This window comes from Arthrobacter sp. PvP103 (assembly GCF_017833075.1).
In the GTDB taxonomy this organism is placed as follows: domain Bacteria; phylum Actinomycetota; class Actinomycetes; order Actinomycetales; family Micrococcaceae; genus Arthrobacter.
This window is the reverse complement of the sequence record NZ_JAFIBQ010000001.1, coordinates 1,199,742-1,314,778: the sequence shown is the minus strand read 5'-3', so window position 1 is coordinate 1,314,778 and position 115,037 is coordinate 1,199,742. Positions and strand designations below refer to the sequence as shown.

Genomic DNA, 115,037 nt, shown 5'->3' with positions numbered 1-115,037 from the left:
AGCCACGACGATCAGCAGACCGGATACCACTACATCAAATAGCCGCTTGGCAACTCGCTGACCGCCCTCCAAAGTGGGTGTCGTCACGTGAATCAGCGGTAGCCCAGCCACTTGTTGGGTATGAATTCGGGGCCCGGCTATGTCGGTGAGAGCAGGGGCCATGATGAGTCCGACATTGCGAGCAGCAAGTTCCCAGCCCAAATGGCGCAACATTTGAGGGTGGAGTTGAACTCCCGCAGACACGGCCACGGCGTCAGCGCGGCATTCGTCAATGGCCCGCAGTATTGAGGTTGTGTCAGCCGTGTACCCCAAAATCGGCAAACCTGACTCCGGTTCAACGCTTGGACCCGTGTGTGAGCCGGGCGTGTACGCAGCAACCGGCTCGTACCCCGCGTGTTTTGCACGTTTCAGGGAAGCATTAAGGTGTGCCACGGCACTGGGACCTCCAACCAACATCAGCCGATTCATGCTAGTGCCCTTTAACCTGTCAACGCTCAAGTGCTGGCGCAGCAGCCACCTCGCGAGAAGAAGACCAAGCAGCCCCACCGGCAACGCGATTCCGACGTATCCGCGAGCCGTGTCTATGCGCAGGACGTAGGAAACGATCGCGATCAACCCGAAGAGCCAGAGTGACGCCGCCGTCACTCGCTTGTATTCGTCGGGCCCTGAGCCCAGTATCCGGTTCTGTCGGCTGTTCCACGCCCCTAGCATCAGCCACCAAGCAAGAGCAATAACTAGCGATAGCCAACCATATGCAAATTCTTGGGGAGAACTCTCGAAGCTAGGCTCCAGACCGAAGCGCACGACGAATGCGCCACTTACCGCCCAAATGACTACAAACGCGTCTACGACTCGCAAACGGCGAGCCGTCTTAGCTCGCCAATCCGACATTGACCCCGACATACATCCCCAAGTTCTAATTCTGCTGGCGGGTGGACCCGCAGCAACCCCACGGCTCGAGGCTTTCTGAGCCAATTCTTCCATGAGCTAGCCCCGGCGGTCTCAACGGGGGCCACTGTGTCCTTTTTGTTCCGGCCGGATGGCGAACGAGTTAGAGCAACTTCTTCCGCGTACGAGGCGTACCAGAGGATGGCACAACCGGCCTGGTCGCGACTCTCGCTCATTCCGTGAAGAGCGCACCTTTCCTCATGTTTCTTGCCGGATTACCTACCATGACTGAATTGGGCAGTACGTCTCCGACAACCACGGCCCCGGCGCCTATGACGGCACCATTACCAATTTCGTATGGCTTTCCTGCTTTCGGAATAATAATAGCTCCGGCCGCGATAATAACATCGTCACCAATCACAGATTTACCCTGGCCGCTGCCAGCTATGGTCACCCCGTGTGCGATTTGAACACGGTGCCCAATTCTAATTGATGGATGCACAACGGTCCCTAGACCGCGATGCCAGAGGGTGATATGGCCGGAAAGTTCGCACTCGTATGGGAGTATGCAGCGAAATATCAGATAATTAGCGAGTTTCAACACCTTTGCGCGAAAAATTCTTCCACGATAATATGCTCTCGACGACAGCTTCCAAAGTGTGGCGGGATTCATTGGTCTCCAAATTTGCATTGAGCATGCCATCTAAATCAAAACTAAAGTCGATGAGAGGGTCGCATACCGGCTGCTAGGCCGCGTACGGATGACAGTAACTTCGAGAGCCTGCCCTCCTTCTCACGCAGCGGTCGAGCCAGGAGGCGAATCGTTTCCATGCAACCTTTTCCAGCGACCAAGTTCCAGATACTCGAATATTCGGACTCGACAATTAGTCTGTTCTTCTGCATGTAGTAGTAATAGACAGCGCTGCGTCCATTGCCTTCCCCCGATCCACCCTCTTCATGCCAGATGAGAGCATCGAGTTGGACTCCCATCTTTAGCCCGATTGCCTTGGCGCGCAGTGAAAAGTCAGCATCCTCCCAGTAAAGGAATAAGCTCTCTTTGAACCCGCCGGCCCTCTGCCAAGTTGCAAAGGTCATCATTGGAGCAGCACCGGTCATAAAATCTGTAGCTCTGACGCCTGAATTCGTGGGTAGTGGTTGGCCATAATCCCAGTGCCGGGTTGAACCGTTAGTGTGATCGATATCCCCCCCGACAAACCACGTAGTTGGTGAGGAACGTGAGCCCGTTGCTATGACTGGGGAAACTATATCCAGCTCGCCGTCTGTGATTTCCTTGGCAAGCGTCGCCGCACAGCCGTCCGTAACGACAGTGTCGGGATTCAGCACCCAGATAAGGCCGCCGTAGTCACTCTCGATGCAAGAAGCCGCCAGATTCACTCCAGCTCCGAATCCTAGATTCTCAAGACTGCGGATCAGTTGAACGTCACAGGCAGCAACTGATGGCACGTTCTGAAGGCTACGCCACTCATCTTCACCGGAGCCATTTTCGAGAATTATGATCCGCGCAATAGGCTCCGTCGCGAGACTTTTGACGCATGATATTACGTATTCTGAGCTTCGGTAATTGACCATTACGACAGTTACAGGCATTTCCATGGGAATCACAATACTTATCTCCTGACAATCATTCCCGAGGCGTAAATCGTTCGAATGGGAAACCGAGGGCTATCCACTTCCGCGCTCCTTACCTCGTGTGAAGGCGGTCAATTTTCCCAGAATAAGGCGGATATCAGACGGTCGAACGGAATAGAATGACCATATGTGCATGCCGAAGTATCTACGAACGCACCACAGCGTGTAGGCACTGGCCACTACATTTCCGATCAGCATCGCATAGGCCGCACCCAAAGCACCGCCTCCGGGGACCAAAAGTATAAGGCACATGACATTAGCGACTGTGGCTATAAAGAGACCGATGCTGCGCTGGCCAGGTCTTCCCCTTGCCGACAGCGTAGCGCCAGCCATGGATCCTGGAACCCAGATTATATAGGCCGCAATAAGTACCGCGGCTGGCAGTATCGACCCATCAAACTCGCCGCCAAATACGACCGGAACCCACATTGGCATGGAAAGGCAAATGATGAGCCCTATCAATGCCGAGGTGAGCATCGATAGCCTGGAAGACATATAGATTCTCTCATCATTTGAATCTGCGGCATCGGCGGAAAACATCACGTCCCTGACAGCATGATTTGTTATAAGCACGACTTCTGCAATGTTGACGGCTACCGCGTAGAGGCCTAGTGCATATGCGCCTCCCAACGGCGTCATCAGCACTTGGTCGATTCGTGCGAGCAGGATGCCCGAAAGTGATCCTAGCCAAATTCGAGTGCCATAGCCCATGAGTGTGCCAACTGGCATCTTTTCACGATGTCCAAGTTTCTGGAGAGGAAGGCGTACATATGCGAGGCCGCCCAGAAGCGGACTAATCACTAGGGCCAGTGTTCCCGTAAAGGGAGTGAGATGCCCTGACGCCCACAGTGATATGAGGGCCAGTAGACGGGTCGAGGCCGTGACGTAACGCTCTGCGTTAACCCGATTCCAAAGATGCAGGCCTTGCGCCGCACCACGGACGGCGCCGATGATGAGTGTGGGCATGGTTGCCAGGACCGCCATAACGATCAAACTTTGTACGGTTGCGCTGCCGCCGGCCAGGAGTGGCGCCGCTCCGATGGCAATGACTGTTGCTAAGGCACCGCTAAGGGCTAATAACCATGAAGCACTCCGAACCACAGACTGAGACAACCGAGGATTTCGGGCGACGAAGTAGTTGACTGCTTCAGGAAGTCCGATTGTTCCTATCGCAGTAAACAACATGAGCGGCGCCACTGCGGCGGTTAGTTGCCCGCGGCCCTCGACGCCAAGCGAATGGGCGAGTATGGGGCCTGCAGCGAAAGCGGCCATGGGAAGAGCAAGATTTGATGCAGCCACGGAGATCACGTGTTTGGTCAAATTTTGAGAACTCATTGTCTGCAATCAATCTCCCGAAAAACATGCCCGCTTCTGTGAGCGGTCATCCTTGGCCATTCTTTGATTCCAGAATTTCTCCCAGGCGGGCTGCCATAACCGAGGAGCTATGTTTCGCCGCCACGTGTGTCCGGGCAGCGAGGCCAAGCTCTTGTGCCTGTGAAGGTTCATCGAGAAGACGAATCAGGGATTCAGACATTGCCCTAGCGTCGCCGACTGGTGTCAGGAGCCCGGTCCGGTCACGCCGGACATAATCGGTCATTCCAGGCGTTTCCGTTATTACGACGGGGCGCCCGGTGGCAGCGGCTTCGAGGGAAACGGTCATTCCAGATACATGCAGGTTTGGTTTCGTTGCAACTGCGATGATCGCTGCCTTGGCATACAGCTCCCGTAACTCGGCATGATTCAACCGGCTCACCACGGTTACGCCCGCAGGCGGCGTCAGCGTTGATGTGGTTTGCACGACGGCTCGCGTGCCGGGTCTGGAAGTGATGGTAGTTGCCAGCGCTGCGAAGAGCGTTTTGGGGTCACGGTCACGGTCGCCGCCGACGCTGAAGATTAAGTTGTCGCTTTCCGGCGGTCGCATGGAATAGAAGTCAGTGTCGATTCCAAACGGCAGGTAGTGGGCGCCCCCGCTTCTCGAGCGTCTCCCCAACCAACGATCAAGGACGGGTATTTGCGCGGTTGATAGGCACCATAGGGAATTGGCGGAGCGGAGAACTCGGCGCAGTAGGTGGATTCTTAGCGCTTCAGAGGGGATGTGAAGCTGATCGGTTGCCCAAATTACGCCCGTTGCCAAATGGTCGGTCCGCCCCTCTAGGAAGAGGTCAAGGGCAGTCCTTTCGTCCCAAGTAACTGACAAGGCATCATCGGGGCCCGGCAGTTTCGGGTACCTCGGTGTAACGCGTCTCAACAGGGCACCCGCCGCTGTTCTAAACGAACTCTGACGGTGGATACTTTTGTGTTTCACCGTTCGCGGGCCGTGCTCAAGCCGGTTGAGGCCGTATGGCCAAGCGTCGGGCTTGCTTTCGGCCTGATAGGCCATCTGCCAAGCAGCAACATCGACCTGACTCGGGTAGTAAACATCGTAGTGGTTCACAATTGAATCCCGGACTTCGATTTCGTTGAGAATGTGTATTCGTTGAGCCAGAGATCCGCCTCAAGTCGCCCATCGACTTCGGGAAGGTCCTCTTGTACAGCATCCGCGCTTCGTCGGGGTAAGAGGTTTCCCAGGAGGGCGTCCGTCAACGTATTGGTTGTAAACAGCTCGGGCAAAACAGTATGTCCGGAGCGTCGAAGGAGATCGGCGATCCCGGTGGCATCCGTTGTGATCAGGTTGCAGCCGTAGCTCCACCCTTCAAGAAGAGGCAACCCAATTTGTTCCCTCCATATCGTAGACGTACTCGATAACAGAACAAGTGTTTCCGATTTTGCAAGCGTCTCGCGAATAACTACCCTGCTGGGACTGACTTTCAAAGTTACTTCAGGACGGTCGCGCGCCCAAAGTTTTACGCGTTCGAGCTCTTCTCCCATTCCGATAATGCAAAGCGTGAGACCGTGGTTTGGCGGAAGAGTATCCCAAGCGTCTATAAGTCGGTCAATCCCCTTACGAGCGGACAGGTCGCCGAGAAATAGTACAGACCCGGGAACCTTCTGTTCTGCTTCGATCAATTCCGCTGATGGAAGCGGATCTATTTGGCGCACCTTGGCCTGCAGCCGGGCTTTCTTCCAGTGCGATCCGAGTAGGGAGGCATATAGGCCCATGGATCCTTGTGTTCCGAACGCAACGCGGTCAGCCACAAGGAACGCAACTCGGCACGCTAACGATGTGATTCCCTTGGCGACCTGAGTGGGTAGATGGAGCCGCGCAGCGAGGTTCGGACTTGGATCCAAGTTTTCTATCGCATAAAAGACAATCCGAAGCTTTCGCATCGCAGGGTGAAGAATGCAGAGCAAAAGAATGGGTATCAGAACACGCCAAGCCGGAAGCATAAGTGGCTCATTTACTTCAAGAATCCTGATGTCGCTTCTCTTGACGAAACGAGGGAGCATCCAAGGGGACATTTTAACCGCAAGTTCATTGTTCTCGAGTAGCTGCGCATCAAGGTCGTAGTTTGTCTTGGAGTAGAGAATCCAGCTGTTGTTCGAGTTGAGAGAACGCTCCAAATGGGCAGATCGAATTATCGAATAAAATTTTGCTGTATGAATATCGGTGTTATGAGCTATCGTCGTCATCATGAGTCCTTCGGCCTGCCCTCACTTCGGGTTTCTAACTAGTCGTGTCTGAATTGCGTTCGAAATATGATTGCCCAATATTCCAAACGGGTGACTCGTTCCAGACCAATCGCCCAAGGGTACTCCAGCGAACTTGGACCCGGTCGACGTCCTTTCCAAGGATCCGCCCGTTCAGTGCCACTGCACTTCGCCACCTCTGCGGAAGCCGGCGGATGCTTCGGGCTTGAGGTAGTCCTGCGGGCATTATGGCAGAAATTCGTTGCAGCTGGATTCCGGGGAAGTACTTTTGACGCAGATCAGAGTACTTTTGGCGCTGTTCAAGCTATAGCCATCGTCACCTTCATGACGCTTGCCGGCGCCGTCAGATGGTGCTTTCGAGACACATGCTTGGCCAAAAGGGGACCCCAGAAGGCTTTCAGCGGAGATGAAGTCGAGCGCCTGGGACTTCGGTCAAACGCCAAAGGCGAGAACCGGCCCTGGGAGGTTTGACCGTGATTTCAACTGCCGACACCTCCCCCAACGGCGCTTCGCTTTCCGGTTCGTTGCAAACCTAACTGCCAGCTAGAATGCTACAGCAGGACCTTAGCGCGTACTGGTCTTGCTCCAGACTGATAGGACACGCTTGCTGCTAACCTATCCGATTGAATCTATGAAGTGAGTGGCCTCCTTAGAGGCGAGCCAGGGGGAGGCAAATATGAGGGCACAACGGCTGACCTTTGTTACAACGTACAACCCGAATCTTTCAGACCTTGGCGGGGCATCGTGGGTCGATACGACTCTACTCCGTGCCCTTAGCGAGTCGTTCGAAGTGGACGTTCATGATATCTGCGGTGAGCGGGGATCGGGGCGTGTTCCCCTGGAGATTCGAAGCTCGAAGAAATTGCGCGCTCGAACTCTTGCCAGAATGGTGGCCCTCAAAGAGGCGTACCAAGTGGCGAAATTTCGTGTCTCGCCCGAATGGAAACGGGAAGTACGGAAGATCCGAAGTCTCGCTCGGAAGCGGAGCGCCGACCATCTGATCGTGACCAGCCAGTGGCCCGCACTTCTGCTTCTTGCCGACGCGGGCGTCGAGAGCGATATCCATATTGCACACAACGTTGATACCGTTATTTCTCGGAGCCATGACCCAGCCCAATTTAGGTGGCTTGGCAACTCGCATCGAATGGAAATCAAGGAACGCGAGATACTTCGTCTTCCGAAATCAGTATTGGCCATTTCCAAGAGCGACACCGATCGGATCCGGAAGTGGGGAGTGCCGTGTCGGCACTTGACGATTGCGCCTCGAAACTTCAACGAAAGACCTCCGTCTTCAACCGTGATTGGTTTCATAGGCAAGGCGACCTGGCCGCCAAATGCACAAGCCATACGTATACTTGTCGACGAGGTTCTCCCAAAGGTTCGTGAGAAAATCCCAACCGCCAATGTAGTTTTGTCAGGGCGAGAAACTGAGAAATGGTCAGATAGCGACGGCGTGACGAGCTTGGGTCGAATCGATCAATTGTCTGATTTTTATGACCTCGCGGACTTGGTCGTGGTTCCCCGTTTAGGGGAGTCGACAGGCGTCTCGGTAAAGATGCTGGAGGCAGTAACCTTCGGGCGTCCGGTTGTTGCCCCATCCATACTGGCCAGTGATGCCGGTCTGGATCAGGGGGTCATCAAAGCTGATGACGTAAACGCTACCGTTGACGCAATTGTCGAATACTTCAGAAGCGGTGGCAGACGAGATGTTTCCGCTGGCGACCACGCGAGCGCATCGTTCGATAATCTCAAGTTGGATGAATTGGAAAGCTTCATGCAGACACAGACGTACACACAGACCTTAAGGACTTCTAATGGGCCGGCAACTATTTGAATCGCTACTAGATAAGTGCGTAATTTCAGAGGAAGATCTGATCGATCTAGTGGCTGGTCGCCCGAGAGCACGCATTCAAACACTAAACCTGCATCATTTTGCTTTGGCCAAGCGCACAGGAAGCTTTGCAGACGTGACTAAGGCCGCAGATTACGTGACGGCCGACGGTTGGCCTATTGTGTCTGCTCTACGAGGACTGGGTCTGCAGACCGATAGAGTCACAGGCTCAGAATTTACTCAGCGACTGTTCACCGATAGTAGGCTGCGAGACCTACGCATCGGCTTACTGGGAGCTGCTGAGACCGTCGGTTCTGACTTCGACAAGAAGCTCAGTGCTGCCGGTGTGAAATTGGTCTTTCGGGAGCACGGAAGTCGGAGCGAGTGGATTCCCAAGGCCATTTCAGAGGCCCTGAGCTCTGCGTCGGTGGACTTACTATTGGTTGCCGTGACCCCACCTTTTGGGGACGAGATAGGCAACGCAATACACGAGGCCGGATTTCCTGGCACAGTAATGGCCGTAGGCGGGGCCGTAGACATGGTGGTAGGTGCACGAAAAGCAGCCCCCAGCCTGATTAGGAGCCTAAACGTTGAGTGGGTCTTCCGGTTGGCGCAAGAGCCCAGGCGACTGTTCAGCCGATACATCTTGCTTTGCCTTCCAGTATTCGTCACTGACGTTTTGCCGTTAGCCCTCCGTGGGTTGCCGCGCAAATGAAGCCAGGGTCCAGGACGCGGCGGCTAGGCGATTGGGTCCATGCGGACTTTCAGTCCCGCAACGTAGCCTGGATTGCATCGGTTAGTTTGGCTGCTGTGGCAGCTCTTCTGACAGTTGGTTTTGGCGCTCCCATCCTGATTGCTGTTCTGGCACTCCTGTTTCTGGGATTGAGCCTGAGGTTCCCGTGGATCGCTGCCTACACGGCGTTGATCTCGGCGTTCTTGACGATGCCGGCTGGCGTGCCAACCCAAGTGCCGGTCGCGGGCATCAGCATGTATACGTTCGAGCCATTCCTATACCTAGCCGCGCTGGTAGCCATCCTTCGGCTACCGGCAGTGCGGTCTACCGATATCGCATCTCTTTCTATAGTCACGATTCTTTTGTTGGGAAGTCTGCTGTCGCTCAGTTCTGGAACGTCGGCAGCGCACGTCGTATCCGATGTTCGAAGTCTCGGCTATTTTACTGCTGCATTATTCGTTGCTGGCAGGTTCGCCGCAAGTTTGCATACACAAGATGTCCCAAGGCTAACCTCATGGATTCTTTGGATTTCTGCAGCGCTCATGCTCTTTAGCAGCGTCACTGGGATACCCGTGGCCGGACGACAGGAAGAGGCTACGCTCTACTTGGAGGGTTCTGGCACAGGCAATGGAGCCGCTACACGAATTATCACGGGAACAACCAACCTTGCTCTACCAGTCTTAGCGGGTTGGTTGGCTCTTTGGGTTGTGGGGAAGTCGCCCAAAGGCACTGCTATAAGATTCATGCTCCCAGCTCTACTGATATCATTCCTAGGCTTCTCGAGAAATACACTATTGGGGGTCGGCGCTGCCATCCTCTTCGCATTGTTGGTTACGGGTTCTTCGCGTGGTTGGAATATGGCCTTCAAGCGCCTATTGGCCGTGTCAGCGTCGATTATCGTTATTTACGTATTGCTACCGGTCTTGCAAATACTTCCTGGTTCCAGTTTTATTGGCGGGCAACTCATTTCATATGGCTCTCGAGTCATAGACGGCCTCAGCCAGCAGACTTTGGCAGTGGACACATCCGTTTTGTATAGAGAAAGAGAAAATTTCTTTCTTTTCCAGGCGATACGAGAGCAGCCCCTCATGGGGCACGGGTTCGGATACGCTTATAAGCCCGGCGAAGGTGAAACGGGCTCTTTTTGGGCGGATAAAGGCACCATATATGCGCACAATTTCTACCTTTGGGTCGTTGTTAAGACCGGCCTTCTCGGCCTTGTGGCGTGGTTTTGCATGTCAGCCGCTCCACTTTTGAGAGCTATTCGCCATCGAGAGCCAACGACACTTTTCCTAGCCAGTGGCACCATTGCCCTCCTCGCTGTGAGTGTTGTCGCTCCTATGCCAATTGGTTCCGTCGGTTCTGTGGCCATTGGTGGATTCCTTGGAGCGGCCTGGGTAATTAGGCTCCAAGGAAAATAGGTTGTGGAGTGTTCTGTCTTTCCTCTATTGGTAGCCGAGAAGGGAAGTTAACTTCTCGGCGTCGGGCACTGTTGCGAGGAGGTTCGGCCAATCGGGCGCTTCGCAATAGACATGTTTGGTCTGCTTGATCCGGTAGAGGCGGTGGCAGCCGGCCGCGAGTAGGCATTTGGCCTGTCATTGCTGAAGTTGCGGAAGCCTCGCGCTATTCAGCGGATAGTCTCGATGACGCCATTGATCGGGTCTTCGCAGATAAGCATGAATGCAGTGTCTGAGGACGGCGCCGTCGCGTAGGCATTCCGCGCTGCGGCGTAGTGCGGCAGGAAGAGGGCAGGGCCTCTTGAATTGGTAGCGACCAAGCAACCAAAACCAAAAAGAGACGCTGACATGAATAACTCTATGTCTTGTTCCCATGGCCGCTGGCGCAGATGCGCTGCTCGGCGTCGAGGGCATCGACGTCCATTCCGTCACGGCAACCAGGGCTGGCTTGGCTCTGGGCGTCGAGTCCGGCCAGGAACTCGGAGGTTGTTTTGAGTGCGGCGTCGTCGCGGTCGGCCACGGACGCCGCCAACTCCGGCTCCGTGACATTCCCTGTTTCGGGAAGCCGGTGTGCCTGCTGTGGGCCAAACGGGTCTGGGGCTGCCCAGACCCGGACTGCCCAAGAACAACATTCAGCGAAGAACACCCCGTTGGCAGTGGCACGGTCGAACCTCACCGCCTCAGGAGCTCCGATCGGCTCGCCGGAGTCGACGCGCGGCGTCGATGAGGACGTCTGGTCACACACCGGCCCGCCGGGAGCCGGCATGGTCACCGGAATCGTGGACCACACTCGCGACGACCACTTCGTGGTGCACGCCCGGCTGCTTGACCTGGTTCCGGGCCGGTCCGGAAAGGCCTACGCCGACTGGCTCAAAGACCGCGGCCCCGGCTTTCCCGCCGGGATCAAGGTGGCTCATCAACTTTTAGCGTGGTGTCCTTCAAATGAAGGGGCTCGTAGCCCTGCGAGCATAGGTGTCGTCGAGACATCTATTGCTGAGGACTACGCAGACGTGCGATGCCGCGTCGATGCTGTTCAATTTTGAGGGCCATGTTGTGCTCTCCGCCGAGCGTACCGACACGGGCCGGAGGGTGCTGGTCGAGCCCGTCGAACGGGAAGGCGCCTGCCCGGACTGCGGGGTGCTGTCTTCCCGGGTCCAGGGCCGCCCGTCCACCGCGTCCACGACGTCCTGTGCGGCGGAGCACCAGTCGAAGTCCTGGTCCGGAAGCGGCGTCTGGCCTGTCTGGAACCGGAGTGTCCGCGGTCCTTAGTTTGCAGACCTCCGACGAAATTCCGTTGCGGTCACGCCTGACCAGCAGGCTCGTGGCCGGCATTATCGCCGGGCTGTCCACTGAGCTCCGTGCCGTCTCCCGGGTCGCTGCGGCCGCCGGCGTGTCATGGACAACCGTCATGCGCGTCACCGCGGACACGGCTGTCCTGGACGGCGGCGCGGACAGAAGACTGATCCGCCGCCTGGTCGTGGATGAACACCGTTTCCGGCGGGTCCGGTATCTCAAAGACGACGCCGGCAAGGTCACCCGGGACGAACCCTGGTCAATCGTTTTCACCGGCCTGGATACCGGGGCCATCCTGGACATTGTCGACGGCCGCCGCGGCCAGGCAGCGCGGGACTGGATCCGGGCCCGGCCACGGTGGCGGAACAGAGTCGAACTGGTGGCTATGGACATGTCCACCGAGTTCCGCCGGGCCGTTCGCAAGGCCCTGCCCAAGGCGGCGATCACTGTGGATCACTGGCATGGCGTGGCCCCGGCGAATCAGATGGTCACCGAGGTCCGTCGGCGCCGCGCCCACGACCTGCACGGCAGACGCGGCCGGGCCACGGATCCGGCCTGGATGTACCGGAAACTGCTGACCTGCACCCAGGAAAACATGTCCGGCGCCCAGCGCGGACGGACGCAGGAAATCATCGCCTCAGACATCGAACCCGGCGTCGTCTGGGGCATCAAGGAACACGTCCGGCAGCTGCTGAAGACCGATCACATTGACGCGTTCCAGCGCGCCTGGGCCGAAGTCGAACACGCCGTGAAGGCAACCAGGATCCGGGAGGCCAAATCACTGTTTCTGACACTGAAGATGTGGCGCAGGGAGCTGCTCACGTTCTGCCGGACACGGGCCACGCAGCGAAGCGGCGAACCTCAGCGCGAAAAACCTGAAGCGGGCGGCGCGCGGATACCGGAACCACGACCATTACAGGCTCCGGTTATTGTTGTACACGGCAGCCCAACAAGCCTGCTGAACACCTGCCGCCACGCTAGAAGTGGAAGAGCCATCAAGGCCGTGGCGCTGGATCCCTTCCGCGGCTACGCGGACGCGATCCGCGATGAACTGCCCGAACCCCCCCACCGTCCTGGACGCTTTTCATGTCGTGAAGCTCGGATCAGCCATGGTCGACGAAGTGCGCCGCCGGGTCCAGCAGGACACGCTCGGGCACCGCGGCCGCAAAGGCGGTTCGCTCTACGGGATCCGCCGGACCCTGCAGATTGGAGTCGAACACCTGACCGACAAGCACGCCGCCCGGCTCGCTGCTAAAGTCATTGCCGGGAACCCCGACGACGGAGTCACCCTGGCGTGGCGGTGCTATCAGAACCTCCGCGACATATATCACGCTCGGCCTGAGCCGGGAACTCGTGAACGATGTCATCGCGTCATTCCCCTCCTGCCCGATCCGGAAGTCGCCCGCCTCGGCCGGACACTCAAACAATGGACGACGGGGGTCCTGGCCTACTTCGAGACGAACGGCGCCTCTCACGGCCCTACCGAGGTGATTGATGGCGTCATCGAAACCACCCACCGAATAGCGTGAGGCTTCCGCAACTTCACCAATAACAGGCTCAGATGCCTACTCGCGGCTGGCGGCCACCGCCAGTACCGGATCAAACAGACCAACCATGCCTAAATGCGAAGCGCCGCCCAACGGCCCCTGAATGGGGCAGGGGAAGAGCCAATCATCGACGCCCTTGTGGCCCCACCCGGGACTATAAGAAAGACAGTGTGTGAGGGTCCGGCCTGATCCGAAAGGAGACGGCCGTGTCGGAGTCCACGACCGGGATGACAGGGGTGATGATCGATCCTGTGACGGGAGAGATCATCGATCAGAAGGAGCTTGCGGGAGCGGTTGCTCGCGCAGGCCAGGGAGCAGGGCGTGAGCCTGGTAGGCCCGGGCGGGCTGCTGAACCAGCTCACGAGGAATGTGCTGGAGACCGCGCTGGAAGCGGAACTGACCGAGCACCTCGGGCACGAGCATGGCCAGAGGCCGATCGCAGCCAACATGCGCAACGGCACCGGGTCCAAGACCGTGCTGACCGAGATCGGTCCGGTCGAGATTGAGGTGCCCCGGGATCGGGACGGCTCGTTCGAGCCGGTGATCGTGCCCAAGCGGAAACGGCGTCTGGACGGGATCGACCAGATCGTGCTCTCGCTGTCCGCCCGGGGGCTGACCACCGGGGAAATCGCGGCGCATTTCGAGGAGGTCTACGGGGCCAAGGTCTCCAAAGACACCATCAGCCGCATCACGGAGAAGGTCGCCGGGGAACTGGCCGAGTGGTCGGCCCGGCCTTTGGATCCGATCTATCCGGTGCTGTTCGTTGACGCGGTCGTGGTCAAGGTCCGTGACGGGCAGGTGCGCAACACCCCGTTCTACGTCGTCGTGGGCGTGACCGTGAACGGGGAGCGGGAGATCCTGGAGATCTGGGCCGCGGACGGCGGCGAGGGTGCCCGGTTCTGGCTGCCGGTCTTCTCCGGGCTGAAGAACCGGGGCGTGGAAGATGTGTTGATCGCTGTCTGTGATGGGCTCAAGGGCCTGCCGGAGGCGATCACGAGCACGTGGGAGCGGACGGTGGTGCAGCAGTGCATCGTGCACCTGAGCCGCAACCGCTTCCGCTTCGCCGGACGCCAGCACCGCGACGGCATCGTCAAGGCGCTCAAGCCGGTCTACACGGCCCCGTCCGAGCAAGCGGCGAAGGACCGGATCGCCGAGTTCACGGCCGAGTGGGGTCAGCGGTGTCCGGCAATCGTGCGGCTCTGGGAGTCCTCCTGGGCGGAGTTCGTGCGTTCCGGGGGTACGACGTGGAGATCCGGCGGGTGATCTGCACAACGAACGCGATCGAGTCGATCAGTGCCCGCTGCCGGCGGGCTGTGAGGGCCCGCGGGCACTTTCCGAACAAGACCGCGGCGCTGAAATGCCTGTATCTGGTCACCAGGTCTCTTGATCCGACCGGCGGCGGTCGGGCACGCTGGGTGATGAGGTGGAAGCCTGCGCTGAACGCGTTCGCGATCACCTTCGCCGGCCGGTTCGAAAGAACCATTCACTAATGAAAACCGGCCGGACCCACACACCGACGGTCCTATAGACGTCAAGTGAGTCCAAGGTCGGTTTTCAGGTCGTGGTAGACCTCCCGGGCAATGAATCGTTTGAGGCATCGGAGCACGTCCTTCTTCGACAGTCCTTCAGAGAGGCGTCGCTTGACGTAGTCGATGGTGGGCTGGTGGTAGCGCATCCGGCAAACCGCGATCATGTGGAGCGCGGCGTTGGCTTGACGATCACCGCCTCGGTGCAGGCGCATGCGATGCGTCTTGCCGGAGGAGACCGGGATCGGTGCGACGCCGCAGAGTCTGGCGAATGCGGCCTCGGAGTGGAGCCGCTCAATGTTCTGCCCGGCGGTGATCAACAGCTGCGCGGCGTGCCCTGGCCCGATCGCGAGCTTGGACGTCAGAGTCGGCGCGGTGCGCTCGACGAGCTTTTTGAGTGAGGCGTCGGTCTCGTTGATCTCCTCATCGAGCATCTGGATCCTCCGGGCCATGGCGCGCAGTGCACGCTTGGTGGCTTGAAGCGGGTCATCAAGACGATCCAGATCAGGCCGCAAGCCCGCGCATCGTGCCACGAGCACGGCTGCGGACCGTTCCGTGAGCTGCTCCCGCAGCCGCGCAGGTGCTGTGACTAGAAGACTGCGCAGTTGCACGATCGTTCTCGTGCGGGAACGAACGGCGGATTCCCGGGCCAAGCGCAGCACACGGATCGACTCGACAACACCCGTGGTGACCTTCGGGATCGCGGTGGCCTGCCCCGAGAGCGCTTTGCGCGCTGCTGCTTCAGCGTCGATCGAATCGTCTTTGCCGCGGCGCGCCCTCAGGTGCGGGTGGGGCTGGTTGACTTCCACGACATCGACACCTGATTCGAGGAGGAACCGTGTGATGCCGGCCGCATACGAACCGGTGGATTCGACTCCGATCTTGTCAATCAACCCGAACTTTGCCAACCAGTCCAGCGCGTCACGATATCCGCGTGATGAAGCGGGAAAAGGGTGGTCGCCGAGTATCTTCCCGGTCGTATCGAGCGCGACGACATGATGAGTGTCGGCGTGCGCATCGATGCCTCCGATGACGATCACTGCTTGCGTCGTCTGCGCGTTGTTGCTCATGCTGGTGGTGTCTCCCTTCGATGAGGGATGACCTCGCCAGGCCGGGCGGACACAACAATGACGAGTCATTGATCGAGCAAGGTCCTATGAAGTCACGTCCCGCCCGGTCCGGCCACCCGAAACGAGCGCGACCCCGGCACGAGCCGACCCGTCGGTGTCAGGACAATGCCCGAGAGCGCGTCAGCTAATCAGCAAGTCAGACCCGCCCGGAGCCGCAACTCCATCTTCATTGTTTATCGGCCAGACCCCCACCCATCGACGCGACCTATTAACTAGGCCTGGAGTCCAGGACCGGCATCGCCCTCAACAAGACCGCAAAAGCACACAAATAGCCAACGTGAAAGTGGCTCACCTGCCAACTCAGAGGAATTTGGTCGTCATTCAACATGATAAGAACTTATCGATTTGACATCAGTTTTGCCAACGGCAAGATGGTCCATAAGGAGTCTGAGGGTTTTGGCGACAACCGCTCGTCTTCAGCGGCAAATGACGCGAAATGTTCTGAGCGTCTGCTCGCAATCCAACTCCAAAGTCTGCGCGGAACCGTGGCTGTCCATCATGGCTCAAGCGTGGCAGAGGCGAGGGAAGATATACGATCTCAGGAGCAGCGGTGGAGTAGAACAGGATGTCTCACCCAGCGCTGTTTACGTCCGACCGTGGGAACTGAGATGCGTTCCGATGAAGCTTCTCGACGCTAACTTGCTGCCTTGAGAGGACGTTTGGGTCGACCAACGGCAACGCTTTAGCAAGCCCCGTTCTTGAAGGTTCGTTAGTGGTTTTGAAACGACTCTGACGTGGCTCGTCAGCCTGAGTATAGTAGCCGTACGAATATGCGTCGGGTCCCTTGGCGGGAAGTCTGTTCAAAACCACACCGAGAACTTTGGCACCCACCAAACGAAGTGCGTCCAAAGATTTCTCAAGTTCGTTTTGTTTAACTTTCTGCGTTCCTACAACGACAACGACGCCGCCAACGTGTTGAGAGAGGACCGCTGCATCTGTTACGGGTAGAAGCGGTGGCGCGTCGAAGATGACGGTATCAAACGCCTGCTCTAGGCGCGCAATTAGGCCTCGCATTTCGTCCGAGCCTAAAAGCTCACTCGGGTTCGGCGGGATCTGCCCCGTTGTAAGAACAAAGAGATTATCGTCACCCCAAGCTTGCAGCAATTCGTTCACGTCTAGCTCGCCTAAAAGAGCTGTGGTTAGCCCCGCACTTCGATCTAGGCCAAGATATTCGTTCACCATCGGACGGCGGAGGTCAGCATCAATGAGGCATACGGTTTGTCCAGTCTGTGCCAACGCAATGGCGAGATTCGTCGCCGTTGTGCTCTTTCCTTCACCGGGCAAGGATGAAGTAACAAGAACTGTCTTTGCGTGGCCCGACACATTCGCAAACTGTAGATTGGTTCGAAGTTGTCGAAAAGATTCGGCGCGCGGGCTTTGCGTTTCAGCCTGGGTCAGAAGGGGTTTTTTCACAGCGTCTTGATCGAATGAAATCGCCCCGAGAACGGGAACATCGGTGACACGTCGCAGATCGGCTTCGCCCCTGATTCGATTGTCAAGTGTGGTTCTCAACATGGCTGCGCCAATACCAACTCCAAGTCCAACTATTACAGCGAGGATAAGATTCAGCCGAGTATTCGGTCCGGAGGGGGCATCGGGGGCGATGGCAGGTTTTATTATTGACAGCCTGACGGGGGACGTACCACCAGTTTGTGGTTTTTCCAAGTTATCGACGGCCTGGATCAGACTGTTCGACACCGCTTGGGCGACCGCGGCGGCTTGAACTGGGGAGAGATCTGTGACTGTGATGTTAATAAGAACTGTGTTCAACTCGGTGCTGGCCTTGACTCGGCTGGCCAACTCCTGTGGGGTAACAGAAAGTCCAAGTGAATCTATAGCGGGTTGGAGAACTACGGGGGAGCTCACTGTCGTGACGTAGGACTGAACTCTCGCTTGGCTAAAATTATTGCCCTGTTGCAGTTCTTGAACGGAACCTGAGCTTTGGATCGCCACGAACAACTGAGTTTCGGCTGTATAAATTGGCTTTGTCAGCACGGAAGCGGCGCCTCCAACAAGAAGTCCAGCCAAAGCCGTGCTAAGAATTAACATCCAATTACGGCGAAGGATGCGCATGTAGTCGCGTAGGTCCAAACCGGAGCCCCCCTGGTTGATTGCAGGAGGCCGAACTACGGCTGGCCTCCAACACTGCTGTTTCGTTCGGTCTGGCCCAATTGTACCCGGCCGGATTCCAGAATTAGGACGAGGTGTCAGCCGTTGAACCGTGCGCGCCCCGTGTGATAGCTGTGTATACCTATCTGTTTGAAGCCTGTAATGCGCTACCGCGTATCCACATCCTCAAACACCAAAAACGTCTGCGTATCCAGCACCCCGGGCATGGATTGCAGCTGGTCGAAGATGACGCGCCGCAGGTCCACGTTGTCCACTGCCCGAACCAGCAGGATGACGTCAAAGTCACCGCCCACAAGAGCAATGTGGTGCACTTCCGGGATGGCGCGCAGCAGCTCCCGCAGTTCACGCCAGGAGTGCTGCCTCACTTTGAGAGTCACGTAGGCCGAGGATTTCAGCCCCGCCTTTATAGGGTCAACGAGCGCCGTGAACTTGGTCAGCACGCCCTCACCCGTCAGCCGGGCGATCCGCGTGTACGCGTGCGCCCGTGAGATGTGTACGTTCTCGGCGACTTGCGTCACGGACATCCGCCCATCCCGGGTCAGCTCCGCAATGATGTTCCGGTCCACGTCATCCAGCGGCACCGCCACCTGGTCCGCCTCAGTTTCTGCCATTTGTCCACAACTCCCACGGGTAACGCGGCTCACGCTTACGATTTGTCTTTCAGGTTAGGCCAGAATTCCGTACTTCTCCACGATTTCGGCCGGGACTGGATACGAAAGTTCCTTCAGGGCGATACTGGAAGCGAATAGTGGCTACAGAAGGACGGACCAATGACGATCTCCGCGGACCATACCGCCCTCGGTCAGGACTCGCCGGAACAGACGGCCGGGACCCACCTGAGCGAAGGCGCCGCAGCTGAGGCTGTGCGCAAGTTCGGCATCACGGTGGAGGACTACATGCTGCCGGCCCGCCACCAGATCCAGATGGTGGACCAGGACGGCACCCTGAACCCCCACACCGAGCAGGGCGCCCAGCCCGGCCATGAATACGCGCTGCCCGGCGACGCCGAACTGCTGGCTGCCTACGAGCAGCTTGTCGTCGGCCGCCGCGTCAATGACCAGAATTCCGCCCTGGTCCGCCAGGGGCGCATGGCCGTCTACCCATCCAGCCACGGACAGGAAGCCTGCCAGGTGGCGGCCGCCCTCTGCCTCGCCGAGGGCGACTGGATCTTCCCCACCTACCGCGACTCAGTGGCCGTGATGGCCCGCGGCGTGGACCCCGTGCAGACCATGACACTCTTCCGCGGCGACTGGCACAGCGGCTACGACCCCCTCAAGCACAAGGTGGGCATCCAGTGCACGCCGCTCACCACCCAGCTGCTCCACGCCGTCGGCGTTGCCCACGCCGCCAAACTTCGCGGCGAGGACACCGTTGTCCTGGCCATGTGCGGCGACGGTGCCACCAGCGAAGGCGACTTCCATGAGGCCCTGAATTTCGCGGCCGTCTTCCACTTGCCCGTCATCTTCTTCGTGCAGAACAACCAGTACGCCATCTCGGTGCCGCTGGCCCACCAGTCCGTGGCGCCGTCGCTGGCCCATAAAGCAGTGGGCTACGGCATGGCCGGCGAACGCGTGGACGGCAACGACGTCGTCGCCCTCCTCGCCGTGCTGGGCCGCGCTGTCAAGCTGGCCCGCGAAGGCTCCGGACCGCTCCTCGTAGAGGCCCACACCTACCGGATGCAGGCCCACACTAACGCCGATGACGCCACACGCTACCGCCAGGACAGCGAAGTGGCCCAGTGGGTGGCCAGGGACCCGCTGAAGCGGATGCAGACCTATCTGACCGACCGCGGACTGCTGGACGACGACGGCGCCGCCAAGATCGCGGACAAGGCGGAGGAAGTTGCCACGCAGCTCCGCGAAGGCCTGGGGGAGGATGTCCCCGTCGACCCGCAGGACCTCTTCCGGTACGTCTTCTCCACACCCACCCCACAGCTAAAGGAGCAGTCCGCCATGCTCGCCGACGAAATCTCCCGGGACGAGGCCGCAAAATGAGCCCCACAGTCACCACGTCCTCCGAGGTCAACGGCAACGTCAGCGCGGCAACCGCTCGTGCCGCTGCCAAGGCGGCAGCCACTGCTGAATCAACCGGGCCGCAGACCATCACCCTCGCCAAGGCACTGAACACCGCCATGGCCGACGCCATGCACGCCGACTCCTCGGTGTTGGTGTTCGGCGAGGATGTCGGAATGCTGGGCGGCGTCTTCCGGATCACGGACGGCCTCACCAAGACCTTCGGCGAGTCCCGCTGCTTCGACACACCCCTGGCCGAATCCGGCATTGTCGGCATGGCCGTGGGGATGGCTATGAACGGCATGCGTCCGGTGATCGAGATGCAGTTCGATGCCTTTGCATATCCTGCCTTCGAGCAGATCGTCAGCCACGTGGCCAAGATGCACAACCGGACCAAGGGGGCGGTCAAGCTGCCCATCGTCATCCGTGTCCCGTATGCCGGCGGCATCGGGGGAGTGGAGCACCACTGCGACTCCTCAGAGTCCTACTACGCCCACACCGCCGGCCTGAAGGTCTTCACCCCGGCCACCGTGGCCGACGGGTACCGCATGCTCCGCGAAGCCATCGACTCCGACGACCCCGTGATGTTCATGGAGCCCAAAAAGCTGTACTGGTCCAAGGACCTCGTGGACCTTGAGGGACTCCGCTCCGAGCACGCCGCCAACACCGAACGGGGCACCTCCTCGGAAGGCCGCGCGGCCGTCGCCCGTCCCGGCACCGATGCCACGCTGATCGCGTATGGTCCGTCCGTGCCCACAGCGCTGGCCGCAGCTGCCGCGGCGGCTGAGGAAGGCCGCTCGCTGGAAGTCATCGACGTTCGCTCCATCGTGCCGTTCGACGACGAGACGGTCTGTGCGTCGGTCCGCAAGACCGGCCGCGCGGTGGTCATCGCCGAGGCCCATGGTTTTGCTTCCGTGTCTTCCGAAATTGTGGCCAGGGTCCAGGAGCGCTGCTTCCACTACCTGGCCGCACCGATCCGCCGGGTCACCGGGTTCGACATTCCATACCCGGCGCCGAAACTTGAGCATTACTATCTGCCCGGCGTGAACCGCATCCTCGACGCCGTTGACGACCTCCAGTGGGAAGACTGATCAGATGAGCGAAACGAAAGTATTCCTGTTGCCGGACCTGGGCGAAGGCCTCACCGAAGCCGAACTCGTGAACTGGCTCGTTGCCGTGGGCGACGATATCCGCGTCGATCAGCCCATTGCCGAGGTTGAGACTGCGAAATCCATGGTGGAGGTCCCGTCGCCCTACGCCGGCACAGTTGCCGTGCTTCACGGGGAACCGGGCCAGACGCTCGACGTAGGGAAGCCGCTGATCTCCGTGACGCCCATTGGCGCAAAAGCGGCGGTCGAGCCTGTCGAGACCAAGCCCAAAACCCCCGTGGTTGAGCCTGTCGAATCCGCTGCTGCCGAAACCTATCGTGAAGAGGAAAAAGCCGGCTCCGGCAACGTCCTCATCGGATACGGAACCCCCGGCGGTCACGGCCAAGCCCGCCGAACCCGTGCGCGGAAGCATCCGGTGGTCGAGCCTGTCGAGACCGGTGCAGTAGCAACTCGGACACCGGCGGTTGAGCCTGTCCGTTCGCTGGTTGAGCCTGTCGAAACCAGTAAAGATGCGGAAAAGTCCGCCGACGATCTCCTCCTCCTGCGCACCCGTGTGCCCGGCAGGCTGGGTGCTGTGATCTCGCCGCTGGTCCGCAGGATGGCCCGCGACCACGGTGTCGACTTAGGCGGTCTCCAGGGGTCCGGTACCAGCGGGCTGATCATGCGCAAAGACGTCGAGGCGGCGATAGCCCCCTCCGCGGCGGTTGAGCCTGTCGAAACCAGCCGCCCGGTGGTTGATCGGCGATCGGTGGTTGAGCCCGTCGAAACCCACCTCAGTGAGATCGACCCGCGCACAGGCCTCGGCATCAGCAGCCGAACCCCGGTCCGCGGCGTTCGCAAGGCTGTGGCCTCGAACATGACCCGCAGCCGCTCGGAGATCCCCGAAGCGACGGTGTGGGTCGACGTAGACGCGACAGCACTCGTGGAGATGCGTGCCGCCCTGAAGAAGACGGACCCACACAACACCCCTGGCCTGCTGGCTTTCATCGCGCGGTTTGTCACCGCGGGACTCAAGAAGTATCCGGAACTGAACACCCGGATGGTCACTACTGAGGACGCTGTCGGCGGGGAGAGTCAGGAGATCATTGCATTCGATGGCGTCAACCTGGGCTTTGCAGCTCAGACTGACCGTGGACTGATGGTGCCATCCATCCGAAACGCAGACAGGATGAGCGCTCGGGAACTGGACGCTGAGATCCGCCGCCTGACCGCCATCGTGCGGGAGGGTAAGGCGACACCGTCCGAGCTGGGCAGCGGTACCTTCACATTGAACAACTATGGGGTTTTTGGAGTGGACGGATCAGCAGCGATCATCAACCACCCTGAGGTTGGGATCCTGGGCGTGGGGCGGATCATGGACAGACCCTGGGTGGTCAACGGCGAACTGGCCGTCCGTAAGGTCACCGAACTCACGCTTACCTTCGACCATCGAGTTTGCGATGGCGCCACGGCCGGCGGGTTCCTGCGATATGTGGCTGATGCAATCGAGAATACTGGAATTGTGTTAGCTGATTTGTGATTTGCGGCACGGTCATCGGTCGCTAGTGCCCAGCAAGGTTGCCTGGCCCCGAGCCGTCTTCGAGCGTCGAATCCCGAATTTTGTGACGCTTCGCCTTGAATCGTCTGTTGCTGTCAGCGAATTGGCAAAGCATGGATCCAATTGACCCGTCACCTTGCCGTTACACTTGGACGACACATGCGGAGGAATATTTGGGGGGAAATCTTGGGCACAATTAGCGAGCGCTTGGACACGCGCCACAACTCTCTCAACTTCTTGCGACTGGTTCTGGCGGCCCTTGTAATCGTGTCTCACGCAAGCCCCATAGGCGGTTTCGGTGAGCCGCTCCGCTTCGGCGGGATACAGCTAGGTACCCTAGCTGTCGGCGGATTCTTCGGGATCAGCGGATATCTGATCACGAGAAGCGGGTTTAGCAGTGCATTGCTGCCTTATCTCTGGCGGCGCTTTCTTCGCATTTTTCCGGGATACTGGGGTTGCTTGGCCGCTGTCGGGCTGGGGTTTGCCGCCATCGCAGGGGTAACCCGAGGAGGATGGTCTCTGGGGATTGGTGTGGACTATTTTCTATCGAACGTGACAATGGTGTTCAGTGCCGATCTACTCCACGGGACGCTGGCTGGTGCCCCCTTCCCTGCGACTTGGAATGGATCCCTCTGGACACTTCGGTACGAGTTGTGTTGCTACGTCGCCGTCGGACTCGCGTTGCTCATCCCCCAGGTTCGCCGGATGCGGGTGATCCTTCCGCTCGCGTTCGCGGCCGTGTCTGCTCTCAGCGTCTATGTCCAGTTTTCCGGCGGGCCACTTATCGTGAGAGATATGGCGTTACTAGTCCCCTTCTTCCTTGCAGGCGCGACTCTTTACCGCTTTTCGCACCGTATACCTATCACCGGCATCTGCGCGTCTGGCGCTGCAGTCTTCCTGCTAATTGTCATGTCGTTCGATTACGGCAAGAGTCTTGCCGCACTTCCGGTGGCGTATCTGTGCCTATGGCTGGGAATCGCCCTGCCGTCCGTGTTTCGACGAGTTGGCGCACGCAACGATGTGTCCTATGGCATGTACCTTTACGGCTTCCCTGTTCAGCAAATGCTTGCCCTGGCAGGGGCGCACCACTTGGGGCTGCCTGCGTTTATGGTTCTGGGTATTCTTGCGACTGTCCCGCTGGCAGTTGCGAGCTGGATCCTCATCGAACGCCCAGCCATGAACCTGAAAGACTTGCCAGCTAGAGTTAGGTCCAAAGTTTCCGTTCGCGCCTGATATGCCGAAGCTTCAGGCGAACCCTATGTTCTCCTGACTCGCCAGGGCTTAACGTTATGCAGCTTGCCGTCAGTAAGCGACCGAGAAGTGCGAACAACTCAACAACGGGCAGGGTGCGTGTGTATTGTCTTGTGCTTCCCAGAACTGCGTTCAGGCAAGATCGACTTGGCGACCGCCGCGCGGTTCGCTCTTACCGGGGAATAAATTGACTACATATGCGCCCTTCGACCCTGCCAATAGCCAGGTTAGTCCAACGGGGCTCCCGTCCAGGCTGCCCTCGCTGACCTCGCTTCGAGGCTTCGCAGCATTGTTTGTGTTCGCCTTCCATTTGAACAGTGCCGGTGTCATCAGCTTCGCCCCCGCTAAACTCGGCTACGCGGGCGTCGCGTTCTTTTTTGTTCTGTCGGGGTTCCTTCTAGCTTGGACCGATAGGCCGGGCCAAGCGACGTCTCAGTTTTATTTGCGCAGGTTCGCTCGTGTTTACCCATCACATCTCGCTATGATGCTAGTCGCGCTCTGTATCCCAACCGGGCAGGGTGAGCGCGGCGTATTGCCGACTCTTATGCATTTATTGCTCGTGCAGGCTTGGGCGCCGGACTTCGCCTATACATATTCTCTGAACGGAGTTGCTTGGTCGCTTTCTTGTGAGGTCTTTTTCTACTTGCTGTTCCCTTTCATTGTTATTTCGCTCCGCGGTCGGTCTAACAAAACCCTTGCCGTGGTGGGCTTCGGACTGTTTTTCATCATTTCAGGTGCTGTTCTGGCCACCACAATGATTGAAGTCAACTCAACCGTTGAAGCTGTCCGGTATACTAATCCCTTAGTCCGCCTACCGGAGTTTGTTCTGGGTGTTTGTGCCGCGCTGGCCATGAGGGCGGGGTGGAAGCCCAAACTTTGGATGGGCTTTGTCCTGCTGGCAATTGCAGCGGTTGGCTTTTCTGTGATACCTGGCAAGCCAGCAGCAGATGTGTGGGGAGCTTTATTCTTTCTTGCGGTGATTGTTCACTTCGCCCATTCCGACTGCACGCGGCCATTGAAGATCATGCAAGTCCGACCACTTACGTATGCAGGGGAGGTTTCGTTCGCCTTCTATCTAGTCCACCAGATCGTGATAATTCACAGCGTCCAGCTAGTCGGAACCCGTTCCGCCGCCGGACTCATCGCCTTCTTCGTGTCAGTCTCGTGCGCAGTTGTCCTTCACCACGGCGTGGAGCAATTGGCGAATCGGGCGATCCTTTCCCGGTTCAGCAACCGCCGCGGGTAGGAGGCTGGCGGAGATTCGGGCGGAGAAGGCCGGTCCCCTAAGATCAGGCTCTCGGTACTGCTCGGCGTAAGGCTCTTCAACAGTTGCGTGTAGTCCGTCATCTGAAACCGCAGCTTCTCCGTTGGCAACAAACAGAGCCCGCCCGAGTAGTAAGGCATGTGCTTGCGACGCCCAGCTAAGACGGCCAACCTGGCAGCGATTTGGTATTCTCCGGGCCCCACGTTACTTCACAGACGTTCTTTTGGGAGGCTCGCTCCTCGACGTCGGCGTTTCCGGTTAGGCACGCACGCAGTTAACTGCCTTGGCGGTCAATTGCGTGCGCGGAGTGCTCCGCGCAGCGTACGCTAATCACGGAGGTGCCCTGGCCGCCGGAAGATCCATAGGACGTGACGTGGTTCGTCGTGACGCCGCACGGGTAGCAGTGAGTCTTGTGCTGTTTTGTAGTCATAGCCGAATCATAAGCAGGCATAGGTTTCCCGTGGACTACCGCAGTGGAACAAAAGGTGTGCGGCAGGGTCACAGCAACATTGCAATGACCGTGGCCACGACCCCCGGTGACAACGCGATGCATGTAACAGGAGTCAGCGCCGCAGCCAGTCTCCAGCCGCTCGCTCGAACGGGTCAACGAACTCCAGTAAAGCGTCAGCCCCGTGCCCACCTATCTCAGCTCATGCCGACACCGCTTCGCTCTGCAGGAGGCGCTCCCCACTAAGACGCTCCACGCGCCGGTGAAGAGATGGCCACCGCTTCCTTCCTCGCCTCGGAGGCGTCCGGTTCAGCCGCCGCTTCCGCTCACCGCAGCAGGGACCGGCCGATGAACTTCATGGGAGTGAGGAACACGACAAGCGGACGCTCGAGCAGCTGCTCGCCGGTGTCGAAACCGACAATCGGGTTGAGGGTGTCGGCTACGGCTAAAGCGACATGGCCGCCCGCCCCGGTCCGGAGAACATCTCCGAAGAGCTTCATGACGTGGTCTCACAACTGGGAATCACAATGGCGTGCATCCTGATGGGCCACTCACTTGCAGGCTTCTCCACCCCGTACTACGCGAACAAATACCCCTCGGAAGTGTCCGCGGTCATCGGCATCGATCCCACCGTCCCGGCGGGCGATGCTGCCATGTGCGATAGCACCTGCGCCGCAGGAACGCCCGCGGCAGACTACTCCTGGGCGCACATTCCTTCGACGCTTGGCCTGATCCGGTGGGCCTCGGCACTGTGCTACCGGGAGCCCGGAGGAGACAGCTTCACTGAAGCGGAACGTCGACAGATGCAGCAGATGACCGGCTGGAACTTCAGCAGCCAGGCAGCCCCGGACGAAACTCTCCGGATGGGCGAAAACGCCGCGAAGCTGAAGGACCTCCGCTACCCCGACAGCCTTCCGGATCTGGACTTTCTGTCACAGGACACCATGAGCGATCAGGCCGAGTGGTGGGGTGCGCATGAATGCCAACCCGCCAACGTGAAACGGCATGAGCTGGTTGTGCTCGACGGCGCGCACTACCTGCACTGGACGCGGTCCAAAGCGATGGCGCAGAAGATCAGGGAGTTCCCGAGCGGCGGCGACGCGCAGTAGCAGCGGTGACCGGCGCGGAAAATGACGAGTGCCGGCGTCCGGCGTCCCCCTGACAGCAGGGAAGCGTCAGGCGGTTGCCGGCCCTTATTGCTCCCGCCGCGCCCCTTTCCTCAGGCTTCCACCAGCAAGGCGTGGGTAGAATCGAGGCCTACGATCGCCGGAACGCATGATACGGAGAACAGAATGTCGCGATGGATGGAGGTCGGCCAGGGCAACCACGTGCTGACCACCGAAGGCTCGAAGCTCAATACCGGACTCATAATCGGCGCCGAACGCGCCATGGTGATCGACACCGGCGGCGGCCCACGGCAGGGCCGTGAAATCCTGGCCGCCGTGCGCGACAAGACCCAGCTGCCGCTGGTGGTGGCGAACACCCACGCTCACTATGACCACTTCTTCGGCAACGCCATCTTCGCGGACGAGGGCGTCACCGAGTTCTATGCTCACGAGAACTGTGCACGTGAGATTGAGGAGAACGGGGACCGGCAGCGCCGCATGGTCGCCGCCCTGGAACCCGAAATGGCAGCCGGTGAAGGGGCCGACGCCGAACTGGTGGTACCCAACGCCATCGTGAAGGACCAGCCCGTCCTGGTGGACCTCGGCGGCCAGACCGTCACGCTCTTCTACTTGGGCCGCGGCCACACTGACGGCGACCTCCTGGTCGGCACCTCCACCACGCTGTACGCCGGAGACCTCGTGGAGCAGGGCTCGCACCCGTCCTTTGAGGACGCCTTCCCGGAGGAATGGGCTGACGCCCTGCGGCATATCTCCGCCCTGCGTCATCGATACGAATTCCTCATCCCGGGCCACGGCGAACCCTGCAGCGACCAGTTCGTGAAGACCATGGCCAATACCATGTCCACCGCCGTCCGCCAGGCCATCCAGTCCATCCGCGACACCCCCAGTGACGCCACCAAGGCGATCCCGGTGCTGCCATATGGGCCTGAGCAGTCCCGCTGGTTCATTAAGCGCCTGCAGGAGACGCAGGCTCACCACTAGGAAGCCGGTTAGCGCGCAATACTGAAAGCATCAAGTACACACCGTAAATCCATTCGCAAGGCGCCCTTTTCACCAGCTGAAGACCGATGAGTTACATTCATTCAGGTTCCATCGGATTCTACTGGGGGTAGCGAATGAATAAGTCCATATTGTTAAGGGTTGGCGGAGTCTTTCTGACCACTTCGATTCTGTTGTCCGGAATGTTGATCCCCGGGTACGCCGCCTCGGTGGTGCCGGGTGAAACAGCCAATCTTGCTCTGGCGGCGGACCAGTACCAGGCCGAGAAGACTGCACTTCTCACCTTTATAAATGATTACCGGGCAGAGAACGGCCGCAAACCGCTCACGGTGAACCCGGACATCGCTGCCGTCGCACAGAATTGGTCAACCACCACTGCCGACGCCGGAGGTTTCAAGCACAACCCCGATTTCTGGAAACAAATTCCTCCGGGGTGGACCACGTGCGGAGAGAACATCGCCGCTAATGACGACCCGGAATCGATATTCTTCAGTTGGGTCAATTCCGAGGGCCACCGGCTCGCCATGCTTAATGCCGATTTCAAAGAAATAGGAATCGGCTACGCCTACCAGGGCAACCTCCAGGGCGAATACCCCGGAACGTATTACGCGACCGCGAATTTTGCTGCATATCCGGTGACCGTAACAGCTGCACCGCCCATATTCGCCGCGGCCGCTTATACCATCCCGGACGTTGAGGGCGTCCAGTATAGGGTCAACGGTTCGGTCAGAGCGGCAGGGACGTACCCCGGCACAGGCACGGTTACGGTGACGGCCGGGCCAAAGCCCGGCTACATAATGGCTCCGGGAGCCCCTGCCGAATGGACTGCCACGTTCAGAACAAGCCCGCTCACAGTGACCCCTGCCACCGTCGTTTTCACCGACAAGGACGGGACCGCAGAGGACACGTTCACCGTTCCCGCGACAGCGGGGGTGGAGTATCTGCTCGGCGGGAAGGTTGTTGTTGCAGGGACGTTGCCAGGTTTGGGCACAGTCACTGTGACGGCGCGGGCCACGACGGATTACGTCCTTGCCGCGGGAACTGCAGCCGAGTGGACGTTTACGTTCCAAGGGGGGCTCTCGGCGCCCGCACCTACGATATCCGGCAGCCGCACCGTCGGTTCCACGCTGACCGCCGTACCCGGCAGTTGGACGCCGGCACCGGACTCGCTGAGCTACCAGTGGTACCGCTCCGGGGCCGAGATTCCCGGTGCAACCTCGGCTGCCTACAAGCTGGCGATCGCCGACGTCGGGGCGGCCCTCACCGTGCGGGTGACCGGCGTCAAAGCCGGGTACGGAACGGTGACCGCGGACTCGGCGCCCATAGCCGTTGAACCGGCACCGTCGTTCCGCGACATCAACGGGGGGTCGGCGTTCGCCACGGAAATTTCTTGGCTGGCAACAGCGGGCGTAACTCAGGGATGGACCGAATCCGACGGTTCACGGACCTTCCGCTCTGCCCAGCCGGTGAACCGGGACCAGATGGCGGCCTTCCTGTACCGGCTGGCGGGCAGCCCGGACTTTGTCCCGCCGGCCTTGTCGCCCTTTGCGGATGTGCCCACGACCCACAATTTCTACAAGGAGATCTCCTGGCTGTGGACGGCCAAGATCAGCGAGGGCTGGAAGGAAGCTGACGGCAGTTGGACCTTCCGGCCGGCGGCGACGGTCAACCGCGACCAGATGGCTGCCTTTATCTACCGGCACTTCATCTACCGGCACCCAGGCTCGCCCGACTATGTGCCGGAAGCCACCTCCCCGTTTGCGGATATCTCCACCAACCACAACTTCTACAAACAGATTTCCTGGTTGGCCAAGCAAGGCATCACCAATGGCTGGACCGAATCCGACGGGTCCAAGACCTTCCGTGCCGGCTCTTCGATCTTGAGGGACCAGATGGCTGCGTTCATGTACCGCTACGCCAACCTGCCGTGATGCGAAGGGCATGAAAACCCGGCGGCGGCAGACCAGATCTGCCGCCGCCGGGCCATTTCTAAGCCATTATGGCAGCCCTGAAAATAAGTCCGTGAAAACAAATCAAACGTTGTTACACTCGTGCTTGACGCGGATTTCGCGGTCTCTATTTCCCGCGGTCCGGCTCCTGGGGGGTCGACGCCTGGCCCCTAGGATTTCGCGATGTTGCACGCTCTGCGCACCCGTCTGTCTTCCCGTCTCCTGATACCAGGTGTACTGGCACTGCTGTGCGGCTCGTCGCTTCCACTCCCGGCAGTTGCCGTCGATGCGCCCGTGCTTCGCGTTGCGCCGGCTCCGGCACGTGCGGCTGCCAGCAGTGTTGCCGCCACGGACCAGTTCATTGTGAAGTTCAAGGAATCAGCCGCCCCCGGGTCCGGCCTGCGCAAAGAGTCCGTCAGCACGGTGGCCCGGGACGTCGGCGTTCCTGTTTCCGATGTCCGCGGGACGGCGGCGGGAGCCCGCGTTCTGCGCGCCGACCGCACGCTCGACGCCGCAGAAACCGGCAGGGCGCTGGCCGCGCTGAAGGCGGACCCCGCCGTCGAGTACGCCGAACCGGACAGCAGGATGTACCCGGCTGCCGCGCCGAACGATCCCCTCTACCCTCAGCAGTGGGCGCTGGGGGACTCCTCCGGCGGGATGAGGTTGCCGGGTGCCTGGACGGCCACCAAGGGCGCCGGCGTGGTGGTGGCCGTGGTGGACACCGGCATCACCAGCCATGCGGACCTGAACGCCAACGTGCTCCCCGGGTACGACATGATGTCCGATCCCGCCTATTCCCGCGACTCCAACGGCCGGGACGCCAATCCCCGTGATGAAGGCGACTGGACTGCAGCCGGCATGTGCGGGGACGGCATCCCGGCCAGCCCCTCCTCGTGGCACGGCACCCAGGTGGCCGGCATCATCGCCGCCACGACCAATAACGGCGTGGGCCTGGCCGGTGTCGCTCCCGAGGCGAAGATCCTGCCGGTCCGTGCCCTGGGCCCCTGCGGCGGCTACCTCTCCGACATCACGGACGGCATCATCTGGGCCGCCGGCGGAAGCGTCGCCGGGCTGCCCTCCAACCCCACCCCGGCCCGCGTCATCAACCTCAGCCTGGGCGCCACCCAGCCCTGCTCGGCCACGTTCCAGAATGCGGTGGACTTCGCGTACGGTACGGGCGCAGCAGTGGTGGCCGCAGCAGGCAACGAGAACATGCCGGCTTCCTCGTCAAGCCCCGCCAACTGCCAGAACGTGATCTCCGTGGCCGCCGTCGCCCGCACGGGCTACCTTGCGCCCTACTCCAACTACGGATCCACCGTTGATGTCGCGGCACCGGGCGGGGACATGACCCAGACATCGCAGGACGGAATCGCGGTGGCATTCAACTTCGGCACCACCACGCCCGTGGCCTCCGAAGCCTACGCCGCCTCCGAAGGAACCTCCATGGCGGCCCCGCACGCATCAGGGCTCGCCGCGCTGCTCATGTCCCGCCTGGGGGACCTGGCCACCCCGGCCAACGTGGAAACCCGGATGAAATCCACCGCCAAGAATTACGCCTGGGCCTGCACCACCAAGGGCTGCGGCAGCGGAGCACTGGACGCCACGGCGGCACTGAACTTCCAGCCGGACCGGAACATCACCGGGACCTCTCCCACCATCAGCGGCCAGGCCGTCGTCGGGAACTACCTCTCCGCCGTCGTCCAGAACTGGACGCCCAGCGACATCACCTACTCCTATCAGTGGAAGCGGAACGGCACCCCCATCCCGGGGGCGCAGGCAGTGGCTTACCAACTGCAACCCGCGGACGTTGGCGCGGCCCTGACCGTCACGGTGACAGGAGGCCGGTTCTTCGGGGCGAGCCTTTCATTGACGTCCGCACCTACGGCCCCGGTGGCCCCCGCCACAGTGACTGCGCCCTACGACCCCGTCACCACCGGGCAGGCCATTGTGGGCGGCACCCTGACCGTGAACCCGGGCACATGGCAGCCCGCCCCGGTTTCGCTGACCTACCAGTGGCTCCGCACCGGCACGCCCATCCCCGGCGCCACGGCCGGCACCTACACGGTGACCGCAGACGACAAGGGAAAGACCCTCGCTGTCCGTGTCACGGGCACCAAAGACGCCTACCTGTCCGCGCAGCGCACCAGCGCTTCCACAACCACAGTGGCCACAGGTGCGGTCCCGGCACCGGTGCAGTTCACGGACATAATCGGCGCCCCCAACGACACCTACACGGTGCCCTCGGCCACCGGGGTGGAGTACCTGATGGGCGGGAAGGTGGTTCCCGCCGGCACCTACCCCGGAAGCGGCACTGTGTCCGTGACCTCCCGCGCCACCGCCGGTTACGCCCTGGTGGCCGGCTATGCCTCCAGCTGGACCTTCGCCTTCAGCCCTGTGGTGTTCAACGACATCACCTCCGCGTCGGCGTTCCACGCCGAGATCGACTGGCTGGGGCTCAACGGCATCACGGAAGGTTGGACATTGTCCGACGGCACCCGCGTCTTCCGCCCGGCAGAGCAAGTGAACCGGGACCAGATGGCCGCCTTCCTCTACCGGTTGGCAGGCAGCCCGACGGAGTTTGTACCGCCAGCCCAGTCGCCCTTCGCGGACGTGCCCACCACGCACCACTTCTACAAGGAAATCGCCTGGCTGTGGACGCAGAAGATCAGCGAGGGCTGGGAGGAGGCCGATGGCTCCTGGACGTTCCGCCCGGCGTCCACCGTCAACCGTGACCAGATGGCAGCCTTCATCTACCGCCACGACCTCTACCTCCACCCGGGATCCCCCGACTATGTGCCGGAAACGACCTCTCCGTTTGCTGACATCCCCGTTACGCACAACTTCTACAAGCAGATCTCCTGGCTGGCGAAGCAGGGCATCAGCAACGGCTGGACTGAACAGGACGGATCCAAGACCTTCCGGCCGGCAGCATCCATCCTCCGGGACCAGATGGCTGCGTTCATGTACCGCTACAAAGGGCAGCCCTGACGGGAGGCCCCTGCCCACCGTTGTGTTACGGAAGTGACAGGGTGCAACGAGTGTGAGCAGTGATACATTCTGCTAGTGACCACTGGGGGAAACGTAAGGAGACAGCGCATGTTTGAAGGTGTCCCCGATGAGGACGCATGGCGCAACTGCACCACGCTCGAAGGCGCTTGCGAACTGACTGCGCGCTGGCTTGAGGGCACCCTCAGCTACGTGCCCGGCTACGCCGCGCCGCAGAACGCCGGAGAGAACGGCCCCATGAGCGAGGCCCTGGCCGCGATCAACCGTCTTGGCTTCCTCACGGACGACTCACAGCCCGGGGCGGAGATGTCCGGCGGCCACGGACAGCGCGCCTTTGTGACCGGACGCTGCACGGAGCAGTCGGCAGCCATAATTTCCGCGGTGCTGGTGGAAACGGACCTGGTGCTGCTGGTGTTCCCTCCGGGTGAATCGGGCACCGGACAGATCTGTGTGACCCTGGACGGCGCCCGGGAGTTCACCTGGCTGGGCAGCTCCGGCGGCCCCTCCTACGCCCACGAAACCTACACGGACTGGACCAACGAGACCCTCGCGAAATCCTTGGCCGAATGCTGGGAACTGCAGATCTTCGACCCCGTCTGGGGCCGGAACACCAAGCTGGTTCCCCTCCTGCAGGAGGCCCTGATCACCGCGAAGGGGTGATTGCCCGTCACCCCTCACGCGTTGTTCGGTTACTTCGGGCAGCTGTGGGCAGGGTTGTACGCGGCGAACATGCCGTCCGGATTGTCCTTCCACACCCAGGCGTGCAGGGCGAACGTGCCCGGGAACGGCCCGTCGTCGAAATCAACGCCGGCGAGTTCCGGCCGTTCTGCTGCCGTGGACAGGAACTCCACCGCCACCAGCTTCATGCGCCCGCGTTCGTTGGGCATGTACACCAGAATCTCAGGCTTGCGGGCCTGCGTCTTGTCATCGATCAATGACTCCTTGGCATAGTGGAAACCCATTGCCCCGACGCCGGGCTTGTCGATGCATTCGGTGATCTTCTTGTACCCGTCCTCGATTGCGTTATCCAGCCAGCGGTAATCGTCAGTGACATTCCGCAGCGTCTTCACCAGCCTGCGCTGTTCGGAACTGGACTTCCAGTCATCACTCTTGTCCGAGCCGCCACCGTGCCCTGACCCTTCATGCGCGACGGCGGTTCCGGGGGCCATGCCCACGGCCAGGACGGCGGCGGCGGCCATGGACATCAGTCCTGTTTTGGTGCGATTCCTCATTTTTTCTTCCAACCCTCTGAGACCCGAGATTTCCTTGTTCGGTAAGGGACGCGAAGCAGGGGTGCGAGATGCTCCTCTTCGCCAGGATGCCGGCCGGCCCGACGGGCACTGCCGGCGAATGAGCCGCCCGGGTGGAAATCATCCATCGATTGGGGGCGGCGTTAAAAGTATGCTCCTCCGGCGGAAAGCGGCGCTAGGGTGTGCGGAATTGTTTATTTACCGGCGATTTTTGCGGTGATTGGTCCGCTAAAAACGGCCCCTAACAGCAATGGGCGGACGGGTCGAAGAACAAGTACCACTCTCAGGCTTAAACGAGTGTTGGATGCCGCCAAAGACGAGTACAGACCACTCTGTCTAGAAGAGTTACCGGCCCGTAGCGTAAGTGCATGATTAGAGCCATCAAGGAAGCGATCCGCCGCTTTGTGGCGAGGAACATCGTCGCTGATGATCCGTACCCCGTCCGATCCTGGCTGGACCAGCAGAACATGCCCCCGGAAACCCGGACCACTTTCCCGCCGCCCATGCGGGACGCCAAAGGGTGGTCCCTATAACAGGCATCTAAATCCGGCATGCGATTGACAGGATTTGTTGGGTGCCTATACTGCGTTGGACAAATCCGGCGCGGCCCACGTAGGGTGATGATCGATCCGACATGGGGGATCCCACCGTTCGTTGCAGGCCGTTAACGCGGAGAGCTTTCCACGTAGCGTGCCAGCCTCGAGTGCAACGACGCATCCTGGAGGTAATTCCGTGGCCCTGACCGATTATGTCTTTGCGCTGTGCGCATTGATGGGAACCCTGTTCATTCCGTTTTCCGCTTTATACCTGATGCTCCGCTTCAAGCGCGGCGCCGCAGCGAAGCCCGTTCCCGTTGAGGTCCGCCGGTAATGCCCTACGTAGACATCAATCCCCACCGCTCCGGCCCCAAATGGCGCGGCTACCTGCTGCTCGGCGTGCTCCTGGTGCTCACCGCGGGCGTGGTGGCAGCGGCGCTATTCCGGGTCTAATTCCGCTTCAGCGGCATCCGGCCGGACCACAAGACAAAGGGCCCGCCTCCGCACGTGCAGGGTGCTCAGCTCCTGCACGACCTAGGGGCGGACCCTTCGTGTATCGCAGCCGGAAGACGGACCACCTGGGCCTGTTAGCGGCCGTTTCCGAACCGTTGCGATGGAACCAGCCTAGAAATTGCAGGTAGTATCCAGCACGAGTATTGGCTACCCGTTTTTCCATCCGGAAACACTCGTATCACCAGCCCCATACGCATCCTCCGCGATCACCCGTGTCAATCGGCACGGACCGGGATCACCCGTAGGTGAAGGTATTGCTCGTCGCTTGCTGGAGCGAGGTTCCGGTGGCGACCAATGTGCAGCCGAACCCGTTGCCGTTGAATGTCAGGTTCGAGAACGTGGCCACGCCGGCGGCGGCGGTGACGCTCAAGGTGCCCTTCAGGTTGCACTGGGACGACACCGTGACCGTCGCCGTGCTGGCCGACAGATTGCCGAAGGTGTCCAGGACACTGACGGTGACCGGCGGATCGATGACGGTGTTCTTGACCGGCGCGATTGTTGCGGACCCGAAGGCCAGCTTGAATGCCGCTGCGGCCGTCACCGTGACCTGCGCCGTGGCCGGAGTCAGGCCCGTTGCGGCCACAGTGACGCTGCGCGCTCCGGCTTTGGTGTCGCCATAGAAGAACGACGCCGATGCGGCCCCTGCCGGAATGGTCACCTTCGTGACGGTTGCGCCGCCGGACGTTGCGGCGAACACCTTGGTGCCGGTGGAGTTGGAGGCCAGGGTGACTTCTGTACTGCCGGCGGTCACGGGATTCCCGTAAGCGTCCAGGCGCTGGACGGTGAAGGGCCCGGTGGTGGCGGTGGCGGAAGCGGCACCCGAGGCCGGACCCGTGGCCACAAGCCGGGTGGGAGCCGCCGCCGTGACGGTGAATGCTGAGCTCACCACGCCCGCGTATCCCGGGCTGGACGCAATCAGGGTGTACACACCGGCCTTTGTCATGGACGGGCCGCTGAACGTGGCCTCGCCCCAGCCATTGGTGTAAACGGTCAATGTTCCCGCGAGAGTGCCGCCGCCGGGATTGCTCGCCAGGCCGATCGTCACCGGGACGTCGGATTTCCAGAGGGGCCATCCGAAGGCGGTCCGTAGTTCCACAGTGAATGCCGGCAGCGCGCTGCCTGCCATTACGGATGCCGCCGGCTGAACGCCGAAGCGAAGATCATTGATGCTGGACACAGTGACGTTGCCGCTGGCCGCGCTATTGGCTGTCCAGGAGCGGTGCACTGCCGTGACCACGTACTTGTGCGTACCTTCCGGAACGGAGGAGTCCGTGCAGGTGGTGCCCGTAATCGGCGCAGCCGGGCTGCTGCCGCAGGCCAAAACGGAGGTGGAGCCGGTGATGCGGCTGACGTAGTAACCCGTCGCCGCCGGCGTCCCGGCCGACCCGGTCCAGGACACGGACACGTTCGAGTTGCTGCTCGAAGGGACCGTCACATTGGTGGGCGGCGCCAGGGTGGCGACTGCCGCCGTCGTGCTTCCCTTTCCGGTTGCCGACCAGGAAGCGGACGCCGCCGGAGCGCCCAGAAGCATGGCAAGGACCAGTGCGACGCAGACCGCAATGCCGCGACGGATCAGGTGCTGAAACGACACCAGCCCCCGCCGGAAGCCGCGGGGGCTTCCGGGGGAGCTGGTGTTGTGCCTGCCGGACATACGCACCTTCTCGACATTGGCTCTGGGGGTGGTGGGGGTGCCACGTTCACCATTGGGGAATGAACCTGACGGAATTGAGGAGGAGCGTCAGCGCGCTACCCCTTCACTTTGCTTCGAAGTACAGCGGCACCGTGACGCCCTGGCAATCGTCCTGGTTGGTGGCCTTGTTGACCATCTTGATGGTGACGGTGCCCGGAACCGTGGCGCCTGCGGCGATCTGGCCCTTGGCGATGGTGGGCGTGCCAACCTCGAAGTCGCCTGCTGAGCAGCTGCCGGCAGTCCAGGCCGAGCCGTCTTCCAGGGCCACCTTGGCGGTAACATCGGCCAGGTTCTGCGAACCGGTGTTCTCATTCTTGACTGTGAAGGCAGCGGTCTGCGTGGGGCCGCCCGGGCTCAGGGCGTCGCCGGCGGCGGGGGTGCTGACAACCTTGAATGCCACCGTCTTGCCGGTGGACGCCTCGCCGGTGCCGACACCAACTGCGGACCAGTACGCGAAGGCCGCGCCGCCGCCGATTGCCACCATGGCAGCGGTGGTGATGATGATGCGCTTCTTGCGTCCAGCTACTTTGCTCATTGCAGTTCCCCTTGAACTTGTGCGGCTTATCCGCAGACCTTCGAGGCCTGTCCGGCTCCCGATAAATCGAGTCTCCGGGAGCACCATCAAGTCGGTTCAAAGAAATGATCAAGATTCACTAAAGCTTATTCCTGTCACTTTGGTAACTGCTGTAACAGGCAAATGGAGCTAGGCCTCTTCGCGAGCTTCGTCGGCCAGGGCCCGGGCCTGCTGCGACTCCGAAAGGTGTGCGATGTGCTGTTCCAGGTGCCGGCGCAGGTCCACCTCTACGTCGCGCTCGGGACGGGGGAGTCCGCGCACCAGCTCTTCGGCAGTCCGCAGCACGGACCGTCCCCGGGGCGTCAGCCGGACGCTGCGGCACCTGGCGTCACCCGCGCCGCGTTCTTTGTTGAGGAGGCCCATGTCCTTCAACCGGTCCAGGATCTTGCCCAGGCTTTGGGCGGTGATTCCGAGCTCGTCGGCGAGGCGGTTCTGGGTGGCGGGGCCAAGCTCCTCCACGCAATCAAGGGCGTCGAAGGACGATTTCGTGAGGCCCAGGCCAACAAGCCGCCGGTTGATTCTGCGCTCGTCCAGCCGCGCCGCCGTCGACAATAAGCGGTGGGTGGACCATCCTGCCGGTCTGTTCTGCTGGGCCAAAGCCATAAGCGTGTTGCCTGCCTTCCGGGAGACCGCGGCTGGGGGCACGGTAACGGTTCTGCTAGTTAAACCTCTACCCAATACTAAGCATGATTACTATTAGATCGTAAGCACCCTGATGAACCGGGTGTTTCGCCACCCTTGGGTCGAGAAACCCAGAAAGGCAGAGATGCTTCTACTCTTCGGCCTCAAGACCGTCCTGCGGGCATTGCCCGGAAGGCACTCAGCGTGCCGTTACTGCGGCCAGTACGTGGAGCAGTATCTCGAGGAACGGGCATCCAAATTCACGCTCTTCTTCATTCCGGTCTTCACCATGTCCCGGGCGTACCGCATCACATGCTCCAACTGCGGCCAGCAATCGTCGCTCTCGAAGAAGGGGATGAAGGCGCTGCCGCGGTAGGGGGGCTTTGGCCTCTGCGGAACCCGGGGAGCGGGGGCAATCCGGGCGAAGCCGCACCTCTGCCGGGGCGCGAAAAAGGCCGGTTCCCGGGTCAGCCCCCAAGGCTGACCGCGAACCGGCCTATCGTCGTCGTGCTTTTTCCTGGCAGTACCCCGCTGGAAGGTGCGTTTCGTTCTCCCGACGCCCGGCCTTCCCTGCGGCCTTTAGGCCAGGACCCTTTAGACCAGGGCCGGGCGGGTGGCCAGGATGTAGTCCGCGGCGGCGGCCCCCGTCATACGGAGGCGGCTGTCCGTTGACCTGATCCTGCGGGTCTTCATTTCCGACCAGAATTCCCCGGCGGCGGCCGGGATGAACTGATTGAGTATGCACCAGCTGGTGTACAGCCCGTAGAGCTGGTCTTTCCTGAGTGATGTATCGCCGTCCTGATCCGGAGCGGTGGCTTCGCTGAGGAAACGGTCAATTTTTGAAACGCCCATGGTTGGCTCTTTTCCGTACTGTGTGCGTCAAGTGCCGCCATTCGGCTACAGCAGCTGAACCTCAGATCCCTGCACAAGGCCTGAGGCGTTCCACGCCCTGGGTTAGCAGCAGTGACGAGCCGCATCCGTAGGGCTAATAAATAGTCTCCGCCGAATGCTCTACACCGTAGACTCTAGGCGTAGACTACGTGTTAAGCAAGAGTGGACAGCCACATGCTTGTATCTGCCAACCATCTCCGACGTTAGGAAACCCCGTCATGTCAGCCCCGCAGGAAACAGATTCCAGAAGACGGCTGACCCGTGAGTTAGTGCTTCAAACTGCCCTCGAACTGGTGGACTCCGAGGGGCTCGAAGCCTTGAGCATGCGCCGGCTGGGCCAGGCCCTGGACCGGGACCCCATGGGCCTCTACCGCTACGCGACCAACCGCGCCGACCTCCTGGACGGGATCACCGAACTTGTCCTCAACGAGCTGGCGATCTTCCCGACGGACCCTGACTGGCAGGCCCAACTGCGCCGGATCGCCCATGACCTCCGGCTCCTGGCGCTCCGGCACCCGAACGTTGTGCCGCTGCTGGTGACGCGCCCGCTGTCCACCCCGCTGGGTCTCCGGCCGTTGGGGACGTTGCGGCCGCTGGAACAGATCCTGGGTCTGTTGATCGAGGCGGGCTTTGAGCCGAACAACGCCCTCCACGTTTACCGCGCGTATTACGGCTTCCTCTACGGCCACATCCTGAACGAACTTCAGGAGTTCATCGTGGACGCCGATGAAAACGTTGCACTGCTTCGGCTGGGCCTGCACCGTCTCCCTGCCCGGGACTTCCCCCACCTCCGTGAGCTCGCGCCCGTGCTGGCGGACTACGACGGCGAGGCGGAACTGGACGAGGGCATCAGCATCCTGCTCTCCGGGCTCGCCGAGAGGCTGTCAGGCAAGGCAGCACCGGCCGGCTGATTTTGGTCAGTAATCCGGCCAGTCGATTGAATCGGCGAAAGCATGGAGAAATGATGTTGCGGCCGCTCCGGCGGCAAAAGCCAAGCTTGCGATGACAAACCCAATCGCCACTGGGTGCCCGGACCTGTGAGAGTGTTGGATGCTCATGGGTTGAAGCTTATGGATTGCCCTCGGCTGAGACGGCAGTAGCCATTACCTGTTTTGGTGGCAGCGCCACTCGCGAGCCCTACTTGTCCGCCGGGCGGGGCTCCTCCCCGGGGCCCTGCCTCGGCGGGATCCGACGGCTGGCGGCCGGCCGACCGGCATCGTGCGTTATGCCCGGTAAGCCTTAGGCGTCGAAGTGGGTCCGGACGTCGCCGCCGGCGAGGTTGGCCAGCATCTCCTCGGCCACGGTGCGGAGTTTCTGGTTGCGGTTGCTGGACACCTTGGTGAGGATGGCCATGGCCTCGGCCTGGGTGCAGCGGTTCTGGCCCATGATGACTCCGCACGCCAGGTCGATGGACGTGCGGCTCTCCATCGCGGCGGCAAGGTCGTCCGCCAGCGACTGCGCCGTGCCCAGCTTCACCGACAGCCGCACGGCACCGCCGGCGAGATCCGCGAACTCCACGGCCTCCCGGATGACGGCAGGAGTGAAGACGCCCGATTCGAAAGCGAAGAAGTTCAGCGCCGCGGCCGCATCCTCGCCGAGCTCAAGCGGCACGCCCAGGGTGGCCCGGCAGCCCTCGTCCGCCAGCGCTTTGCGGTATTCCGGCCAGCGCGGATCCTTGTCCACATCGGCCAGCAGCACCGGCTGCTTGACCCTGAGCGCCTCGATGCACGGACCGTCCCCGATGCGCTGTTCGATCTCGTCCAGGAGGACCGCCTTCGGACTGCTCCCGGCAACGGTGAAGGTCCTGCGCCGCCGCTTCAGCGTGACGCCGCATTCGATGGTGCCGGAGGTGTCGCGGCTCAGGGCACCAGCCGCCATGACGGACAGCCGCTCCAGGAACTCGGCAACATTCTGGGTGCCCACAATAATGTCCTGAAGTTCCAGGACGCGTTCGTGCTCGGGAGAGTTGGCCATTCCTCAATCTAAAGCGCACGCCCCGCCGGAGCAACTGTGTGCGCTTTCTCTCCGGGGGTATGTGGGGGACTTTTGGCCTATTGCGCCTAGAATTGCTCTTTGACCGAAGCCGTAAAGAGCCGTTGCACGCTTTGCCGAATGTCCTGGGGGGACGAACATGCCCGAATCGGCCGATAAGAACGCACGCGCCACTGCACACAATGCAGGGCAGCCCCAGCCGCGCCGCCGCCGCGACCTCCGTCGCCCGGCCGGTGCGTCTCCGGACGCCCGGACAGGAACCATGCCCGCCGCTGCCACCCCGAACAACAGCCGCACCGCACCCACCCGGCGGAGTTCCTGGGCCGAAGCGGCAGCCGTCGCCGACGCCCAGGCACAAGCCGGAGCAACTCCCGAGGCTCCGGCGGCGGCCCCCGCCCCGGTGCCGGCCGCTGTTCCTGCCTCGGTTCCCGCGCAGCCGGCCGACCGGCCAGCCGTGCAGCCGGCGGCAAAGCCGGCCACGTCCCGCAGGGGCGCCGTCCCCGCGGAACCCAGCGCGCCGCCGTCGAACGTTTCCCGCCAGGCCGCCAAACTGGCAGCAGCGGACGCGCCCATCTCCGACTTCATCACCGCGCCGGGTTCGTTTGTCCGTGAACAGAAGCCGCGCCCGCGCGGCGGGTTCCGCGGCGCCCTCTACGCCATGACCGGCGGAGCCATCAACCTGGGCCCCGGCCCCCGGCAGCGCGAAGAGGACGAACTGGGCCGGCGCATCTCCCGCCAGTTGCAGGGCAGCTACAACACCGCCGTGCTCAGCCTCAAGGGCGGCATCGGCAAGACCTCCACCACCGTGGGCGTGGGCCTGACCCTCGCTGAATTCCGCGGCGACGCCCCCTGCGCCATCGACGCCAACCCGGACTCGGGCGACCTCGTGGAGCGTGCACTCGGCGAAGGCATCTACCAGCAGTCCAGCCCGCGCACCATCACGGACCTGCTCAAGAACATCGACTCCGTGGACTCCCTCACGGCGCTGGCCCGCTACATGCACCACGCCGGCCGCCTGCACCTGATCGCGGGGGAGCAGGACCCGGAAGTGTCCGACTCGCTCACGGCCGAGGAATACCTCCGCATCCGCAAGCTCATCTCCGGCTATTACTCCGTGGCCCTGACCGACTGCGGCACCGGCGTCACGCACAATGCGATGAGCGGGATCCTGCAGTCCGCGGACAACCTGGTGATCGCCGCCGGCTACGCGGTGAGCGGCGCCAAGCGCGCCCGCAGCACCCTGCAGTGGCTCGCCAGCCACGGCTACGAGGACCTGGCCCGCAACGCCATCGTGGTGATCACGGACAAGGACGAGGTCTCCTCCCGCGTGGACAAGGACGCTATTGAGGACCACCTCTCCGGCATCTGCCGGCAACTGATCGCCGTTCCCCACGACCGTGGAGTGGCCGACGGCGACCTGGTCACCCTGGATGTGCTCAAGCCGGAGACCCGGCGCGCCTACAAAGAGATCGCTGCCGCGATTGTGGACGGGTACGTCTAGGCGCCGCGGGCTACCGCCAGTACGGGCCTGCCGGCCCCTGACGTGCGGAGATCTTCAGGATTTCTGCGCTGACGCTGGCAAGTGACTGCTTGCTGGACCTGGACAGGTGCATCAGTTCCTCAAGGGCGCGCTCCGGGGTGAATCCGTGCCGCTGCATCAGGATCCCCTGCGCACGGTGGGTGGTGTCCCGGCTGTGCAGGGCCGCGGTAACCACTTCCGTGAAGCGGCGCGGAGTGTCGGGACCTTGAATGTGGTCCAACAGCGTGGCTGCGGGAACCGCGAATTTTTCCAGCGACAGGGCCGCGGCATTATCGAAAGCCCCGGGTAGCGATGAGTAGACCTTCAACGCCCCCAGGCACCTGCTGGCAACAACAAGGGGAGAGCTGACCACGGACTTTATGGAGAGATCCCTGGCGGCCCGGGACCAGAGTGGCCAGCGGTCATCGGCTCCGGCGTCATTCGCCAGGACGGTGCGCTGGGACTCCCAGGCCCGAAGGCAGGGTCCCTGGCCGAGTTCATACTGCGCCGCGTCCGCGTTGACCACCACGGTGTCCGTGGACCCCGCGCTGGACAGGCCGCCGTCTTCGTCCACCAGTGACACGCCGACGCCGGAGCATCCCGGGAATGCGTCGCGGACACCCTCGGCGAGCAGGTGCACTGCGCGGTCCACCTTCTCCTGGGTCAGGAGCAGGCCCTTGATGCGGGCAAAAGTGAGCGATATTTCATTAAGGGGGAGTTCCTGGGGCATGCGTACGGGCTCTCTGCATCAGGACATGTGACGTCCTGGGAAGTGCCCCCTGCTGGGCCGGGACCGGGAAAGGGTCCGTAACCAGCATAACCCTCCCCGGGGCTGTCCCTGCGCCGGGACTGCGTTCCTGCAGGGCCTCCGATCACTTCCGGCGGGTGACAATCTCCCCGCTGCTGGCCAGATGTTCGGCCACGTCCCTGAGCTTCATGTTCGATTCCGAGCTCGCCTTGGTCAGCACCAGGAAGGCCTGCTGGGGCGTGATCTTGAACCTCTCCATCAGAATTCCCTTGGCCTGGCCGATCAGGTCCCGGGTGTCCAGGGCCTGGGTCAGCTGCGCGATTTCCTTGGCGTCGGAGAAGGCGATGGCGGCGTGGGCAGCTACCAGGAGTGCGATCTGTTCAGATTCGTCGTCGAAGACGTTCACGTCTTGGCCATAAAGGTTCAAGGCACCCAGTTTGTCCCCCTCCACGAAGAGCTGGATGGAGAGCATGCTGCGGGCGCCTAGGTTGTAGGCCGCCTGCGCGAAGCCGGGCCATCGTTTGTCGTTGGCCAGGTCGGGAACCCGCACCACGCGTTCGTCATAGGCTGCTTCCAGGCAGGGGCCCTGACCCATCTCACTTTGCAGCGCGTCTATTTTGACGGGAAGTTCACCCGAGGCAGCCCGGGACTCGATCGTGCGGCGGCCGGTCACCAGGCTGATGGAGGCCTCCGAGACGTGCGGGATCAGTTCCAGGGCGGCGTGGACAATGATCCTCAGGATGACTTCGGTGTCCTGTTCCTGCTGCAGGTCCCGGGCAAGATCGCCGAGCTGGCCAGCCAGTCCGGCGCCGGCCGCCCGGGGCTGTTCAACAGGTTCGCGAGTGCTGGCGGACTTCGATGTCATGGCTTGTCCCTAACCGGGTTACGAAAGCTTTTCGGCGATACCTGATCCTAGCCCCGTGGCGGGGCGATGCGTGAGGGGCTGCTGGAAGTTCCCGCCCTGACCCGGACCGTTGAACCGGGTGAACCGTCCCGCCGGTATTGCCCGGGCCTGCATAGGATGAAAGGGATGACCTCCGCACAAGCCACCAAACCCTTCAGCCTCCGCAGCATTGCCGTCCCCGCGTTCGGACCGGCGCTGCTGTTCTGCATCGGCGAAGGGGCGGTGCTTCCGGTAGTGGCGCTTTCCGCGCGCGACCTTGGCGCCTCCGTGGCGGTGGCCGCGCTGATCGTCACTCTGATCGGCCTGGGCTCATGGTTCTTCAACCTGCCGGCCTCCCTGATCACCCTCAAATTCGGCGAACGCTGGTCCATCGTCGGGGCCGCCGCGGCCGGTGCCCTGGCGCTGGCGGCGGCAGCGCTGTCCTCGGTGATTCCCGACGGACTGTGGCTGCTCGCGGCGGCGATGGTCGTCGTCGGGATGGCCGCCAGCGTCTTCAGCCTGGCCCGGCAGAAATACCTGACCGAGGCGGTGCCCGTGGCCTTCCGCGCCCGCGCCCTGTCCACGCTGGGCGGCGTGAGCAGGATCGGCATCTTCATCGGCCCGTTCGTGGGCGCCGGCGTCATGCAGTTTGCCGGGATCAGCGGCGCGTACTGGGTGGGCGTTGCGGCCATGGCAGCGGCCGCCATCCTGTCCGTCACTATCCCGGACCTGCCGCCCGCGCCGGGATCCGCCGACGGGAACCGCGGACCGGAGCCCACCATGCGGGGCATTGCCGTGTCCCACGCCGGCGTGTTCCTTACCGTGGGCGCCGGGATCCTGCTGCTCAGCGCCCTGCGCGCCTCCCGCCAGGTGGTCATCCCGCTGTGGGCGGACAACCTGGGCATGGACGCCACGCACGCCTCGCTGATCTACGGGCTCTCCGGGGCAATCGACATGCTGGTGTTCTACCCGGCCGGCAAGCTCATGGACCGCAAGGGCCGGCAATGGGTGGCCATCCCGTCCACGGTAATCATGGGCACCGCCCTGATGCTCATCCCGATCACGGGCACCTTCGTGGGCCTGCTGCTGGCGGCGCTGCTGATCGGGTTCGGCAACGGCATCAGCTCCGGCCTGATCATGACCCTCGGCGCGGACTTCTCCCCGGACCGCGGCCGCGGCCAGTTCCTGGGACTCTGGCGGTTCATTGCCGACGCCGGCGCCACGGGCGGCCCGGTGCTCCTCTCCGGCGTCACCGCCGCCGTCTCACTGGGGGCCGGCGTGTGGGCCACCGGCGTGCTGGGGTTCGCCGCCGCCGTCGTCTTCGCCATCACGATTCCGCGGCTCAAACACCGCCGGAACTACTAGCCGCGCGGTATCGGCGGGCCGAGCCGCTGGCGCCCCACTGGCGGCGCGGGCGGATCAGGGCCAGACTTCCGGTATGAAAATTGTCGAATGTTTGGCACCGTTCACGGGCACCTGGCAGGGCCACAACCGGATGCGGATCATGCCCACGGACGAATACCAGGAATCAGTGTCCGCCGCGACGGTGGCAGTAACGGCAAAGGACTTCGTGACCATCGACTACACATGGGCGCACGAGGGCCAGCCGCAGAACGGCCTGCTGCTCCTGGGCTCGGGGCCGGCCACTCGTGGTGACGCGGAAGGTGGGGCGAGGGCGGCGGGCGACGCACCGCCGTCGGGCGCTTCTTCCGGAACAAACGCCACGGCGGTGTGGGTGGATTCGTTCCACTCCGGGCCGGAGTGGCTCACCCTGTCCGGGACCATCGGCGACGACGGCGTAGTCCGGCTGACCGGCTCCTATCCGGCTCCGGAGGGACCCGACTGGGGCTGGCAGATCCACATCGAACCCGGCGACGGCAACGGCGGGCGCATCACCATGCACAACGTGGTGCCGGGCCACGATCCGTACCAGGTGGTCGAAGCCACCTACCGCAGGCAGGCCTAGGAGCGCGCCATGGAATCCATCAGGTCAGTCATCGCCGCCGCGGAACGCGACTCCCGGCTCCCCGAAGGAGCGGACGAACGGTTCACCGGCTACGGCATCATGGGCCAGCCGTTCAGCTCCGGCTACCTCCTCGCGCTGCGCCGGTTTCCCACCACCTCAGTGGGGCCCGGCTACACCGCCGTATGGATGCGCCGCCCCTCGGGCTCCTGGATTATGTACACGGACGTGCCCGCGGAGGTGTCCTGCCCCCGCTACTTCGGCAGCGCCCTGGAGTCCACGTCGGTCCACCGGATCGACGTCGCGTGGGCCGACGACCACCGCTTCACGGTGGACATAGCGGACGACGTCGGCCTCCACTGGGAGGTCACCCTCGCCGCCACACCGGTCACCCGTGCGATGTCCGCGCTCGCCTCCGCGCTGCCGGCAAAACTGTGGGGGAGCCCGGCCTTCTTACGGGTCATGGGAGCCGTGGCCGGGCCGGCGCTGCAGGCCGGCAGGATCGGGCTGGTTGGCCGGGTCCCGAACGGCCAGGGTTTCCGGGCCAACCCGAAACGGATGTGGTTCATCTCCGGCAGCACCGCCACATTGCAGGGCGAGAACCTGGGCTCCCTGCGGGCACTTCCGGTGCAGACCCGGCTGGGCGACTTCTGGATTCCCCAGCGCGGGATCTTCATGATGGGCTCGTCCAGGTTCGACGCGTTCGACCCAGCCGCGCACCACCCCCTCCCGGGCCCGCCCAACTAAACAGCAGCCTGTAGGGACGCTCTCTCACTTCCGGCGGGTTTTTCTGGGACGCTCTCTCACTACCGGTTGGGGCGGGCACTACTTCGTTGGTGCGGGGACTCCGCTCTTGCTGCGCTCCAGGATGCCGTCCACGACGTAGGCCGCGTCCCGGCCGACCCCGCCGATCAGCCCCGACGTGAGCGAGTACTGGAACGGCATGCCCACAAAGTACAGCCCGGGCAGCTCCGGCACGACCCCGCGGCGGGTTTTCGGCCAACCCCAGTCCGTCACGGGCAGCCCCTCGATCCAGTCCAGTGCTGGTTTGTAGCCCGTCGCCCAGATGACGGTGCGTACGTTCCGGGACGTGCCGTCGTCGAACGCGGGCTGTCCGCCCGCAGCGGCACTAAACCGCGGCAGCCGGACCACACCCGCCCGGTCCAGGTCCTTGACGGAGATTCGGATCAGCGGCGCCCCGCGCTGGTGGAAGTTGGCGGACACCTTCCGCCCGAGCGGGTTGTCCGTTGTCAGGACGAAATGGATGAACCGCCAGTAGAGCGGGTCTGCCCAGCGCAACACGGGATCGGGAACGTGGGGAGTGGGGCGGCCAGCGATAAATGTGCGGTGGGTAGCGGCGAGCTCCAGCGCAATTTCGGCACCAGAGGTCCCGGCGCCCACCACCAGCACGTCTCCGTCCGGGATGTCCGACGGACGCCTGTACTGCGAACTATGGAGTTGCAGGATCCCGGCATCCAGGCCCGCGGCCGCGGCCGGGATCCGGGGGAGAGCGTTGGCGCCGACGGCGGCAATCACGTTGCGCGCGTGAAGCACGCCACCGCTGGTGGTCACGGCAAAGCCGCTTTCGGTTGCGCCCACGCTGGCCACCTGCACGCCGGTGCGGACGGGAAGGCTGAACTTTTGGGCGTAGGACTCAAGGTAATCCGCGAACTCGTCCTTGGAGGGGCACGTGTTCCGGGCCGCCGGGAAGGCAACGCCGGGGAGGGCGTCGTGCTGGGCCGGAGTGAAGAGGCGGAGGGAATCCCACCTGGCCCGCCAGACGTCCCCGATCCGGGGTGTTTGCTCCAGGATGACGAACCGCATCCCCGCCTTGGAAAGGTGATATCCGGCGGCAAGGCCAGCCTGCCCGGCGCCGAGCACCACCACATCAAACTGCTGCATGTCCTGGTCCATGACTGGCTCCTTTGACCAACAACTGCGGTGTTTCGATGTCGTTAGAATATCATTCCAGTGAGTGGAGGGATAGTCTAAGTTCATGGCGCCAGCACCAAAAACAACAGCTCCCAGAATCACGCGGAGGACGGCCCAGGCGGCGGACACCCGGCTGCACATCGTGGCGACTGCCAGCAGGCTCTTCGCTACCAACGGCTACGTGCGTACCACCATCGAAGGCGTTGCAGCCGAGAGCGGCGTGGCCGTGCAGACCGTCTACAACTCCGTAGGAAACAAGGCGGCGCTGCTCTCGGCAGTGCTGGATGACGCCGCCTCAGGGCCGAACGCGCCGGCGCAGGTGCTGGAATTCATGCGCGAACGCACCCGCCAGGCTCCCAATCTTGAAGCGCTGCTGGCCATGCTGGCGGACTGGTTCGCCGAGGTGCACCAGCGGACCGGCACAGTGTTGGGCGTGATCGCGCAGGCGGCCGCCGTGGATGCCGATGTGGCGAAACTGGAAAAGGCCCGCGCCCTGCAGCGGCTGACGCGGTATCACGAAGCGGCCGCGGCGGTCAGGGAGCGCGGCGGCCTGACCTCGGGCATGTCCGACGAAGACGCCGCCGCAGCCATCTGGTCCCTCGGCCATCCGCAGGCCTACCGCACCCTGGTGAACGACGCCGGATGGACCCCCGAAGCCTACCGGGAGTGGATTTTCAAGGCGCTCGCCGCCGCTTTGGCTTAGGAGCGCGCGCTCGCCGTCTGCTGGACCCTCTCTCACTACCTGCAGGTTCTTTTGAAACCCTCTATCACTCTTCTTGAAGAAGTGAGAGAGGGTTTGGGCTTTTGTTGTCGGAAGTGAGAGAGGGTTTGGGCTGGGGTCAGGCGCCGCGGTGGCGCGGCTTCGCTTCTGCTCCGTACTGTGCCAGGGGCGCCAGAAGTGCGCTCCGGAGTTGAGGGGAGAGCTTGGTGGGGACGTCCACTTCGGACGCGATGGCCTGCAGCACGCGGCTCATGTAGTTCCGTGCACCGGCCGCGAGCGTGATGTCCAGGATTTCACGGTCGGTGAAGCCGTGGTCCCGCAGGTCGAGCGTGTCCGCGTCCGTCATGGTCACGGCGTCGGTACTGAGCCTCTCGGCGTACTCCATCATGGCCACCTCCGCCGGTGACAATCCCGCATTGTGGTAGTCCCGGGCGATCTGGACCAGCTCCTCCTCGTCAATCGCCCGCAGGGCTTTCACTCCATGGGCAAGTCGGCAGTGCGCGGATCCGAGCGCCTGCGCGGCGGCCAGGGTGACCAGTTCGTAGCGGCGCAGATCCATGTTCTGGGTGATGGCGCTGATGAGCGCTTCAAACGCCACGTACGCCTCCGGGTTCACCGACAGGTCCTTGGTGAATTTGGCGACATAACCGCGGGAGCGCAGTTCGTCGTCGTAAATCTTCGCCTTCAGGCCGAACGCCTGGCTTTCGGGAGTGGTGGCGAATATGGACATGGGGGATCCTTCTTCCGGCTGGGGCCACCCACGCTGCACGGCGGCGGAGAGCCCTTACAGCGCCGGTGCGGACAACTGCGATATTCCTCCGCGACCTGCGGCGAGTCAACACATGTGACGGCGTTTTGACGGGACAGAAGCGCAATGCGTAGCTGGGCATCGTTCATGAGGGGGCCCCGGCCGATTAACAAGTAGTGACTACTCAGGCAGGTCATCAGCTTGCTGAGTAAGGTCAATCCACGCGCCGGTGCGTTCAACACCGGACCGAGGCAGAGCGGCCTCCGAGCCGCCGTCAGGGTTCGCCCGTACCTATTTGCAACGTATGGTCTCCGCCCACTGGGTGATGCGTTCCCCTGCAAAGATTTGGAGACTTCCATGTTCGGTAAATCAACCCGTTGGCTCGCACCACTCGCGGCGACCGCCTCGGTTCTTCTCGCGGCGCCGGCGGCAAGCGCCGTCGTCGAGCGTCCGCCTTCGGCTCAATCATTCGATTACTACTTCACTGCGTCGAAAGGGGAAGGCTGCAGCTTCGACGTTTCCCTCACCGGCAGGGGAGGCAAGATCACACAGGTGACTCTCAAAGATGGGAGAATCTTTCTCGCCGGTAAGGGCGTCGTCCTCACGTACACAAATGTGTTGACCCAGGAAACCTACACGGTGAAGACGGCCGGCTCAGTGGCCAAGTATGATGTTCAGCCCGACGGAAGCGCTATTGCCACCTACACGGGTCACACCGGATTCGTCTACTACTCCGGAGACGACCCGGGCGCTGGAATCACGCAATACACGGGAAGGTTGGCTCTGACGTTGGAATCCCTTGACACGTTCGTAGTGGAGTCAGTGGACGCCACTGCGGGCCAATCCGTGGATGTATGCGACGCGCTTTCGTAAGCACATCCTGACCGGTGGCCCGGGCGCAGTGCGGCGCCCGGGCCATCCTTTGTCCGGGACGTGGCGGTTCCCGCGTCCGGCGCGCCGGCCCCGTCCTACCCGATACCCGCCAGCCGGATCGCCTCAGCGAACGCGGGCAGGCTGCGTTCCACCATGTCCTCGTTGGCAGTCAGCGACATCCGGAAGAACCCGGGTGTCTCGAACAGGACGCCCGGTAACACAAAGACGTCATGGGTAACCAGGGACTCGGTGAACGCTTCGTCGTCGTCCACTGGCGAGCGGACGAAGAGGTAGAACGAGCCCTCCGGCCGGTGCAGCTGGTAGCCCATCCCGGTGAGCTCCTCGAAGAGGCGGTCCCTCTTCCGCTGAAGCTGCCCCACGTCGATGGTGAACGTTTCCAGCGCGGGCAACGCGTACTGGAGCAGGGCGTTGGGGTAGATCCAGCCCATGGCAACCTGCAGCCCGCCCAGGATGTCCCGCATGGCGTCGCGGTCCGGCATGGTGGGCGGCAACGCCAGATACCCAATGCGCTGGCCCGGCGCCAGGTGCGTTTTCCCGTAGGAGTAAGCGAGAAGTGTGTACGGGTAGTACTCGGCCGGGCTGTGGAAGCGTGCACCGTCGTACACAATCCGGTTATATGCCTCATCGGACAACAAGTAGATCCGGCGTCCGTTCCTTTCCGAGGCGAGCTCCAGCATGGCGGCCAGCTTCACCAGCAGCGTCTCCGGGTAGATCCGGCCCGTGGGGTTGTTGGGGCTGTTGACGATCACCACCCGGGTCCGGGGCGTGACGGCCGAGGCAATGGCCATGAGGTCCAGGTCGAACGTCTCGGGGTTGATGCGCACCTTGACCGGTACTAGCCCGGCTTCAACGATGATCGGTTCGTAAAGGAACCAGGGCGGCAGGCTGTAGATCACCTCGTCGCCCGGATCGGCCACCGCCTTCAACGCCATCGCGATGGCCGTGAAACCGCCCGTGGTGAGGTGGATGTCCTCGGGTTCGAACGGCATCTCCAGCAGGCGTTGCAGTGATACCGCAGCGGCATTCTGCGCCTCGACGCCGTTGGTCTTGTAAGCGAACCAGCCTTCGTTCCTGGGTTCGAGCTGGTCCCGCAACGCCGCAACATATGCCTCCTGCGGCATTTGATGGGGGTTCCCGAGGGTGAAGTCGCAGATTCCCGGCTTGTCCTGGCGGCCGGCATGCGTGCGCAGGAATCCCTGGACCCTGAGCAGCGATGGAATGGAAGCAACAGCCCGTGCCCTCGCCGGGAAATCCACCCGTGCGGAGAGCTTGGAATCATAGATACCGGCCATCAGAGCAACCCCCTGTTTGAAGCAGCATGGAAGTCAGCTCGCTGCTGAGCCAGTGGGGCTGTTGTGCGATTTATTCTGGCCCTCGCCGGCAGCAATGTAAATGGGATGCGCCTTCCACAGCCCCCTAGATTCACGGGCCTCGATAGTCAACACTCGTCTTTGCGGTTTTCGCTACCCGCCGCAACACCCGTAAAGTGGGCTGCGGACCTCTGCACTACGTGTGCGCGTCCCACGGGTTGACCGGGAACTGGGCTCGATCAACTCCGCACCCCCTCGAACGCAGCCATAGCTGCGCCATGCCTGCCCCCGACCACTCCGGGCGGGCCAGACCCAGGAGTATCGTTTGCTTCAGATCAACCTTGTCGCCGCCCTTGCCGCCCTGCCCCTGCTGCTGAGCCTCGGCACCGCACCGGCGCCGGCGCCAGCGTCAGTGAAGCCGGCCGCAGCCAACCAGGCCGCAGCCAAGCCGGCGCTGCCAAACCCGGATCAGCAAATCCCAGTTCAGGAGGCGAAGGTGCAGCCCGCGAAAGCCCTCCCGCCAACAGCAAGCTCCTCGGTCAAGGTGGTGGACACCACTGCAGCGATCACTGACCCCGCGTGGTTCAAAAAAGCGTACGACGCCGGGATCCGGCTGTACGTCATGCATTCCACCGCGTGGGGTACCTGTGAGCCCTGGTACCGCACCCAGCCCCAGCTCAAGATGGCGCTGGACGCCGGCCTGAAGATTGCCGTGTACACACGCGACGCCAGCTGCTGGCAGGGCGGCATCAGCGCGGCGGGTCCCTACGCCGCGCAGCTCCAGTTCTTCGCCCTGGACGTGGAACCGGGCAGCCCTCCGGTGACCCGCGGCATGGTGGAGGGAGTCCGCAGCATGGGTGTGCGGCCCGTGATTTACAGCGGCAGCGGCATGTGGCCGGACCTGATGGGCAACAGCACGGCCTTCGCCGACGTTCCGCTCTGGGACACCAACACCAGCAACCTCAACTACTCCACCTGGACGGCCGACTACCTCGCGCCCGCCCCGGTGCAGTACGGCGGCTGGAACACGGCCGCCACCATGCGGATCGGCATCCAGCAGAAGTTCGAGCACAGCCTCAACGGCGTCCCGGTGGATCTGAATTCCTTCGACGCCGCGTTCCTGAAGTAGGGCTGGGCAGCCATGAGATGGCGTCATGCGCCATGCGCCACTGGACGGCGGGCCGTTAGCCCCGGCCGGCCACCCGCCGTCGTGCGGCAAACGCAAACAGAGCAGTGGTTGCCACGGTGGCCAGGTACCCGGCCACCACAATCAGCGAGATTCCGCCCCAAAAATAGCTCGTGGTGCTGCCGCCCTGACCGGGGACGTAACGGGTAAGCAGGAACGCGGCCGCGGCGGCGAACGCCAGGCAGAGCAGGCCCGGCAGCCGGATCCACCAGCGTGAGGACGCCCAGTGCCCGCCGAAGCCGTCCCATACGTTCCAGGTGTTGCCGGTGCGGATGATCAGCCAGCCGGCAGGGATGGCGAACGCGCCCACCAGCAGGAAGGCTGCGATGACGTCGGCCGGGCGGTGCCATTGGTTCACCACCGTCGAAATCCCGGACACTATGGCGAAGCTGCCGCCTGCAAACCCTGCGAACGGCCGCCAGCGCGGCGACGCCATAAGGAACACGGCCGCGGCGGCAGAGGCGGCCAGCGTGGTGTGGCCGGACGGCAGCGAATTCAGCTCCAGGGTCTCCACGCCGCGGAACGGCCGCTCCGGCAGCAGCTCCTTCAGGACCTGTGTGGCGATGTTCGCGGCGATGCACGCGGACACGGCAATGCCCGCGGCGCGCCAGCGTTTCCGGATCACCGTGACAAACAGGACCACGACGGCGGCAACCACCAGGGAGATGGTGGGCAGCCAGTCCAGGAACCTGGTGGCGGCCTTGCCGGCCGGGCCGTGGATGGCCACGGCCTCCACGAGGGCGGATTCGTCAATGTACTGTCCCGTGGTGGTCCGCACGAAGAAGTAGTACGTGGCCATCAAACCGGCCACACAGGCCAGCGTCGCGAGAACGCACAACGCAGCCAGTGCTACTGCGCCACGCACCTGCCCGGCGGGCCGCCGTCGTCGGGAATCTTTAAGGTGAGAACTCATCACCATCAGCGTCCCACAGAATGCTGGGAGCCGTCTGCGGGCACCGGCCGAGCTGCAGGGGCTGAATACCGGCTTTTCGGCACCGTAACGGCGGGCGCCACTGGCGGCAATCCTGCGCCAAAACAGGTAGCAAATACTCGTGCCCGCCGGCGGCCGTTTTTCTTACGCTTGGCACAGCGGCCGTCAGCCGATCAGCACTAAGCCGGCGACCGTGGCGGATGCCAATGTCCCGGGACGGTGACACGCAGGGCATTGGCATCCGCAAAAACCCGTTGACACCCCGGCGACGGCGGCGCTAGCTTGATCGTATTGCCGCCCTGGACACACGGGCCGCAATATCACCGCATCACATCTGGTCTCGTTCGCCCCTTGCGGGTATTTGATGTTTAACATCGGCAGGACAGGTCCGTGTGCGTCCCTCCTGCCACATTTCAGGAGTGCTGCCATGAACCGAAAAATGAGGAATCTGTGCCTGCCTGCCGCCCTGTCGCTGGCGCTGCTATCGGGAGTTTCGGCCCCTGCGTTTGCGGGGTCCGACGGCGGGGGAAGTGCGGTGGGGCCATGGCCCCCGGAGGACACGGACGGGAAGTACGTTTCCGTTCCCGACGCGTACTACGCCGACTACGAGTTCGAAGCCTGCGACACCACCATCAAGGTGTCTGCCGGGGACGAGCGCGAAGTGACGTACAAGGGCGAGAAGAAGGATGACGGGACCCTGGTGATCAAGTACCGGGGCGACGCCACGATCGACCTGACCCGCGCCTCCGACGGCGCCACGATCGACGAGCTGGACGTCTCCGGGCCGTTCACCATGCGGCTTGCCGAGGACGGGCTGAGCGCCCACCTGTCCGGCCGGGGGCCAGCCCTGATCTATGCCATGGGAGCTGCTGAGGAGAAGGCCTTTGAAGACGAGGGCCTGCCCAAGGCGTTCTACTTCACCGAAGGACGGCTGGCAGGCAACGTGGCGTACGCCTCCACCGACCAGAAGGAAGTAGTGTCCGGCGAGATCACGCACAACAGCGTCCGGCACGCGAAGGACATCTGCAAGATGCTGGACCGGGCCAAGGATGACGATCACGGGCACCGGTAAACGGACGGAAACCAGCAGGCCATCATGCGCTGATTGCGGCGCGTGGTGGCCGCTTCCGTGAGTACGCTCCAGGGGTAAAAACGAGTAGCAGGTACTCATGCGGCACCGTCTTCCGGACCCTAGCATTTTACTAACGGCCGGGTTGCGGACCGGCCGAACCCCGCAGCATTCCCTGCGGTAACCGCAGGGAGTGCATGCCCGGGGCTCCTTGAGCTGGGCCGGCGGCGACGAGTCTCATAAACGTGAAGCTCGCCCCCAGTCGCCGTCGGCCCTACCAGGGGAGTGGCCGGCCGGAGGACTGTCAGACGTGGCCGGTAGAGTGAAAACATGCCCGCCGACGCACCCCGCCAGCCCCGGAACCTTCCTGCGGTGAACCGCCCTTCCGTGGAGCAGCTTGTGGCCTCCGCGCACGTGGTGAGCCTGCCCATGCGCGTGAAGTTCCGCGGCATTACACAGCGCGAAGCCCTGCTGCTGGACGGCCCGCTGGGCTGGGGGGAATTCTGCCCCTTCCCCGAGTACGGGGACGCCGAGGCGTCCCGCTGGCTTGCCTCCGCCGTCGAAGCCGGCTGGCAAGGATTTCCGCCTCCGCTGCGGTCAGTGATTCCGGTCAACGCCACCGTTCCTGCCATCCCCGCGGAGCGGGTTCCGGAAGTCCTGGCCCGCTTTGGCCGCGTGGACGCCGTCAAAATCAAGGTTGCCGAACGCGGCCAGACGCTCGCCGACGACGCCGCCCGGGTTGCGGCCGTGCGCCGCGCCCTCCCGGACGCCGCCATCCGGGTGGACGCGAACGGCGGCTGGGACGTGCCCGCCGCCGTCGAGGCACTGACCCGGCTGTCCGCCGTCGGGCTCGAATACGCCGAACAGCCGGTCCCGGACATCGAAGGCCTGGCCGAGGTCCGCCGCCGGCTGCAGGCTGCCGGCATCCCCGTGCTGATCGCCGCGGATGAAAGCGTGCGCAAGGAAGACGACCCCCTCCGCGTCGCGCGGGCAGGCGCGGCCGATCTCATCGTGGTGAAAGTGGCGCCGCTCGGGGGAGTGCGGCGCGCCCTGGACATCGTGGCGCAGGCCGGACTGCCCGCCGTCGTCAGTTCCGCGCTGGACACCTCAGTTGGGATCCGCGCCGGGCTGGCCCTGGCGGCGGCGCTCCCGGAACTGCCCTACGCGTGCGGGCTGGGGACAGTCTCGCTGTTTGAGCAGGACATCACGCTGGATCCGCTGGTGGCCGACGACGGCGCCATCCGCGTCCGCGACGTCACCGCCGACGCCGGGCTGCTGGAGCGATATGCGGCACCCGCCGAGCGCCGGGACTGGTGGCTGGACCGGCTCCGCCGCGTCCACGCAGTGCTGTTCACCGGATCTTCACCTGGCTGACCGCTGCCGGTTGGAATCGGCTGAAAGGGTGGGCGGGACCGCATCACATCCCTTGGAAGGCCCCCATGTCTGAAACGACCGGACGCAAGTTTGCCCTACTCCCCATGCTTGGCCACACCAAAGGCAAGCGCAGCCCCGTCACCTGCGCGCTGAAGTGCGACAACGCCTGCTCGGGCGAGGTTTGCAACACGAGCTCCAACAGCTACTTCCGCGACATCGCCTCTGCCACGATGTCCCGCCGCGCCGCCCTGGGCTTCGGCGCCGCCGGTGCGCTCGCCGTCGTGCTCGGAAGCGCGGTAACGTCCGCCGGAACTGCAGTGGCCGACGGCGGCACCGGCCTCGCCGCCGCCGCGAAGGACGGCTTCGGCAAGTCCAAGCTGCAGTTCACGGCTATCCCGTCCGTTGCAGCGGACGTGGACAAGCTGACCGTGCCCGCAGGGTTCACCTGGCAGCCGGTCATCCGCTGGGGCGACCCCATCTTCAACACTGCTCCGGACTTCGACCTGAACAACCAGACGGCCGCCGCCCAGGAACAGCAGTTCGGCTACAACAACGACTACTCGGACATCCTGGAGATTCCCGGCAGCAAGGGCCGCCGCGCCGTGCTGTTCGCGAACCACGAGTACACCAACGAGAACATCATGTTCCCGGCCACCATGCCGGCCGCGGAGGTCCGCGCTGTGGGCCAGGCGGCACACGGCCTGTCCGTGGTGGAGCTGGAGCGGAAGAACAAGAACAAGCCGTGGAGCTACGTCAAGGGCGCGGGACTCAACCGCCGCTACCTGAACAGCACGGTTTACGAACTAACCGGGCCGGTTGCCGGATCCTCGCTGGTGAAGACCATCGACGACCCGTCCGGCCGCGCCATCAAGGGCACACTGGGCAACTGCGCCGGCGGCACCACCCCGTGGGGCACCATCCTCTCCGGCGAAGAGAACTTCAACGGCTACTTTGTCTCGCCGGGCACGTCCGCTTCGGACCTCCGCTACGGGCTGACTTCCAAGGCCACCGCCCGCCAGTGGGAACTGGACGACGACCGCTTCGACACCCGCAAGTCCGGCTATGAGAACGAGGCCAACCGCTTCGGCTGGATCGTCGAAGTGGACCCCTTCGACCCCACCTCCACGCCGAAGAAGCACTCCTCCCTGGGCCGCTTCAAGCACGAGGGCGCCAACGTGATCGTGGCGGAATCCGGTCACGTGGTGGCCTACATGGGCGACGACGAGCGCTTCGACTACCTCTACAAGTTTGTCTCGGCCGAGAAGTACCGGGAGGGCGACCGCAAGCACAACATGACCCTCCTCTCCGCCGGCAACCTCTACGTCGCCAAGTTCACCGGCAACTCCCCGGCCGCCGAGATCACCGGCACCGGCGCCGTGCCGGCCGACGGCTCGTTCGACGGCACCGGCGAATGGCTGCCACTGGTGGTGGACGGCGTCTCCAAGGTCGACGGCATGTCCGTGGAACAGGTGCTGGTGTACACGCGCCTGGCCGCGGACAAGGTGGGCCCCACCAAGATGGACCGCTGCGAGGACGTTCAGCCGAGCCTGCACACCGGCAAGATCTACGTGGCCTGCACCAACAACTCGGACCGCGGCAAGGCGGGCAAGGAAGGCGCCACCGAGATCAACCCGCGCAACGCCAACCGCGACGGCCACATCGTGGAAATCACCGAAACCGGCGGCCAGACCTCCACCAAGTTCGCGTGGAACCTGCTGATGGTCTGCGGCGACCCGGCCCAGGGCGACGTCACCTACTTCTCCGGCTTCCCGGTGGACCAGGTCTCGCCGATCTCCTGCCCGGACAACCTCGCGTTCGACTCCGTGGGCAACCTCTGGATCTCCACCGACGGCGCCCCGTCCGGCATCGGCCGCGCGGACGGCCTGTTCAAGGTGACGCTCGACGGCGCCGAGCGCGGCAAGGTGGAGCAGTTCCTCGCCGTGCCGCGCGACGCCGAGACCTGCGGACCGATCGTGCACGACGACGAGCGCACCGTTTTCGTCTCCGTGCAGCACCCGGGCGAAGATGGCACGTTCGACGCGCCCAACTCGTACTTCCCGGACTACGTTCCGGCAGGCACGACACCGGGGCGCGGCCAGGCCCGCGCCCCGCGCCCGTCTGTGGTCCAGGTCTTCCGTACCGACGCCTAGTCACGGTTAGTCCCAGCCGGTAGGGACGCTCTCTCACCTTTGGTGGGTTTTTTCGGGACGCTCTCTCACCTTTGGTGGGTTTTTTCGGGACGCTCTCTCACCTCCACGGCTGCACACGCCGGGAGATGGGGGAGCGTTCCGGATTAACCGGATTCATCCGCAGGAGCCGGGAGGGCGCCGGAACGGGCCGGGGCTGATAATTTGAGCTTGTGAATAATCCGGCCGAGATGGTTGTCCCCAGAGTCCAGGCAGCTATTGCCCAAGCGTTCGGCGAAGAGTTCCGGGACACCGACCCGGTTGTCCGGCCGTCGCAGTTCGCCGACATCCAGGTCAACGCCGCCATGGCGCTCGCCAAGAAGGTCGGCCTGCCGCCACGCGATGCTGCCGCCCGGATCGTCGAGGCGCTGGAGCTCGACGGACTCTGCACCGCCGTCGAAATTTCCGGCCCCGGCTTCATCAACCTCACGTTCGACGGCACCTGGATCGAGGAGCTTCTCAACGCCCAGGCGTCCCAGCCCCAGGGCGGCCCGGAGACGCAGGCCCGTCGCGTCGTCGTCGACTATTCCTCCCCAAACGTTGCGAAGGAAATGCACGTGGGGCACCTCCGCACCACCGTGGTGGGGGACAGCCTGGTCCGCGTCCTTGAGGCGCTGGGCCATACGGTGATCCGGCAGAACCACATCGGCGACTGGGGCACGCCGTTCGGAATGCTGATTGAACACTGGCTGGAGATCGGCGAGGATTCGCCCGAAGCCGCCCTGCTGGTGGAAGACCCCAGTGCGTTCTACCAGGCAGCACGGGCAAAGTTCGACAGCTCCGACGGCAGCCCTGACAGCTTTGCGACGCGGGCCCGCCTTCGCGTGGTGTCCCTCCAGTCGGCCCACGAGGAAACGCTGGAGGTGTGGCAGCGGCTGGTGGACCACTCGAAGGTCTACTTCAATGCCATCTACGCCACGCTGGGAGTCAGCCTCGAGGACGACCACATCGCCGGCGAGAGCTCCTACGATCCCCATCTAGCACAACTGTGCCAGGAACTGGAGGAGCGCGGCCTGGCCCGCGTCAGCGAAGGGGCACTGTGCACCTTCCCGGCGGGCTTCAAGGGCAGGGACGGAGAACCGCTGCCGCTGATCATCCGCAAATCCGACGGCGGCTACGGGTACGCCACGACCGACCTTGCCACCATCCGGTACCGGGTCCAGGAAATCCATGCCGACCGCATCCTCTACGTGGTGGGCGCCCCGCAGAACGTGCACCTCCGGATGGTCTTTGAGACCGCGCGGGAGGCCGGGTGGCTCCCGGACTCAGTGGAAGCCACCCACGTGCAGATCGGCAACGTGCTGGGCGAAGACGGCAAGATCCTGAAGTCCCGCTCGGGCACCCCGGTGAAGCTTATGGCCCTGCTGGACGAGGCAGTGGACCGTGCCCGCGCCGTGGTGGACTCGAGCCGCCCCGACCTCTCGGATGAGGAACGGGCTGTGACTGCCCGGCAGGTGGGCATCGGCGCCGTGAAGTACGCCGACCTCGCCGTGGGGCACGACACCGAGTACGTCTTCGACTTCGACCGGATGCTGGCCCTCAGTGGCAACACGGGCCCTTACGTGCAGTATGCTGCGGCCCGGATCCGCTCCATCCTGCGGAAGGCGGAAGCAGCGGCTTCGCCGGCGGGCGAGCCTGGCGAAGCGGCGGGGGAGCCGACGGCGGCAGTGAGTATCGCCGTCGTCGAACCTGCCGAGCGGGCCCTGGCGCTCCACCTGCTGGAGTACGGTGCGACCCTCCGAAGGGTCGGGGAACTGCTGGAGCCTCACCGGCTGTGCGCCTACCTGTTCGAACTCTCGCAGCTGTTCACCTCGTTCTACGACCAGTGCCCGGTGCTGAAGGCGGACGAATCCGTCCGCCAGTCACGGCTCGCCCTGTGCGCACTCGTCCTCCACAGGCTCTCCGAGGGCCTGGACCTGCTGGGCATCGAGACGCCGGAGAACATGTAGCCCGCCCCACCAGCTGAGACGCCCTCGCACTAGTTGCAGCGGGAGGTGGGAGAGCCCTAGCCGACGAGTCCGGCGCCGAACTCCTCCACCGCGATGAGCGGTTTGATGACCCTCTCGACGTCGCCCTGCACGAAGTTGCGGCGGATCACGTTGTCGCCGAACACGTTGCCGATCGCTCCGAGGACCATGGCCTGGTCCAGCGAGAGGTACCTCCTGGCCACGGTGCCGGATTTCACGGCAACCGCGTCGAAGAAGCCGCCGGCGCCATAGGCGGCGAGGTCGCGTTCGATCTTCACCAGGTTGTCGTACGCTTCGCGGGGCTCGTATTCCATCGCGAGGAACGCGGCGTGGGGAGTCACCACGCCGTCGCCCCAGCTTGGCGTTGGGTTGCCGGCCGGGCGGCAGCCGTCGAAGCCGGTGTCCACGCTGGTGCGTTCGACGTCGGACGGGTAACCGTCGCTGCTCATGCCCAGGGCGTCGACGCCCCACTCGGAGTAGCCGCCGTTCGGGTGGCTGGCGGGCGAGAAGCCCCAGTAGCCGTACTTCGCGTCGTCCAGGCCGAACTCCCGCTGGGCACGGACGGTGAGCGGGTGGTTGATGCCCCACGCCTTCGGCGCCCAGTCGGACTCCGGAACGAACAGGTCCGGCATCAGGGACTCGAACATGTCCCCGCCCCAGCTGGGCACGATCCGCATTCCGCGATAGGTGTAGGCGCCCTCGAAAACGTCGATGCCCATGTACATCCGGTGCTCGCCCACCGGCTTCTGCTCCTGCCAGGACCAGTCGCACGTGTCCGGGAAGACCCGCATGGTGGCGAAATAATGTGCCGGCGGCAGCTGGCCCAACGCGATACCGATGTACGTTGCGATCCGCGGCTCGGAGTTGGTGACGTCGTAATGGTTCATCGTGTAGTAGACGTCTGCGCCCTTGCCCAGATAGTTGCCCTGGACCGTTTCCACCGGTGGCTTGACGTCGTAGAAGCCGCCGCGCAGCAGGCCGGCCGCGACGCCGGGCCGGGCGTCCTTGTTGTAGAAGATCCCGAAGTCCATCCGGCCCAGGATGGTGTTGGCCAGGGCGGCGACCTTCGGCTCGGCGTTGCGGACCACCATGAGCGCCGCTGCGAACCAGCCGTTGTCCACGCTGGACATGAACGGCGCGACGGGGTTTCCGTTCTCGGGCCACACAGTGATGACTTCACCGGTGGCTTCGTCGTACCAGTTGTAGAGCATGCCGCTGGGCTCGTGGTGCTTGAGCCCGGCCAGTGTGGTGAGGGTTCGTGTTAGCCGTTCTCGGCATTCGCTGGCGCTGATGATGTTCAGCTCCCTGGCCACCACGTTGCTCCACATATAACCGCCGATGTTCGTCGGCGAGGTGAAGCCGCTCCGCTTCGGTGCGGTGATGGACTCACCGATGTAGTCGGCCGGCAGTCCGGTCGCTGGATCGGTCATCGCCACAAGGGACTTCCAGGTGTCCTGCGCCCACCGTTTGATGACCTTGCGGTCCACTCCGCCCAGGTTTCGTGCGCGTGAAAAGTACGACGGCGACTGCGCGCCGGACGCTGCCAGGCCGGGTTGCGCCGTGGCGGCGGCGAGCCCGGTGACGGCAAAGGCAGCCGCACCGGCGAGGAGTTGGCGCCGGGTGGCGATGGAGAATCCCGGGGTGGCATCAAAGCGCTTGTTCATGAGCTCAGTCCTGACTGTGTAGCAGCGGCGGCTCCGGCGTTGGGCGCCGCGGGTAGCCGCAGGCCGTGCCCGAACCGGAAGAGGGGATCGGCGGTGTCTCCGGGGACATCCGAGCGTGAACCACGTACGGCGTCCATGGACCTGGGAATATCGAAGGGAAGGCTGCCCTGCGGCTCAATGCGTCCGAACAGGGCATCGAGGAGGGCCGTGTCCGAGACGCCGAAGGTGCCCACCAGGGCCGCAGCGAACCCCGCCAACGGGGTGAGGATGGCTGGACGGTCCAACCGCACGTCGATGATCAGCGGAACCTTCGCGGCCAGGGTCCGGAGCCGGGAGACCAGCCCGGGCGGGAAGTCCAGGCTTCCTGCGTGGAAGTGCTGTTCCAGGAACAGATCGTCGCGGTGGTCCCAGGGGGAGTGCAGCCGGATCACGGCAACATCGGCCTGATCCGGGTCCTGCACCACAGTCCCGAAACCGTCGAAACTCAGCGGGTCCATTCCTTCGACGTAGACGGCGGGTGAGCCGGTCAGCGGCAGGGCCGTCCCGCCGTCGTGCGTTCCGTTGGCCAGCACCGTGACGGACGTTGCCTGCGCGCGGTGGCCCTCACGCCGGAACTCGGGGTTGCCAACTATTTCGGCCGCTGCGTCCTCGTCCACGAAGGGGTTGTCGAACAGGCCGAGCTGGAACTTGACCAGCAGCAGGCGGCGCGCGGACTCATCGATTCGTTCCTCGCTGACCAGGCCGTCCCGGACCAGGCCAAGGAGCAGCTCGGTGCATTCCTCGCCGCCGAACTGGTCCACGCCCGCGTTGAGGATCTTCAGCATCCGCTCGGGCGCGGTGAGCTCTTCAACGCCCCAGGCCCGCGCCGGCAGCACCTGCTCGCCAACGATGTTGTCGTTGACCAGCTCCCAGTCGCTGAGGACCACGCCGTCGTAGCCGAGCTTGTCCCGGAGCAGGTCGGTGATGATCTGCCTGTTGTAGCCGAAGCCGACTTCCTCCACCGGCTCGCCGTCCAGCTCGACGCCGATCGGCATGCCGTAATAGGGCATGATGGCGCTGGTCTTTTCCGCGATGGCCGCCCGGAACGGAGCCAGGTGCTCGTCGAAGCGGCCGCCGGGGTAGACCTGTTCCCGGCCGTAGGGGAAGTGTGCGTCTTCGCCGTCGCGCTGCGGACCGCCGCCCGGGAAGTGCTTGGTGGTGCAGGCAACGCTGTCCGGACCGAGCTCGTCGCCCTGGAATCCTTGAAGGTATTCGACGACGTACTTCGAGCTGAGCTCGGAGTCCTGCCCGAAGGTTCCGGCCTGCCGGCACCAGCGTGGCTCTGTGGCGAGGTCGACGGTCGGGTGCAGGGCGGCACGGATGCCGACGGCGGTGTATTCCGTGCGGGCGATCTCGGCGAAGCGGCGGATTAGCTCGGCACTGCCGACGGCGGCCAGGCCGATCGGCTCGGGCCACTGGGAAAAGTGGGCGGCGGTGAACGATACGCCGGAGTTCTCGATGAAGGCGTGGCGGGGGTCTGTGGAGATCGTGACCGGAATGCCGTGCGGGGTCTGTGCCGCAAGCTGTTGCAGGGCGTTGCTCCACATCGCGGCCTCCCGGGCGGTGCCCAAGGCGTGAATGTTGAAGTGGTTCATGAACTTGCCCAGGATCACCGTGCTGGTGGGCGACTTGCTGATGTTTCCGGGAGTCTCGAGCAGGGATCCGCCCGGTCCGGTCTCAATCACGGTGTGGAACATGAGCCCGGCCTTTTCTTCGAGGCTGAGCCGGGCCACGAGGTCGGCTGCGCGTTCGTGCGGGCTGAGTCCAGGGTTCTCGAAGGGATCCATGATCCCGTTGCCGTTGAGGTCCCGGTACCGTGTGCCGTCGGCCGCCACGGAGGTGGCGGGGCCGGTGCCGGCGGTTTGGGTGCTGTTGCCGGGGTTTCCGGGGCGGGGGTTTCCGGGGCGCGGGTTTCCGGGGCGCGGGCTGGTGCGGGTCTGTGAAGTCAATGGGTGCTCTCTTGCGTCAGGTGAAGTCTGGAAGGGCAGGGGAGAAGGCGGCCTACTTGATGCCGGTGGCTGCGACGCCCTGGATGAAGTAGCGCTGCAGGGAAACGAACAGCAGGATGATGGGCGTGATCACCAGGACCGATCCGGCGAGGAGCAGGCCGTAGTCGGTGGCGTTCTGGCCGGTGGAATACAGGGACAGGGCCACCGGCAGGGTGTACATGTCCTCGGTCTGCGCCACCACCAGCGGCCACAGGAAGTTGTTCCAGGACCCGAGGAAGGTCAGGATGCCGAGGGTGGCCAGCGGCGGCCCGCACAGGGGCATGACGATCCGCAGGAACGTGCGGAGTTCGCCGGCGCCGTCGATCCGGGCAGCTTCGATCAGGGAGTCCGGGATGCCCATGATGAACTGGCGCATCAGGAACACGCCCATCGGGGCCGCCAGGAACGGCAGGATCAGTGCCGGGTAGGTGCTGACCAGGCCCAGCTTGCTCACCATCACGAACAGCGGCACAAACGTGACAACGCCCGGGACCATGAGCATGACCATGACCAGCAGGAACAGGAAGCGCTTGCCCGGAAAGTCCATTTTGGCCAATGCGTAGCCCACCATGGAGCAGAACAGCAGGTTGCCGAGGACGGTGAACACGGCCACCACCACGCTGTTCAGGAAGAACGTGCCGATGTGCAGCTCGTTGAACCACATCAGGAAGTTGTCCAGCGTGGGCTGCTCGGGCCACCAGGTGATGGGCCGGCGGAGCAGTTCGCCCTGGGTCTTGAACGCGCCGAGGAACATCCAAACGAACGGCAGGAGGGTGGCGGACACGCCGACCACCAGGACGGCGTAGGTCAGCGTGCGGCGCGCCGGAGCGCGGCGGCCGGACCGCCGTCGTGCGTTGGATTTGGTTCTGGCGGGCGGCGCATTTTCCGGTTCCGGCGTAACGGGTGCTGCGGTGACGGGAAGCGGTGCTGATGTGTCAGGGATCGTCATGGGGATCGGTCCTCAGTCCTTGGATCGGAGGGCTCGGAACTGCAGCAGGCTCAACAGCGCGATGGCCACGAAGAGCACATAGCTGGCCGCGGAGGCCAGTCCGTATTTGCCGAACCCGAACTGGTTGTACGTGAAGTAGCTGACGGACAGGGTCGAATCCAGCGGGCCGCCCTTTGTCATCACGAACGGTTCTTCGAAGAACTGCAGGAAGCCGACCGAAAGCAGGACGGTTCCCAGCAGCAGCGTGGGGCGCAGCATGGGCAAGGTGATCCGCATGAACCGCTGCCAGGCGTTGGCGCCGTCCACTTCGGCGGCTTCGAGGATGTCGCCCGGGACGGCCTGCAGCCCGGCCAGGAAGATGATCATGAGCGTGCCCAGGTTCCGCCAGACGGCCAGCAGGATCAGGGCCGGCATGGACCACGTGGTGCTGTTCAGCCAGTCCGGGCCCGCGATGCCCACCCAGCCGAGAATGACGTTCAGCAGTCCGTCAGGCTGGAGGATGAACCGCCATACGACGGCGACGGCCACAATGCTGGTGACCACGGGCGTGTAGAAGCCAACACGGAAGGCCGTGCGGAAGCGGGTGATGCCGTTGTTCAGGGCCACTGCCAGCGCGAGGGCAAGGACCGTGGTGAGTGGGATCCCGGCAGCGACGAAATAGGCCGTGTTGAGCACCGAGTGCAGGAACTGCGGATTCCGGAAGAGGGCGGCATACTGCTCGAGCCCGACGAATCCCACCGCGAAGGGGTTTTCGATGTCGCGGCTGGTGAAGTCCGTGAAGGACATCAGGAACGACGAGACCAGCGGACCCAGCATAAACACACCGAAGATGAGCACGAACGGCAGCGCGAACAGCCACGCCGTGAGCGCGTTCCGGCGGCGCCGCGTCTGCCCTGCACGGACCCTGGCACGGGCCGGTGGCCTGCCGGCATTTTTGGTGCCGGCAGGCATCGCGTTTGTGGTGGTGGCCACTGTTACTTCCCGGTGCCGATCGAATCTGCGGCCTGCTGCAGGGACTTCAGTGCCTCCGCGGGGTCCTTGCCGGCCTTGACGATCTGTTCGATTTCGCTGTCGGCGGCGGCGGCAACCTGGGTCCAGGTGGAAACGGCCGGCGGGTTGTTGGTGGTCTTGAGCTGGTCGCCGAAGACCGAGAGCTTGCTGTCTCCTGCCAGGGACTGGTCCTTCCAGGCACCCTGCTGCGAAGGGAGGTCGCCGGTGGCCTTGTACCACTTGAGCTGGACCTCGGGCTTGGACAGCCACTGCAGGAGCTTCCAGGAAGAATCGCGGTTCTCTGACTTCTTGAACACCACCATGTTGGAGCCGCCGACGAAGGACGTTGAGGTCTTCGCCTTGGGCATCGGGGCAACCTTGTACTTGTCCTCGAATCCTGCCCCGCCGGCCTTGTTGAGCAGGCCGACGTGCCAGGGACCGCTGATCATCATGGGGGCGGAACCGTCCACGAAGGAGGCCTCGGCAGTGGTTCCCGTGGAGACAGCCTTGGACGCGAGCCCATCAGCGAAGAAGCTGGAGTAATACTTCAGGGCCTCTGCCGCTTCCGGAGTGTCGAGGGTCCACTTGGTGCCGTCGTCGTTCATCAACTTCGCGCCGTTGGACCACTGGAACGGGAGGGTGTCGAGGTAGGAGCCGGCGACGCCGGCGGGCAGTTGAACCCCGTATTTTGCCCCGGCCTTCTCTTGAAGGCCCTTGGCAAGGGCCTTGAAGTCATCCCAGGTTTCGGGCGCCTTGGTGATGCCGGCCTTCTCCGCGAGGTCGCTGCGGTAGTAGACCACGCGGGTGTCGACGTACCACGGCACCCCGTAGGTGGTTCCTTCGACTTCGGTTGACTTCACCGAGCCGGGGAAGAAGTCGCTTGCGTCGATCTCTTTGGGCGTGGCATCGAACGAGTTGGCGAAATCGCCCATCCAGGTGGTGCCCATCTGGGCGACGTCCGGCGTCGTCCCGCCGGCGATGGCGGTCTGGTACTTACTGAGGGCCGCGTCCCAGGGGATGGCTGTGACGTTGACCTTGACGCCGGGATTCTCGGCCTCGAACTCCTTGAGCAGTGCCGGAAGGGCTTCGCCTTCGCTGCCCTGGGCCCACAGGGTAATGGTGCCGGATGCCTGGCCTGAGGCAATGGGCTTGGCCGATGACGCTGGGGACGAACCCGCGGTGTCCCTGCCGCAGCCGGTCATCAGCAGCGCTGCGGCGAGGCCTATGGCAGCTGCCTTCGTTGCGTTCGGACGGATCATCATTGTTCCTTTCGTGGGTCCCGCGTGAACTGTCGTCGCGGCGGGCTGTGTACTGGCAGGGGCTGCGAGGCCACCCATACAAATATCTAAGCGCTTTGATTTCTATTACTGGGTCAATCTAAGCGCATTGAATGTGACCTTGGCAACAGTTGGCCGAAGAAATTTGATGCACAGTCCGGTGCAGGGGGCATGACCGCGGCGCCCGCTGCGGTGCAGTAAGCGGCGCCGCGCCTGGTTTTTCAGAAAGCAAAACGACGACGGGGAGTGCCACCCGGCGGCGCCGCGGCCCCGGCGGCCCCGCGCGGCGGCCGCGCGCGGCGGCCCCGCGCGGCGGTCGCGCGCGGCGGCCGCCACTACGCCCTTTGTTTGGGCTGTGTCCGGCTTAGTCCGGCCGGCAGCCGCAGCTCTCGCGCAGCACGACGCGGACGGGCAGTCGCAACGAAGCCGGGGGCTTGTCCGGGTGGTCCAGGCGGTCCAGCAGCAGTTCGACCATGGCGCGGCCCATCTGTTCCATGGGCTGCCGGACGGTGGTCAGGGAAGGCCGGACCACCCTGCCGGCGGCGATGCCGTCAAATCCGGTCACGGCAACGTCCATCGGGACCTTGACGCCGGCAGCTGCCAGCGCGTCCAGCACCACAAGCGCGTCCTGATCGGTGGCGCACACGATGGCGTCAGGCACTGCGTTTTCCCGGCATACCGCCGCGATAACCTCTGCAACGGCCTGCTCGCCACCGCACGGATAGTCCGGCTCGCGTACGGGTGTCAGCCCTGCATCGCGCAGCGCCGCGAGGAAAGCCGCGAGCCGTTCATCGTTGTCCGAGGACGGCATCCCGCCCAGGAACATCAGCCTCTTCATGCCGTGCTCGGTGAGCAGGTGCTCGGTAATCGCCCGCGTGCCCGAAGCGTTGTCCACGGTGACGTGATCCAACTCCGGGTGAAGCGCACTCTCAGAGACTTCGACGACTGGAATGCGCCCGGCGATCCGCGCCAGTGCTTCGCTGGGCACCGACCGGGGGAAAACGGCCAGCCCGTCGACCCGGCCGGCGATGTCGGACAGCACGGCCTCGTTGTTTTCCGGATTGCCGCCGCCGACCAGCAGTGCCTGCCCGCGGCGCCAGCATTCGAGCTCAACTCCCCGCTGGACCTCGTCCACATACAGCGGAAACAGCCGAAGATCCTCGTTCTGGCGTTCCGAGTCTGTCTGTGCGGGGTCGTGGCCCTGCGGGTCCCGTCCTTGAATGCTGTCGGCCGGGTCCAGAAGGAAGTCGTAGGCAAATAGCCCCAGCGCACCCGTCCGGCCGCGGGCCAGGCCACGCGCGCTGGCGCTGGGCACGTAGCCAAGTTCTTTGGCGGCGGCGAGGACCAGCTCACGCGTAGACGCCTTTACCTTCTCGGGCTGCCTGAAGGTGAATGACACTGTGGCGATGGAGACGCCTGCCCGCTCAGCAACGTGATAAACCGTAGGACCCTTTGCCATGTCAATCTCTCCTTTCCCTCGAGTCTATGCGCTTAGCGTCCCGCTGTGGAGTGCGCGAGGATCCCAGGACCCTCTCATTTGCTGGATAGGCAGGAAGTGAGGGAGCGTCCGGGGAAAAGCCTCAGGAAGTGAGAGAGCGTCCGGGGAAAAGCGGCCGGAAGTGAGAGAGCGTCCGGGGAAAAGCGGCCGGAAGTGAGAGAGCGTCCGGGGAAAAGCGGCCGGAAGTGAGAGAGCGTCGCATTACGCATCGTGGCATTGTGACGCTTGACACGTGTTAGGTCGGCAATCTACAGTTCCTAACACGTGTTAGGAAGGAAATTGACATGACCGGAGCCACAAACGGGCACCTGCGGGAAATCACCCGTCGTACCGCCCTTGGTGCCCTGGGCGCGGGAATCATCGGAGCAACCGTGGCGTCCTGGCCGCGGCTCTCCGGATCGGACATTCCGGGCCGAGGGGACAACAGCCTCAGTATCGCCATCATGGGCACCGCCGCGGACGCCGCCGCCCGCCAGCGCGCCATCGACGCCTTCACCCGCCTCCACCCGGAGATCAGGGTCAAAGTCCAGGCCATCCAGGCCGTCGACTGGAAGGACTTCTTCACCAAGATCCTCACCATGGTGGCCGCGGGCACCCCGCCGGATGTGGTCTACGTGGCCACTGAAGGCGCCCAGCTGTTCGCTGAAAAGCTTGCCCACCCGCTGGACGAGTACGTGCGCCGCGACGCCGCGGACATGGCCGAGTTCTTCGACGACGTCCACCCCAGCCTGGTGGAGGCCTTCATGTACAAGGGCAGCCTGTATCAGCTCCCGATGGACTGGAACGCCGCCAACATGTACTACAACACCACCGCGTTCGCGCAGGCAGGATTGGAGCGCCCGGCGGATGACTGGACCCACATGGACTTCCGCAACAGCCTCGCCGCTATGCGGAAAGCCCGGACCTCGGACTTCACGCCCTACTACTGGACCAACCGGCTCTTCGGCGGAGTGGTGCCGTGGCTCTACGCGAACGACACCAGCTTCCTGAAGGAGACCAGGTCCGCCGGTGGAGAGTGGCTTTGGGACGGCTTCTACGCCAACGATCCCTCCCGCGGCCTCCGCTCCGGCGGCTACCAGTGGCTGGAACCCAACGCCAATGACGACCGCGTGTTCGAGTCCTTCGACTACCTCCGCGGACTGGTCAAGGACGGGCTGGGCGTCCGCCCCGAGGAAGGCGGCGGCAGCTCACTGGTGGGACTGTTCGCATCCAACCGCATCGGGACCACCCCGGCCGGCGGCTACTGGGTGCAGGGCCTGCACGAGGCCGGGATGGGCGAAAGCGATTTCGACGTCCAGTTCTTCCCGCGCTGGAAGACCCAGCGCCACCAGTTCGGCACCGCGGGCTACGCGATCATGAAGACCGCGAAGGACAAGGACGCCGCCTGGGAATGGATCAAGTTCAGTTCCAGCCGCGAGGCCATGGAACTGATTTTCCCCAACCCGATTACGACGCCGGCGCGCCGCTCCATGGTGAACGAGCAGCTTTACGCGGGCAAGGGGCCTGCCCATTGGAAGGTCTTCTACGACACCCTGGACCGTTTCCCCACCACCGGCCCCATTCCGGCACCACCCCAGCAGGCGGCCGTTGAAACGGCCCTGATGAAGAACGTATCGCTCGCAGTCAGCGGCGACGAGCGCCAGCTCAAACAGGCCCTCGCCTCCATGCAGCGCGACCTTGAACTGGCCCTGAGGAGGCAGTCATGAGCACCACCACCCCGCACCGGGAGCGGCCGAAGCGGGCCGCCGGGCCGGCAGCGCCGGATGCCCCGTCCGCCAAAGACGCCACGGCACCGAGCGCCGGCTCCAGGCACACCCAGCGCTGGCTGGCCTGGGTCTTCCTGGGCCCCACGATCCTCGGCATGGGCCTGTTCACCCTGATCCCGATTGTGGCGTCGGTGGTCCTCGCCTTCTTCCGCTGGGACATCATCTCCGCGCCGACGTTCGTGGGCTTCGACAACTTCTCCGAAGTGGTCCAGGACCCCACCGTCCGGGTGTCCTTCCTGAACACCATCGTGTTCGTGGTGGTGGCCGTAGCCCTCCAGTTGGGGCTCGCCCTGGCGCTGGCCATCATGGTGCAGGAGAAAATGCCGGCCTGGCTGCGCGTGTTCTTCCGCTCCGCCTTCTTCTTTCCGTTGATCCTGTCGGCGGCCTCCGTGTCCATCTTCATGCGGTACCTCTTCAACGAACAGTTCGGCGTGGTCAACTGGTTCCTGTCCCTCGCGGGCATCCCCGCCGTGCCGTGGCTGACCACGCCGGGCGGGTCCGCCGCCGTCGTGATTCTGGTTTATGTATGGCAGAACTTCGGGTTTTCCTTCCTGCTGTTTATCGGCGGCCTGGCCTCCATTCCGGTGGAGACATACGAAGCGGCAGCGATCGACGGCGCCACGGGCTGGCGCAAGCACCTGCATGTGACGCTTCCGCTGCTGAGCCCCACGACGCTGGTGGCCTCGGTGATGGCCATCATCAGCGCCCTGCAGGTGTTCGACCAGCCCTATGTGCTGACCCGCGGCGGCCCCGGTGACTCCACCCGCACGGCCGTCATGGTCATCTTCGAATCGGCCTTCCAGCGGCTCGAATTCGGTCAGGCGTCCGCCATCGGGGTGCTGCTCACCCTGATCATCATGGCCATCACAGCCGCGCAGTTCCGGCTCAGCAAACGATTCGTCTTCTACCAGTAAGGCCAGCCATGACAACCACAACAGACCACGGCCTGGCCGGACATTCCCCCCGGCTGTCCGAAGGCCTCCCGGAAACGCCAGCCAACCGGCGCCGGTTCAACTGGGCCTTTCTCATCCGCATCGCCCTGCTGGTGATCGCGGCCGCCCTGACGCTGGGCCCGGTGCTGTGGACCCTGTCCACCTCGCTGCGGTCGCCGTCGGAATCCTTCAAGCTCCCGCCGTCGTTCATCCCCTGGAACCCCGACTTCACGTCCTACGGGGAAGTATTCCAGCAGCTAAATATCTTCCTGCTCGTCCTCAACAGCGCCCTGGTGACAGGACTGATCGCGGTGGGCCAAATGGTGTCCGCAGCGCTGGCAGGCTATGCGTTCGCGCACCTGAAGTTCCGCGGCCGCGGCGCCCTCTTCTCGACTGTGCTCGCCACCATGATGGTGCCGGTGCAGGTCACGATCGTCCCCGTCTTTATGCTGATCCGCGGCATGGGCCTGTCTGACACGCTGCTCGCGCTGATCCTGCCGGCCATTCCGACGGCGTTCGGCACCTTCCTGATGCGCCAGTACTTCATGGGGCTGCCGGCAGAGCTGGCCGAAGCGGCTTCGATCGACGGCGCCTCGCCCTGGCGTACATTCCGTTCCGTGTATGCGCCGCTGGCGATGCCCGGCATGGCGATCGTGGGAATCCTCGCATTCAACTTTCACTGGAACGAGTTCTTCCGGCCGCTCATCCTGACCATCTCCGAGCAAAACTTCACGCTCCCGCTGGGACTCGTCTCGCTCCAGGGCAACCTGGGAACCGGCAGCATCTCCGTGGTGCTCGCGGGCGTGGTCCTGTCCATGATTCCGGCGCTGGTGGTCTTTATGTTCGGCCAGCGCGCACTCCAGGACGGCCTCACGGCCGGCACCGGAAAATAACCTACCCACCGAAAGGCCCCGCCATGCCCTCCCCGGACCTCGCCGCCGTCCGTTTCGACGACGTCGCCGCCCACCACCCCGACCCCGCCTTCCCGCGGTTCCACCCGCGTCCCGCACAGGGCTGGATCAACGACCCCAACGGCGTCAGCTTCATCAACGGCCGCTACCACGTGTTCTTCCAGTACAACCCGGACTCCGCCCGGCACCACCGGATCGCCTGGGGCCACGTCAGCTCCGCCGACCTGGTGCGCTGGGAGGAGCACCCGGTGGCGCTGCGCCCGCAACGCGGCGGCCCGGACGAGTACGGCTGCTGGACCGGGGTGGTGACGGACGACGGCGGTGTTCCCACCGCCGCGTACTCCGGCGTCCGCAGCGACGGCGGCCACTCAGAGGTGGTCATCGCCCGCGGTTCGGCAGACCTGGTCTACTGGGAGCAGACCGGCCATGTAGCGGCAACGATGCCCGCCGACGGTCAGGTGACCGCAGTGCGGGATCCGTTCATCTTCAGGTTCAACGGCAAGCGGTACGCCATGCAGGGTGCCGGCCTCGCCAACGGGCACGCCGCACTGCTCCTGTACACGGTGGAGGACTTGACCGACTGGAAATACCAGGGCATCTGGCTGACCTCGGAGAACCCCGTGGCCTCGAAGTTCACGCCGGCCGAGATCTGGGAGTGCCCGCAGCTGGTGCGCGTGCCTGAGTCTTTCGCCGCCGCGGGGGACTCGGCGGACTCGTTCGGGGATTCCGGAACCTGGCTGATGATGTTCTCGCTGTGGCTCTCCGGCGACGCACACGAACACGCCAATGGTGTGGGCCACCTGATCGGTTCGCTGACCGAGGACCCGGTTACCGGGCTGCCCGTCTTCACGCCCCGGGGCGGCGGCAAGTCAGACCACGGACGCGACTTCTACGCTCCGCAGGTGGTGGCCCTGGAGGACCGGGCCCTGCTGTGGGGCTGGGCCAACGAGGGCCCGGGCCGGGACGGACGCCGCGGCCGCAGCCAGGACGACATCGACGCCGCCGGCTGGGCCGGAGTCCTGACGTTCCCGCGTGAGCTCTCAGTCGTGGACGGCGCCCTGGTGGTCAGCCCCGCCCCCGAAATCGATGCCTACCGCGGAGCGCATACGGCCAGCCGGGCCGGAGGAACCGTCCAGCTGCCGCCGTTTGCCGAGGCCCTGGTGACCGCAGGCCCGGGCGAGTCCGGCGCAGGCGGCGGGGACACCGCCGTCGAACTCCTGCTTGTGGGGGACGGTACCCGCCAAACCGTGTTCAGCGGAACCGTCGAGCCGGGGGAGGAACTGCGCGTGTTCGTGGATGCCTCACTGGTGGAGGTGTACAGGAGCGGTTCCGTGGCCACAACGATGCGCGCCTACCCGGCTGCCGGTGAAGAGTGGCAGCTGTTGCTTCCCGCCGGTGCGACGGCCGAGGTCTGGGAACTCGGGCAGCCTTCTTAGCGCCTGGCCGTCCCGGCCGGGCCTTAGCGGCCGGCCGGGACGGGGCCCGTGGAATCCCGGACCACCAGCCGGCACGGAACCATCGTCACCGCGTGGTGGACGGCGTCGGTCCCAGCGCCGGTACCGGAGCCGGCGGCGGCAGCCGGGCCGCCGCCGTCGTGCTTTCCGTTCGGTGCGGACCCCACGTCGGCGAGGAGCGCCGTCATGGCTGCCGCGCCCATCTCCCGGAGCGGGAGGGCCATGGTGCTGAGCGCCGGGACCATGTTCTTGGCGATGCGGAATTCGTCGTCATAACCCATGACCGACACGTCATGCGGAACGCTGAGCCCCAGCCGGTAGCAGGCCAGTACGACGCCGATGGCCAGGCGGTCGTTGGCGCACAGGATCGCGGTGGGACGGGCGGACGGCTCCACGCCGTCGAGGAGCTTAATGGCGCCGTGGAAACCGGCATCGATGTCCCAGCCCACCTGGAGGACGCGGTCCCCGTTGACGGGCATGTCCGCGGCGCCAAACGCTTCGCGGTAGCCCTCGATCCGGCGGGGCGCCGCGGGGGTAAGGGAGTCGCCGGCAAGGAAGGCGATGTCCCGGTGTCCCAGCGACATCACGTGTTCGGCGGCTTCCCGCCCGCCGCGGACCTCATCGGGGATGACGGCGGGAACACCGGCCCCTGGGCGGTCATCAAAGCAGTTGGCCAGGATCGACGGCACCTGCAACATGTTGAGCGGGACGTGCAGGGGGCGCAGTCCCACCGTGACGTACATCAGCCCGTCCACCTGGCGGTCCAGAAGGGTGGCCACGGCGCCCTCGTCCCGGGCCTCGTCCGATTCCGTATCCATCACCACAGTCACAAAGCCCTGGGACCGGGCCACGGCATCCGCTCCGGCGATGATGTTGCCGTCGAACGGGCTGGTGACCACTTCGTCGGAGACAATCCCGATGACCCGCGACCGCTGGTTGCGCAGGCTCAGCGCGATGGCGTTTGGCGTGTAGTTCAGCGCTGCCGCGGCTTCCCGGATGCGCTGCTGGCTCTCGAGGGCCACGTTGCCGTCGCCCCGCCCGTTGAGCACGAGCGACACTGCGCTGCGCGAGACGCCCGCCAGCTTGGCGACGTCCAGTGCGGTGGCCTTGCGGTTCATGGGCTGATCCTCCGGGTGGGTAATCACTGCTTTGCTGCAGTTTACCTAACTCGTGTGAGCCCCGCCCTCCTTCGGCGACGCTCTCTCACTTCTGGTCGGTTTTCCTGCGACGCTCTCTCATTTCTGGTCGGTTTTCCTGGGACGCTCTCTCACTGCGTCGAAGACAGTGAGAGAGCGTTTGGGGTGAAGCGGCAGGATGTGAGAGAGCGTTTGGGTTGGTGGGAGACTTGATTGGTGACTTCTGAGAACCCGCTGGACCCGAACAACGCCTATGCCGCCGCCGATGATGCCCCGCTGTCCGAAGGCGACCCCACGGGTGCTCCGGCCGACTCAGGATCCGACACCCTGACTGCAATCCAGGCCGCCCGGGTCGCTGTCAAAACCCTGCTCGACGGCGGCGTCCGCTACGTGGTGGTCTCGCCCGGTTCCCGTTCCGCGCCCATGGCCTACGCGCTCGCCGAAGCCGACGCTGCCGGCCGCGTGGAACTCCTGGTCCGGATCGACGAGCGCTCGGCCGGGTTCACAGCCTTGGGCCTGGCCCTGTCCACGGGGGCGCCGGTGGCCGTGCTCACCACGTCCGGCACCGCCGTCGGGAACCTGCTGCCGGCCGTGATGGAGGCCAACCACGCCGCTGTTCCGCTGGTGGTGCTCTCCGCCGACCGGCCCGACGAGCTGCGGGGGACCGGCGCCAACCAGACCACGGACCAACTGGACCTCTTCGGCGAGCACGTCCGGTTCGCCGTCGACGTCCCCGCCGGCACAAACCCGCAGCGTGCTGTGGAGACCGCGCTGAGCGCGGCGACGGGAGTCTTCGAGGACACCCCGCCCGGGCCGGTGCAGCTGAACCTGGCCTTCCGCGATCCGCTGGTCCCGCCGCCTGGCGACCACCTGCCGGAGGCAACCGGCCGAAGGACGTGGCAGATCGGACGCGGACCGGAGCCGCTCACCCTCGCGCCCGCACCGGCCACGCTGGCGGAACGGCGCACCGTGGTGCTGGCAGGGCACGACGCCGGCCCGGTCGCCGAGGCCTTCGCCCGCGCCCACGGCCTGCCGCTACTGGCCGAACCATCCTCCAACTCGCGCTTCGGGCCCAATGCCGTGGGTCCCTACCGGCTACTGCTGGAGCATTTCGGCCCGGACTCCGCCCAGCCGATCGAGCGCGTCGTCCTGTTCGGCCGGCCAACCCTGTCCCGCCCGGTCTCTGCGCTGCTGGCCCGCGCCGACGTCCCCTCGGCCCTCTACCAGCCGCTTCCCGTGGCCTGGTACGAGCCGGGCCGCAGGACCGAGCTTCCGCTGGACAACCTCAGTGACCTCGCCGACTTCTCGGGCCGCGGCTCGTCGGAGTGGCTGGATGCCTGGCTGCTGGCCGGTGCCGCCGCCCAGCATGCGCTCGACCAGGCGCTGTCCGAGGAACCGGCCGCGACGGGCCCGGCCGTCGGGGCCCTGGTGTGGAAGCACGCACGCGGGCAGCTGATGCTGGGCTCCTCCAACGGCATCCGCGACGTGGACCTCGCCGGCCAGCCCGCACCCGAGCCGCACGCCACCGTCTTCGCCAACCGCGGCCTCGCCGGAATCGACGGCACCATCTCCACCGCGACGGGCATCGCGTGGGGCGGCCGGCAGGAAACCACGCTGCTCCTCGGCGACGTCACATTCCTGCACGACGCCGGCGGCCTCCTCCTGGGCTTCGCCGAGAACGACCCGCTGTTGCGCATCGTGGTCCTGAATGACGCCGGGGGCGCCATCTTCAACCTCCTGGAGCACGGCGCCGTGCAGGAATCCGGGACGTACGGGAACGCCGTCGAACGCCTCTTCGGTACCCCGCACAAAGTGGACATTTCGTCGCTCGCCGCAGCATACGGCGTCGAACATTGCGCGGTAAGTACGACGGCGGAGCTCGCCAAGGCGCTCGCCGCGCCGTCGTCGGGGCGCAGCATTATTGAGGTCCGCACGGACCGGGCAGGCCTCCGGAAGCTGCACGGCCGCATCAAGGCCGCGGTGGGGGAAGCCGCGCGTAGCGTGCTCGCAGGCTGACCCCGCCGCGGCGCACTGCCTGGCGACGCGCACACCGGCTGGCGACGCGCAAATGCCCTGGCGACGCGCAAATGCCCTGGCGCACCCGGAATTTCTGGTGCGCCAGGGCATTTGCGTAGCGCAGGGGCACTTACGCGTCGAAAATGGGCGCCTTATCCACATGCAGGCGTCCGCAGCTGTCACCCGGGCCGCGCCGTTGGCATCTTGAACGTATGAACGATCTCCCAATGCTCCTCCTCGCCCGCGACCGCCTCCTGCACGGACTGACAGCGAAGGACCTGGCTCGGCGTGCAGCGTCGGGTGCGCTCGTGAGAATCCGGCACGGGGTGTACGTAGACGGGCCGGCCTGGCGTGAACTCGTGCCCTGGGAACAGTACCGGCTCCGTGTCCAGGCTGCTGCGGAAACGCACCACAGCCCCACCGTTTTTGCCCGGCACTCCGCGGCAAGCGTGTGGAAGATTCCCACGATGGGTGTGCGCCATCCCGTTCAGGCACTGACGCTGAAGAACGACGGCGGCCGGTCCCGCGCCGGTGTCCGCCGCTACTTCGCTGATCCGTCAGGCCTGACAGTTGTCCGGCGGGAGGGCCTGCTGGTCACGGACCGCATCCGGACCGTTCTGGATCTTGCCGCGTTCACCCCATTCACCGAGGCTGCCGTGCCCTTGGACCATGTGCTCAAGCCGGACCGCACTAGCGGGTTGCGGGCCCTGACCTTGGATAATCTGACGGCCGGCATCGGGTCGAATTACACCGGCGCAGCGCAAAGGAGGATCCGCGCGGCGCTGTCGTTCGCGGATCCTCTTTCCGGGTCGGCGGGGGAATCCTACAGCCGCTCGCTGATGCACGTGGCCGGTTTCGAACCACCGGTCCTGCAGCAGGCGATCTACGACTCTGACGGCCTGGCGGGCTACGCGGACTTCTATTGGAAACAGGCAAAGGTGGTGGGGGAGTTCGACGGCGTGGCCAAGTACGTCAAACCGGAGTACCTCAAGGGGCGCACGCCGTCCCAGGCGGTGGTGGACGAAAAGGGGCGTGAGAACCGTATCCGCGCCGCCGGCTTCAAGGTGGTGCGGTGGGACTGGGCCGACCTGATGGAACCCGGCAGGCTGGAACGCATGTTGGCAGCGGGCGGGGTGCCCCGCCGTCGTGCCCGTTCCGCGATTCTCGATGCGCGAAATGCCCCATGACGCGCAAATGCCCTGGCGCACCCGGGATTCCAGGTGCGCCAGGGCATTTGCGTAGCGCCGGGGCACTTACGCGTCGAAAGCAGGAGCCTAACTAGAGATGTCGATGTGCGTCGGGTCCAGGACGCGCTTGAGGAATTCCTTGGTGCGGGACTGCGTGGGGGCGCTGATGACCTGTTCGGCCATGCCTTCCTCAACCACTACGCCGCCGTCCATGAAGACCACGCGGTCGGCCACTTCGCGGGCGAAGCCCATCTCGTGGGTGACCACCAGCATGGTCATGCCCTCCTTGGCCAGGTTCCGCATGACCGACAGCACGTCGCCCACGGTCTCCGGGTCCAGGGCCGACGTGGGCTCATCGAACAGCATGAGCTCGGGGTCCATGCTCAGCGCGCGGGCAATGGCCACGCGCTGCTGCTGGCCGCCGGAGAGCTGGTCCGGGAAGCGGTCGGCCAGGTGACCCAAGCCCACGCGGTCGAGGTTGGCCTGCGCCACCTTGTCCGCCTCGGCCTGCCCGCGCTTGAGCACCTTGGTCTGCGCGATGGTGCAGTTCTGCCGGGCGTTCAGGTGCGGGAACAGGTTGAACTGCTGGAACACCATGCCCACCTTGCGGCGCATCTTGTCGATGTCCACGTCCGGGTCGGTGGCCTCGAAACCACCCACGTGGATGGTTCCCTCGTTGGGCTGCTCGAGCAGGTTCACGCACCGCAGCAGGGTGGACTTGCCGGAGCCGGACGGGCCGATCAGGCAGACAACCTCGCCGGGGGCAACGTCCAGGCTGATGCCCTTGAGGACTTCGTTGGAGCCGTAGGACTTGCGGAGGTCCTTCAGGGAAACTCCGGCCGCATGGACGGAACCGCTGGTACCGGCGCTGCCGGAGGAGTGTACGACGTCGTTCATGACTGTCCTGCCTATCGCTTCGTCCGCGCGGAGCGGCTTTCGAACTTCCGGGCCAAAAGGCTCAGCGGGATGGTGATCACCAGGTAGAAGGCACCGGCCACGAGGAGCGGTGTGAGCCCCGCGCCCAGGCTGGAGATGCCGTCGCGGCCGAACTTGGTGAGCTCATACTGCGAGGCGGTGAGGCCGAGCACGTAGATCAGCGAGGAGTCCTTGGTCAGGAGGATGACCTCGTTGGTCAGCGGCGGCAGCACGATCCGGAACGCCTGCGGGATCACGATGGACACCATGGCGCGCCACTGGGGCATGCCGAGCGACCGGGCGGCTTCCAACTGGCCCTTGGGCACCGCCTGCAGGCCGGCGCGGAGCGTTTCGGCGATGTAGGCCGCGGCCACCATGCCCAGCGAAATCATCACCACAATGGTGACGTTCCACTGCACTCCGAACGCGAGGGGCACGCCGTAGCCGAAGGCGATGAACACCAGCAGGGCGGGGATGCCGCGGAAGAACTCGATGTAGCCGGTGGCGAGCCAGCGGTACAGCGGGAAGCTGGAGAGCTTCATGAGTGCCAGCAGCAGGCCGCCGGACAGGCCCACGATGAAGCCGAGGGCCGTGTAGATGAGGGTGTTCTTGAGGCCGGAGAAGAAGATGTCCGGGAACATCGGGCCGATCTTGCCGAAGTTGAAGACGCTGGTGCCGATGGTCTTCCAGTCCGTGGCCAGAACCAGCGCGGCCACAGCCACAACGAAGATTCCGGCCTGGACGTACAGGCTGACTTTGGCTCGTTGACGTGCGGTCATTGCCATGGTGTTCTCACATTCGTTTGCGCAGTGAGGGCCCCGTACAGGCTGATGAACAGGTGCTGAACGGGGCCCCGGCTGCGTAGGTCTCTGGAGCGTGTGCTACTTGGCGGCTTCGCCGAACCAGGTGGTCTCGTACTTCTTCAAGGAGCCGTCGTCGGTCAGGCGCTTGAGCGTGGAGTTGACCTGGTCCGCCATGGCGGTGTTGCCCTTTTTGATGGAGATGCCCAGCTTCTCGCCCGTGGCGTAGTTTTCCACGCGCTTGTACTTGGGGTCGTCCTTGATGGCGTAGGCCAGGACGGACTGGTTGCCGAGGGCGGCGTCGATGGTGCCGGCCTGGAGGGCCTGGACCAGGAGTCCGGAATCTTCGAACTGCTGGGCGTCGATGCCCTTTTCCTGCGCGTACTTGGCGCCGGTGGTGGCCTGCTGCACACCCACCTTCTTGCCCTTGGCGCTGTCGATGTCCTTGATGCCGGACGCTTCGCTGGCCACGAGGGTGAGGTCGTCGTCCATGTACGGGTTGGAGAAGTCCATGACGGCCTTGCGGGTATCCGTGATGGAGACCGAGGAGATGGAAACGTCGCAGCCGGTGAGGGCGGTGCCGGTTTCGATGGCCTCGAAGGAGCTGTCCACAACGCTGAGCTCGGCCTTCAGGTCCTTGGCGACCTCGGCGGCGATGTCCATGTCGAAGCCGACAATCTTGCCGTCCTTCTGGAACTCGAACGGCTCGTAGGGGACGTCGGAGCAAACGGTCAGCTTGCCGGCGTTGATGAGCTGGACGCCGCCCGCGGAGGACGCTGCGGGGGTGGAGCTGCCGCCGCAGGCCGTGAGGGACAGGGCGCCGACGGCGAGAATTGCGGCTGCCTTGGCGGCCAGCTTTGCCGTGGCGGAGGACATGGGCTGCATAGTTTCTTACCTTTTGTTGCAGGGGTATGCGTGACTAAAACGGCTTATAGTGTATCGCCGAATAAGAGATGTGCATCACAGAAAACTTAGTTTCACTATTGGATAACTAATATCGAGGCTAGCGCAAGACCCCGCGCCGGAGCATTGTCTGGAATCCCGGACTCTCGGCCCAGGCGGCCCGCTCCGCACTCTCGGCCCAGGCGGCCCGCTCCGCACTCTCCGTCCAGGCGGCCCGCTCCGCACTCTCGGCCCAGGCGGCCCGCTCCGCACTCTCGGCCCAGGCGGCCCGCTCGGCCCAGGTGGCCCGCTCGGCCCAGGCGGCCCGCTCGGCCCGGACGGGCACGCCGCCGGCCACGGACGGGCACGCCGGCCACGCCGGTGGGCCGCGGCTCTAGCTCTTGATGCCCAGCGACTCGAGCATCGGACGGAACTTCGCCCAGGTCTCGGCGAGCTCAGCTTCAGGGTGCGAGCCCTCCACGATGCCGCAGCCGGCGTAGAGCCGCACCGTGTCCGGCGCCTCGACGACGGCGCCGCGCAGCGCGATGCCCCATTCGCCGTTCCCCGCCGCATCCAGCCAGCCCACCGGTCCCGCGTATGGCCCGCGGTCCATGTGCTCCAGCTTGCGGATGAGCGCACCGGCCACGGTGGTGGGCGTTCCGCACACGGCGGCCGTGGGATGGAGCGCGTTGATCAACGCAAGGCACGTGGGCACGTGCCCCTCCACCTCGGTCAGTTCGGCCTTCACGTCCGACGCCAGGTGCCACACGTTTGGCAGCTCCAGGATGAACGGTTCGCTGTGCGCGTTCATGGCCTCGGAAAACGGCGCCAGCTGGGTGGTGAGCGACTGGATCGCGATCTCGTGCTCGTGCCGCTGCTTCTCGGACCCCGCCAGCACGCGCTCGGCGAACTCCAGCGGCGGCCCGTCCATCCCTTCGGCATCGCGCCGGTCAAGGGTTCCGGCCAGGACGCGGGCCTGGGCGGTCCGCCCCTCGACCTGGATCAGCATTTCCGGGGTCGACCCCACCAGGCCGTCCACGCCGTAGGTCCAGCATTCGCGGTAGCGGACGGCCAGCTGGCGCAGGATTTCCGCCGCGTTCACGCCCTCCGGAATCGTGGCCACGATGTCCCGGGCCAGCACCAGCTTCTCCAGCTTGCCGGTCCGGATTTCCTCGACGCCTGCGGCTACCGCTGCCATCCAGTCGTGCTCGCTGAGCGATCCGGTTTCAAGTTTAGGTACGACGTCGGCGCCGGGATCTGCGGTCATGCCGCCGCCGGGATCTGCGGTCATGCCGCCGCCGGGGCGCGCACCCGGTGAAAGCACGACGGCGGTGTCCCGGGGTTCGGTGTCGTATACAGGGTCCACGTCCAGCGGGTCGGTCTCGAGCCAGCGCTGCAGGGCGGCGAGGGCGCCCGCCTCGGTGAGTTCGCCGTCGTCGAACGTTAACTGGGTGAGCCAGGCGCGGCCGTCCCTGACCCCCACAACGATTTCCGGAACAATCAGCCGTGAGCGGTGGGTGGAGACCTTGGAGAAGGCGAAGGAGCCGAAGGCCACCGGACCGGTGCCGGGGCACTCCACGAAGTCGGTGACCTCCGCCTCGAGGACCAGGTGCCGCCACCAGATGTCGGCCTCCAGGAAGCGGTCGGGCCCTGTGGCGGTGAAGCGGGCGATCTCGCCGAAGCCCACCAGCCCGGCCTCGCGGCGGGTCCAGCAGAGGACATCGTCCCGGACCAGAAATGACGGCAGCCCCCCGGAGAATGATCTTCCATCCAGAGGGACTGTCAAGGTGCGGAACGTACTCGTCATGATGAGATAACAGTACTCCCGAGAGCGGCCGGCACCTTGTTGGGGCAAACGCCGCAGTGCAGCTTTCAGCCCACAGCCCAAAGAATCGCCGTGGTTCGTGGGTCCGCCCAACATTTGAGACAATGACATGGTGAACCGAGCATCCTTGGATAAGCGTCCGGACGAAGTAGCCACGATGTTTGACGACGTCGCCCCCAAATACGACGTCGTGAATGATGTCCTGTCCATGGGACAGACGCGCCGCTGGCGCCGGGTGGTCGTCGAAGCGATGGACGTGAAGGCGGGCCAGCGCGTGCTGGACCTCGCTGCCGGAACGGGTACATCCAGCGAGCCCTACGCGGATGCGGGGATCGACGTCATCGCCTGCGATTTCTCCCTGGGGATGCTCAAGGTGGGCAAGCGCCGCCGCCCGGATATCAACTTCATCGCCGGTGACGCCACGCGCCTGCCGTTCGCGGACAACAGCTTCGATGCCACCACCATCTCCTTCGGGCTCCGCAACGTCAACGAGCCCAAGAAGGCCTTGGCCGAAATGCTTCGCGTCACCAAGCCCGGCGGAAAACTCGTCATCGCCGAGTTCTCCCAGCCCGTGGTGCCGCTGTGGCGCACCATGTACACCGAATACCTCATGCGCGCCTTGCCGGCCATTGCCGTGAAGGTCTCCTCCAACCCGGACGCCTACGTCTACCTCGCCGAGTCCATCCGCGCGTGGCCGGACCAGGACCACCTGGCCGGCTGGCTGCAGGAATCCGGCTGGGAAAAGGTCACCTACCGCAACCTCAGCGGCGGCATCGTGGCCGTCCACCGCGCGCACAAGCCCCTGTCCGGCAGCGCCGCGGCCATCGCCAACCACACCGGCCCCGTGGCCAAGCTCCGCCGCAACATCACCCGGCCCGCGGGCTAGCCGAAACTGCCGTGAACGTACTGATCGTCGGCGCCGGCCCTGCAGGGTCCACTGCCGCCTACTACCTCGCCAAGGCCGGCATCCCCGTTACGGTGCTGGAAAAAACCAGGTTCCCGCGCGAAAAGGTCTGCGGCGACGGCCTCACTCCGCGTGCCGTCCGCGAGATCCAAAAGCTTGGCCTGCCGCATTCCGAAGAGGGTGGCTGGCGGCGCAACAAGGGCCTTCGGCTGATCGCCGGCGGCCGCACCATCGAGCTGCCCTGGCCGGAAGTCTCCGATTTCCCCACTTACGGCCTGATCCGCACGCGCCTCGGCTTCGACGAGGAGCTGGCCCGGCACGCCGAGGCCGCCGGTGCCACCATTCTCGAAGGCCACAGCGTCACCGAAGCCCTCCGCGCGCCGGACGGCCGTGTCATCGGTGCCCGCGCCGCCCTGCTGGACGAGTCCGGACGCAAGACGGGGGAGACGCGCGACTTCCATGCCGACGTCGTCCTCGCAGCAGACGGAAATTCGTCCCGGACTGCCGTGTCAGTCGGTATCCAGAAGCGCGATGACCGCCCGCTCGGCGTCGCCGTTCGCACCTACTTCCGGAGCCCCCGCCACGACGACGACTGGATGGAGGGCTGGCTGGAACTTCCCGGCCGCGACGGCGGACTGCTCCCCGGCTACGGCTGGGTCTTCGGCGTGGGTGACGGCACCTCCAACGTTGGCCTGGGCATCCTGAACTCCTCCAAGGAATTCGGCAGGCTCGACTACAAGCAGGTCCTCCGCGAATGGACCGCCGGCATGCCCGCCGAATGGGGCTTCACGCCGGAAAACCAGGTGGGCGAGATCCGCGGCGCCGCGCTGCCCATGGGCTTCAACCGCACCCCGCATTACTACCCGGGCCTGCTGCTCCTGGGCGACGCCGGCGGCATGGTGTCCCCGTTCAACGGCGAGGGCATCTCCTACGCCATGGAATCCGCCCGCTTTGCGGCCGAATACATCATCGACGCCAACACCTGGCAGAGCCGCTACGCCAAGTGGACGCACGACGACGCCGACCTCCACTTCAAGGGGTACGCGGACTATGTGCGCGGCCAGTGGGGGAGCCACTTCACCCTGGGCCGCGCGTTCGCCTCGGTGATCGGCAAGCCGTCCGTGATGAAGCTCGCGCTCCGCACCGGCATGCCGTTGCCCGCACTCATGAAGTTCGTAGTCCGGCTGATGGCCAACGTCACGGATGAATCAGCCAAGGGATTCGAGGACAGGGTGATCAGGCTTCTGGAGGCCCTGGTGCCTGCCACCTCCAACACCTCCCTGTCCCCGTCCAGCTACACATCCGCGGTTTCCGCAACAAAAAGTTAGGGTTAACCCGTGACGAACTCTGCCAAGCACAGCTGGACCCACGCCGGACACGGCCTGCCGGACGCCAGGGAGCCCGAGCCCAACACCACCGCCATCGCCACGGGACTCCAGCTGCCGGCAGGTTTCGCGGCCATCGCGGACGACCCCGAGCTGGGCCCCGCCATCACCACCAATCTTGCCCGGGTGGAAAAGAAGCTCCGCGAGGCCATCGCCAACTCCGATCCGCTGGCCGATGCAACGTCGCGTCACCTGGTGGAAGCCGGCGGAAAGCGGATCCGCCCGCTGCTGGCCCTGCTCTGCGCCCACCTCGGGGACGCCTCGCGTCCGGCCGTGGTGCAGGCTGCAGTGGTGGTTGAGCTGACCCACCTCGCCACGCTGTACCACGACGACGTCATGGACTCGGCCCCGTTCCGCCGCGGCGCCCCCACCGCGCACGAGGTCTGGGGCAACTCGGTGGCCGTGCTCACCGGGGACCTGATTTTCGCCCGCGCATCCATCCTGGTGTCCGAGCTCGGCTCCCGCGCGCTGGGTATCCAGGCCCGCACGTTCGAGCGGCTCTGCCTGGGCCAGCTGCATGAAACCGTGGGTCCCCGCCCCGACGAGGACCCCGTGGAGCACTACCTGTCCGTCATCGCGGACAAGACCGGCTCCCTGGTGGCCGCTTCCGGCCAGCTCGGTGCCATCTTCGCCGGCGCTGATGAAGCCTACGAGCCGCTCCTGGTGGAGTACGGCGAGAAGATCGGCGTAGCCTTCCAGCTGGCCGACGACGTCATCGACGTCACCGGCATCAAGGTCAAGTCCGGCAAGTCCCCCGGAACGGATTTGCGTGAAGGCGTGCCCACCCTGCCGGTGCTGCTCCTCCGCAACGCAGCAGCCGATGGTGACCAGTCCGCCGTCGAACTCCTCAAACTGATCGACGGCGACCTCTCCTCGGACGAGGCACTTGCCGCCGCCGTGGCGGGCCTGCGCGACCACCGGGTCACCGCGGAGTCGTGGGTCGTGGCCCGTGCCTGGGCCGATGAAGCCATCGCAGCACTGGCGCCGCTGCCCGAAGGCGTGGTCAAGTCCTCGCTCACCAGCTTTGCGCTGGCCGTGGTGGACCGCGCGAGCTAGTTTTTGGCCGCCCTCGGGCGGCCGCAGTAAGGATGTAAAGTCCTGCTTAGACGGAACGGCCCCGGTTCTTTGCAGCAATACGAGTCATACGCTGCATCGAACCGGGGCCGTTTCTCCGTTCGCATCAGATCCACCGGAGGCATTTAGTGGATCCGAGAAATAGTCTATGACAGCTTTGTCATAAACGCGAGCCGGTGTGTTAATCGGCATGTCACAGTTCCTTGGCCGGTCTTTGATGTCGGGGCTCGTCCGTCGTGGGGCACATTGAGCCCTGGGAAGGGCCTTCCAGGGCTGGGGAGTCGGCGTGTCCGTGTCGAAGTGCCCCGGGGCGGACGGGTTGTCCACATGACGCAGCCCGGGTCTGCCCACCCCGCCGGCCAAGGGGCAGCTTGGGAACATGGACATCGAGACCTTCCTCCGTGCCCGGTCCGGCGTAACAAAGGCGTCGGCGCTCCGCGCGGCGGGATTTACGCACACTGCCCGGGACAAAGCACTGGCAGCGGGGCGCATTGTGCGGATCCGACGGGGCATCTACAGCCTGCCCGCGGAGGCCGGGGCAGTTGGGATGGCGCTAAACCACAACGCCCTGCTGACGTGTCTCTCGGCCGCGCCCACTTACGCGCTATGGACCGTGCTTGATGCTGGGACCGTGCACCTTTCCCTCTCGCACAAAAGGACGCCGCCAGGAACGCTTGCGCACGGCAGATGTGTCCATCCGCGGCACCCATGGCTGCCTGTCGCAGGCCTGGCCGACGTACTGATTCACGCGCTGCGCTGCCTGCCTGAGGTGGAATCGCTGGTCATGGTCCAGTGCGCAGCCCAAAGAGGAGACATCACCGTGGAATTCCTGCGCCGTAAGCTTCCCGGAAACCGCAATGCCCGCGCCCGGGCCGTCCTGGACAGTGTGATCCCTAGGGCGGACTCCATCCTTGAGGTCCTGGCCAACTACCACTTCCGGAGGGCGGGGCTGCATGTCCGCAGGCATGTGGAGCTGCCGGGCGTCGGCGAGGTGGACTTCCTCGTTGAGGACTGCCTGGTGGTGGAAACCGACGGCGGTTCGCATCTGGAGCCGCGCCAGGCCAAGAAGGATCGGAAGCGCAACAATGCCACCGTCATCGGCGGACGCCTGGGGCTCAGGTTCGGCTATGACGACGTCGTCAATCACCCCGAGCGGATGGTCGCCGAGGTGGTGGCGGTACTGGAGCTACGCCGGCGGGGAGCTTTCGGCTCGAGGTGACTGCCGCCGTCGTACTTTGACCGCCGTCGTGGGGCACATTGGGCGAAGGAACCGCGGAACCGGTCTCAGCCCGCGGCGTGTCCGTGTCGAAGTGCCCCGTTTAGGCCGGGGAGCCGCCGAAGCCCATGAGGACCCTAGTCCTCTTCGTCGTTGAACGCCCACTCGAACATGTCGAACACGAACTCGGAGAACGTGCCTTCTTCGCTCTTCCACTGGCCGCGGGCGTTGTTGCGGCGGTACACAATGGGATCCGGGACGCCAAGATCGCCCACGCGGAAACCCCAGGTGAACTGTTCTTCCTCGTCCTCAAGGAACATGAGGAAGCCTTCGTCGTCGACTTCCAGTTCCTCGGGGTCCCAGAAGTAGTGGTACGCCTCCATGAGGTCCTCGCAGCCACCCAGTGCCTGATAGAACTCCCGGAGCACCAACGGGATCTGGAACTGGTGTTCGGAAAGGGCTTCGTCGAGTTCCTCGGGGGACAGCCCGTCCTCTTCCTGCCATTCGTCTTCGAGATACTTCGGAACAAGCGCGCGGAACTTCTCGAGGAACATGTCAGTCATGGTTCTTATCCTAGCTAATCCTTGGCCCCGCCATCCGCCGTGTCCAGGCCCAGCCGGTGCCACCCCCGGACGGCCAGCGGAACGTACCAGGAACGGCGCCAGGCCGTCACCCGGAAGGCGAATACGACGGCGGCAACGGCGCCGGCCGTGAGCGCGTTGAAGGAACCCGAAACCCACAGGATGGTGGTGAGGGCTGCCCCGGTGAACGCGGGGAGGGCATAGAGGTCCTTGGGGTCGAAGAGCTGGGGCACCTCATTGGCAGTGATGTCGCGCAGGAGGCCGCCGCCCACCGCCGTCGTGACCCCCAGCAGCACCGCCGCCACCGGGTTCATCCCGGCAGTCAGGGCCTTGAGCGTGCCGGTGATGCAGAACAGCGCCAGGCCGCCGGCGTCGAAAAGGATGAGCAGCGACGTGTAGCGCTGGACGCTGGAAAACAGGAAGTACACCAGCACGGTGGCCAGCAGCGGGGGAGCCAGGTAGGCCGGGTTGGTGAACGCCGCGGGAGGTCCGCTGTTGAGGATGATGTCGCGGATGACGCCGCCGCCCAGGGACACCAGGGAGGCCAGGAGAAGGGACCCGAGGATGTCGAACTGCTTCCGCGCCGCCAGCAGTGATCCGGAGACCGCGAAGAAGAAGATGCCGGCCAGATCCAGCCAGACCTGAACGGCGTCGAATGAGATGGTCAATGGGCGTCCCGGTCAAGGTGGAAGGGGCGGATGGGGCTGCTCCAACGTTACGCTAGCCCCTATGAATAGCCCCATCATGATCGCCTGTGCCCACGGAACGTCCAGCCCGCTGGGCGGGGCCGAGGTCAACGGCCTGCGCGCCGAGATTAGCGCCCTGCGCCCCGGCCTTGACGTCCGGGAAGCCTACGTGGATGTCCAGGACCCGGACCTGGTGGACGTTATGGCCGGACTGCCGGAAGGGGAGCAGGCCGTCATCGTCCCGCTGCTGCTCAGTGTTGGCTTCCACACCAAGGTGGACATCGCGAAGGCGGCGCGCAGCAGGGAAGGTTCTACTGCCTCCGAACCGCTGGGCCCGGACCCGCGGCTGGCGGAGATCCTCGACCAGCGGCTGCGCGAGGCCGGCGCCACCGAGCACGACGCCGTGGTGCTGGCCGCCGCCGGATCCACCAATCCCAAGGCCGCGGTCAGCGTCGAAGAGCTCGCCGAACACCTCCGGGCGCTGCGGGGCAACAGGATCGTTCCCGCCTACGGTGCGGCAGCCAAACCGTCAGTGCCCGACGCCGTCGCCTCCCTCCGTGCCGAATACCCCGGGGAAGGGCAGGGGAGGGTCATCATCGCCTCCTATCTCCTGGCCCACGGGTTCTTCCACGACCAGCTTGCCAAGGCAGGAGCGGACGTCGTCACGGAACCGCTGTTGCCATCCCGGCTAATGGCGGAGATCGCGCTTGACCGCTACGACGCCGCCGTGGCCCGAGGCCGCGAAGCCGCAGCCGAAAGCGCGGCAGGCGAAGCCGCAGCCGAAAGCGCGGCTGCTGCGCCTACCAGCGCGCCTACCGCTGCGCCTGCCAGCGCGCCTGCCAGTGCGCCCGCCAGCGCGCCCGCCAGCGCGCCCGCCGCTGCGCCTGCCGCTGCGCCTGCAAAGACCCCGTCACCAGCCCCCGAAGCCACCCCGAACCATGCACAGCCCAAGGGCTTCTTCAAGGCTTTCCGGCGATTCATGACGAAATATTTCCCTAGGTGACCTCGCGTTTCTGACCCTTTGTGACGGCTTTCCGGTGGCACCTACAGTCGATGCATGACTGATATAGCTCTAGCCGGAGCGTCCGCGGACTCCGCTGCCCCCAAGCGACCCGCACGCGCCAACCGACCGGCAGCGAAGCCGCACGGCCAGTGGAAGGTTGACGGCACCACCCCGCTCAACGCCAACGAAACCTGGAAGCAGGAGGACGACGGCCTCAACGTCCGTGAGCGTATCGAGTCCATCTACTCCAAGGACGGCTTCGACTCCATCCCCGGCCAGGACCTGCACGGCCGCTTCCGGTGGTGGGGCCTCTACACGCAGCGCAAGCCCGGGATCGACGGCGGCAAGACCGCTACGCTGGAGCCGCACGAGCTTGAGGACAAGTACTTCATGCTCCGGGTAAGGATCGACGGCGGTGCGCTCACGACCGAGCAGCTGCGCGTGATCGGCAACATCTCCGTGGACTTCGCCCGGGATTCGGCCGACCTCACCGACCGCCAGAACATCCAGCTGCACTGGATCCGCGTGGAGGATATCCCCGAGATCTGGAACCGGCTGGAAGGCGTGGGCCTGTCCACCACCGAAGCCTGCGGCGACGTCCCCCGCGTCATCCTCGGTTCGCCCGTGGCCGGCATCGCGAAGGACGAGATCATCGACCCCACGCCCCTGATCGAAGAGCTGGGGGAGCGGTTCATCGGCAACCCGCTGCTGTCCAACCTGCCGCGCAAGTACAAGACCGCCATCACCGGCCACCCCAGCCAGGACGTGGTGCACGAGATCAACGACTTTGCCCTGGTGGGCGTCAAACACCCCGAACTCGGCATCGGCTATGACCTCTGGGCCGGCGGCGCACTGTCCACCAACCCGATGCTCGGCAAGCGCCTGGGCGCCTTCGTCACGCCTGAGCAGGCAGCCGACGTGTGGCTCGGCGTCACCAGCATCTTCCGTGACTACGGGTACCGCCGGATGCGCACCAAGGCACGCCTGAAGTTCCTGATGGCCGACTGGGGCCCGGAGAAGTTCCGCCAGATCCTCGAGGACGAATACCTTGGCTACAAGCTGGCCGACGGTCCCGCGGCACCCAAGCCGTCCACCCCGGGCGACCACGTGGGCGTGCACGAACAGAAGGACGGCAAGTTCTTCATCGGCGCCACCCCGATTGCGGGCCGCCTCTCCGGCGCACAGCTGGTGAAGCTGGCAGACACCCTCGAAGCCCGCGGTTCCTACCGCCTGCGCACCACTCCGCACCAGAAGCTGGTTGTGCTGGACGTCCCCAAGGACGAGGTTGAACCGCTGGTGGCCGAGCTCGACGCCCTGGGCCTCTCCGCCCGGCCGTCCGTGTTCCGCCGCGGCACCATCGCCTGCACCGGCATCGAATACTGCAAGCTGGCCATCGTGGAAACCAAGGTCACCGCCGCAACCGCCGTGGCCGAGCTGGAACGCCGACTCGCCGACCTCGTCGAGAGCGGCCAACTGCCGCAGGCCCTGTCGCTGCACATCAACGGCTGCCCCAACTCCTGCGCCCGCATCCAGACCGCGGACATCGGACTCAAGGGCATGATGCTGCCAACGCCCGACGGCGATCCCAGCCCCGGCTTCCAGGTCCACCTGGGCGGCGGGCTGGCTTCCCACGAGCGCGAAGAAGCAGGCCTCGGACGTACCGTCCGCGGTTTGAAGGTCTACGTAGAGGACCTGCCCGACTACGTGGAACGCGTGGTCCGGAAGTTCGTGGCGGAGCACGCCGAAGGCCAGACCTTCGCCGAATGGGCCCACGCGGCCGATGAGGAGGACCTCCAGTGAGTAAGCACGCCCTTGGGGTAGACCCCGTGGTTGCACCGGCTGAGGCCGCCGCGCAGGTTGAGGAGACGGTGGCGACCGCCGCTCCCAAGCTCCGCGGCAAGGAAGAGCTCAAGGCCATCGCCGAAGCCGGTGCCGCCGAGCTCGGGTGGGACGCGCCCGCCCGCGATGTCATCGCCTGGGTGGAGCGGAACTTCGAGCTGCCCGCCGTCGCCGTCGCCTGCTCCATGGCCGACGCCGTCCTGCCGGCACTCGTGGCTGACCAGCTTCCCGGCGTCGACGTCCTGTTCCTGGAGACGGGATACCACTTCCCGGAGACCTACGCCACGCGCGACGAGGTGGCCGCGAACCTCCGCGTCAACGTGGTGGACGTGCTTCCTGAGAACACCGTGGAGCAGCAGGACCGGCTCCTGGGCAAGGACCTGTTCGCCCGCGACGCCGCCCAGTGCTGCGCCCTCCGCAAGGTGGCCCCGCTGCGCCGCACCCTGGCCGGCTACGAACTGTGGTTCACCGGCGTGCGCCGCGACGAAGCCCCCACGCGCACCAACACCCCGCTGATCACCTGGGACGAGGCCAACGGCCTGGTCAAGGTCAACCCGGTGGCAGCGTGGAGCTTCGACCAGCTGGTGCAGTACTCCGACGACAACCTCCTTCCCGTCAACCCGCTGCTTTCACAGGGCTACCCGTCCATTGGCTGCCAGCCCTGCACACGCAAGGTAGCGCCCGGCGATGACCCCCGCGCCGGCCGCTGGGCAGGAACCGACAAGACAGAATGCGGACTACACGTATGAGCACTTTCCTAACTGAGGAGCCCACCCAGGTGACTGACGCTGCTGCCTCCACGCGCCTCTCCAGCCTGGACACCCTTGAGTCCGAGGCCATCCACATCATCCGCGAAGTCGTGGCCGAGTTCGAGAAGCCTGCGCTGCTGTTCTCCGGCGGCAAGGACTCCGTGGTGATGCTGCACCTTGCCACCAAGGCGTTCTGGCCGGGCAAGGTCCCCTTCCCCGTGCTGCACGTGGACACCGGCCACAACTTTCCCGAGGTCATCGACTTCCGCGACCGCACGGTCGAACGCCTGGGCCTGAAGCTGGTTGTCGGCTCCGTGCAGGAGTTCATCGACAGCGGCGAACTGGCCGAGCGTGCCGACGGCACCCGCAACCCGCTGCAGACCGTCCCGCTGTTGGACGCGATCCAGCGCAACAAGTTCGACGCCGTCTTCGGCGGCGGCCGCCGCGACGAGGACAAGGCCCGCGCCAAGGAGCGCATCCTGAGCCTCCGCGACGAATTCGGCCAGTGGGACCCGCGCAACCAGCGCCCCGAGCTCTGGAACCTGTACAACGGCCGCCACACCGTGGGCCAGCACGTCCGCGCGTTCCCCATCAGCAACTGGACCGAGCTGGATGTGTGGCGCTACATCGAGCGCGAAAACATTGAACTGCCCGGCCTGTACTACGCCCACGACCGCGAGGTCTTTGCCCGCGACGGCATGTGGCGCGCCGTGGGCGAGGTCTCCCAGCCCCGCCCCGACGAGGAAGTCATCACCAAGACCGTCCGCTACCGGACCGTCGGCGACATGTCCTGCACCGGCGCCGTTGAGTCGGCCGCCGCCACGGTGCGCGACGTCGTCATTGAAGTTGCCGCCTCCACCATCACCGAACGTGGCGCCACCCGTGCGGATGACCGCATCTCCGAGGCAGCCATGGAAGACCGCAAGAAGGATGGCTATTTCTAATGAGCACCGAAATCGATACAGCCCGCGCGGCCGCCCTTCTTGACGAGGCCCCCCTCGCGCACGCGTCGCTGTTCCGCTTCGCCACCGCAGGATCGGTCGACGACGGCAAGTCCACTTTGGTGGGCCGCCTCCTGCACGACTCCAAGGCAATCCTCGCCGACCAGCTCGACGCCGTCGCCCGCACCTCCGCGGACCGCGGATTCGGCGGCGCCGGGGCCACCGGCACGAAAGCGATCGACCTCGCCCTCCTGACCGACGGCCTGCGTGCCGAGCGCGAGCAGGGCATCACCATCGACGTTGCCTACCGCTACTTCGCCACCGACCGCCGCAGCTTCATCCTGGCCGACTGCCCCGGGCACGTGCAGTACACCAAGAACACGGTGACCGGCGCGTCCACCGCGGATGCCGTCGTCGTACTCATTGACGCCCGCAAGGGTGTCCTGGAGCAGACCCGCCGGCACCTCTCCGTGCTGCAGCTGCTGCGCGTGGCCCACGTGATCGTGGCCGTGAACAAGATCGACCTGGTGGACTTCAGCGAGAACGTGTTCCGCGAGATCGAAGCCGACGTGCAGAAGGTTGGCCGCGAACTGGGCCTCGGAGCCGATGGCATCACCGACCTGCTGGTGGTTCCGGTTTCCGCGCTCGACGGCGACAACGTGGTGGAGCGCTCGGAGCGCACCCCCTGGTACACGGGCCCGGCACTGCTCGAAGTCCTCGAAACCCTTCCTGCCGCGGACGAACTGGAAAGCCACCTGGAGAGCTTCCGTTTCCCGGTGCAGCTCGTCATCCGGCCGCAGGGCGCGCTGGCTCCCGACGCGGTTGCCGGCGGACTCGACGTCGAGAAATACCGTGACTACCGTGCCTACGCCGGGCAGATTACCGAAGGCTCGGTGAAGGTGGGGGACAAGGTCAGCGTGCTGACCCCCGGCCAGGACCCGCGCACCACCACGGTGACGGGCATCGACTTCGCGGGCGCCGAGCTCACCGAAGCCGTGGCACCGCAGTCGGTGGCAATCCGCCTCGCTGACGAATTCGATGTGGCTCGCGGTGACACGATCGCCGCCGCAGGCACCGTCCGTGAAGCCTCCGCCGACCTCTACGCCGCGCTTTGCTGGCTGTCCCCGAAGCCGCTCCGCGAGGGCGCCAAGGTGCTGGTCAAGCACGGCACGCGCACCGTGCAGGCGCTGGTCCGCAGCGTCAGCGGGAAACTGGACCTCGCCACCTTCAAGCTTGAGGGCGCGTCCAGCCTGGAGCTCAACGACATCGGCCACGCGCAGCTCCGGCTCGCCGCCCCGCTGCCGCTGGAAAACTACCTCCACCACCGCCGTACCGGCGCGTTCCTGGTGATCGATCCGCTCGACGGCAACACCCTGGCCGCCGGCCTGGTCAACGACCACCCGGGCGACCACGAGGACGAGCGCTACAGCATCTGATCCCTGCACTACGAAACCGCGGCTTGTTCGCAGATCCGGACCTTCACCGACCGGTTCGGCGAACAGGCCGCGGTTTTTTCGGTAGCACCTGAAGATCCGGCAGTAGCTGAAAGCGGCCGGCTTGGATACCCTGCTGGTAGATGCGCTGCGCGATGATCTGAGGGGGACCGGTTGGAAGATCATGAGTCAGTTGTAGCCAGCTCCCTGGAGCAATACAGTGCGCTGCTGCCCCGGCTGAATGCGGCATCGGACGCCATCGGGCACGCCATCCGTGCCCGGCTCCGCGACGACGGCCTCAACCATCACACCGTCCAGGCCCGGGTCAAGGATCCCGGCTCGGTCAAAGGAAAGCTGGACCGGCTCACCGCCGATGGCAGATTCAAGTATGAACGTGGACTCGAACAGCTCGACGACCTCATCGGCGTCAGGGTCATCATGTTCCTGGAGCCCGATATTGCCGACGTTGCAACAGCCCTGAAGGGGCAATTCAGCTGCCGCGAGGACGACGACAAAACGAGCTCCCAGCGGCGGAACGGCCAGATCGGCTACGCCGGCCGGCACCTGATCCTGGAAGTCCCTGCCGAGAACGTTCCCGTGGGCTGCCAGACGTTCATCGGGGAGCGCTTCGAGGTCCAGATCCGGACTGTGCTGCAGCACGCGTGGGCCGCCTTCGAACATGACATCCGCTACAAGGGCCTGGCCGAGGCCAACGCGGAAGTGGACCGCGCGTTCACCATGGCGTCAACCCTGATCGAACTCGCGGACGCCCAGTTCTCCGCCATCAACGACATCGTCAAGCGCCGCCAGGCCGAAAGCACAGCCGAGTTCGCGGCGAACCCTGCCGCTACCGAGCTCACCGGGGACATCCTCCAGGACATGCTCGCCCGGTTGCTGTCCGAACACCCCAGGAGCCAGGCCCGGCAATACGGCTGGCTGGGGGACCTGCTGGCGGCAAACGGCGTGCGGACCGTGGCCGACGCCGAGGAACTCTTCGGTGCCGCCGACTGGTCCGGCGTGGCCAAGCGGATGGACTACAAATTCCCCGCCGGCCACGTCCGCATTGCCGACGACTTCCTGCTGAAGACGTGGGGCGTGGACTACATTGCGCGCACCAAATCCTTGGGGGACGACCCCAAACGGGAAGCGAAGCTGACGTACCGGCTGGAGCGCATGCAGGACTGAGGCCCTTTATGGATCCATTCCTCAGGTGCCGGGACGCCGGTACTTGATTTGATCGGCCTTGCGAAGCGCCTCCAGTGTTTCGTCGACGCTCAGGAGCACCGTCGTTTCGAATGAGCTGAGTGCGCCGCCTCCGCTGATCGCGAGTGCAACCGCGGCCATGGACACGTTGTCCGGTGCCTCCCACAAGTTATAGCCGTCGTGCGAGCCGAAGGCGTACCAGAAGCCGTGGAGCTTGCCGCCGACGGATTCGATGTAGGTCTGGGCGGCCTTCCTGCGGTCCTCGGGATTGCTGATTAGTTTGGCCCAGGTGTCCGGTGTGTAGCTGAACCTCGACAGGTAGAGCGGCATCGCCTCGTCCTTTCCTCTTGGTGGGGCTGGTGGCCCGGTGACTGGTGGTCGTTGTGCCGGTGGCGCCGGTCCAGCAAGGATGGCAGTCCGCCGCCCGGTCAGCAATGGCTGCCGGGTTCCGCATGGCTGCCGCGGGGTGTTGACACGGCAGCCCTGGGGCCTTACTTTCGCCCTATCCCGGCGGGAGGGCAGATCGTGGAACGCATCAACAGCCGGCTCATCAACTGGGCTTCCATCCTGGACGCCGAGACGCGGGAGCAGGCCGTCAGAACGTCCCGGCTGCCCTTCATTTATCCGCATCTGGCGCTGATGCCGGACGCCCATCTGGGAAAGGGCGCCACGGTGGGGTCCGTCATTCCCACCCTGGGCGCAGTGATTCCGGCGGCGGTGGGCGTGGACATCGGCTGCGGCATGATTGCAGTCAGGACGCAGTACTTCCTCACGGATCTGCCGCCGGACCGGAAACGGCTGCGGGAGGCCATTGAACGCGTTATCCCGCTGTCGGCCGGACACAACAACCGCAGGATCACCGCCACGGCCGAACCGCGAATCGCCGAGCTGGGGAGGCTGGCCGCCAAGGCCAGGTTTGATCCGGGCCAGTACGTAGCGAAGTGGGAGCTCCAGCTTGGCTCGCTCGGATCAGGCAACCATTTCATAGAGGTCTGCGCGGACGAGACGGATGCCATTTGGTTGTTCCTGCACTCCGGCTCCCGAGGTATTGGCAACAAGATCGCGCAGCACCATATCAGCGTCGCGCAGCGCATGACGCGGGAGAAACGGATCGCGCTTCCCGACGACGACCTCGCCTACCTGGAAGAGGGCACGGCCGAGTTCAGCCGGTACATCGACGAGCTGCACTGGGCCCAGCGGTTCGCCCTGCTGAACCGTGAGGAAATGATGGACCGCGTGATCAGCCAGTTCGGCACCTGGACAGGCGGAACGGTTCAGGAACGGGAACGGATCAACTGCCACCACAACTTCACCCGCAGGGAAACCCATTACGGGAAGGCGGTGTGGGTTTCGCGCAAGGGAGCCATCCGGGCCGAGACAGGGGACCCGGGCCTGATCCCGGGGTCCATGGGCACAGCCTCGTATGTGGTGGCCGGCCGTGGCAACCGCATGTCGCTGAATTCCTCGCCGCATGGTGCGGGCCGCGAGTATTCGCGCACAGCGGCGCGAAAGGCGTTCTCCCTGGCCGAGCTGAAGAAGGCGATGCACGGGATTGAGTTTCGTGCCTCGGAGGCCTTCATCGACGAGATTCCCGCGGCGTACAAGCCCATTGACGTCGTCATGCGCGATGCGGAGGACCTGGTGAAGGTCCGCCACAGGCTGCGGCAGCTCGTCAACGTCAAAGGCGACTGAACCTGGTCAGTCCAAAGAATAGAAACGGAGGATGTCATGAATCTCGACGATCTGGTCTTCCACCCCTGGGTAGTGCAGGGGCCGCGCGACGTTCCTACCTTGGTGGGTGGCTCCGGAAGCTATGTCACCGACGTCAACGGACGGCGCTACCTGGACTTCAGTTCGCAACTGGTTTTCACCAACCTTGGCCACCAACATCCGCGCATCGTTGCCGCGATCAAGGAGCAGGCAGACCGCCTGTGCACGCTCGCACCCGGCAATGCGTCCGATATCCGGGGCGAGGCGGCGCGGCTGATTGTGGAGGTCGCGCCCAAGGGCCTGGGACACGTGCTCTTCACCACCGGCGGAACGGAAGCCATCGAGCATGCGGTCCGGATGTCGCGCCTGTACACAGGACGGCCGAAAGTGCTCGCCGCCTACCGCTCATACCATGGCTCGACGGCGGCCTCCATCCACCTCACCGGGGACCCGCGCCGCTGGGCCTCGGACACCGGGGCGGCAGCCGCCGTCCACTTCTTCGGTCCCTTCCTGTACCGGACGGCGTTCGGGTCGCGGACCCCGGAGGAGGAGTCCGAACGGGCGCTCGCACATCTCGAGCAGGTAATCCTCCTGGAGGGCCCGTCGACCATCGCCGGCCTGGTCCTGGAGTCCGTGACCGGCAGCTCGGGCGTCATCGTGCCACCGCCCGGCTACCTGCGCGGGGTCCGTGACCTGTGCACCCGCCACGGCATCGTCTATATCGCCGACGAAGTGATGGTCGGCTTCGGGCGCACGGGAGCCTGGTTCGGGGTCGAGCACGGCGGCGTGGCTCCCGACCTGATGGCGTTTGCGAAGGGCGTGAACTCCGGGTACGTGCCGCTGGGCGGCGTGCTGGTGGGGGACGCGATCTATGAGATGTTCACCGAGCGCCCGTACCCGGCGGGCCTGACGTACAGCGGACATCCGCTCGCCTGCGCGGCTGCCGTCGGCGCCATCAGGGCAATGCACGAGGAAGACACGGTTGCGGCAGCCGCCCGCCTCGGGGCGGACGTCCTGGGGCCGGGGCTCCGGGCGCTCGCAGACAAGCACGAGTCAGTCGGGGACGTGCGCGGCATCGGCGGACTCTGGTCCCTCGAACTGGTCCGCAACCGGCTGACCAAAGAGCCGCTCGTCCCGGCCGGAGCCACCGGCACGGCGAACGCGCCGATGGTCTCCGTCGTCAAGGCCTGCCGGGAACGGGGCCTGCTGCCGCTGGTCCAGGGCAACCGCGTCCACGTCGCCCCTCCGCTCAACGTGAACGACTCCGACGCCGCCGCGGGGCTGGCCATCCTGGATGAGGCCCTGGCGGCAGCAGACACCTACGTGGCCTGAGCCTGGGACGTCCGAATATGACGCTAGATGAACCTGCGTGACCCCCCGTTTCCGCGTCATTGAACGGGTTTATGTCACTCCCTATGGTGAAACAATGACAAGTCCCCAGCCCGGAATGATCCGCATCGTGGCAGGAGAGAGCAACAACCCGAAGCGCAAGCGCGCCGTGGAGGTCCTGGTTGCCCTCGGCCTGGTGCTGCTTATTGCCGCCGGTGCCGTGGTGGCGTCAACCCTTTCCCGTGATTCCTCAGCCCAGGCAGCCGCCCCCGCGCCTGCCGCGGAGTTGAAGCTTGGCTTCTTCGGCAACGTCACGCACGCCCCGGCGCTGGTGGGGGTGAAGGAAGGTTTCATTGCCGGGAGCCTGGGCGGGACGAAGCTGAGCACGCAGGTGTTCAATGCCGGTCCGGCCGCGATCGAGGCGCTGAACGCCGGCGCGATCGACGCCACGTATATCGGACCGAACCCGGCGATCAACTCCTTCGTGAAGAGCCGGGGCGAGTCCGTGAGCATCATTGCCGGCGCCGCGGCGGGCGGCGCCCAGCTGGTGGTGAAGCCGGAGATCGGCTCGGCCGCGGCTCTGAGGGGCAAGACCCTGTCTACGCCGCAGCTGGGCGGGACCCAGGACGTGGCGCTGCGCGCCTGGCTCGCCGGGCAGGGGTACAAGACGAACACGGACGGCAGCGGGGATGTGGCGATCAACCCGACCGAGAACGCGCAGACGCTGAAGCTGTTCCAGGACGGCAAGCTCGACGGCGCGTGGCTGCCGGAACCGTGGGCGTCCCGGCTGGTGTTGCAGGCCGGCGCGAAGGTCCTGGTGGACGAGAAGGATTTGTGGGACGGGTCGCTGACGGGCAAGCCGGGCGAGTTCCCCACCACCATCCTGATCGTGAACAAGAAGTTCGCCGCTGACCACCCGGACACCGTCAAAGCCCTGCTGAAGGGCCACGCCGAGTCCGTGGCCTGGCTCAACTCCGCGGCCGCCGCGGAAAAGGCGGGCGTGCTGAATGCCGCGCTGAAGGAATTCGGAAGCGCCGAACTCCCGGCCGACGTCATTGAGCGGTCCCTGAAGAACATTGTCTTCACCGTGGATCCGCTGGCCGGAACCTACAAAAAGCTGCTTGAGGACGGGGTGAAGGCCGGCACCACCAAGCAGGCGGACGTCAACGGCATCTTCGACCTCACCGCCCTGAACAGCGTCACCGCCGAAACAGGCGGCAGCAAGGTCTCCGCCGCCGGACTCGGCAACGACTAAGCGGCCGCACCACCCTAAGCACCTCCTCCTAGCACCGTCTCCAGACCCCTCAACGTAAGGACAGGACCATGCCAGTCGTACTGGAAAACCTGGGCAAACGCTTCGGCGACGGCGCCCCGGTGCTGGACGACGTCAACGCCAGCATCGCGCAAGGCGAGTTCGTCGCCCTCCTCGGCGCCTCCGGCTGCGGCAAGTCAACCCTGCTGAACATCATGGCGGGACTGGAGCTCCCGACGTCGGGCGCCCTTGAGGTACCCAGCGACGGCGCAGCCTTTATGTTCCAGGACGCCGCCCTCTTCCCCTGGCTGACGGCCCGGGAAAACATCGAACTCGCCCTGAAGCTGCGAGGCGTGGGCAAGGCCGGGCGGCGCACCAAGGCCAACGAACTCCTGGACCTGGTCCACCTGGGCGGAGCCGGCGACAAGCGTCCGCACGAACTCTCCGGCGGCATGCGCCAGCGCGTCTCGCTGGCCCGTTCGCTGGCCCAGGACCGGCAGTTGCTGCTCATGGACGAGCCGTTCGCCGCCCTGGACGCCATCACCCGCGACCTCCTCCACGACGAACTGGAACGGATCTGGAAGGAAACCGGCCGCACTATCGTCTTTGTGACGCACAACGTCCGCGAAGCCGTCCGGCTGGGCCAGCGGGTGCTCCTGCTGTCCTCCCGCCCCGGCCGGGTGGTCCAGGAATGGAACGTCACCGAGGAACACCGTACCGACGCCGGTCTTGCCGGACAGCTGACCGGGGTCATCACCGCCCGGCTGCGAGAGGAGATCCGCCGCCATGCCAAGTAACCCAACGCCCTTGGCCGAAGCCCCCGTTAACGGCGAGGCATCCAGCGCTGCACCCGAAACCCGCAAGGTGCACGCTGCCTTGACGCGTTCCTCCACCGGCAACGAGGACCTGCGCGAGCTGGAATCCGGACTAGATTCCCTACAGTCGGACGCAGCCCGTGCGGCGCGCGTCGACTGGAGCCGCGTCCTGCTCCCGGTGGCCGCGCTCGTGGTGCTCGTCCTGGCGTGGCAGTTCTACGTTTCGCTCGGCCTGAAACGGCGCGACCTGGTGCCAGGACCGCTGGACGTGCTCGGCCAGTTCGGCACCCTGTGGGCCGACGGTTCACTGCAGGAAGCCGTCTGGACGTCGCTGCAGCGCGGAATCGTCGGCTTCCTGATCAGCGTGGTCATTGCCACGCCGATCGGACTCCTGCTGGCACAGGTGGCCCCGCTGCGCCGCGCCTTCGGTCCGCTCATCTCCGGGCTGCAGGTGCTGCCGTCCGTGGCCTGGGTGCCCGCAGCCATCATCTGGTTCGGCCTCACCGATGCCACGGTGTACTTCGTGGTGTTCATGGGCGCCATCCCGTCCATCATCAACGGCCTGATTTCCGGTGTGGACCAGATCCCGCCGCAGTACCGCAGCGTGGGCACGGTGCTGGGCGCCAACCGGCTGCAGATGGCCCTCCAGATCGTCCTTCCTGCGGCCTTGCCGGGCTATCTGAGTGGCTTGAAGCAGGGGTGGGCTTTCTCCTGGCGGTCCCTCATGGCCGCGGAAATCATTGCGGTTGGCGGCACGATCGGCTTCGGCTTGGGCTCCATGCTGAACCAGGGCCGTGACCTGGCGGACATGACCATCGTGATGTCGGCCATCCTGCTGATCCTGGCCGTCGGCATCCTGATCGAACTGCTGGTGTTCGCACCGATTGAAAAGCGACTCCTCCGCCGCCGGGGCCTCCTTGCCGGCAGCACCCGCTAGGGTCGGCCGCACACGCAACAGCAGAGCCCGACGGCGAGTCCCGCCGTCGGGCTCTGCTGTTTCTGTCTCGGTGAGGTGCGCCGGCGGCCTAAATGGGGCACTTCGACACGGACACGCCGCGACTTGAGCCTCCTGCGGGCCGAACCGGCGTCAAAGTGCCCCACGACGGCGGCGACGCGCGCCACCGACTGCGCGAGGGGAGTCTGGCAGACTGGCGCCATGACCGTCAGCTTCGTGTGCCGCACTGAATCCGCCCTGAACCGGGAACAACTGTTCGACCTCGCGCGGAGCATCGACGCGCACCTGGACTCCCAGGCCGACGCAGGGGAGCGGGCCGTGGCGGGCGTAACGTCCGGCCTGATCCGGGAGGGGCAGGAAGTGACCTGGCGGGCCCGGCACTTCGGGCTGCCGGTCCGCATGACCAGCCGCATCACGTCGCTGGAGTACCCCGCACGGTTCGTGGACGAGCAGGTCCGCGGGCCGTTCCAGTCGTTCCGTCACGTCCACGAGTTCGAAGCCACCGCCACGGGCAGCATCATGACGGACAGGGTGGAGTTCACGGCTCCGTTCGGGCCCTTGGGGCGGATCGCGGAGAAGCTGGTGCTGCGCCGGTACCTGGAACGGCTGATCGCAGTCCGGGGGCTGTACCTCGCCGGACAGGTTCCCCGGCGCCACCCGCCTGAACCCGGGGACCGCGGCTGACTAGGTCACTGCTTCGGGAAACCTGCCGCCCCCGGAAACGGAGGCGGCCCGATGATCTCAATGCCGCCGTTCACACGCCCGGATTCGCGGATCCGATCGAAGTCCGCCACCCGCGCTGCAGCATCATCATCGGGGCCAATGGGCTCGCTCGCGCCAAAGTAGAACGCCTGCGCGCCGCCCGGTGTGTGCAGGCAGAGCACCCGGGTCCCCGCCTGGGTGACTTTGAACGCGTGCGGAACACCCCTGGGCGCGATGGTCACTCCGCCTGCGGCGACCCGGTGCTCCGTGCCGTCCATGTTCATCAGGATCTCTCCGGCCAGGACGTACATGGTCTCGTCCGAGTCGGGATGGGTGTGCAGCGGAGTGACCTTATTCAGGGCCATCTCATCTTCGAAGAGCAGGAACGCGCCCGCGGTGTCCTCCTCCGTGGCTTTCCAGGTCTGCACGCCGCCGCCGAAGAACCAGCGGCGGGCTCCCTCTCCGGGCTGGAGCACTAGGGCGGATGCAACTTTCTTCGTCTCCATGGTGAGTCGCCTCGATACTGGTCGAAAGACTTATGGGACTCATGTCCCATAACAAGACTGGAGTACCATGAAGGACATGTCAAGAGCCTACGCCGACGTCGGGCGCACCGGTCAGAAGCGCCGCACCCGTGAAGCTTTGGTTGCCGCGGCGCGCCAACTCGTCGCGTCCGGTGCGACACCCACCGTGGATGAGGCCGCGCTTGTGGCCGGTGTCGCACGCAGTACTGCCTACCGCTACTTCCCGGGGCAGCGGGAATTGCTCGCGGCCGCCCATCCGGAGACTGCGCGGACGTCAATGCTGCCTGACAATCCGCCGGCGGACGTGGCCGAGCGCCTGGATGCCGTGGTGCGTGAGTTCACCGGGATGATCATCGAAACGGAGGCGCAGCAGCGCACGATGCTGCGGCTCTCGCTGGAACCCGCGGGCGGCCAGGAACAAAGCCTGCCGCTGCGCCAGGGCCGCGCCATAGCCTGGATCACCGAGGCACTTGCCCCGTTGCAGCCTGAGCTGTCCGATGCGGAGATCCATCGGCTGGTCCTTGCGATCCGCAGCGCCACCGGCATCGAGTCGCTGGTGTGGCTGACCGATGTGGGCGGCCTGAGCAGGGACGCTGCCGTTGCCTCGATGCGGTGGACGGCCAACGCCCTGCTGAACCAGGCTTTGACGCAGGGACCGCCGGCCGCCGAATGAGCGCACAAGCAATGTGACGCAGCGTTACCTCACGTGAACTGGTGTTTCCGCGCCGTTGTTCCGGAATATGACGCGGCCATACCGTTGATCCATGGCAATTCAGGACATCTACCCCACGGCACTGCGCCTGCTGGGCCGCCCCGCACTGGTTGTGGGCGGCGGGCCGGTGGCCACGCGCCGCGCCAAAGGACTGCTCGACGCCGGTGCCCGGGTAACCGTGGTTGCCCCCGCTGCCTCCGCGGGACTCATGGAAATGGCCGACGCCGGCCTCCTCACCTGGGAGCAGCGCCCCTACCGTTCGTCCGACGTCGACGGCGTCTGGTTCGTTCAGACAGCCACCGGCGATTCCGCCGTGGACGCCCAGGTTTCGGCCGAGGCCGAAGCGCAGCGCGTCTGGTGCGTCAATGCCTCCGACCACGAAGCCTCCGCCGCCTGGACTCCCGCCGTTGCCGTCGTGGATGACGTGCAGATCGCCGTGAACGCCGGGGGAGACCCGCGCCGGGCCATGGCCTTGCGTGACGCCGTGGCCACCGCGCTGGAAACCGGCGACCTCCCGCTGCGCCGCCAGCGGGCGCACCGGGGAAGCGTTGCCCTGGTGGGCGGCGGTCCCGGCGACACCGGGCTCATCACCGTCCGCGGCCGCAGGCTCCTCGGCCAGGCCGACGTCGTGGTGGCGGACCGACTGGGCCCCCGCGAACTGCTGAACGAACTCGCCCCGGACGTCCGCGTCATCGAGGTGGGCAAGACCCCCGGCCACCATCCCGTGCCGCAGGCCGAGATCAACCGGATCCTCGTGGAAGAGGCACTCAAAGGCCACCGGGTGGTCCGGCTCAAGGGTGGCGACCCCTACGTGCTGGGACGCGGCGGCGAAGAAGCCGAGTTCTGCCGCCAGCACGGCGTCGAGGTTGAAGTAGTCTCCGGCGTGACGTCAGCGATATCCGTTCCCGCAGCAGCCGGCATTCCCGTTACGCACCGAGGCCTGGCCAAGGGCTTCAGCGTGGTCACCGGCCACGAGGAACTCTCCGAGGTCCCGGCGCGGGCAGACCACACCATCGTGCTGCTCATGGGAGTGGGCCAGCTCCGCGAATCCACCGCAGCCCTGGCCGCTGCCGGTTTGCCTCAGGACACTCCAGTTGGCATCGTTGAGAACGGCTATTTGCCCAATCAGCGCGTGACCATCGGCACTGTCGGTTCCATCGCTGACCAGGCCGAGGCCGCCGGCGTCGCGAATCCCGCGGTGATCGTGATCGGTGACGTTGTCCGCGTCAGCCCGTTCGCGCCGTCGCACTTCAAGACCGCCGACTACAGCACCACCACCCCGAACCGCCCCCGCGTACTGACCAAGTAGCCCGAAGACTCGTGACAGAAAAAAGGAACACAGCCGTGTCAACTAGCACCACCGTAGGTTCTGCCGCCCGCCCGCTCCGGGTCGCCGTCGTGGGTTCCGGCCCCGCCGGCGTCTACGCCGCAGACATCCTCACCAAGAGCGAAGCCGTCAAGAGCGGCGAGCTGACCGTGAGCATCGACCTCTTTGACCGCTACCCGGCGCCCTACGGCCTGATCCGCTACGGCGTGGCCCCCGACCACCCGCGCATCAAGGGCATCGTCAACGCGCTGCACAAGGTCCTGGACCGGGGCGACATCCGCTTCTTCGGTAACGTGGACTACGGCACGGACCTCTCCATCGAGGACCTCCGCACCCACTACGACGCCGTCATCTTCGCCACCGGCGCCATCAAGGACGCGGACCTGAACATCCCGGGCATCGAACTCGAAGGCTCCTTCGGCGGCGCCGACTTCGTGTCCTGGTACGACGGCCACCCCGACGTGTCCCGCGAATGGCCGCTGGATGCCAAGGAAATCGCCGTGATCGGCAACGGCAACGTGGCACTGGACGTGGCCCGCATGCTCTCCAAGCACGCCGACGACCTCCTGGTCTCCGAGATCCCGGACAACGTCTACGCCGGCCTGAAGTCCTCGCCCGTCACGGATGTTCACGTGTTCGGCCGCCGGGGCCCGGCCCAGGTGAAGTTCACCCCGCTGGAACTGCGCGAACTGGCCCACTCCAAGGACGTGGACATCATCCTGTACCCGGAGGACTTCGAGTTCGACGAGGAATCCGACCGCCAGGTCCAGAGCAACAACCAGACTAAGACCATGGTCGGCACGCTCACCAACTGGATCGCCGAGCAGCCGGAGGACCTTTCCGAGCTCACAGCCTCCCGCCGCCTGCACCTGCACTTCCTGCACAGCCCGGTTGAGGTGTACGACGACGCCGAGACCCCCGGCCGCGTTGCCGGCATCAAGTTCGAGCGCACCGAGCTGGACGGGACGGGCAACGCCCGCGGCACCGGCGAGTTCGTGGACTACCCGGTCCAGGCCGTGTACCGCGCGATCGGCTACTTCGGTTCCGCCCTCCCGGAGGTCGAGTTCGACCACAAGAAGGGTGTTGTACCGAACGACGGCGGCCGCGTCCTGGACGCTGCCGGCACCCACGTGCCGGGCATCTACGCCACCGGCTGGATCAAGCGCGGCCCGGTCGGCCTGATCGGCCACACCAAAGGCGACGCCCTGGAGACCGTGACCTACCTGCTGGAAGACCGTGCGAACCTTCCGCTCGCCGCATCACCGGAGCCGGACGCCGTCGTCGAACTGCTGGAAAACCGCGGCGTGAAGTACACCAGCTGGGAAGGCTGGCTGGCACTGGACGCGCACGAACGCACCCTCGGCGAAAAGGCCACCGAGACCGGATCACACGGCGTGGAGGTTGCGCGCGAACGGGTCAAGGTTGTGCCGCGCGAGGACATGGTGTCCATCTCCCGCGACGGAGTGGCCGCACAGGTCTAGCGCGAACCTTCTCTAGCGCGAACAGGCAGCTGCTGACCGCAAACCGCACGGTTGGCGTCAATAGCTGCCTGTTCGCGCTTAGATTGGCTGCCTGAACCTAGTTGCCAGCCCCGCCGGCGGCCATGAGCTCCAGCCGGTTCAACGTTTCCGTGTTCCTGACCGTGATCAGCGGGTCCCGGATGAACTTGGGGATCTTCCGGCCCGGGCCTTTGGTGGCGTCCTCGGCAATGGTCACCTTGCACCCGGTTTCCTCCGGTTCCAGCGTGATCACCACCTTGGCCTCGCCCAGGGGCCAGCCCCGTGCGATCAGCTCGAGGGACTTCCCCGGATCCGACGCCGTCACTGTCGTTTTGTCGTTGATCAGCAGCGGCCACGCCCCGACCGAATGGTGCAGCACCGCGTCGGCAGCAGGCCACAACGCGTCCACATCCCTGATCCTTGACGCGCCCACCACCCAGCCCGAGTACAGCCAGCCGTCGGCGATGACGTTCCAGACGTCGGCCGGAGGTGTGAGGAAACTCTTGGAAACAGTAGCCATCGTGTGCTCGCTTTCTGTGCTCCGTGCTCGGTTGTGCCAGCCTACATGCGGCCAAATCTGGCGCGGACCAGGGCGAACAGTCCGTAGCTAATAAGGCCGGCCGCAATGGCCGCCAGGAGGTAAGGCCCCGCGGGGTGGTCCCGCAGTGCCTTGAGGCTGCCATCCAGCCCGGTTGATTCGCCGGGCCGGTTGGTGGCGGCTGCCACCACGAACAGCAGTCCCGCCAGGATGAGGGCGACGCCCTTCGCCACATGGCCGGTGACGCCCAGCCCGCTGATCACGCGCCCGCGCCTGGTTCCTTCGAAATGACGTAACTCTTCCTTGAACTGCTTCCGGACGCCCTTGACGATGAAATAGATTCCGACGCCGATCACGGTCAGCCCCAGCGCGATGAGCGCCGGAACCCCCAGGGGGCCGCGCACCACAGCCGTGCTGAAGTCCCTCGTGGAATCGCCCGAGTCGCCGCGCATTCCAACCGCGAAACCCGCAAAGGTGAGCCCCACGCTGCCGTACGCTACAGCCAGGAAACCGGATGAGACCAGCTTTCCGAGCCGTTGGCCGGCCGGGAGGTGGCGGGCCCGGAGGGTGGCTTCGCTGAGCTGCCACAGCGCCAGGCCTGCGCAGCCGATCAGCCCGGCCCACATCACTGCGGGACCCCACGGATTCGCGGCAAGCTGCTCGATGGCTCCCGTCGGTTCGGCCTGCCCGGGCTTGCCCAATGCCAAGGCGATGGCGATGGCTCCGATCACGATGTGAAGCACGGCCATGACGGCAAAACCGGAACGCGCGACGACGTTCAGGGCCTTGGTGTTCGACACCGCCTCGGCCGCGTCGGCGGCTTCGCCGATGGCCGTGTCTTCGTCCGCCATCACTAGCCGTTCATGGGGCCTTCGGCATGGACCCTGTCGGCGCCCGGGCCGGTAAGTTTCACGGTGCACCGGACAATGAGTTGCTCCGGTGCCGGGTGGACATCCGCGAGGGTTTCGCCCGGGTTGATGACCGTGTAGGTTTCGGTGCCCTCCTCGACGCCGAAGCCGCGCGTGATGGCATCCTGGGTGGCGTTGGCGAGTGCGTCGCGGCGCAGTTCGTCCAGATACGCCTCATCCCCGGACCGTGAGAGTTCGCCAAAAGCCCAACCGAAAAGCGTCCCGGATCCGTTCATGTCGCTGATTCTACGCATCATTCACCCTACCAAGATATTGATAAGTGTGCTTACTATAACTTCGGTATCCGCACTCACGTTAGGAACATCATCATGGCAGGAAATCTCGTTGCCCGATCAATTCACGACCTGACCGCCGGGGCGTGGTTCGGTGGCTCACTCATGGGCGCGATCGGACTTAATGGAGCGGCAGCTGCGGCCAAGGATCCGGCTGAGCGCACCAGGCTCTCCAGCCTGGGCTGGAAGAGATGGGCCCCCGTGCAGGCGGGTGCCTTCGCGGCGCATCTTCTCTCAGGACTGGCCATCACTTGGGAGAACAAGGGCCGGACGGCGGCGCAGGAAGGCGTGGCCACTCTCAACGTCTACAAGACGGCGGTCACCCTGGCTGGCGCCGCGGTCACCTTGTACGCGGGAATTTTGGGCTCCAAGGTGGAGAAGCTCGCCGGTGAAGGTGCGGAAGGTGCAACTGAGCCGAAGCCCGGCGCTTCGGATGAACTGCAGGCGGCCCAGAAGCAGCTGAAAATCCTGCAGTGGGCCATCCCGGTATTTGCCGGCTGGGTTATCGTCCTGGGTGCACAGCATGGCGAAATGCAGCGGCCGAAGAACGTCCTGCAGGGCCTGCTGCACCGTTCCAGCTAGGGCTTACCAGGCCGACCCCGGGCAGTTGCCGGGCTGGCCCCGGGCATCTGCCGGGCCGGACCGGCTGGTGCCCGGGTCTGCCGGTGCCCGGGTCAGGACCTGCTGCCGTCCGCGACAGCGAGGTCCGGGTCCGCGGGCTCCCCTTCGTCACTGCCGCGTTCAGTGGTTGCGGAGCCCGCGGGGGCTTGGTCCTTTTCGTCAGTTGTCCAGACCTGGATGATCGCCCAGACCACGGCGGCCAGGGGCACGGAGAGCACGGCGCCGATGATGCCGGCGAGGATGGTTCCCGCAGTCAAGGCCAGCAGGATTACCAAAGCATGCAGTTGCAGGGACTTGCCCATCACCACGGGTTGAAGCAGATTGCCCTCAAGCTGGTTGACGGCGATGACCACGATCACCACAACCAGCGCAACGACGGGTCCGTTGGCCACCAGCGCCACCAGCGCGGCGAGGATGCCCGCTACCGTGGCGCCGACGATCGGGACGAAGGCGCCGATGAAGACGATGATGGCCAGCGGGATGGCCAGCGGAACATGCAGGATCAGCAGCGCAGTGCCGATTGCCAGGGTGTCCACCAGGGCAACGATGGCCGTCCCGCGCACGTAATCGCCCAGGACCTGAATGGTGCGTGCGCCCGAGCGGCGCAGCTTGGCCTCGCGGGCGCCGGTGTAGGGCCGCAGGAAGAAATTCCAGATGCCGGTCCCGTCCTTGAGGAAGAAGAACAGGATCACCACCATCAGGCTGGCCCCGGCAAGGAACTCGGTGATGACGGAAAGTCCGGTGATGGCTCCGGAGCGGACCTGGCTGCTGGCGGCGAAGTCCACGATGGCTGCGCGGGCCTGCTCGATCTGCTCGCCGTCCACGGGAATGGGGCCGTTGAGCAGGAAGGACTGCAGCTCGTCCAGGCCAGACGATGCCTGGCTCACCAGTTCGCCCCACTGGCTGCGGATGGAGGCAACAATAACCGTGGTGACGCCGCTCAGCACGGCGAGGAGGGCCACGAAAGCCACCGCCGTTGCCGCTGCGCCGGGCAGGCCCCGGCGCTTCAGGAGGTTGACGAACGGTGCGATGGCGGCTGCAAGGATCAGGGCGATCAGCACGGGAATGACCAGCAGGCGGATCTGCAGCAGTGCAAAGACGGAGACCACCACAACGGTGAGGATCAGCAGGATCTGGGCCGAGCGAACGCCCACCCTGCCCAGGCCGTCTGCCCAGGGGTCCGGGCGTTTGCCGTCCGCAGGGATGTCGACTGATCTGGCCAAGGGGTACTCCAATTCGTCAGCGTGCAAGAACGGGACGCCCAATCCGGCTGAGGCCGGGACGGGAACTCCCCAAACAGCTAAGCCTACTGATTTACCCGGCCTCCCGCTGAACGGCTGCAGCCCCGGCTACACCCCGAGCCACTCCGCGCAGGAGTTCAGGTTCCGGTTGACGCTGTCCACGGCAGCGGCTTCATCGTGCGCCTCGATGGCGTCCACCAGCTCGCCGTGTCCTTCGTCAGGGAGCCCGTTGAAGCCGCTGCGGCGCTGTTGGCGAAGCAGGTCCGCATGGAACACGCCGCCGAAACTGACGTACAGCTCGTGCAGCAGCGGATTACCGGATGCCTGTGCCACCAGCACGTGGAAATTCCAGTCGGCACGGGCCCAGGCGGCGTAGTCCTCGGAGTTCCAGGCGTCGCGGCGCTCGGTGAGCAGGGCTTTCATGGCGGCAATGTGTTCCGGTTTGGCGTTGCGGGCTGCCAGCCGCGCCGCCTGTGTGTCCAGACCGACGCGGACCTCGAGGATGTGTTCCTGGGTGTGGTCCTTGTACATGCGCTGTGCCGCGCCGGAGATCTCGCTGGTTGCCCGGACGTAGGTGCCGTCGCCGCGGCGGACTTCCAGCATTCCGCTGTGGGCCAGTGCCTTGATGGCCTCGCGCAGCGTGCCGCGGGAGACGCCCAGCCGGGCCATCAGCTCCGGCTCGGCGGGGATCTTCTGCTGCAGCTGCCATTCACCCGAGTGGATCATTTCGCGAAGCTTGTCCGTGATTTCGTCGGCTAGTACGGGCCGGTGCGAAGCTGTGAGGGTCATGGCCGGGTCCTTGCCGTCAGTAGGTGCCCCACCACGATCTGGGCCAGGGCGATGGCGAGCAGCAACACCAAGGGTACCGTCCAGCCGCCGGTGGCGCTGTGCAGCAGGCCCATGCCGAACGGGCCTGCCGTGGCGAGCAGGTAGCCCACCGACTGTGCCAGCGTGGACATGGCAGTGGTTTCCGCCGTCGTGCGCCCGCTGCGGCTGATCATCACCATGACCAGCGGGAAGATGCCGAGGCCGAACCCCAGCAGCACTGCCGGGACGGCGGCCAGCGCGGCAGGCAGCAGCATCAGGGCGGCGACGCCAAAGAGCATGGTGACGCTGGCGAGGTAGAAAGCCGGGCGCAGCATCCGCGGCCGGGACCCGATGGCGATCAGCACCATGCCGGCCGGCACGGAGACCAGCTGCATCAGTCCGAACATCAGCCCGCTGTCCGTCGCCGTCAGCCCGGTGGTGGTGAGCATGTACGGGAACCAGCTGAGCACGGCGTAGGCGAGGAGCGCCTGGAGCGTGAAAATTGCGGTGAGCAGTGCGCCCTTCCGGGTCCGCAGGAGCGGCCACGGGGAAATATTGGTGCCCCGGCCAGGTGTGGCGTTCCGGTGTGCGTGGAGTGCTACCGGCAGGAAACCCAGGAAGGCTGCGACGGACAGCAGGCCGATGGCGCCCAGGCCCGCGGAGGCGGAGCCCAGGAGTTGCGCCACCGGAACCACCAGCACGGCGGTGACCGTGGCGCCCGTGGTCATGGTGACCGTGTACAGCGCCGTCATGAGGGAGGTGCGGTGCGCATAGTGCTCACGGATGAACGACGGCATGGCCACGTTGCAGACGGCGAGCCCGGACATCCCTACCACCGTGCCGGCCAGCAGCATGCCCGTGGACGGGATGCCGCGCAGCAGGAGCCCGGCGGCCAGCATTCCCAGTGCGAGCAGGATCGCTTTCTCCACGCCCATCCGGCGCGTCAGCCAGGACGTGGCTGCGCCGGCGACCGCAAAACACAGGGTTGGAACGGAGGGGATGACGGCGGCAATGAACGCCCCGTAGCCCAGGACTTCCTGGAGGTCGTGGAGGAGCGCGGAGGCCCCGGTGATGCCGGCGCGAAGGTTCAGTCCGATCAGCACCACGGCAATGATTCCGAGGACGACGACGGCGCGCGGCCGGGCTGCCCCGGCTGTCGCGGCGGGTGAGGTGTCAGTTCCGGGGGGTGCCGTCGTCGTGGTTGCCATGCTTAAACATTAGACGTTAGACGTTTGATGTTTGTAAAGATGTGGCAAACATCTCCGGAAGACTCAAGAAATACGCTTCCTACCGCTGCTGGCGATGGTTCAGCCGCTGGACCGCCAGGGCAAGCCAGAGCTGCACCCGGTCCTGGGTCTGGGCGGGGTCGTAGCCTGTCAGTTCGGTAATCTGTGCCAGCCGGTACCTGACGGTGTTGCGGTGCAGCGTCAGCGCTTCAGCGACGGCGGCCACTGAGCCGTTGTTGTTCAGGTAGCTTTCCAATGTGGTCATCAGCTCGGCTCCGTGCAGGGCGTCGAAGTTCCGAAGCGGGTTGAGGGACTCGTTCGCCATGTCCGCCAGCGGCACATCTTCGCTGGCCAGGAGCAGCGACGTCAGGCTGAGCCGTTCGGGCTCGTTGACGGGCAGGCCGTGGCTCGCCGCATCCCGGGCCTCGAAGTAGCTCCAGCGCAACCCGTTGGGTTTGGTGTAGGCGCCGCCGATGCCGATCGTGGCATGGATGCCCGCCTCGGCAAGATGGTCGCTGAGGCTCCTGGCGAGTGCGCTGGCGCCGCTTCCGTCGTCCGTGACAACAACCACCAGGTCCTTCCCGACGACGGCAGTCACCCCGTGCTCGAGCGGCCGGGGCATTGAGGAACTCACCAGCTGCTTGGGATGCGCGGCGGACTCGGCCAGCAGGACAACGTTCTTCCGGGTGCTGTTGACGCCGATGCCGGCGAGCCGCCGGGACGCCTCGCTGGCCTCCAACGTCCCGTGGATCACGTCCTCCAGGACCTGCCCCGACAGTGCCCGCTGGGCCTGCCGTTGCTTGACCATGTTGTTCAGTTCCACGCTGATCAGGTTCTGTGCGTACCCCACGATGCCGGTGTCCTCGAAAGGCTGCCGGACCCAAAGGGTGCACGCGTCGCGCCGGCCGGTGGGGATGGGATAGGACGCCCACGTCTCCGCCGCGGGCGCGGGGTTGCCGGGCACGCTGTTGTAGAGCTGGGCGGTGAACTGGGTCAGCACAATGTCCGTGCGCAGCATGGAGCCGAGGTTCTTGAGGAGCTCGGCCAGGCCTCCGCCGGTGAGCAGGGCACGGGCCAGGATCTGATGGCCCGCAATGAGCCGTTCCAGCTTGGCGTAGTGGTCCGCGGACTGGGCGTCCGCCACCAGCTTGGTGATCGCAATAAAGGGCGTCTCGTAGGGAACTTCCACGACGGGAAGGCCCCAGCGGTTGGCCTCGGCGATCAGCGCCGGCGGAACGGCCTCGTGCGTCAGTCCGATCCCGAAGCCGATCCCCACCGCGCCCGCCCGCTGCACCTGCCGCACGAAACGGCGCTGCTCCGGGGCGGACTTCAGCCGCATGCCCGTGGTGAGCACCAGCTCGCCGCCGTTGAGGAAGCGCTGCGGGTCTTCCTGCTCGGTGACGGCGACCCACTGGATGTCCTGGTGCCACGTGGTTTCGGCGAGGCCGGATTTCACGAGCTGGAGCGACTGGACGCCCAGCAGGGCGGCGAGGGAAATTGCCATGAAATCAGGATAGCCGCGTGCTGGGCAACCGCACTAAAGGATTCCGGGGATGGTGTGCAGGTGGCTATTCCCTGCCTACCGGCCCTGGCATAGGCTCATGAGCAGTCGCAATACTGCGCCGGTTGCAGAACCGGTTCCAGAAACCCGCATGAAAGAGGTTGAACACCGTGGTCCAAACCTTGCAGAACTTCATCAACGGCGAGTTCGTCACGCCCGCCGGCACCGGACTGCTGGATATCGTGAACCCTGCGAACGGTGAGGTGGTGGCCAAGTCGCCCATCTCCGTGCAGGCCGACGTCGACGCCGCCATGACGGCAGCCAGCGAGGCGTTCAAGTCCTGGAAGCACGTCACCCCGGGCCAGAGGCAGCTGATGCTCCTCAAGCTTGCCGACGCCGTCGAGGCCAACAGCGACGAACTCGTTGAAGCCCAGCACCGCAACACCGGCCAGGTCCGCAGCCTCATCGCCTCCGAGGAGGTCGCCGCGGGCGCCGACCAGCTCCGCTTCTTCGCCGGCGCCGCCCGCATCCTCGAAGGCAAGTCCGCCGGCGAGTACTTCGAAGGCCACACCTCCTACGTGCGCCGCGAGCCCATCGGCGTCGTGGCCCAGGTTGCCCCCTGGAACTATCCGTTCCTGATGGCCATCTGGAAGATCGGCCCCGCGCTCGCCGCCGGCAACACCGTGGTGCTGAAGCCTTCGGACACCACGCCGGAATCCACCCTGGTCCTGGCCCGCCTGGCCGGTGGGATCTTCCCGGCAGGCGTTCTCAACGTTGTCCTCGGCACCGGCGAAACCGGCGCCATGATGGTGGAGCACAAGGTCCCCGGCCTCGTGTCGATCACCGGATCCGTCCGCGCCGGCATCGCGGTGGCTTCTGGAGCGGCCAAGGGCCTCAAACGGGCACACCTGGAGCTCGGCGGCAAAGCCCCGGCCATCGTCTTCAAGGATGCCGACATCAAGAAGAGCGCGGCGGCCATCGCAGAGTTTGCCTTCTTCAACGCGGGCCAGGACTGCACGGCCATCACCCGGGTGCTCGTCGAGGACTCCGTCCACGACGACGTCGTGGCAGCCATGGTGGAACACACCAAGACCCTGCACACCGGCTCGCAGAACGACGAAGACAACTACTTCGGCCCGCTGAACAACGTGAACCACTTCAACGCCGTGACGTCGGTGGTGGAGCACCTGCCGGAGAACTGCAAGATTGTCACCGGCGGCCACCGCGCGGGGGAGAAGGGCTTCTTCTTCGAACCCACCATCATCACCGGGGCGAAGCAGACGGATGACGTCGTCCAGAAGGAAACCTTCGGCCCCGTCATCACCGTCCAGAAGTTCAGCACCGAGGCTGAAGCCGTGGAGCTGGCGAACGACGTCGACTACGCCCTGGCCTCCAGCGTCTGGACCACGGACCACGGCACGGCCATGCGCGTCAGCCGCGACCTGGACTTCGGCGCGGTGTGGATCAACACCCACATCCTGCTGACCGCAGAAATGCCGCACGGCGGCTTCAAACAGTCCGGCTACGGCAAGGACCTCTCCATGTACGGCGTCGAGGACTACACGCGCATCAAGCACGTGATGAGCGCACTCGACGCGTAACCCGCACCCCCTGAACCCATCCCACCCGGTGGTCGAGCTAGTCGAGACCCGGACCGGCACCCACCAGAAAGGCATTCCCATGACTGCAACCGCCCCTGACATCACCTACCGTCTCGAGCAGAAGCGCCGCGTCCAGGCGGACTTCCCGGGCCCCAAGTCCGTCGCCCTGACCGAGCGCCGCAAGGCCGTCGTGGCTGCCGGCGTCGCCTCCAGCGTCCCCGTCTTTGTTTCCGACGCAGACGGCGGCATCATCCACGACG

General features: G+C 64.7%; 103 protein-coding genes and 2 pseudogenes (2 of these 105 cut by a window edge). 60 read left to right on the top strand and 45 right to left on the bottom strand.

Translation table 11 applies throughout. From position 1 onward, the window contains the following. The 6 genes from JOE41_RS06050 to JOE41_RS06025 all read right to left on the bottom strand — a co-directional run. Positions 1-891: the 5' portion of a sugar transferase gene (locus JOE41_RS06050; RefSeq protein WP_374068738.1), read on the bottom strand. The gene continues 537 nt to the left of window position 1, outside the view; the window shows 891 of its 1,428 coding nt (coding positions 1-891); it begins with the start codon at positions 889-891; its stop codon lies off the left edge, out of view. A 229-nt stretch (positions 892-1,120) separates the two neighbouring features. Then, positions 1,121-1,561 carry a hypothetical protein gene (locus JOE41_RS06045; RefSeq protein ID WP_209751463.1) on the bottom strand — a complete coding sequence of 147 codons (441 nt, stop codon included), beginning with the start codon at positions 1,559-1,561 and terminating at the stop codon, positions 1,121-1,123. Positions 1,562-1,602: 41 nt separating this feature from the next. After that, the gene (locus JOE41_RS06040; protein ID WP_209751461.1) at positions 1,603-2,502 is read right to left on the bottom strand and encodes a glycosyltransferase family 2 protein; all 900 of its coding nucleotides are present in this window, start codon (positions 2,500-2,502) and stop codon (positions 1,603-1,605) included. Between the two features lie 69 nt (positions 2,503-2,571). Beyond that, positions 2,572-3,858, bottom strand: a complete 1,287-nt coding sequence (locus tag JOE41_RS06035; RefSeq protein WP_209751459.1) for an oligosaccharide flippase family protein — start codon at positions 3,856-3,858, stop codon at positions 2,572-2,574. A 61-nt stretch (positions 3,859-3,919) separates the two neighbouring features. Next, positions 3,920-4,459 carry a glycosyltransferase family 4 protein gene (locus tag JOE41_RS06030; RefSeq protein ID WP_209751457.1) on the bottom strand — a complete coding sequence of 180 codons (540 nt, stop codon included), beginning with the start codon at positions 4,457-4,459 and terminating at the stop codon, positions 3,920-3,922. Positions 4,460-4,968: 509 nt separating this feature from the next. Beyond that, a complete protein-coding gene (locus JOE41_RS06025) occupies positions 4,969-6,108 on the bottom strand; it encodes a glycosyltransferase (protein ID WP_209751455.1) in 1,140 nt (379 codons plus the stop codon). A gap of 1,021 nt (positions 6,109-7,129) precedes the next feature. Here JOE41_RS06025 and JOE41_RS06020 point away from each other — a divergent pair. The 4 genes from JOE41_RS06020 (at position 7,130) to JOE41_RS21215 (ending at position 10,874) form a co-directional block, all read left to right on the top strand. Continuing rightward, positions 7,130-7,960 carry a glycosyltransferase family 4 protein gene (locus JOE41_RS06020; RefSeq protein WP_209751453.1) on the top strand — a complete coding sequence of 277 codons (831 nt, stop codon included), beginning with the start codon at positions 7,130-7,132 and terminating at the stop codon, positions 7,958-7,960. Beyond that, complete coding sequence (locus tag JOE41_RS21220; RefSeq protein WP_209751451.1) at positions 7,941-8,672, top strand: WecB/TagA/CpsF family glycosyltransferase; 732 nt, start codon at positions 7,941-7,943, stop codon at positions 8,670-8,672. Before JOE41_RS06020 ends, JOE41_RS21220 begins: the two co-directional genes overlap by 20 nt. A gap of 95 nt (positions 8,673-8,767) precedes the next feature. Next, complete coding sequence (locus JOE41_RS21160; protein WP_209751450.1) at positions 8,768-10,111, top strand: O-antigen ligase; 1,344 nt, start codon at positions 8,768-8,770, stop codon at positions 10,109-10,111. 409 nt (positions 10,112-10,520) lie between these two features. Continuing rightward, on the top strand, positions 10,521-10,874 hold the full coding sequence (locus tag JOE41_RS21215) for a transposase family protein (RefSeq protein ID WP_209751447.1): 354 nt from the start codon (positions 10,521-10,523) through the stop codon (positions 10,872-10,874). A 10-nt stretch (positions 10,875-10,884) separates the two neighbouring features. Here JOE41_RS21215 and JOE41_RS06000 read toward each other — a convergent pair whose 3' ends face one another. Continuing rightward, positions 10,885-11,064, bottom strand: a complete 180-nt coding sequence (locus JOE41_RS06000; RefSeq protein ID WP_209751445.1) for a hypothetical protein — start codon at positions 11,062-11,064, stop codon at positions 10,885-10,887. Between the two features lie 109 nt (positions 11,065-11,173). Here JOE41_RS06000 and JOE41_RS05995 point away from each other — a divergent pair. The 3 genes and pseudogenes from JOE41_RS05995 (at position 11,174) to JOE41_RS05985 (ending at position 14,477) form a co-directional block, all read left to right on the top strand. Beyond that, positions 11,174-12,402 (top strand): annotated as a pseudogene (locus tag JOE41_RS05995) (ISL3 family transposase). 84 nt (positions 12,403-12,486) lie between these two features. Continuing rightward, complete coding sequence (locus JOE41_RS05990; protein ID WP_209751443.1) at positions 12,487-12,969, top strand: transposase; 483 nt, start codon at positions 12,487-12,489, stop codon at positions 12,967-12,969. Positions 12,970-13,257: 288 nt separating this feature from the next. After that, positions 13,258-14,477: pseudogene (locus JOE41_RS05985) on the top strand (IS256 family transposase). A gap of 41 nt (positions 14,478-14,518) precedes the next feature. Here the strand turns inward: JOE41_RS05985 and JOE41_RS05980 are convergent. From JOE41_RS05980 to JOE41_RS05970, 3 genes are all read right to left on the bottom strand, one after another. Beyond that, positions 14,519-15,583, bottom strand: coding sequence for an IS110 family transposase (locus tag JOE41_RS05980; RefSeq protein WP_209751441.1), 1,065 nt, complete (start codon positions 15,581-15,583; stop codon positions 14,519-14,521). A 630-nt stretch (positions 15,584-16,213) separates the two neighbouring features. Next, a complete protein-coding gene (locus JOE41_RS05975; protein WP_245200644.1) occupies positions 16,214-17,716 on the bottom strand; it encodes a polysaccharide biosynthesis tyrosine autokinase in 1,503 nt (500 codons plus the stop codon). Positions 17,717-17,919: 203 nt separating this feature from the next. Further along, entirely contained in the window at positions 17,920-18,384 is a 465-nt protein-coding gene (locus JOE41_RS05970) for an Lrp/AsnC family transcriptional regulator (RefSeq protein ID WP_028271531.1), read from the bottom strand. A 159-nt stretch (positions 18,385-18,543) separates the two neighbouring features. On the opposite strand from JOE41_RS05970, the gene pdhA reads away from it, so the two are divergent. The 5 genes from pdhA to JOE41_RS05945 all read left to right on the top strand — a co-directional run bounded on the left by pdhA (position 18,544) and on the right by JOE41_RS05945 (position 24,928). Beyond that, positions 18,544-19,767, top strand: coding sequence for a pyruvate dehydrogenase (acetyl-transferring) E1 component subunit alpha (gene pdhA, locus JOE41_RS05965; protein WP_209751437.1), 1,224 nt, complete (start codon positions 18,544-18,546; stop codon positions 19,765-19,767). Further along, positions 19,764-20,876, top strand: coding sequence for an alpha-ketoacid dehydrogenase subunit beta (locus JOE41_RS05960; protein WP_209751435.1), 1,113 nt, complete (start codon positions 19,764-19,766; stop codon positions 20,874-20,876). The genes pdhA and JOE41_RS05960 overlap by 4 nt, the downstream gene beginning before the upstream one ends. A gap of 4 nt (positions 20,877-20,880) precedes the next feature. Next, complete coding sequence (locus tag JOE41_RS05955; protein WP_209751433.1) at positions 20,881-22,413, top strand: dihydrolipoamide acetyltransferase family protein; 1,533 nt, start codon at positions 20,881-20,883, stop codon at positions 22,411-22,413. A 225-nt stretch (positions 22,414-22,638) separates the two neighbouring features. Further along, positions 22,639-23,664 carry an acyltransferase gene (locus JOE41_RS05950; protein ID WP_209751431.1) on the top strand — a complete coding sequence of 342 codons (1,026 nt, stop codon included), beginning with the start codon at positions 22,639-22,641 and terminating at the stop codon, positions 23,662-23,664. Between the two features lie 124 nt (positions 23,665-23,788). Beyond that, a complete protein-coding gene (locus JOE41_RS05945; RefSeq protein ID WP_307800667.1) occupies positions 23,789-24,928 on the top strand; it encodes an acyltransferase in 1,140 nt (379 codons plus the stop codon). 792 nt (positions 24,929-25,720) lie between these two features. Here JOE41_RS05945 and JOE41_RS05940 read toward each other — a convergent pair. Continuing rightward, positions 25,721-25,894 (bottom strand): hypothetical protein, encoded by a 174-nt coding sequence (locus JOE41_RS05940; RefSeq protein ID WP_209751427.1) that lies wholly within the window; start codon positions 25,892-25,894, stop codon positions 25,721-25,723. A gap of 3 nt (positions 25,895-25,897) precedes the next feature. Between JOE41_RS05940 and JOE41_RS05935 the strand changes: the two genes are divergently transcribed. From JOE41_RS05935 to JOE41_RS05915, 5 genes are all read left to right on the top strand, one after another. Continuing rightward, a complete protein-coding gene (locus JOE41_RS05935) occupies positions 25,898-26,503 on the top strand; it encodes an alpha/beta hydrolase (RefSeq protein WP_209751425.1) in 606 nt (201 codons plus the stop codon). 183 nt (positions 26,504-26,686) lie between these two features. Beyond that, a complete protein-coding gene (locus JOE41_RS05930; protein WP_209751423.1) occupies positions 26,687-27,502 on the top strand; it encodes an MBL fold metallo-hydrolase in 816 nt (271 codons plus the stop codon). A gap of 200 nt (positions 27,503-27,702) precedes the next feature. Continuing rightward, entirely contained in the window at positions 27,703-29,451 is a 1,749-nt protein-coding gene (locus JOE41_RS05925; protein WP_245200643.1) for a CAP domain-containing protein, read from the top strand. 201 nt (positions 29,452-29,652) lie between these two features. Next, positions 29,653-32,457, top strand: coding sequence for a S8 family serine peptidase (locus tag JOE41_RS05920; protein ID WP_209751421.1), 2,805 nt, complete (start codon positions 29,653-29,655; stop codon positions 32,455-32,457). Between the two features lie 108 nt (positions 32,458-32,565). Continuing rightward, the gene (locus JOE41_RS05915) at positions 32,566-33,135 is read left to right on the top strand and encodes a hypothetical protein (protein ID WP_209751419.1); all 570 of its coding nucleotides are present in this window, start codon (positions 32,566-32,568) and stop codon (positions 33,133-33,135) included. Positions 33,136-33,164: 29 nt separating this feature from the next. Here JOE41_RS05915 and JOE41_RS05910 read toward each other — a convergent pair whose 3' ends face one another. After that, complete coding sequence (locus JOE41_RS05910) at positions 33,165-33,707, bottom strand: hypothetical protein (RefSeq protein WP_011693011.1); 543 nt, start codon at positions 33,705-33,707, stop codon at positions 33,165-33,167. 386 nt (positions 33,708-34,093) lie between these two features. Between JOE41_RS05910 and JOE41_RS05905 the strand changes: the two genes are divergently transcribed. Together JOE41_RS05905 and JOE41_RS05900 are read left to right on the top strand one after the other, a co-directional pair. Then, positions 34,094-34,258, top strand: coding sequence for a hypothetical protein (locus JOE41_RS05905; RefSeq protein WP_209751417.1), 165 nt, complete (start codon positions 34,094-34,096; stop codon positions 34,256-34,258). Between the two features lie 199 nt (positions 34,259-34,457). Then, complete coding sequence (locus tag JOE41_RS05900; protein WP_209751415.1) at positions 34,458-34,595, top strand: hypothetical protein; 138 nt, start codon at positions 34,458-34,460, stop codon at positions 34,593-34,595. 414 nt (positions 34,596-35,009) lie between these two features. Here JOE41_RS05900 and JOE41_RS05895 read toward each other — a convergent pair whose 3' ends face one another. The 3 genes from JOE41_RS05895 to JOE41_RS05885 all read right to left on the bottom strand — a co-directional run bounded on the left by JOE41_RS05895 (position 35,010) and on the right by JOE41_RS05885 (position 37,683). Next, positions 35,010-36,425 carry a hypothetical protein gene (locus JOE41_RS05895; protein WP_245200642.1) on the bottom strand — a complete coding sequence of 472 codons (1,416 nt, stop codon included), beginning with the start codon at positions 36,423-36,425 and terminating at the stop codon, positions 35,010-35,012. Between the two features lie 103 nt (positions 36,426-36,528). After that, complete coding sequence (locus tag JOE41_RS05890) at positions 36,529-36,999, bottom strand: hypothetical protein (protein WP_209751413.1); 471 nt, start codon at positions 36,997-36,999, stop codon at positions 36,529-36,531. 168 nt (positions 37,000-37,167) lie between these two features. Further along, a complete protein-coding gene (locus tag JOE41_RS05885) occupies positions 37,168-37,683 on the bottom strand; it encodes a MarR family transcriptional regulator (RefSeq protein ID WP_209751411.1) in 516 nt (171 codons plus the stop codon). 121 nt (positions 37,684-37,804) lie between these two features. On the opposite strand from JOE41_RS05885, the gene JOE41_RS05880 reads away from it, so the two are divergent. Beyond that, on the top strand, positions 37,805-38,035 hold the full coding sequence (locus JOE41_RS05880; RefSeq protein WP_209751409.1) for a zinc-ribbon domain-containing protein: 231 nt from the start codon (positions 37,805-37,807) through the stop codon (positions 38,033-38,035). A gap of 218 nt (positions 38,036-38,253) precedes the next feature. Here JOE41_RS05880 and JOE41_RS05875 read toward each other — a convergent pair whose 3' ends face one another. Next, positions 38,254-38,511 carry a hypothetical protein gene (locus JOE41_RS05875; protein WP_209751407.1) on the bottom strand — a complete coding sequence of 86 codons (258 nt, stop codon included), beginning with the start codon at positions 38,509-38,511 and terminating at the stop codon, positions 38,254-38,256. Between the two features lie 257 nt (positions 38,512-38,768). Between JOE41_RS05875 and JOE41_RS05870 the strand changes: the two genes are divergently transcribed. Then, entirely contained in the window at positions 38,769-39,461 is a 693-nt protein-coding gene (locus JOE41_RS05870; protein WP_209751404.1) for a TetR/AcrR family transcriptional regulator C-terminal domain-containing protein, read from the top strand. A 328-nt stretch (positions 39,462-39,789) separates the two neighbouring features. On the opposite strand, the gene JOE41_RS05865 is transcribed toward JOE41_RS05870, so the two are convergent. Then, positions 39,790-40,524 carry a GAF and ANTAR domain-containing protein gene (locus JOE41_RS05865; protein WP_209751402.1) on the bottom strand — a complete coding sequence of 245 codons (735 nt, stop codon included), beginning with the start codon at positions 40,522-40,524 and terminating at the stop codon, positions 39,790-39,792. Between the two features lie 157 nt (positions 40,525-40,681). Here JOE41_RS05865 and JOE41_RS05860 point away from each other — a divergent pair, with 157 nt between their 5' ends. After that, positions 40,682-42,043 carry a MinD/ParA family protein gene (locus JOE41_RS05860; RefSeq protein ID WP_209751400.1) on the top strand — a complete coding sequence of 454 codons (1,362 nt, stop codon included), beginning with the start codon at positions 40,682-40,684 and terminating at the stop codon, positions 42,041-42,043. A 10-nt stretch (positions 42,044-42,053) separates the two neighbouring features. Here JOE41_RS05860 and JOE41_RS05855 read toward each other — a convergent pair whose 3' ends face one another. Beyond that, on the bottom strand, positions 42,054-42,791 hold the full coding sequence (locus JOE41_RS05855; protein WP_209751398.1) for a GAF and ANTAR domain-containing protein: 738 nt from the start codon (positions 42,789-42,791) through the stop codon (positions 42,054-42,056). A 142-nt stretch (positions 42,792-42,933) separates the two neighbouring features. Next, a complete protein-coding gene (locus JOE41_RS05850; RefSeq protein ID WP_209751396.1) occupies positions 42,934-43,674 on the bottom strand; it encodes a GAF and ANTAR domain-containing protein in 741 nt (246 codons plus the stop codon). Positions 43,675-43,839: 165 nt separating this feature from the next. On the opposite strand from JOE41_RS05850, the gene JOE41_RS05845 reads away from it, so the two are divergent. The 3 genes from JOE41_RS05845 to JOE41_RS05835 all read left to right on the top strand — a co-directional run bounded on the left by JOE41_RS05845 (position 43,840) and on the right by JOE41_RS05835 (position 46,402). Continuing rightward, positions 43,840-45,057: an MFS transporter gene (locus JOE41_RS05845; protein WP_011692993.1), complete on the top strand. Its 1,218-nt coding sequence runs from the start codon at positions 43,840-43,842 to the stop codon at positions 45,055-45,057. 73 nt (positions 45,058-45,130) lie between these two features. Beyond that, positions 45,131-45,658: a DUF1579 family protein gene (locus JOE41_RS05840; RefSeq protein ID WP_209751394.1), complete on the top strand. Its 528-nt coding sequence runs from the start codon at positions 45,131-45,133 to the stop codon at positions 45,656-45,658. A 9-nt stretch (positions 45,659-45,667) separates the two neighbouring features. Then, positions 45,668-46,402: a hypothetical protein gene (locus tag JOE41_RS05835; protein ID WP_209751393.1), complete on the top strand. Its 735-nt coding sequence runs from the start codon at positions 45,668-45,670 to the stop codon at positions 46,400-46,402. 78 nt (positions 46,403-46,480) lie between these two features. Here JOE41_RS05835 and JOE41_RS05830 read toward each other — a convergent pair whose 3' ends face one another. Next, positions 46,481-47,569, bottom strand: coding sequence for an NAD(P)/FAD-dependent oxidoreductase (locus tag JOE41_RS05830; RefSeq protein ID WP_245200641.1), 1,089 nt, complete (start codon positions 47,567-47,569; stop codon positions 46,481-46,483). Between the two features lie 82 nt (positions 47,570-47,651). Between JOE41_RS05830 and JOE41_RS05825 the strand changes: the two genes are divergently transcribed. Then, complete coding sequence (locus JOE41_RS05825) at positions 47,652-48,290, top strand: TetR/AcrR family transcriptional regulator (RefSeq protein ID WP_209751392.1); 639 nt, start codon at positions 47,652-47,654, stop codon at positions 48,288-48,290. A 136-nt stretch (positions 48,291-48,426) separates the two neighbouring features. Here the strand turns inward: JOE41_RS05825 and JOE41_RS05820 are convergent, their stop codons facing one another. After that, positions 48,427-49,038, bottom strand: a complete 612-nt coding sequence (locus JOE41_RS05820) for a carboxymuconolactone decarboxylase family protein (RefSeq protein ID WP_011692988.1) — start codon at positions 49,036-49,038, stop codon at positions 48,427-48,429. A gap of 375 nt (positions 49,039-49,413) precedes the next feature. On the opposite strand from JOE41_RS05820, the gene JOE41_RS05815 reads away from it, so the two are divergent. Continuing rightward, entirely contained in the window at positions 49,414-49,929 is a 516-nt protein-coding gene (locus tag JOE41_RS05815; RefSeq protein ID WP_209751390.1) for a hypothetical protein, read from the top strand. Positions 49,930-50,024: 95 nt separating this feature from the next. On the opposite strand, the gene JOE41_RS05810 is transcribed toward JOE41_RS05815, so the two are convergent. Next, complete coding sequence (locus JOE41_RS05810; RefSeq protein ID WP_209751388.1) at positions 50,025-51,242, bottom strand: aminotransferase class I/II-fold pyridoxal phosphate-dependent enzyme; 1,218 nt, start codon at positions 51,240-51,242, stop codon at positions 50,025-50,027. Positions 51,243-51,585: 343 nt separating this feature from the next. Between JOE41_RS05810 and JOE41_RS05805 the strand changes: the two genes are divergently transcribed. Beyond that, the gene (locus JOE41_RS05805; protein WP_209751386.1) at positions 51,586-52,389 is read left to right on the top strand and encodes a hypothetical protein; all 804 of its coding nucleotides are present in this window, start codon (positions 51,586-51,588) and stop codon (positions 52,387-52,389) included. 55 nt (positions 52,390-52,444) lie between these two features. On the opposite strand, the gene JOE41_RS05800 is transcribed toward JOE41_RS05805, so the two are convergent. Beyond that, positions 52,445-53,365 carry a phosphatase PAP2 family protein gene (locus JOE41_RS05800; protein ID WP_209751384.1) on the bottom strand — a complete coding sequence of 307 codons (921 nt, stop codon included), beginning with the start codon at positions 53,363-53,365 and terminating at the stop codon, positions 52,445-52,447. Positions 53,366-53,804: 439 nt separating this feature from the next. Here JOE41_RS05800 and JOE41_RS05795 point away from each other — a divergent pair, with 439 nt between their 5' ends. From JOE41_RS05795 to argS, 4 genes are all read left to right on the top strand, one after another. Next, entirely contained in the window at positions 53,805-54,449 is a 645-nt protein-coding gene (locus JOE41_RS05795; protein WP_209751382.1) for a hypothetical protein, read from the top strand. A gap of 327 nt (positions 54,450-54,776) precedes the next feature. After that, complete coding sequence (locus JOE41_RS05790) at positions 54,777-55,820, top strand: o-succinylbenzoate synthase (protein ID WP_209751380.1); 1,044 nt, start codon at positions 54,777-54,779, stop codon at positions 55,818-55,820. A 65-nt stretch (positions 55,821-55,885) separates the two neighbouring features. Continuing rightward, a complete protein-coding gene (locus tag JOE41_RS05785; protein WP_209751378.1) occupies positions 55,886-57,970 on the top strand; it encodes a PhoX family phosphatase in 2,085 nt (694 codons plus the stop codon). Between the two features lie 227 nt (positions 57,971-58,197). After that, positions 58,198-59,955 (top strand): arginine--tRNA ligase, encoded by a 1,758-nt coding sequence (argS, locus tag JOE41_RS05780; protein WP_209751376.1) that lies wholly within the window; start codon positions 58,198-58,200, stop codon positions 59,953-59,955. A 56-nt stretch (positions 59,956-60,011) separates the two neighbouring features. On the opposite strand, the gene JOE41_RS05775 is transcribed toward argS, so the two are convergent. From JOE41_RS05775 to JOE41_RS05750, 6 genes are all read right to left on the bottom strand, one after another. Beyond that, positions 60,012-61,637: a glucoamylase family protein gene (locus JOE41_RS05775; protein ID WP_209751374.1), complete on the bottom strand. Its 1,626-nt coding sequence runs from the start codon at positions 61,635-61,637 to the stop codon at positions 60,012-60,014. Next, complete coding sequence (locus JOE41_RS05770) at positions 61,634-63,463, bottom strand: glycoside hydrolase family 3 protein (RefSeq protein ID WP_245200958.1); 1,830 nt, start codon at positions 63,461-63,463, stop codon at positions 61,634-61,636. Before JOE41_RS05770 ends, JOE41_RS05775 begins: the two co-directional genes overlap by 4 nt. A gap of 214 nt (positions 63,464-63,677) precedes the next feature. Next, positions 63,678-64,613, bottom strand: coding sequence for a carbohydrate ABC transporter permease (locus JOE41_RS05765; RefSeq protein WP_209751372.1), 936 nt, complete (start codon positions 64,611-64,613; stop codon positions 63,678-63,680). Between the two features lie 12 nt (positions 64,614-64,625). Next, complete coding sequence (locus JOE41_RS05760) at positions 64,626-65,564, bottom strand: carbohydrate ABC transporter permease (RefSeq protein WP_209753558.1); 939 nt, start codon at positions 65,562-65,564, stop codon at positions 64,626-64,628. Between the two features lie 23 nt (positions 65,565-65,587). Then, the gene (locus tag JOE41_RS05755) at positions 65,588-66,862 is read right to left on the bottom strand and encodes a sugar ABC transporter substrate-binding protein (protein WP_011692975.1); all 1,275 of its coding nucleotides are present in this window, start codon (positions 66,860-66,862) and stop codon (positions 65,588-65,590) included. Positions 66,863-67,244: 382 nt separating this feature from the next. Beyond that, positions 67,245-68,339 carry a LacI family DNA-binding transcriptional regulator gene (locus JOE41_RS05750; protein ID WP_209751370.1) on the bottom strand — a complete coding sequence of 365 codons (1,095 nt, stop codon included), beginning with the start codon at positions 68,337-68,339 and terminating at the stop codon, positions 67,245-67,247. 323 nt (positions 68,340-68,662) lie between these two features. On the opposite strand from JOE41_RS05750, the gene JOE41_RS05745 reads away from it, so the two are divergent. The 4 genes from JOE41_RS05745 to JOE41_RS05730 are packed head-to-tail and all read left to right on the top strand — an operon-like array spanning position 68,663 to position 73,423. Continuing rightward, the gene (locus JOE41_RS05745) at positions 68,663-70,084 is read left to right on the top strand and encodes an extracellular solute-binding protein (protein WP_209751368.1); all 1,422 of its coding nucleotides are present in this window, start codon (positions 68,663-68,665) and stop codon (positions 70,082-70,084) included. Next, entirely contained in the window at positions 70,081-71,058 is a 978-nt protein-coding gene (locus JOE41_RS05740) for a carbohydrate ABC transporter permease (RefSeq protein WP_209751366.1), read from the top strand. The genes JOE41_RS05745 and JOE41_RS05740 overlap by 4 nt, the downstream gene beginning before the upstream one ends. 8 nt (positions 71,059-71,066) lie before the next feature. After that, a complete protein-coding gene (locus JOE41_RS05735) occupies positions 71,067-71,969 on the top strand; it encodes a carbohydrate ABC transporter permease (RefSeq protein WP_245200640.1) in 903 nt (300 codons plus the stop codon). Positions 71,970-71,992: 23 nt separating this feature from the next. Then, positions 71,993-73,423: a glycoside hydrolase family 32 protein gene (locus tag JOE41_RS05730; RefSeq protein WP_209751364.1), complete on the top strand. Its 1,431-nt coding sequence runs from the start codon at positions 71,993-71,995 to the stop codon at positions 73,421-73,423. A gap of 23 nt (positions 73,424-73,446) precedes the next feature. Here the strand turns inward: JOE41_RS05730 and JOE41_RS05725 are convergent, their stop codons facing one another. Beyond that, a complete protein-coding gene (locus JOE41_RS05725) occupies positions 73,447-74,559 on the bottom strand; it encodes a LacI family DNA-binding transcriptional regulator (protein WP_209751362.1) in 1,113 nt (370 codons plus the stop codon). 234 nt (positions 74,560-74,793) lie between these two features. Between JOE41_RS05725 and menD the strand changes: the two genes are divergently transcribed. Together menD and JOE41_RS05715 are read left to right on the top strand one after the other, a co-directional pair. Further along, on the top strand, positions 74,794-76,593 hold the full coding sequence (gene menD / locus JOE41_RS05720; RefSeq protein ID WP_374068682.1) for a 2-succinyl-5-enolpyruvyl-6-hydroxy-3-cyclohexene-1-carboxylic-acid synthase: 1,800 nt from the start codon (positions 74,794-74,796) through the stop codon (positions 76,591-76,593). A 212-nt stretch (positions 76,594-76,805) separates the two neighbouring features. Further along, positions 76,806-77,780, top strand: a complete 975-nt coding sequence (locus tag JOE41_RS05715; RefSeq protein WP_209751360.1) for a hypothetical protein — start codon at positions 76,806-76,808, stop codon at positions 77,778-77,780. Between the two features lie 87 nt (positions 77,781-77,867). Here the strand turns inward: JOE41_RS05715 and JOE41_RS05710 are convergent, their stop codons facing one another. The 4 genes from JOE41_RS05710 to JOE41_RS05690 all read right to left on the bottom strand — a co-directional run bounded on the left by JOE41_RS05710 (position 77,868) and on the right by JOE41_RS05690 (position 82,184). Further along, complete coding sequence (locus JOE41_RS05710; protein WP_245200639.1) at positions 77,868-78,677, bottom strand: amino acid ABC transporter ATP-binding protein; 810 nt, start codon at positions 78,675-78,677, stop codon at positions 77,868-77,870. 11 nt (positions 78,678-78,688) lie between these two features. Then, positions 78,689-79,480 carry an amino acid ABC transporter permease gene (locus tag JOE41_RS05705; RefSeq protein WP_209751359.1) on the bottom strand — a complete coding sequence of 264 codons (792 nt, stop codon included), beginning with the start codon at positions 79,478-79,480 and terminating at the stop codon, positions 78,689-78,691. A 96-nt stretch (positions 79,481-79,576) separates the two neighbouring features. Further along, positions 79,577-80,380 carry an ABC transporter substrate-binding protein gene (locus JOE41_RS05700; RefSeq protein ID WP_011692963.1) on the bottom strand — a complete coding sequence of 268 codons (804 nt, stop codon included), beginning with the start codon at positions 80,378-80,380 and terminating at the stop codon, positions 79,577-79,579. A gap of 391 nt (positions 80,381-80,771) precedes the next feature. Beyond that, a complete protein-coding gene (locus JOE41_RS05690) occupies positions 80,772-82,184 on the bottom strand; it encodes an isochorismate synthase MenF (RefSeq protein WP_209751357.1) in 1,413 nt (470 codons plus the stop codon). Positions 82,185-82,314: 130 nt separating this feature from the next. Here JOE41_RS05690 and JOE41_RS05685 point away from each other — a divergent pair, with 130 nt between their 5' ends. From JOE41_RS05685 to JOE41_RS05670, 4 genes are all read left to right on the top strand, one after another. Next, complete coding sequence (locus tag JOE41_RS05685) at positions 82,315-83,088, top strand: demethylmenaquinone methyltransferase (protein ID WP_232223664.1); 774 nt, start codon at positions 82,315-82,317, stop codon at positions 83,086-83,088. Between the two features lie 11 nt (positions 83,089-83,099). Continuing rightward, positions 83,100-84,434 (top strand): geranylgeranyl reductase family protein, encoded by a 1,335-nt coding sequence (locus JOE41_RS05680; protein ID WP_011692960.1) that lies wholly within the window; start codon positions 83,100-83,102, stop codon positions 84,432-84,434. A 9-nt stretch (positions 84,435-84,443) separates the two neighbouring features. Continuing rightward, on the top strand, positions 84,444-85,547 hold the full coding sequence (locus tag JOE41_RS05675; RefSeq protein ID WP_011692959.1) for a polyprenyl synthetase family protein: 1,104 nt from the start codon (positions 84,444-84,446) through the stop codon (positions 85,545-85,547). Positions 85,548-85,944: 397 nt separating this feature from the next. Then, positions 85,945-86,784: a DUF559 domain-containing protein gene (locus JOE41_RS05670; protein WP_209751355.1), complete on the top strand. Its 840-nt coding sequence runs from the start codon at positions 85,945-85,947 to the stop codon at positions 86,782-86,784. 134 nt (positions 86,785-86,918) lie between these two features. Here JOE41_RS05670 and JOE41_RS05665 read toward each other — a convergent pair whose 3' ends face one another. Then, positions 86,919-87,344, bottom strand: coding sequence for a hypothetical protein (locus tag JOE41_RS05665; RefSeq protein WP_011692957.1), 426 nt, complete (start codon positions 87,342-87,344; stop codon positions 86,919-86,921). 14 nt (positions 87,345-87,358) lie between these two features. After that, positions 87,359-88,030 carry a trimeric intracellular cation channel family protein gene (locus JOE41_RS05660; protein WP_209751353.1) on the bottom strand — a complete coding sequence of 224 codons (672 nt, stop codon included), beginning with the start codon at positions 88,028-88,030 and terminating at the stop codon, positions 87,359-87,361. Positions 88,031-88,091: 61 nt separating this feature from the next. Between JOE41_RS05660 and JOE41_RS05655 the strand changes: the two genes are divergently transcribed. From JOE41_RS05655 to JOE41_RS05630, 6 genes are all read left to right on the top strand, one after another. Beyond that, positions 88,092-89,051: a sirohydrochlorin chelatase gene (locus JOE41_RS05655; RefSeq protein ID WP_209751351.1), complete on the top strand. Its 960-nt coding sequence runs from the start codon at positions 88,092-88,094 to the stop codon at positions 89,049-89,051. 54 nt (positions 89,052-89,105) lie between these two features. Then, positions 89,106-90,851 (top strand): nitrite/sulfite reductase, encoded by a 1,746-nt coding sequence (locus JOE41_RS05650; protein ID WP_209751349.1) that lies wholly within the window; start codon positions 89,106-89,108, stop codon positions 90,849-90,851. After that, complete coding sequence (locus JOE41_RS05645) at positions 90,848-91,639, top strand: phosphoadenylyl-sulfate reductase (protein ID WP_209751348.1); 792 nt, start codon at positions 90,848-90,850, stop codon at positions 91,637-91,639. The genes JOE41_RS05650 and JOE41_RS05645 overlap by 4 nt, the downstream gene beginning before the upstream one ends. Continuing rightward, complete coding sequence (gene cysD, locus JOE41_RS05640) at positions 91,636-92,583, top strand: sulfate adenylyltransferase subunit CysD (RefSeq protein WP_011692952.1); 948 nt, start codon at positions 91,636-91,638, stop codon at positions 92,581-92,583. Before JOE41_RS05645 ends, cysD begins: the two co-directional genes overlap by 4 nt. Then, on the top strand, positions 92,583-94,016 hold the full coding sequence (locus JOE41_RS05635; RefSeq protein WP_245200638.1) for a sulfate adenylyltransferase subunit 1: 1,434 nt from the start codon (positions 92,583-92,585) through the stop codon (positions 94,014-94,016). The genes cysD and JOE41_RS05635 overlap by 1 nt, the downstream gene beginning before the upstream one ends. Positions 94,017-94,187: 171 nt before the next feature. Next, a complete protein-coding gene (locus JOE41_RS05630) occupies positions 94,188-95,198 on the top strand; it encodes a GTP pyrophosphokinase family protein (RefSeq protein WP_209751346.1) in 1,011 nt (336 codons plus the stop codon). A gap of 21 nt (positions 95,199-95,219) precedes the next feature. On the opposite strand, the gene JOE41_RS05625 is transcribed toward JOE41_RS05630, so the two are convergent. Beyond that, positions 95,220-95,546, bottom strand: coding sequence for a GYD domain-containing protein (locus JOE41_RS05625; RefSeq protein WP_011692950.1), 327 nt, complete (start codon positions 95,544-95,546; stop codon positions 95,220-95,222). 195 nt (positions 95,547-95,741) lie between these two features. Here JOE41_RS05625 and JOE41_RS05620 point away from each other — a divergent pair, with 195 nt between their 5' ends. The 6 genes from JOE41_RS05620 to JOE41_RS05595 all read left to right on the top strand — a co-directional run bounded on the left by JOE41_RS05620 (position 95,742) and on the right by JOE41_RS05595 (position 101,961). Continuing rightward, the gene (locus tag JOE41_RS05620; RefSeq protein WP_209751344.1) at positions 95,742-96,908 is read left to right on the top strand and encodes an RtcB family protein; all 1,167 of its coding nucleotides are present in this window, start codon (positions 95,742-95,744) and stop codon (positions 96,906-96,908) included. 36 nt (positions 96,909-96,944) lie between these two features. Next, complete coding sequence (locus JOE41_RS05615) at positions 96,945-98,258, top strand: aspartate aminotransferase family protein (RefSeq protein WP_209751342.1); 1,314 nt, start codon at positions 96,945-96,947, stop codon at positions 98,256-98,258. 94 nt (positions 98,259-98,352) lie between these two features. Further along, the gene (locus JOE41_RS05610) at positions 98,353-99,510 is read left to right on the top strand and encodes an ABC transporter substrate-binding protein (protein ID WP_245200637.1); all 1,158 of its coding nucleotides are present in this window, start codon (positions 98,353-98,355) and stop codon (positions 99,508-99,510) included. A gap of 68 nt (positions 99,511-99,578) precedes the next feature. Next, positions 99,579-100,304: an ABC transporter ATP-binding protein gene (locus JOE41_RS05605; RefSeq protein WP_011692946.1), complete on the top strand. Its 726-nt coding sequence runs from the start codon at positions 99,579-99,581 to the stop codon at positions 100,302-100,304. Further along, positions 100,294-101,259 (top strand): ABC transporter permease, encoded by a 966-nt coding sequence (locus JOE41_RS05600; protein ID WP_209751340.1) that lies wholly within the window; start codon positions 100,294-100,296, stop codon positions 101,257-101,259. The genes JOE41_RS05605 and JOE41_RS05600 overlap by 11 nt, the downstream gene beginning before the upstream one ends. Positions 101,260-101,478: 219 nt before the next feature. Further along, positions 101,479-101,961, top strand: a complete 483-nt coding sequence (locus tag JOE41_RS05595; protein ID WP_209751338.1) for an SRPBCC family protein — start codon at positions 101,479-101,481, stop codon at positions 101,959-101,961. Positions 101,962-101,966: 5 nt separating this feature from the next. Here the strand turns inward: JOE41_RS05595 and JOE41_RS05590 are convergent, their stop codons facing one another. Continuing rightward, the gene (locus tag JOE41_RS05590; protein WP_209751337.1) at positions 101,967-102,485 is read right to left on the bottom strand and encodes a cupin domain-containing protein; all 519 of its coding nucleotides are present in this window, start codon (positions 102,483-102,485) and stop codon (positions 101,967-101,969) included. 76 nt (positions 102,486-102,561) lie between these two features. Between JOE41_RS05590 and JOE41_RS05585 the strand changes: the two genes are divergently transcribed. The 3 genes from JOE41_RS05585 to JOE41_RS05575 all read left to right on the top strand — a co-directional run bounded on the left by JOE41_RS05585 (position 102,562) and on the right by JOE41_RS05575 (position 106,023). Continuing rightward, complete coding sequence (locus tag JOE41_RS05585; protein ID WP_043430923.1) at positions 102,562-103,176, top strand: TetR/AcrR family transcriptional regulator; 615 nt, start codon at positions 102,562-102,564, stop codon at positions 103,174-103,176. A gap of 91 nt (positions 103,177-103,267) precedes the next feature. Next, a complete protein-coding gene (gene cobA / locus JOE41_RS05580; protein WP_209751335.1) occupies positions 103,268-104,524 on the top strand; it encodes a uroporphyrinogen-III C-methyltransferase in 1,257 nt (418 codons plus the stop codon). Between the two features lie 35 nt (positions 104,525-104,559). Further along, positions 104,560-106,023: an FAD-dependent oxidoreductase gene (locus JOE41_RS05575; protein WP_043429966.1), complete on the top strand. Its 1,464-nt coding sequence runs from the start codon at positions 104,560-104,562 to the stop codon at positions 106,021-106,023. 97 nt (positions 106,024-106,120) lie between these two features. On the opposite strand, the gene JOE41_RS05570 is transcribed toward JOE41_RS05575, so the two are convergent. Genes JOE41_RS05570 through JOE41_RS05560 form a run of 3 tightly spaced genes read right to left on the bottom strand, consistent with a single transcriptional unit; the run spans position 106,121 to position 107,723 of the window. Continuing rightward, the gene (locus tag JOE41_RS05570) at positions 106,121-106,561 is read right to left on the bottom strand and encodes an SRPBCC family protein (protein ID WP_011692939.1); all 441 of its coding nucleotides are present in this window, start codon (positions 106,559-106,561) and stop codon (positions 106,121-106,123) included. A 41-nt stretch (positions 106,562-106,602) separates the two neighbouring features. Continuing rightward, positions 106,603-107,430 carry a DUF1206 domain-containing protein gene (locus JOE41_RS05565; RefSeq protein ID WP_209751333.1) on the bottom strand — a complete coding sequence of 276 codons (828 nt, stop codon included), beginning with the start codon at positions 107,428-107,430 and terminating at the stop codon, positions 106,603-106,605. A gap of 2 nt (positions 107,431-107,432) precedes the next feature. Next, positions 107,433-107,723: a hypothetical protein gene (locus JOE41_RS05560; RefSeq protein WP_245200636.1), complete on the bottom strand. Its 291-nt coding sequence runs from the start codon at positions 107,721-107,723 to the stop codon at positions 107,433-107,435. 93 nt (positions 107,724-107,816) lie between these two features. Here JOE41_RS05560 and JOE41_RS05555 point away from each other — a divergent pair, with 93 nt between their 5' ends. Next, a complete protein-coding gene (locus JOE41_RS05555) occupies positions 107,817-108,362 on the top strand; it encodes a hypothetical protein (protein WP_011692936.1) in 546 nt (181 codons plus the stop codon). Between the two features lie 92 nt (positions 108,363-108,454). On the opposite strand, the gene JOE41_RS05550 is transcribed toward JOE41_RS05555, so the two are convergent. The 4 genes from JOE41_RS05550 to JOE41_RS05535 form a co-directional block, all read right to left on the bottom strand. Then, on the bottom strand, positions 108,455-109,624 hold the full coding sequence (locus JOE41_RS05550; protein ID WP_209751328.1) for an AI-2E family transporter: 1,170 nt from the start codon (positions 109,622-109,624) through the stop codon (positions 108,455-108,457). A gap of 126 nt (positions 109,625-109,750) precedes the next feature. Further along, the gene (locus JOE41_RS05545) at positions 109,751-110,431 is read right to left on the bottom strand and encodes a FadR/GntR family transcriptional regulator (RefSeq protein WP_209751319.1); all 681 of its coding nucleotides are present in this window, start codon (positions 110,429-110,431) and stop codon (positions 109,751-109,753) included. Then, on the bottom strand, positions 110,428-111,657 hold the full coding sequence (locus JOE41_RS05540; protein WP_209751317.1) for an MFS transporter: 1,230 nt from the start codon (positions 111,655-111,657) through the stop codon (positions 110,428-110,430). The genes JOE41_RS05545 and JOE41_RS05540 overlap by 4 nt, the downstream gene beginning before the upstream one ends. A gap of 79 nt (positions 111,658-111,736) precedes the next feature. Then, positions 111,737-113,179 carry a PucR family transcriptional regulator gene (locus tag JOE41_RS05535; RefSeq protein ID WP_209751315.1) on the bottom strand — a complete coding sequence of 481 codons (1,443 nt, stop codon included), beginning with the start codon at positions 113,177-113,179 and terminating at the stop codon, positions 111,737-111,739. Positions 113,180-113,346: 167 nt separating this feature from the next. Between JOE41_RS05535 and JOE41_RS05530 the strand changes: the two genes are divergently transcribed. Further along, a complete protein-coding gene (locus JOE41_RS05530; RefSeq protein ID WP_209751313.1) occupies positions 113,347-114,777 on the top strand; it encodes a gamma-aminobutyraldehyde dehydrogenase in 1,431 nt (476 codons plus the stop codon). A gap of 79 nt (positions 114,778-114,856) precedes the next feature. Continuing rightward, positions 114,857-115,037, top strand: the 5' portion of a protein-coding gene (gene gabT / locus JOE41_RS05525; protein WP_043430919.1) for a 4-aminobutyrate--2-oxoglutarate transaminase. The gene runs 1,175 nt beyond the window's last position; the window shows 181 of its 1,356 coding nt (coding positions 1-181); its start codon is at positions 114,857-114,859; its stop codon lies off the right edge, out of view.

Coding starts and splice junctions, on each gene's coding strand:
- JOE41_RS06045 (WP_209751463.1), bottom strand. CDS start 1,561: ATGAATCCCGCCACACTTTGGAAGCTGTCGTCGAGAGCATATTATCGT.
- JOE41_RS06040 (WP_209751461.1), bottom strand. CDS start 2,502: ATGGAAATGCCTGTAACTGTCGTAATGGTCAATTACCGAAGCTCAGAA.
- JOE41_RS06030 (WP_209751457.1), bottom strand. CDS start 4,459: ATGCGACCGCCGGAAAGCGACAACTTAATCTTCAGCGTCGGCGGCGAC.
- JOE41_RS06025 (WP_209751455.1), bottom strand. CDS start 6,108: ATGACGACGATAGCTCATAACACCGATATTCATACAGCAAAATTTTAT.
- JOE41_RS21220 (WP_209751451.1), top strand. CDS start 7,941: ATGGGCCGGCAACTATTTGAATCGCTACTAGATAAGTGCGTAATTTCA.
- JOE41_RS21215 (WP_209751447.1), top strand. CDS start 10,521: ATGGCCGCTGGCGCAGATGCGCTGCTCGGCGTCGAGGGCATCGACGTC.
- JOE41_RS06000 (WP_209751445.1), bottom strand. CDS start 11,064: ATGAGCCACCTTGATCCCGGCGGGAAAGCCGGGGCCGCGGTCTTTGAG.
- JOE41_RS05990 (WP_209751443.1), top strand. CDS start 12,487: ATGAACTGCCCGAACCCCCCCACCGTCCTGGACGCTTTTCATGTCGTG.
- JOE41_RS05980 (WP_209751441.1), bottom strand. CDS start 15,583: ATGAGCAACAACGCGCAGACGACGCAAGCAGTGATCGTCATCGGAGGC.
- JOE41_RS05975 (WP_245200644.1), bottom strand. CDS start 17,716: ATGCGCATCCTTCGCCGTAATTGGATGTTAATTCTTAGCACGGCTTTG.
- JOE41_RS05970 (WP_028271531.1), bottom strand. CDS start 18,384: ATGGCAGAAACTGAGGCGGACCAGGTGGCGGTGCCGCTGGATGACGTG.
- pdhA (WP_209751437.1), top strand. CDS start 18,544: ATGACGATCTCCGCGGACCATACCGCCCTCGGTCAGGACTCGCCGGAA.
- JOE41_RS05960 (WP_209751435.1), top strand. CDS start 19,764: ATGAGCCCCACAGTCACCACGTCCTCCGAGGTCAACGGCAACGTCAGC.
- JOE41_RS05955 (WP_209751433.1), top strand. CDS start 20,881: ATGAGCGAAACGAAAGTATTCCTGTTGCCGGACCTGGGCGAAGGCCTC.
- JOE41_RS05940 (WP_209751427.1), bottom strand. CDS start 25,894: ATGAAGCTCTTCGGAGATGTTCTCCGGACCGGGGCGGGCGGCCATGTC.
- JOE41_RS05930 (WP_209751423.1), top strand. CDS start 26,687: ATGTCGCGATGGATGGAGGTCGGCCAGGGCAACCACGTGCTGACCACC.
- JOE41_RS05925 (WP_245200643.1), top strand. CDS start 27,703: ATGTTGATCCCCGGGTACGCCGCCTCGGTGGTGCCGGGTGAAACAGCC.
- JOE41_RS05920 (WP_209751421.1), top strand. CDS start 29,653: ATGTTGCACGCTCTGCGCACCCGTCTGTCTTCCCGTCTCCTGATACCA.
- JOE41_RS05915 (WP_209751419.1), top strand. CDS start 32,566: ATGTTTGAAGGTGTCCCCGATGAGGACGCATGGCGCAACTGCACCACG.
- JOE41_RS05910 (WP_011693011.1), bottom strand. CDS start 33,707: ATGAGGAATCGCACCAAAACAGGACTGATGTCCATGGCCGCCGCCGCC.
- JOE41_RS05905 (WP_209751417.1), top strand. CDS start 34,094: ATGATTAGAGCCATCAAGGAAGCGATCCGCCGCTTTGTGGCGAGGAAC.
- JOE41_RS05895 (WP_245200642.1), bottom strand. CDS start 36,425: ATGTCCGGCAGGCACAACACCAGCTCCCCCGGAAGCCCCCGCGGCTTC.
- JOE41_RS05890 (WP_209751413.1), bottom strand. CDS start 36,999: ATGAGCAAAGTAGCTGGACGCAAGAAGCGCATCATCATCACCACCGCT.
- JOE41_RS05880 (WP_209751409.1), top strand. CDS start 37,805: ATGCTTCTACTCTTCGGCCTCAAGACCGTCCTGCGGGCATTGCCCGGA.
- JOE41_RS05875 (WP_209751407.1), bottom strand. CDS start 38,511: ATGGGCGTTTCAAAAATTGACCGTTTCCTCAGCGAAGCCACCGCTCCG.
- JOE41_RS05870 (WP_209751404.1), top strand. CDS start 38,769: ATGTCAGCCCCGCAGGAAACAGATTCCAGAAGACGGCTGACCCGTGAG.
- JOE41_RS05865 (WP_209751402.1), bottom strand. CDS start 40,524: ATGGCCAACTCTCCCGAGCACGAACGCGTCCTGGAACTTCAGGACATT.
- JOE41_RS05860 (WP_209751400.1), top strand. CDS start 40,682: ATGCCCGAATCGGCCGATAAGAACGCACGCGCCACTGCACACAATGCA.
- JOE41_RS05855 (WP_209751398.1), bottom strand. CDS start 42,791: ATGCCCCAGGAACTCCCCCTTAATGAAATATCGCTCACTTTTGCCCGC.
- JOE41_RS05850 (WP_209751396.1), bottom strand. CDS start 43,674: ATGACATCGAAGTCCGCCAGCACTCGCGAACCTGTTGAACAGCCCCGG.
- JOE41_RS05845 (WP_011692993.1), top strand. CDS start 43,840: ATGACCTCCGCACAAGCCACCAAACCCTTCAGCCTCCGCAGCATTGCC.
- JOE41_RS05840 (WP_209751394.1), top strand. CDS start 45,131: ATGAAAATTGTCGAATGTTTGGCACCGTTCACGGGCACCTGGCAGGGC.
- JOE41_RS05835 (WP_209751393.1), top strand. CDS start 45,668: ATGGAATCCATCAGGTCAGTCATCGCCGCCGCGGAACGCGACTCCCGG.
- JOE41_RS05830 (WP_245200641.1), bottom strand. CDS start 47,569: ATGGACCAGGACATGCAGCAGTTTGATGTGGTGGTGCTCGGCGCCGGG.
- JOE41_RS05825 (WP_209751392.1), top strand. CDS start 47,652: ATGGCGCCAGCACCAAAAACAACAGCTCCCAGAATCACGCGGAGGACG.
- JOE41_RS05820 (WP_011692988.1), bottom strand. CDS start 49,038: ATGTCCATATTCGCCACCACTCCCGAAAGCCAGGCGTTCGGCCTGAAG.
- JOE41_RS05815 (WP_209751390.1), top strand. CDS start 49,414: ATGTTCGGTAAATCAACCCGTTGGCTCGCACCACTCGCGGCGACCGCC.
- JOE41_RS05810 (WP_209751388.1), bottom strand. CDS start 51,242: ATGGCCGGTATCTATGATTCCAAGCTCTCCGCACGGGTGGATTTCCCG.
- JOE41_RS05800 (WP_209751384.1), bottom strand. CDS start 53,365: ATGGTGATGAGTTCTCACCTTAAAGATTCCCGACGACGGCGGCCCGCC.
- JOE41_RS05795 (WP_209751382.1), top strand. CDS start 53,805: ATGAACCGAAAAATGAGGAATCTGTGCCTGCCTGCCGCCCTGTCGCTG.
- JOE41_RS05790 (WP_209751380.1), top strand. CDS start 54,777: ATGCCCGCCGACGCACCCCGCCAGCCCCGGAACCTTCCTGCGGTGAAC.
- JOE41_RS05785 (WP_209751378.1), top strand. CDS start 55,886: ATGTCTGAAACGACCGGACGCAAGTTTGCCCTACTCCCCATGCTTGGC.
- argS (WP_209751376.1), top strand. CDS start 58,198: ATGGTTGTCCCCAGAGTCCAGGCAGCTATTGCCCAAGCGTTCGGCGAA.
- JOE41_RS05775 (WP_209751374.1), bottom strand. CDS start 61,637: ATGAACAAGCGCTTTGATGCCACCCCGGGATTCTCCATCGCCACCCGG.
- JOE41_RS05770 (WP_245200958.1), bottom strand. CDS start 63,463: ATGGATCCCTTCGAGAACCCTGGACTCAGCCCGCACGAACGCGCAGCC.
- JOE41_RS05765 (WP_209751372.1), bottom strand. CDS start 64,613: ATGACGATCCCTGACACATCAGCACCGCTTCCCGTCACCGCAGCACCC.
- JOE41_RS05760 (WP_209753558.1), bottom strand. CDS start 65,564: ATGCCTGCCGGCACCAAAAATGCCGGCAGGCCACCGGCCCGTGCCAGG.
- JOE41_RS05755 (WP_011692975.1), bottom strand. CDS start 66,862: ATGATCCGTCCGAACGCAACGAAGGCAGCTGCCATAGGCCTCGCCGCA.
- JOE41_RS05750 (WP_209751370.1), bottom strand. CDS start 68,339: ATGGCAAAGGGTCCTACGGTTTATCACGTTGCTGAGCGGGCAGGCGTC.
- JOE41_RS05745 (WP_209751368.1), top strand. CDS start 68,663: ATGACCGGAGCCACAAACGGGCACCTGCGGGAAATCACCCGTCGTACC.
- JOE41_RS05740 (WP_209751366.1), top strand. CDS start 70,081: ATGAGCACCACCACCCCGCACCGGGAGCGGCCGAAGCGGGCCGCCGGG.
- JOE41_RS05735 (WP_245200640.1), top strand. CDS start 71,067: ATGACAACCACAACAGACCACGGCCTGGCCGGACATTCCCCCCGGCTG.
- JOE41_RS05730 (WP_209751364.1), top strand. CDS start 71,993: ATGCCCTCCCCGGACCTCGCCGCCGTCCGTTTCGACGACGTCGCCGCC.
- JOE41_RS05725 (WP_209751362.1), bottom strand. CDS start 74,559: ATGAACCGCAAGGCCACCGCACTGGACGTCGCCAAGCTGGCGGGCGTC.
- JOE41_RS05715 (WP_209751360.1), top strand. CDS start 76,806: ATGAACGATCTCCCAATGCTCCTCCTCGCCCGCGACCGCCTCCTGCAC.
- JOE41_RS05710 (WP_245200639.1), bottom strand. CDS start 78,677: ATGAACGACGTCGTACACTCCTCCGGCAGCGCCGGTACCAGCGGTTCC.
- JOE41_RS05705 (WP_209751359.1), bottom strand. CDS start 79,480: ATGGCAATGACCGCACGTCAACGAGCCAAAGTCAGCCTGTACGTCCAG.
- JOE41_RS05700 (WP_011692963.1), bottom strand. CDS start 80,380: ATGCAGCCCATGTCCTCCGCCACGGCAAAGCTGGCCGCCAAGGCAGCC.
- JOE41_RS05690 (WP_209751357.1), bottom strand. CDS start 82,184: ATGACGAGTACGTTCCGCACCTTGACAGTCCCTCTGGATGGAAGATCA.
- JOE41_RS05670 (WP_209751355.1), top strand. CDS start 85,945: ATGGACATCGAGACCTTCCTCCGTGCCCGGTCCGGCGTAACAAAGGCG.
- JOE41_RS05665 (WP_011692957.1), bottom strand. CDS start 87,344: ATGACTGACATGTTCCTCGAGAAGTTCCGCGCGCTTGTTCCGAAGTAT.
- JOE41_RS05655 (WP_209751351.1), top strand. CDS start 88,092: ATGAATAGCCCCATCATGATCGCCTGTGCCCACGGAACGTCCAGCCCG.
- JOE41_RS05650 (WP_209751349.1), top strand. CDS start 89,106: ATGACTGATATAGCTCTAGCCGGAGCGTCCGCGGACTCCGCTGCCCCC.
- cysD (WP_011692952.1), top strand. CDS start 91,636: ATGAGCACTTTCCTAACTGAGGAGCCCACCCAGGTGACTGACGCTGCT.
- JOE41_RS05635 (WP_245200638.1), top strand. CDS start 92,583: ATGAGCACCGAAATCGATACAGCCCGCGCGGCCGCCCTTCTTGACGAG.
- JOE41_RS05625 (WP_011692950.1), bottom strand. CDS start 95,546: ATGCCGCTCTACCTGTCGAGGTTCAGCTACACACCGGACACCTGGGCC.
- JOE41_RS05615 (WP_209751342.1), top strand. CDS start 96,945: ATGAATCTCGACGATCTGGTCTTCCACCCCTGGGTAGTGCAGGGGCCG.
- JOE41_RS05610 (WP_245200637.1), top strand. CDS start 98,353: ATGACAAGTCCCCAGCCCGGAATGATCCGCATCGTGGCAGGAGAGAGC.
- JOE41_RS05605 (WP_011692946.1), top strand. CDS start 99,579: ATGCCAGTCGTACTGGAAAACCTGGGCAAACGCTTCGGCGACGGCGCC.
- JOE41_RS05600 (WP_209751340.1), top strand. CDS start 100,294: ATGCCAAGTAACCCAACGCCCTTGGCCGAAGCCCCCGTTAACGGCGAG.
- JOE41_RS05595 (WP_209751338.1), top strand. CDS start 101,479: ATGACCGTCAGCTTCGTGTGCCGCACTGAATCCGCCCTGAACCGGGAA.
- JOE41_RS05590 (WP_209751337.1), bottom strand. CDS start 102,485: ATGGAGACGAAGAAAGTTGCATCCGCCCTAGTGCTCCAGCCCGGAGAG.
- JOE41_RS05585 (WP_043430923.1), top strand. CDS start 102,562: ATGTCAAGAGCCTACGCCGACGTCGGGCGCACCGGTCAGAAGCGCCGC.
- cobA (WP_209751335.1), top strand. CDS start 103,268: ATGGCAATTCAGGACATCTACCCCACGGCACTGCGCCTGCTGGGCCGC.
- JOE41_RS05570 (WP_011692939.1), bottom strand. CDS start 106,561: ATGGCTACTGTTTCCAAGAGTTTCCTCACACCTCCGGCCGACGTCTGG.
- JOE41_RS05565 (WP_209751333.1), bottom strand. CDS start 107,430: ATGGCGGACGAAGACACGGCCATCGGCGAAGCCGCCGACGCGGCCGAG.
- JOE41_RS05560 (WP_245200636.1), bottom strand. CDS start 107,723: ATGAACGGATCCGGGACGCTTTTCGGTTGGGCTTTTGGCGAACTCTCA.
- JOE41_RS05555 (WP_011692936.1), top strand. CDS start 107,817: ATGGCAGGAAATCTCGTTGCCCGATCAATTCACGACCTGACCGCCGGG.
- JOE41_RS05545 (WP_209751319.1), bottom strand. CDS start 110,431: ATGACCCTCACAGCTTCGCACCGGCCCGTACTAGCCGACGAAATCACG.
- JOE41_RS05540 (WP_209751317.1), bottom strand. CDS start 111,657: ATGGCAACCACGACGACGGCACCCCCCGGAACTGACACCTCACCCGCC.
- JOE41_RS05535 (WP_209751315.1), bottom strand. CDS start 113,179: ATGGCAATTTCCCTCGCCGCCCTGCTGGGCGTCCAGTCGCTCCAGCTC.